Source organism: Pseudonocardia oceani, from assembly GCF_019263585.2.
In the GTDB taxonomy this organism is placed as follows: Bacteria; Actinomycetota; Actinomycetes; order Mycobacteriales; family Pseudonocardiaceae; genus Pseudonocardia; species Pseudonocardia oceani.
Genome location: NZ_JADQDF010000001.1, coordinates 1,074,868 through 1,186,971 on the forward strand (window position 1 = coordinate 1,074,868; position 112,104 = coordinate 1,186,971).

Below are 112,104 nucleotides of genomic sequence, written 5' to 3' on the forward strand. Positions count from 1 at the left end.
CCCGTGCACCAGGGCTGCTCGGCGAGCCAGCCGAGCGTGGCCTCGACGTCGCGGTGCTCCTGCTCGGTGTACTCGTCCAGCAGCACCCCGTCGGAGTCGCCGCTGCCGCGCAGGTCGACGCGCAGACACGCGTAGCCGTGCCCGGCGAGGTAGGGGTGATGGATCGAGTCCCGCACCGCGGTGAGGTCCCGGTGCCGGTACGGGATCGCCTCGAGCACCGCGGGGACGGGTTCCGCGACAGCGGACCTCGGGCGCCACAGCCGTCCGGAGAGCCGGCTCCCGTCGGGCATCGGGACCCAGACGTGTTCGGCCTCCCCGGTCTCGTACGGAAACGTCTCGCGAACGCGCATCAGGAGGACTCCTCCGCAGCCGTGTCCGCGAATTCGTAGCGCAGCCCCGCCACCACACGCTCGTACTTCTCGACCAGCTCGGCCTCGTCCCGGGCCCCCACGACGATGTCGGTGAGCTCGTAGCTGTAGCTGTCCTGCGCCGGGAGCTCCGAGAGCCGCTGTCCCTGCTCCGGGACCGGTCTGATCTGCACGCCGGGAACCTCCTTCTGCAGGCGAGCGATGTCCTCAGGGCTGGGACCGCGGACGAGCAGGCCGTCGCTGAACCGGCGGTGATACCACTTCGCGGCGATCCCGTACTCCCCCTTCCCGCGGGGCATGTCGGGATCGCGGCCCAGTGCGAGTTCGACCATCGCGTGGTGGTTCGCGATGCCGTCGACGTCGGCGAAGAGCAGGGCGTGCGACTGCGAGTGCCGAGGGTTGATCTCTAGGACGGAGACCGTCGTCGCCTCGGGATCACAGAAGAACTCGACGCTGAACGTCGTCCAGTCCAACCCGACCCGCTCGATGACCCGCTCGGTGACCTCGACCAGTCGCCGCTGCACCGGATCGGGCAGCTGAGACGGGTACTGGTGGCGCAGGAAGCTCGACCGCTGCGGATAGGTGATCGAGTCGAGCACTCCCTGCACGACCACCCGGCCGTCGTGCACATAGCCCTCGGTGGCGGCCCGCGCCCCGGTCAACGCCTCCTCGGCCAGGCACGCCTGCCCGCCGATCTCGGCGACCTCAGGCGGGAGATCGACCCGGGCCATAACTTCCTCGAAGGGCCGCCCGAGCCTGCCGACACCGGCCCGGATCTCTTCCACCGCGGCCCGGAACTGCTCGTCGTCGGCGACGTGGAAGGCCAGTTCCGACGAGTACGACTTCACGGGCTTGAGCCACACCGGGTAGCGCAGCCCGTCGGGCAGCCGCGGCTGCTCCTCGTCCAGGTCCACCAGGTCGAAGCCGGGCAGGTCGGGGACGACCTCGCGCTGCTCGAGGCGGCTCCAGTACTTGTGCTCGCACTTGACCACGGACTCCAGGCTCGACGCGTGCAGGCCGTGCCGCTGCGCGAGCAGGGGAACCAGCGTGCTGATCGGGAAGTCCCAGAACCCGACGATCGCGTCCACGGGGTGCGGCAGTGCGTCCAGCTCCCCGCCGGCACGCTCCAGGAGCTCGGCGACGGAGACCTCCCCCTCCTGCATCTGCTCCGGCCGGAGCAACGGCACGAAAGTCTGCCGCTCGTGGCCCGGCATCGCGCGCAACGTCGCCAGGTTCGCCTCGTCGGCCCCCAGCACGGCCACCGTCTCGTGATCCACCGGCGTTGTCGTCATGGCGATCGCGTGCCCGCCTCCGGGCCGGCGAAACGCGCGCCGCCCCGGGGCACCGCAGGCGCGGGACGATCCTCCTGCGGCCGCCGAGCCGACGTGGGGCTCCCGCTCCCTGAGAATCCGCCCCAGACGCGGTCGTGGAGGGAGACCTGGAAGCCGTCCGGACCGGCGAAGGTGAAGGTGAATGTCGACCGAAGGGGCGCAGGGCGGGCTGGTGGGCGCGGCAGGGTTCGAACCTGCGACCGCTCGGGTGTAAAGGGAGCCGACGGCGTACGCCACCGCCCCTACCAGCAGCTACGGCAACACGATCCGTCCCTGCAACCTCGTCAGGCACACCGGACACCGGCGTTTCGTGTCACGTAGGCCGTCGATGCGACGCCGCCGGAACACACCTGATCCGGCCCGTCCGCCGTACCATGGCGTCCGTGACGTTCGACAGGATCACCGTGGACCCCAACCTCATGGGCGGGGCCCCCACCATCCGCGGCCTGCGCATCCCGGTCGCCACTGTCGTGTCGATGATCGCCGACGGCATGACAGTCGAGGAGATCTGCACCGACCTCCCCGACCTCTCCCCTCCCGACGTCACCGAGGCCCTGCGCTACGCCGCCGAGGCCGTCCGCGAACGCCGGCTGCCGCTACGCCCCTCGGCGTGAGGCTCCTGCTCGACAACAACCTGTCACCACGGCTGATCGACATCATGTCGACCGGAGGCTGGGACGTCGTCCACGTCGCCTCGATGGGCCTGCGGGCGGCGAGCGACCGGGTCGTTCTCGAAGCGGCCAGGACCGACGACCGGATACTCGTCAGCGCGGACACCGACTTCGGCACTCTCCTGGCCACGTCGCACGCGCCCCACCCCTCCGTCGTACTCGTCCGTCGCGTGGCCGGCCGGCGCGTCGAGGAACTCGCCGGACTACTGCTCGCCAACCTCCCAGCGGTCGAGGACGACCTCCTGCGCGGATCGGTGGTCGTCATCGGCGACGACTCCATCCGGATCCGTTCCCTTCCGATCGACTGACGGCAGTGCCGCACCCGCGATCGGCACCACAAGTGATCCCACGCGCGCGAACACCGGGTGTCGAGTCCGACGAAACCGCTGGCCAGAGTGGTGGGCGCGGCAGGGTTCGAACCTGCGACCGCTCGGGTGTAAACCGAGAGCTCTTCCGCTGAGCTACGCGCCCGCCGGACCGGGGCCCGCGGGCCCCGGCACGGGTGTCACACGGCCGCGAGGGCCTTCTTCCAGGCGTCCTGGTCACGGGCCTCGCCGGGCCCGTTGACCTCGGCGAAGCGCACCACGCCGGTCTTGTCGACGAGGAACGTGCCGCGCAGGGAGAAGCCCGCGGCGTCGTTGAAGACGCCGTACTCCTGGGCCACCTTTCCGTGCGGCCAGAAGTCGGCCAGCAGCGGGAACTCGTAACCCTGGGCGTCGGCCCAGGCCTTGAGCGTGAACGCGTGGTCGACGGAGACGGCCAGGACCTGGACGTCGTCGTTCTGGAAGCTGGCCAGGTCGTCGCGGACCGCGCACAGCTCGCCGGTGCAGATGCCGGAGAACGCGAACGGGTAGAACACGACCAGGACGCTCTTCGCGCCGCGGAACGACGAGAGGGTCACCTCTTCGTTGTTCTGGTTCTTCAGGGTGAAGTCGGGGGCTTCGGTTCCCACCTCGGGCGCCATGTGTACGTGCCTCTCCAGAATTGCCGGTTGCTCGGGCAACAGGAGCCTACTGTTCAGCGGCGGGACTTGGCCGCCTTCGGAGCGACCAGGCGGGCTCCGGCCCACGAGTCGCCCACGCTGACGTTGGAGGTCTGCGAGAGCCCGGCCGTCGGTGCGGCCTCGGCGATCTCGCTGGGCTCGACGTGTCCGGGGCGCCCGGTCTTCGGGGTGAGCACCCAGATGACCCCGCTCTCCGCGAGGGGCCCGCCGGCGTCGACGAGCGCGTCGACGAGGTCGCCGTCGCCCTCCCGCCACCACATCAGCACGAGATCGACGACGTCGACGGCGTCCTCGTCGAGCAGGTCGTCGCCCGCTCTCTCCTCGACGGCGTCGCGCACCGCCTCGTCGACGTCGGTGTCCCACCCGAGTTCCTGGACGACCATGCCCGGCTCCACGCCGAGCTTGCCCGCGATGTCGGACTGCCGTCCGGCATCTTCCGCGGCGACCACGCCTGTGTACCCCACTCTCCTGCTGTCGGTCCGGATGTGGAATCCGAACACGTGACCCGATGACGCGCAACCACGCGTTACGGGATCCTACGTCGGAGGGCACGATAGGGGATGACCCCGACGGACACCGAGTCCGAGACCCCACGAGCTACGCCATGCAGGGAGATCCCTTGACCGGCCAGACCACCGGCGGAGCACCGCGCGTCAACATCATCCGCGACGGGCTCGCCGCCCACCTGCCCGACATCGACCCGGAGGAGACGGCCGAGTGGATCGACTCCTTCGACGCCGTCCTCGACGCGGCCGGACAGCAGCGCGCCCGCTACCTGATGCTGCGGATGCTGCAGCGCGCCCGGGAGCGCCACGTCGGCGTCCCCTCGCTGACCAGCACGGACTACGTCAACACCATCCCCACCGACCGCGAGCCGTGGTTCCCCGGTGACGAGGAGGCGGAGCGCGCGTTCCGCCGCTGGATCCGCTGGAACGCCGCGATGACGGTGCACCGCGCGCAGCGCCCCGGGATCGGCGTCGGCGGTCACATCTCGTCCTACGCCTCGTCGGCCACGCTCTACGAGGTCGGCTTCAACCACTTCTTCCGCGGCAAGGACCACCCGGGCGGGGGCGACCAGATCTACATCCAGGGCCACGCCTCCCCCGGCGTGTACGCCCGCGCCTACCTCGAGGGCCGCCTCACCGAGGACCGCCTCGACGGCTTCCGTCAGGAGCTCAGCCACGGCGGCCCCGGCCACGGCCTGCCCTCCTACCCGCACCCGCGCCTCATGCCGGACTTCTGGGAGTTCCCCACGGTCTCGATGGGCCTGGGCCCGATGAACGCGATCATGCAGGCGCGCTACAACCGCTACCTGGGCGACCGCGGCTTCACCAACACCGACGACCAGCACGTGTGGGCGTTCCTCGGCGACGGGGAGATGGACGAGCCCGAGTCGCGCGGCCAGCTGCAGATCGCGGCCACCGAGGGCCTCGACAACCTCACGTTCGTCGTCAACTGCAACCTGCAGCGCCTCGACGGCCCGGTCCGCGGCAACGGCAAGATCATCCAGGAGCTGGAGGCGTTCTTCCGGGGCGCCGGCTGGAACGTCATCAAGGTCGTGTGGGGCCGGGAGTGGGACGCGCTCCTGCACGCCGACCGCGACGGCGCGCTGATCAACCTCATGAACACCACGCCCGACGGCGACTTCCAGACCTACAAGGCCAACGACGGCGCCTACGTCCGCGACCACTTCTTCGGCCGCGACCCGCGCACGAAGGCCCTGGTCGAGCCCATGACCGACGCCCAGGTCTGGAACCTCAAGCGCGGCGGGCACGACTACCGCAAGGTGCACGCGGCCTACGCGGCGGCGCTGGAGCACCACGGCCAGCCCACCGTCATCCTGGCGAAGACGATCAAGGGCTACGGCCTGGGCTCGCACTTCGCCGGCCGCAACGCCACGCACCAGATGAAGAAGCTGAGCCTCGCCGACCTCAAGGAGTTCCGCGACTCCCAGCGGATCCCGATCACCGACAAGCAGCTCGAGGCCGACCCGTACCTGCCGCCGTACTACCACCCCGGCGAGGACGACGACGCCCTGCAGTACATGCGGGAGCGCCGCCGCAGCCTGGGCGGCCCGCTGCCCAGCCGCCGCGTCACGGCCAAGCCGCTCGTGCTGCCCGGCGACAAGGTCTACGACTTCGTGCGCAAGGGGTCGGGCAAGCAGGAGGTCGCCACGACCATGGCGTTCGTCCGGCTGCTGCGCGAGCTGATCAAGGACAAGGACATCGGCGACCGGTTCGTGCCGATCATCCCCGACGAGGCGCGCACGTTCGGGATGGACTCCATGTTCCCGACGCAGAAGATCTACAACCCGAACGGCCAGCAGTACACCTCGGTCGACGCCGAGCTCATGCTCGCCTACCGCGAGTCCGAGCAGGGGCAGCTGCTGCACGAGGGCATCAACGAGGCGGGCTCGGTGGGCTCGTTCACCGCCGTCGGCACCTCGTACGCCACGCACGGGCAGCCGATGATCCCGGTGTACGTCTTCTACTCGATGTTCGGCTTCCAGCGCACCGGCGACTCGATCTGGGCCGCCGCCGACCAGATGGCCCGCGGGTTCCTGATCGGCGCCACCGCCGGGCGCACCACGCTCACCGGTGAGGGCCTGCAGCACAACGACGGTCACTCGCTGCTGCTCGCGGCCACCAACCCGGCCGTGCTGGCCTACGACCCGGCGTTCTCCTACGAGGTCGCGCACATCGTCAAGGACGGCCTGCGGCGCATGTACGGCAGCAGCGCTCCCGCCCACCCGGACACCCTCGAGGGCGAGAACGTCATCTACTACATGACGGTCTACAACGAGCCCTACGTGCAGCCGGCCGAGCCCGCGGACGTCGACGTCGACGGGCTGCTGCGCGGCATCCACCGGATCGCCACGACGGCGCGCGAGGACGGGCCGCAGGTCCGCCTCCTCGCGTCGGGCGTCGCGGTGCCGTGGGCGCTGCAGGCGCGCGACATGCTCGCCGAGCAGTGGGGCGTCGGGGCCGAGGTGTTCTCGGTGACGTCGTGGGGCGAGCTGCGCCGCGACGGCGTCGAGGCCGAGCGGCACAACCTGCTCCACCCCGACGACGAGCGCCGCACGGCGTTCGTCAGCCAGGCGCTGGCCGGGGACGCCCCGGTCGTCGCCGTCTCGGACTGGATGCGGGCCGTACCGGACCTGATCCGCCAGTGGGTCCCGGCGCGCTTCACGACGCTGGGCACCGACGGGTTCGGCCTGTCCGACACCCGGCCGGCGGTGCGGCGCCATTTCAACGTCGACGCCGAGTCCATCGTCGTCGCGGCGCTGCAGTCGCTGGGCGCCGAGGGTGCCGTCGACGCGTCCGCGGCGGCCGAGGCGGCGGCGAAGTACCGCATCGACGACCCCCGGGCCGCGGGGCCGCAGACGAGCGACAGCGGCGTCGCCTGACGGGCGCGGGGCCGCCTCCGTCGCACCGGCGGCGGCCCCGCGCGCGGCTCCTTACCACCTCCGGGCCCCGGAACCACAAACGCACAGGTCATTTGGGTCTCGGCAGACGGCGATTCTCGCGATACGCTCCGCGCGACGCCGACCTCGTGATCGCGGACGGTGTCCCGACCGGGCCGCGTACTCCAGGTCTCCGGGCGGACGTCGCCGGGGCGTGGGTCCTGGCTGAAGGTACGAGGAGAGCAAGAATGGCAGAGGGCACCGTCAAGTGGTTCAACAGCGAGAAGGGCTACGGCTTCCTCGCTCCTGACGGTGGTGGCGCGGACGTGTTCGTGCACTACTCGGCAATCCAGACCAACGGCTACAAGAGCCTCGACGAGGGCCAGCGCGTGTCGTTCGACATCGAGCAGGGCCAGAAGGGGCCGCAGGCCACCAAGGTCGAGCCGCTCGGCTGAGCAGCCCCACATCCCGCACGTCGTCACGCCGGACGGTGGGCACCGTCCGGCGTGACCCCCCTGTCGAGCCGCCTTCCGGGGCCGCTCAGCCGAGGGTCGCGTGCATCTCCCACACGAGCACCTCGGCCCCGTCGGGCCCGGCCGTCAGCCGGCGGCCGTCCGACGCGGTGATCCGCGCCGAGTCGCCCGCCTGCAGGACCCCGGCACTCTCCAGCTCCACCGCGCCGCGCGCCACGAACAGGTGCGCCAGCGGGGAGGTCGGGAGGGACACCACCGCACCCGCCGTGGGGCGGGCCGCGTAGAGCGCCGCGTGCTGCTGGCTGATCGAGATGGCCTTGTCCGAGGCGTGCTTCCCCATGCCCGAGGCCACGACCACGAGCCCTCCCCCGTCGAGCTCGGAGGAGATGTCGAGCTGCTCGTAGCCCGGCGCCACGCCGCTCTCGTCGGGCACCACCCACATCTGCACGAAGTGGACGTCGGTGGCCGCACCGACGGCGTCGTTCTTCTCCGAGTGCAGGATCCCGGTGCCGGCGCTCATGCGCTGCGCGAGGCCGGGCGTGATGAGCCCGGAGTGGCCGGTCGAGTCCTGGTGCACCAGCGAGCCGTCGAGCACCCACGTGACGATCTCCATGTCGCGGTGCGGGTGCGTGTCGAACCCGCTGCCCGCGCGCACGACGTCGTCGTTGCTCACCATCAGCACGCCGAAGTGGGTGTTGTCCGGGTCGTAGTGCGATCCGAACGAGAAGCTGTGCTTCGAGTCGAGCCAGTCGATCCGGGTGGCGAACCGGTCACCGGCACGCCGGACGTCGACGGCCGGGGTCAGGGTGGTGGACATCGGGGCCTCCTCACGTGGTTGTTGACTTCGCAACTACCTCGGGTCTCGCGCCATTCCCGCCTGCAACCGGGGCGCCTGCGATGATGCCGCACGTGCCGGTCCGCAGGTCCACCGTGCGCCGCCTGGAGCTCGCGGCGGGCGGCCTCGCGACGGCATGCCTGGCCGCCATGGAGGACCGGCTCCCCTGGTTCGCGCGCCTGCCGGCCGAGCAGCGGGCCGGCGTCCTGCTCGTCACCCAGACCGGGGTCAGCAACTTCGCCGCCTGGCTGACCCACCCCGGCGAGACGATCCGGCTCACGGCCGAGGCGTTCCGGATCGCCCCCCGCGACCTGGCCCGGCGGCTCTCGCTGCGTCAGACCGTCGAGCTCGTCCGCGTGGCCACCGACGTGTTCGAGCAGCACCTGCCCCCGCTCGCGGCCGACGACGCCGAGCACCGCGTGCTCGTCGAGGCGATCCTGCGATTCGGCCGCGAGATCGCCTTCGCCGCGGCCACCGTCTACGCGGGGGCGGCCGAGACCCGCGGCGCGTGGGACGCGCGGCTGGAGGCCCTCGTCGTCGACGCCGTGGTGCGCGGCGAGGCCGACGACGCCATGGTCTCCCGCGCCGCCGCGCTGGGCTTCGACCCCGCCGTCGCGCTGCGGGTCGTCGTCGGCTCGACGCCCGCCGACGTCCCGGAGGAGGCGCTGGGCGAGCTGCGCCGCCACGCCCACCGCTCGGGCCGCTCGGTGCTCGTCGGCGTGCAGGGCCAGCGGCTGATCGTGCTGCTGTCCGAGCCGTCGCGCGCGCGCACCCCGGCGGGGTCGCTGCGCGGCCTGGGCCGGATCGTCGACGGCTTCGGGCCGGGCCCCGTCGTCCTGGGGCCGGTGGTGGGCGACCTGACCGCCGCCCGGGCCAGCGCCCGTGAGGCCCTGGGCGGACTGCGTGCCGCCCCGGGGCGCCCGGACGCGCCCCGTCCCGTCGCGGCCGACGACCTGCTCCCCGAGCGCGCGCTCTGCGGTGACCCCGACGCCCACCGCGCGCTCACCGCCCTGCTCGCCCCGCTGCACGCCGCGGGCGGGTCGCTGCTCGACACCCTCACCGCCTACCTCGACGGCGGCGGCGCGCTCGAGTCGTGCGCCCGCGCGCTGTTCGTGCACCCCAACACGGTGCGCTACCGACTGCGCCGCGTGAGCGAACTCACCGGCCGCCACCCGTCCGAACCGCGCGACGCCCAGGTGTTGCGCACGGCGCTCGTGACGGCCAGGTTGAACCCCGATGAGCTGCGGAATCCCTACAACGAACGGCAGGACGGCGATGTGCTCCGGTGAGGTCGGCTCGCGTGCCTTGGTAGGAGTCCCACAAAACGACGCGGGAGGATTCGTGCCCCCCGGCATGCCCGTGGCGGGCCCGCGACGTGTTGGGTTCGTGCTGTGATCGCGCTGCTCGCTCCCGGACAGGGATCCCAGACCCCCGGCATGCTCTCCCCCTGGCTCGCCGACCCCGACGCCGAGAAGCAGCTGGCGGCGTGGTCCGACGTCGCCGGGCTCGACCTCGTGCGCCTGGGCACCACCGCGGAGGCCGCGGAGATCAAGGACACGGCGGTGACGCAGCCGCTCGTCGTCGCCGCGGCGCTGCTGGCCGCGGCCCGCCTCGAGCTCCCCCTCGACGTGCCGGTCGCCGGGCACTCGGTCGGAGAGCTCGCCGCGCTGGCGATCGCCGGCGTCATCACCCCCGACGCCGCCGTGGCGCTGGCCGCCGTGCGCGGCCGGGAGATGGCCGCGGCCTGCGCGCTGGAGCCGACGGGCATGAGCGCGGTCCTGGGCGGGGACCCCGACGCCGTGCTCGCCCGCCTCGCCGAGCTGGGTCTCGACCCGGCCAACCGCAACGGCGGCGGCCAGGTCGTGGCCGCCGGCCCCGTCGACGCCCTCGCCGCGCTCGCCGAGAGCCCCCCGGAGCGGGCGCGGGTCATGCCGCTGCCGGTGGCCGGCGCGTTCCACACGCGCTTCATGGCCACGGCCCAGGACGCGCTGCGCACCCACGCCGAGGGACTGCCCACGAGCGAACCCGTCCGGCCCCTGCTGTCCAACGCCGACGGAGCCGTCGTCACCGACGGCGCCGACGCCCTGCGCCGCCTGGTGGACCAGGTCACCCGCCCCGTACGGTGGGACGCCTGCATGGACGCGCTGCGCGAGCTCGGCGTCACCGCGACGGCCGAGCTGCCGCCGGCGGGGGCGCTCACCGGGCTCGTGAAGCGGGCCCTGAAGGGCACCACCACGCTCGCGCTCAAGACCCCCGGGGACCTCGACGCGGCGCACGAGCTGATCGGAGCCGACCGATGACACCGGTACTGCGTCTGGCCGAACCCGCCGCCGGGGCCCGCCTGCTGGGGCTGGGCAGCCACTCGCCCGAGCGCGTCGTCACCAACGACGAGCTCGCGCAGCGGATCGACACCGACGACCAGTGGATCCGCGAACGCGTGGGCATCCAGAGCCGGCGCGTCGCCGCCGAGGACGTGTCGCTCGTCGACATGGCGTCGGACGCCGGGGCGCGCGCCGTCAAGGACTCCGGGCTCGACCCGTCGGAGATCGACGGCGTGCTGGTCGCCACCTGCACGATGCCCAACTTCATCCCGAACGCCGCGGCGCAGACCGCGGAGCGCATCGGCATCCGCGCCCCCGCCGCGTTCGACCTCAACGCCGCCTGCGCCGGGTTCTGCTACGGCCTCGGCATGGCCGCCGACATGGTGCGCGGCGGATCGGCCCGCAACGTGCTCGTCATCGGCGCCGAGAAGCTGTCCGAGTGGCTCGACTGGGACGACCGCTCCACCGCGATCATCTTCGCCGACGGCGCGGGCGCCGCGGTGATCGGTCCGGCGCCCGACGCGGCCTCGGTGGGTGTCGGCCCCGTCGCCTGGGGCAGCGCGGGCGAGATGAACCAGGCCATCCGGATCCTCGACGGCCACGGCTCGAAGAACGGCGGCGCGCTGCACCAGGAGGGCCAGGCGGTGTTCCGCTGGGCCACCACGCAGGTCGCGCCGGTCGCGCTGCGCGCCATCGAGCTCGCCGGCCTCGCCCCTGCCGACATCGACGTGTTCGTGCCGCACCAGGCCAACCTGCGCATCATCGAGGCCGTCGCGAAGAAGCTGCGCAAGCAGGGTGCCCGCGAGGACATGCGCGTGGCCGACGACATCGTGCACTCCGGCAACACCTCGTCGGCGTCGGTGCCGCTCGCCCTGGACCACATGCGCGCCGACGGCCGCATCCGCCCGGGCGACACCGTGCTGCTCGTAGGCTTCGGCGCGGGCCTGTCCTACGCCGGGCAGGTCGTCCGCTTCCCGTGAGCGGCGCGTTCCTCCGGCTCCACCCCTGATTCCCCCACCACCAGAAGGAGTTCCCGTGGCAGACAAAACCGAGATCCTCGCCGGCCTGGCCGAGATCGTGGAGGAGGTCGCCGGCATCGACACCGCCGAGGTCGACGCCGACAAGTCCTTCGTGGACGACCTCGACATCGACTCGCTGTCGATGGTGGAGATCGCCGTGCAGGCCGAGGACAAGTTCGGCGTGAAGATCCCCGACGACCAGCTGGCCGAGCTCAAGACGGTCGGTGACGCGGTGGACTACATCGCGAAGAACCAGTGACGACGACCGGCACACTCTTCACCGCGGAGGCGCGATGAGCACGGGCGACATCGAGGTCGTCGTCACCGGACTGGGAGCGACGACCCCACTGGGTGGCGACGTCACGTCCACCTGGGAGGCGCTGCTGGCCGGCAAGTCCGGCGTCCGGCGGATCGACGACGACGAGCACGAGTGGGTCACCCGGCACGACCTGCCGGTGAAGATCGCCTCGCCGCTCGCGGTGTCGCCGCTCGAGGTCATCCCGCGCGTCCAGGCGCGCCGCCTCGACCGCTGCGAGCAGGTGGCGGTCGTGGCGGCCAAGGAGGCGTGGGCGCACGCCGGTCTCGGTGGGCGGGACGACATGCAGGTCGAGCCCGAGCGGCTCGCCGTCGTCATCGGCACCGGGATCGGCGGCGCGGTCACCCTGCTCGACCAGGACGACCTCCTGGAGGGCCCCGGCCTGCGCAAGGTCTCCCCCCTCACCGTGCCCATGCTCATGCCGAACGGGCCCGCGGCCTGGGTCGGCCTGGAGCTGGGTGCCAAGGGCGGGGTGCACGCGCCGGTCTCGGCGTGCGCGTCCGGCGCCGAGGCGATGGCGTGGGCGATGCGCCTGCTCCAGGCGGGCGAGGTCGACGTCGTGGTCGCCGGCGGCGCGGAGGCCTGCATCACCGGCATCACCGTCGCCGGGTTCGTGCAGGCCCGCACCCTGAGCCAGCGCAACGACGAGCCGCAGCGGGCCTCGCGCCCGTTCGACACGCACCGCGACGGCTTCGTCCTCGGCGAGGGTGCCGGGATCGTGGTGCTGGAGCGCGCCGAGTTCGCGGCCGCGCGCGGGGCCACGGTGCACGGCCGGCTCGCCGGCTTCGGCATCACCGCCGACGCATACCACATCACGGGCCCCGACCCCGAGGGCACGGGACAGGCGCGCGCGATCACCAAGTCGATCGAGAAGGCCGGGGTCGCCGCGGCGGACGTCACGCACGTCAACTGCCACGCGACCTCGACGGTGGCCGGCGACGTCGGCGAGACCCGCGCGGTCCGCAAGGCCCTCGGCGACCACCCGGTGCTCACGGCGCCGAAGTCGGCGCTGGGTCACCTGGTCGGCGCCGCCGGGGCGGTCGAGGGCATCATCACGCTGCTCTCGATCAAGGAGGGGATCATCCCCGCCACGCTCAACCTCGAGGAGCTCGACCCGGGCGTCGAGCTGGACGTGGTGGCGGGTGAGCCCCGCAAGCTCGACATCACCGCGGCCGTCAACGACTCGTTCGGCTTCGGCGGGCACAACGTGGCGCTGACGTTCGTGAAGTAGTCCGGTCCAGCAGGGAACGGCTCAGCAGGGGACGGCGATCGAGCTGCCGCCCCCGGTCTGCTCGATGAGCGGCGGTACGCCGCTCATCGGCAGCGAGCTGTGCCAGCAGATGCGGCGGGCCGGCACCTCCGGCGGGGCGTCCTCGACGTCCTGGATGCTGACGAACCGCACGCGGACCAGCACCCGTGCGCCCTCCAGGTCGTCGATCCGGTCGATCCGGACGGTGCCGTCCTGCGACGAGTCGTAGGCCTCCCGCCAGGCGGCCTCGTCCAGGGCCGCGCTGCGCTCGGGCACGACGGTGGCCACCCACGCGGCGTAGTCCTTGGCGTTGATGGCGTCGTAGTGGCGCTGGAGCTGGGCCCGCACGAGCTCGTGCGCGGGGTGGGCCAGCGCGTCGGCGGAGAGCAGCACCTCCGACGACCCGACGCCGGACGCCGGGACCGGCGGGGCCGCGCGCAGCGGCGGCGCGAGCGATGCGTTCGACCCGGAGCCGAGCCGCGCCAGCAGGAACCCGGCCAGCAGCAGGACGCCGAGCAGCGCCACCGTCACCGTCGCGCTCCTGATCCGCACGCGGTGCATCCTGCCGCAGGCGGCGCGCGGAGCAGTGCCGGGTGGCCCGGGAGGCTCAGCCGACCTGGTGCAGCCAGGTGACGGGGGCGCCGTCGCCCGCGAGCCGGAAGGGCTCCAGGGCCTCGTCCCACGCGGAGCCCAGCAGGTCGTGCAGGCGACCGGGGATCTGCGTGCTCGTCGAGGTGGCCATGAGGTGGCGCAGCTGGTCCTCGGCCACGACGATGTCGCCGTTGGCGCTCGTGCGCCCGCTCCACAACCCCAGGTTCGGGACGTGGCAGAACCGCTCCCCGTCGACGCCCGGGGTGGGCTCCTCGGTCACCTCGAACCGGAGCATCGACCACGCCCGCAGGGCGCCCGCGATCGCGCCCCCACTGCCGGCCGGGCCGTTCCAGGTGCACTCCGCGCGGAGCTGACCCTGGACGGCGGCCTGGGGGGTCCAGTGCAACGAGACCTTGGTCCCGAGGACGCCAGAGATCGCCCACTCGACGTGCGGACAGACCGCAGTCGGCGACGAGTGGACGAAGACCACGCCGCGTGCGTTCACTGCAGACCTCCAACGTCGACGAGGATCGTCTTCCCCTACGTCCTCGCGTCGTGGCGCGCCTGCTGCTCTAGATGTCCGGGTCGCACCCGGGCTCGGTGATGTTGGGCGCGAGTCTGCCCGCTCCCGCCCGCCGCTGCCAACACCCCGGGGCCGCCCGGGCGTGTCGCGCGGTCAGCGCACCGGCACCCCGTCGACGTAGGTGTTGCCGGCCGCCTCGGCGGCCGCCGGGAGGCGCAGCGGGGCACGCACGGCGTCGTGGGCGAAGCGGTTGTCCAGGACGTGCACGTCGTCCCCGGTGCCCTCGTCCTGCAGCACGGAGTACTGCCCGCCGCCCAGCACGTTGGACCGGACGACGATCGGCCCGTCGCCGCCCGCGGGCGAGACGTGGACCGCGCTGCGGTGCTCCCCGCCCATCCGGACGGTCGTGTCCTCGACCACGACGTCGGACCCCGTCAGCGTCAGCCCGTCGACGTCGGTGCCGGGTGCGAAGCGCGACAGGACGCTCGCACGGAGCCTGCTGCCGGCGCCCGCGTGCGCGCCGTCGCCGCCCACGCCGACGACCTCGATCCGCTCGGCGGTCCACCGGTCACCGCCCACTGCGGCCTCGGTGAAGCGACCGGTGAGCGTGGTGTCCTCGATCCGGACCGACCCGGCCGCGGTCGTGACGACCCCGTAGGCGCGCGAGCCGTCGCCGGTGATCCGGCTGCGGCGCACGACGACGTCCGCGGCGTCGACGACGATGCCGCCGCGCAGGTCCATCCCGTCGACGACCGTGCCGGGCGTCGTGATCGTCAGCGGGCCGGTCGCGCAGAGGCGGACCGAGGGTGGCAGGCCGACGCTCCCCCGCTCCGGCGCGGCGTAGGGCCCGGCGGCCGCGCACCCCGTGGACGACACGGGAGCGAGCGCGACGACGGGCGGCGCCACGGCGAACGTCGCGCCGTCGGTGGCGACCACCACCCCGGACACGGCGACGCCGAACGCGACGAGGGCGAGGCACAGGCGCCCCGCGCCGGGAACGGACACGGCGGAGAGAGTACGGCCGATCAGCCCAGCACCTGTGCGGATCACCTACGTGGAGTGAATCGTTATCACGATGTGTAGTGAGCGACTCCGTCCTGCAACGTGATCGACACAGCTCCCCGCTCGACGAGGACGTCGAGGTGCGCCAGCGTCTCCATGACCGCCAGCATCGCGTTGAAGTCGTCCATGTCGGCAAGGCTCCTGCGGTGCCGCGTCCAGGGCAGCGCCTCCGCCACGGCCAGGCCGGTGGAGCGACCCTCGCGCACGGCGGCGAGCGTGGCGTCGAGGCGGTCGCCGTGGTGCTCCAGCAGGGCGTCGACGCGCTCGTGCACGCGCATGCCGATCGGGCCGTGGGCGGGCAGCAGCACCGCGTCCTTGCGCGAGCGGATGAGCTGCAGGGAGGTGAGGAAATCGGTGAGCGGGCTCACCGAGGGGTTGGGCTCGAAGCCGATCGACGGGGTGATCCGCGGCAGCACGTGGTCGCCGGCGAACAGCAGCCCGGCGGCGTCGTCGGCGAAGACGAGGTGCCCGCGCGTGTGGCCCGGCGTCTCGACGGCGGTGAGCAGCCGCTGCTCCCCCACCGCGATCTCGGCGCCGTCCTCGATCCACTCGTCGGGCATCTCCCAGACCGAGAGGTCGCCCGCGTCCATCTCCCGCTGCTCGATCCGCTCGACGAGCGCGGCCGCCCCCGCGCGCAGCAGCCGGGTGCGGTGCGCCCTGAACGGGTCGCGGGCCGAGCGGTTGACCTCCTCGAGACCCACTTGCTCGCCGCGCCCCACCGCCACCCGCGAGCCGAACTCGCGCCGCAGGGTCACGGCCTGCGTGTAGTGGTCGCGGTGGATGTGGGTCACGAGGAACCGGCGGACGTCGCCCAGCCCCGCACCCAGCTGCGCCAGGGCCGCCGCGAGCAGCTCGCGCGACTCGGCCAGCGCCCAGCCGGAGTCGATCAGCGTCCAGCCGTCGCCGTCGGGCACCGCGTAGACGTTGACCGCGCGCAGCCCGTCCTGCGGCAGCGGGAGCGGGATGCGGTACACGTCGGGGGCGCAGCGGAACAGACCGGCGCTGGTCCAGTCGCCGTCCGGGTCGTCGTCGAGGATCACCGCCCGACCCTATGCGCTACCACTCGCGGGCACCGCGCACCACCCGGCCGCGCCTCACGATCACGCACTCCGCGTGCCGAACCGGACGGATCGGGCCCTGATGCCACCCATCGGTGCAGATCGGATCACCCCGGAGGGTGGCCCCTGCTCCCGTACTGTCCCACCCACGGTGAACAGCGCCCCTCGGGGGCGGGACGAGAGGCGTGGGCAGGATGGCTGCAGAAGTGCCGGGGATGATCGGCGCACCGTTCCTCACCGTGGCCGAGGTGGCGGACCGGATGCGGGTCTCGAAGATGACGGTCTACCGGCTCGTCCACAGCGGGGAGCTGCCGGCGGTGCGGTTCGGGAGGTCGTTCCGCGTCCAGCGGAGCGCGGTGGAGGAGCTGATCCGCGACGCGCGGTACGAGGCGGGGTGAGAGCGGACGGCGGTGCGGACACGTGGTCGTCATCGACGGCTGCGACGATCACGGGGTGCACCGTCGTCACGTCACCGCGTTCCTCGAACTGGACGTCACCGAACCCGCCCTGCTCGCCTTCCAGGTGGCGGCCGCGACCCGGCCCGCCGAGGAGCGCCTGTCCATCACGTGCGACGGCGAGGCGGTCCCCTTCAGGGAGGTCGCAGCCCCGCACGAGGGGCGCCTGCACGTGATCGACGCACAGGTGGGGCGCACGGTGCTGGAGTACTCGGCCACCGTCGAGGGCGCCCTACCCGCGCCGGAGACCACCGAGCTCGACCTGCTGGCCTATCGCAGGCCCAGCCGCTACTGCCCGTCCGACCGGCTGCTCTCGATCGCCAACGGCGAGTTCGACGGCATCGACGACACCGGCGAGCTCGTCTCCGCCGTCCGCGATTTCGTCTACGGCCGGCTGTTCTACCTGGGCGGCTCCAGCAAGCCCACCGACGATGCCATCGACACGCTGCTGCTCGGCGAGGGCGTGTGCCGCGACTACGCGCACCTCGTCGTCGCCCTGCTGCGGGCCCGCGACGTGCCCGCGCGGCTCGTCGCCGTCTACGCGCCGGGCCTGGACCCGATGGACTTCCACGCCGTCGTCGAGGCGTGGGTGGACGGGTCGTGGCGGGTCGTCGACGCCACCGGGCTCGCTCCGCGGCCGTCGATGCTGCGGATCGGCACCGGCCGCGACGCCGCCGACACCGCGTTCCTCTCGGTGCACCACGGCATGGCCGAGCTGCTGTCGGTGAACGTGCTCGCCGTGGTCGACGAGCTGCCCAACGACGACGGCACGGCGGTCGTTGCGCTGTCCTGAGCCCGTCGGCGTCACCTCGTGGAAACGGCACGGTGACCGGGCGCTCCTACCCTCGGCCGGACCATGGCCACCGTCCACGCCCTGCCCACCGGTACCGAGCTGCAGTTCCGCATGGTGCACGGCTACCGCCGGGCGTTCCGCATCGCCGGGTCCGGCCCGCCACTGGTGCTCGTGCACGGGATCGGCGACAGCTCGGCCACCTGGGCGCCGGTCCTGCCCGCGCTGGCCCGGCGCCACCTGGTGATCGCCCCCGACCTGCTCGGGCACGGCAGCTCCGACAAGCCGCGCGCCGACTACTCCGTGGCCGCCTACGCCAACGGCGTGCGCGACCTGCTCGGCGTCCTGGGCGTCGAGCGGGCCACGCTCGTCGGGCACTCCCTCGGCGGCGGGGTGGCGATGCAGTTCGCGTACCAGTTCCCCGAGCGCACCGAGCGGCTCGTGCTGGTGGGCAGCGGGGGCGCCGGGCCCGACGTCACCCCGGTGCTGCGGGCGATGACGCTGCCCGGGGCCGCGGCGGCGCTCGGGCTGCTGCGACTGCCGACCGCGCGGCTGCAGGTCGGCGCCGGCGTGGCGCTCCTGCGGCTGCTCGGCACCGACCTCGGGCAGGACGCGCCCGATCTCCTCCGCATGGTCGACGCCCTGCCCGACGCCACCGCCCGCGCCGCATTCATCCGCACGCTGCGCGCGGTCGTCGACTGGCGGGGCCAGGTGGTGACGATGCTCGACCGCTGCTACCTCACCCGCGGCATGCCCACGATGCTGGTGTGGGGCGCCCGCGACGCGGTGGTGCCCGTCGCGCACGCCCACCGCGCCCACGACGCGATGCCCGGGAGCCGGCTGGAGGTCTTCCCCGGCGCGGGGCACTTCCCGTTCCACACCGACCCGGTGCGCTTCGTCGACCTGCTGGAGGACTTCCTCGCGACCACCGCGGCGGCGCGGTGGAGCCCGCACCAGTGGCGGGAGCTGCTGCGCGACCCCGAGCCCGGCCCGCTGCACGCGCCGGACCAGCGCAACGCCACCTGACCGGCCGCGTCGGCCTCCGGGCCCTGGGGCAGGACCTCCGCGGAGGCGCGGCACTGCAGGAACGGGTCCAGCGGCGCCCCCGTCGAGACGACCGGCCCCATCGTCGGGTTGGCCCGGACCGCCTCCAGGTCGCGCACCTCGTCCTCGACCTGCGCCCGTCCTGCGGTCACGCTCATGCGAACCGTCCTCCGTGGGTCGCCCCGCGGCGCGGGGCATCCAGGACGGGGGCCGACGGACGGGCGCTCCGGCGACCGTCCGAACCCTGACCTGCGGCAACCGGCCGCAGGTCAGGGGCGGGACGGGTCAGCTGCAGCCGCTGGTGCTGCCGCAGCCCTCGCACAGGTAGCAGGAACCCGCGGGGCGCATCTTCGTGCCGCAGGTCATGCAGAGCGGGGCGTCGGCGGCCTTGCCCAGGCGCAGTTCGAGCAGCTCGGTGGAGCTGCCGACCTCGACCGGGGCCCTCGACGCGCCGGCCGGGGTCGCCGGGGCGGACGACCCGGTCTCGACGCCCTGGCGCAGGCCCTCGACGTCGACGACCTCACCGTACTGGTCGGCCACCTGCGCGGTGCGCTCGTCGGCGGAGAAGATGCCGAGCTGCGCGCGCTTCTCGTAGGGCAGGTGGTCGAGCGCGAGACGCCGGAACAGGTAGTCCAGGACGCTCGTGGCGATCCGGACGTCCGGGTCGTCGGTCATGCCCGCCGGCTCGAAGCGCAGGTTGGAGAACTTCGAGACATAGAACTCCAGCGGGATGCCGTACTGCAGGCCCACCGAGATGGACATGGAGAACGCGTCCATGACGCCCGAGAGCGTGGAGCCCTGCTTGCCGAGCTTGACGAAGATCTCGCCGAGGCCGTCGTCGGGGTAGGAGCCCGCGGTGAGGTAGCCCTCGGCGCCGCCGACGGTGAACGACACCGTCTCGCTCGGGCGCTTCTTGGGCAGGCGGCGCCGGACCGGGCGCTGCTCGACGACGGTGACGGTCTCCTTCTCCCCGCCGCCCGACGACTTGGCCGACTTGCCCGCCGACAGCGGCTGGCCGACCTTGCAGTTGTCGCGGTAGATCGCGAGCGCCTTGAGGCCGAGCTTCCAGCCCTCCAGGTAGACGCGCTCGACGTCCTCGACGGCCGCGGTCTCCGGCATGTTGACCGTCTTGGAGATCGCGCCGGACAGGAACGGCTGCACCGCGGCCATCATCCGGACGTGCCCCATGGCGGCGATGACCCGCTCGCCCATGGCGCAGTCGAACACCTCGTAGTGCTCCGGGCGCATGCCCGGCGCGTCGACGACGTGCCCGTGCTCGCCGACGTACTCGACGATCGCCTCGGCCTGCTCGGGCTGGTAGCCCAGCTTCGCCAGGGCGCGCGGCACCGTCTGGTTGACGATCTGCATCGACCCGCCGCCGACCAGCTTCTTGAACTTGACCAGCGCCAGGTCCGGCTCGATGCCGGTGGTGTCGCAGTCCATCATCAGGCCGATGGTGCCGGTGGGAGCGAGCACGGAGGCCTGCGCGTTGCGCCAGCCGTTGCGCTCGCCGACCGCCAGGCAGTCCTTCCACGCGATCGTGGCGAGCTTGTGGATGCCGCTGCTCGCGGGGAACGTGCGGACGTCGTCGTTGGCGGCGGCGTGCTTGCGCATGACGCGCTGGTGGGCGCTGGCGTTGCGGGCGTAGCCGTCGTACGGGCCGACGACGCCGGCCAGCTCCGCGGAGCGCTTGTAGGACGCGCCGGTCATCAGCGAGGTGATGGCCGCGGCCAGCGAGCGGCCGCCCTCGGAGTCGTAGGCGTGGCCGGTGGCCATCAGCAGGGCGCCGAGGTTGGCGTAGCCGATGCCGAGCTGGCGGAAGGCGCGGGTGGTCTCGCCGATCGGCTCGGTCGGGAAGTCGGCGAAGCAGATGGAGATGTCCATCGCCGTGATGATGAGCTCGACCGACTTCTGGAAGCGGACGGCGTCGAACTGGCCGTCGTCGCCCAGGAACGTGAGCAGGTTCAGCGAGGCGAGGTTGCAGCTCGAGTTGTCGAGGTGCATGTACTCCGAGCACGGGTTGGACGCGGTGATGCGGCCCGATTCCGGAGTGGTGTGCCAGTCGTTGATGGTGCCGTCGTACTGGATACCGGGATCGGCGCAGGCCCAGGCGGCCTCGGCGATTCCGCGGAACAGCTTCTTCGCGTCGACGGATTCGATGACCTCACCGGTCATCCGCGCGCGGAGGCCGAACTCCGAGCCCGATTCGACGGCGCGCATGAACTCGTCGGTGACGCGGACGGAGTTGTTGGCGTTCTGGTACTGCACCGAGGTGATGTCGGCGCCGCCGAGGTCCATGTCGAAGCCGGCGTCGCGCAGCACGCGGACCTTGGCCTCCTCCTTGGCCTTGGTCTGCACGAACTCCTCGATGTCGGGGTGGTCGACGTCGAGGACGACCATCTTCGCCGCGCGCCGCGTGGCGCCGCCGGACTTGATGGTGCCCGCGCTGGCGTCGGCGCCGCGCATGAACGAGACCGGGCCAGAGGCGGTGCCGCCCGAGGACAGCAGCTCCTTGGAGCTGCGGATCCGGGAGAGGTTGAGGCCCGCGCCGGAGCCGCCCTTGAAGATCAGGCCCTCCTCGCGGTACCAGTTGAGGATCGACTCCATCTCGTCGTCGACGGCGAGGATGAAGCAGGCGCTGACCTGCTGCGGGGAGCTCGTACCGACGTTGAACCAGACCGGGGAGTTGAAGCTGAAGACCTGGTGCAGCAGCATCCACGTGAGCTCGTGGGCGAAGACCTCGGCGTCGGCCTCGGTGGCGAAGTAGCCGTTCTCCTGGCCCGAGCGGTGGTAGACCCCGACGACGCGGTCGATGAGCTGGCGCAGGCTCGACTCGCGCTCGGGCGAGCCGACGGCCCCGCGGAAGTACTTGCTGGTGACGATGTTGGTGGCGTTCACCGACCAGCTGCTCGGGAACTCGACGCCGCGCTGCGCGAAGTTGACCGTGCCGTCGCGCCAGTTGGTCATGACGACGTCGCGGCGCTCCCACGTCACCTCGTCGTAGGGGTGCACGCCGGCGGTGGTGTGGATCCGCTCGATCGTGAGGCCCGCGGGGCGGGACGAGCGCGGAGCCTTCTTCCCGCGTCCGGACGTGGTGCCGACGGTCTCGGTCATGGGTGTTCCCTCTCCTGCGCACACGACGGACAGGGTCCGGGCGCGCCAAGTACGGCATGGGTGTCGGGGCGTGACGGTCGAGCTGCGCGCTGTCGTAGGAGACAACGGCACGGGGCGTGGTGACGGCGCGGCGATGCGGCCGGCGGCCGCGTGGGGCCGCCGATCGGTGGGTCGGTCAGGTGGGCGCGGCGCGGGCTGGTGTGTCGCGCGCCGGCGTGTCGCGCAGGTCGGCGATCTCCTTCTCGAAGTCCTCGATCGAGGAGAAGGAGCGGTAGACGCTCGCGAAGCGGAGGTAGGCCACCTCGTCGAGCTCGCGGAGCGGCCCGAGGATGGCCAGGCCGACCTCGTGGCTGGGGATCTCGGCGGTGCCGCCCGCGCGGACGGCCTCCTCGACACGGGCCGCGAGCTGCGCCAGCGCGTCCTCGTCGACGGGGCGGCCCTGGCAGGCCCGTCGGACGCCGCTGACGACCTTGTCGCGGCTGAAGGGCTCCGTGACCCCGCTGCGCTTGACGACGGCCAGCACCGCTTCCTCGACGGTGGTGAACCGGCGCCCGCAGGAGGCGCAGGAGCGCCGGCGGCGGGTGGCGACCCCGTCGTCGACCTCGCGGGAATCGATGACCCGGCAGTCGGAGTGACGACAGAAAGGGCAGCGCACGAACACCACCTCCGACGAGCCGAACCCCATCCCTGGGCTAACGACGTCCATGTAACCACAACATGTAGGGGCAGCAAAACCGGGGAGCCACTATCCCTGGCCCATGTCGTCCGAACGGGAAGGCGACCCCGGCGACGTCCGGCGCCCCGCGCGGAGCGTCAGCCGCCGACGGCGCCCGTCACCTGCAGGGACGGCGGCACCACCGCTGTGGGTGACGACGTCGTCACCTCCGAGGGACGGTCGGCGTGGCGGGCCGCCGCGGCGACGTCGGCCAGCAGCCCCAGCAGCACGACGACCGCTGCCGAGAGCAGCGCCATGCCGATCGTGGCCGCCATCCGTCGGCGGCGCAGGACCTCCGGCGGCAGCACCGGGACCGTGCGCAGCAGCACGCGCCCGCCGCGGCGTCCGGGCGCGGCGGCCCGACGCTCGCCGGCCCACTGCTCCCCCGCCCACCTCTCCCCTGCGTGCTGCGGGCCCCCTGCGTGCTGCGGGCGCGGCGGCTGCACCGGGCGCGCGGCCGCGGCCACCACCCGTGGGCGCACCGGACGCGGCCCGTGGGCCCGACCCCGCCGCGGCAGCGCGCGCCCCGGGCGCACCGCGGGCTGGGGGGCCGCGGCGGACCGCGGGGCCGCCGGGTGCGGCGCCGTCGGGCGCAGGGCCGTGCCGCCCCGCCGCATTCCGTCCTCGATCTGATCGTGCACCGGACTCCACCTTCCGCTCGGACCGCCCGTGCCGTTCGCCGTTCCGTTCCTGGTGGCCGTTCGAACGACGAACAGGTGTTCGAACGAGCGCTCCGCGATGTGTACCACCGACCACCGACAGAATCGAGGAAACGGGGCGTGTCGTTCGAACATGTGTTTGGCGGGAGCCGGGATCGGGGCTACGGTCGTGGTCACGACGGCGGAACCGGTGCGCGCGAGCGCGCCCGCCCGCCACGGCACGAACGGTTGCCGGGCACTCCGGGAACCGCGCGGAATCGACGAGGAGGCGCGAGCACATGGCACGGGACGAGCCCGGCCGGACGGGTGGCGACGACGAGGGGGTGCGCCCCGGGCCCACCGCCCAGGTGAGCACGTTCCCCGACCCCGCGAGCGCCCCTGTCGGCCTCACTCCCCGCCAGCGCAAGGTGCTGGAGGTCATCCGCGACTGGGTGGAGCGCCACGGCTACCCGCCGAGCGTGCGCGAGATCGGCGACGCCGTCGGCCTGACGTCGACGTCGTCGGTGCACCACCAGCTCCGCACGCTGGAGCGCAAGGGCTACCTGCGGCGCGACCCCAACCGCACCCGCGCGGTCGACGTCCGCCCGCCCGACGACCAGCCCGAGGTGCCGCCGTCGGAGTCCGGCGTCGTCGAGCGGCCGGCGCCCGCGTTCGTGCCGCTCCTGGGCACGATCGCCGCCGGCGGGCCGATCCTGGCCGAGCAGGCGGTGGAGAGCGTGTTCCCGCTGCCGCGCGAGATCGTCGGCGAGGGCACGCTGTTCCTGCTGCGGGTCCGCGGTGACTCGATGGTCGAGGCGGCCATCACCGACGGCGACTGGGTGGTCGTGCGCCAGCAGCCCGTCGCCGAGAACGGCGAGATCGTCGCCGCGATGATCGACGGGGAGGCCACCGTCAAGACGTTCACCCGCCGCGACGGGCACGTCTGGCTGATGCCGGCCAACGCCGCCTACGACCCGATCCCCGGCGACGACGCCACCGTGCTCGGGCGCGTCGTCACGGTGCTGCGCCGCCTCTGAGACCGGCTCCTCCGGTGCCGGCGCGGTCCGGGCCGGGCACCACCACCACCGGGTAGCGGGCGGTGCGCACCAGCACCCCCGCCACCCCGCCCAGCAGCAGCCGCTGCATGAACCGGTAGCCGCGCGAGCCCACCACCAGCAGGTCGGTGCGGTCGGGCAGCGCGGCGAGGGTGGCGGCCACCGGCCCCACCACGACGTCGCTCAGCGCGTCGACCTCCACGGGCAGCGACGCGATCCCCTTGTGCGCGAGCGCCTGCGCGGCGGGCACGCCGGCGTCGTCCTCGGCCACGGACACCACGCGCACCGCGGCCCCGGTGCGCCCGGCGAGGTGCACGGCGACGGTCATCGCCCGGTCGGCCTCGGCGCTGCCGTCGTAGGCCACCGCCACCACCGTCATCGTCCCCGTGCCGGTGTGCCGGTACCCGCGCGGCGCGATCGCCACCGGGCAGCGCGCGAGCGGCAGCAGCCGCTGCACCGTGCGGCCGGGCGCGAGGCGGCCCAGCAGCCCGTGGCCGGTGGAGCCCACCACGAGCACGGCCGCGCCCACGTCGTCGGCGTGGTCGGCGAGCACGTCGGCCACCGAGCCGGGCGTGAGCGCCGTGAACTCCGGCTCGGCGTCGCCCCAGCCGTCGCCGATGATCTCCCGCGCCCGGCGGAACCGGCCCGCGGCGACCGTGCGCGCCTTCTCCCGCCACCGCGGGTCGCGCGCGACGACGGCGAGGCCGCGGGCGTCGACCGGGTAGACCGTGGCCACCACCGCGCTCAGGCCCGTGAGCCGGGCCAGCTGCGCGCCCAGGACGAGTGCGTCGTGCCCGCCCGGCGTGTCCTCGTAACCGGTGACGATCGGCACCGCGCCCCCCTCCGACCGTGATCACGCTATCGGCGTGGGCGGCGGGGCCGGTTACGCGCGTGCTACGGCACCGACGGTCTAGCGGCCCCGCGCCCGCAGCGACAGCGCCGCCGCGAGCAGCACGAGCACCCCGACCGTCACGCCGCCGCCGATGAGCGCGGGCAGCCACTCCGGCGCGGGCGGCTCCGCGGGGGCGGCGGGCTCCGCCGCGGGCGGGGTGAACGGCTCCGCGGCGAGCGCCGCGGCCCCGGGCACGGCCCGCAGCTCACCGGGCTCGCCGCCGCGGGTCTCCGAGCCCGAGAGCAGGGTGCCGTCGGGCTCGAACGCCACGGCCTCCCCCTGCGGCTCGCCGGGCAGCGGGACGCGGGCGGGCTCCCCGGCGAACGCGGCGGCGAGGTCGCCGTCGGGCACCGGGAAGAGCCAGGCGTCGGTGTAGGTCCGCAGCGCGACGACCCGGCCGTCGGCCGACGCGCCGGCGCCGGTGACGGTGCGCGAGCCCACGCCGCCGATCGGCCCGCCCTCGGTGTCCGACGCCGGCAGCGACACCTGCGCCACCCGCTCCAGCGGGAACGGGCCGCGGCCCTCGGGCGGCGCGGCCGGACGGTAGACCCCGGCGGGTACGCCGACCTCCTTGGTGATCACGTACGGCACCCCGGACGCGTCGACGAGCAGCGCCTCGGCGTCGTGCGGGCCGTCGGGGTAGGTGAAGCGGTGCAGCCGGGCGTCGCCGCCGCGCTCCAGCACGATCGCGGCGACGGTCTCGCGCGAGCGGTCGTTGTCGCCGGTGTCGGCGACCCACAGCTCACCGTCGGGCCCGAGCGCGAGGTCCTCGGCGTCGAACGGGTCGACGTCGGCGGTGCGCGTCTCGACCACCTCGCAGTCGGCGTCGAGCCGGTGGACGTCGACGCGGCGGCCGCCGTCGCTCATCGCCCACACCCGCCCGTCGTCGACGACGAGCCCGGACAGCTCCGCCAGCCGGTCGTCGGTGACGGTGCAGCGGGTCTCGGGCGCGGCGGCGGGCGGCGCGGCCACCGTCAGCACGAGGGTGGCCGCGGCGAGCAGGCGGATCAGCGCGAGCCCTCCACCAGCACGTACGGCAGCACGGCGGTGGCCAGCTCGGCGCCGACCCGCGCGTGCATCCGGGTGCCCTCGGGCGTGTGCTCCTCGGTGAGCACCTCGCCCTCGGCGTGCACGCGCGCGACGAGCGAGCCCTCGGTGAAGGGCACGAGCACGTCGACGTCGACCTCGGGCCGCGGCAGCATCTCCGCGATCCGCGCCTCGAGCCTGTCGATGCCGTCGCCGCGGCGGGCGGAGACGAACACGGCGTCGGGCAGGAGGTGGCGCAACCGGGCGAGCTGCAGGTCGCCCGCCGCGTCGGTCTTGTTGACGACGAGCAGCTCCTGCGGCATCCGCCCCTGCTGCTCCTCGCCGACCTCGACCAGCACCTGGCGCACGGCCTTGATCTGGTCCTCGGGCAGCGGGTCGGAGGCGTCGACGACGTGCACGAGCAGGTCGGCGCCCGCCGTCTCCTCCAGCGTGGACCGGAAGGCCTCCACGAGCTGGTGGGGCAGGTGGCGCACGAACCCGACCGTGTCGGTGAGGGTGTAGGTGCGCCCGTCGCCCGTGGACGTGCGGCGGGTGGTCGGGTCGAGGGTGGCGAACAGCGCGTCCTCGACGAGCACGCCCGCGCCCGTGAGCGCGTTGAGCAGGCTCGACTTGCCGGCGTTGGTGTAGCCGACGATGGCGACGCCCGGGATCTCGTTGCGCCGCCGCGAGCCGCGCTGGGTCTCGCGGATCTGCTTCATCGAGCCGATCTCGCGGCGCAGCTTGGACATGCGGTTGCGGATGCGCCGCCGGTCGAGCTCGATCTTGGTCTCACCGGGGCCGCGGCCGCCGATGCCGACACCCCCGGCGGCACGGCCACCGACCTGGCGGGACAGCGCCTCACCCCAGCCGCGCAGGCGCGGGAGCAGGTAGGACAGCTGGGCCAGCTCGACCTGCGCCTTGCCGTCCCGGCTGCGGGCGTGCTGGGCGAAGATGTCGAGGATCAGCGCGGTGCGGTCGACGACCTTGACCTTGAGCTTCTCCTCCAGCTGCCGCAGCTGCCCGGGCGAGAGCTCGCCGTCGCAGATCACGGTGTCGGCGCCGGTGGACTGCACGACGTCGCGCAGTTCGTCGACCTTGCCGGAGCCGATGTAGGTGGCGGGGTCGGGCCGCGGGCGGCGCTGGATCAGCGCGTCCAGGACCTGGGAGCCGGCGGTCTCGGCGAGCCGGGCGAGCTCCTCCATCGACCCGCGGGCCTGCTCGGAGGTGCCCTCGGTCCACACGCCGACGAGGACCACGCGCTCCAGCCGGAGCTTGCGGTACTCGACCTCGGTGACGTCGGTGAGTTCGGTGGAGAGCCCGACGACGCGACGGAGCGAGGAGCGTTCCTCGAGCTCGTAGTCGCCGGTGGCGTTGGAGCGGGCTGGAGTCGAAGTGTCAGGGACTGGTTCGGTCATCGTGTTCGTCATGCTCCCACGACAACGCCCTTCCTAGGCGAGGGATTCCCAGTCGAGGTCGCCGTGGGCGACCAGGACGGCGGGTCCGTGCAGCACCGTCGTGGTGCCGGTGACGGTGACGCGCAGCCGCCCGCCCGGCGTCGAGACGCCGACGGTGCCGGTCTCGCGCCCGGCGTGGCGCAGCGCCGCGACCACCGCGGCGACGGTGCCCGTGCCGCACGAGCGGGTCTCCCCCACGCCGCGCTCGTGGACGCGCATGACGACCTCGTCGGACTCGTCGACGGGCGTCACGAACTCGACGTTGACCCCGTGCGGGAACAGCGCCGGGTCGTGGCCGGGCGGTCGGGTGAGGTCGAGGTGGTCGACCGGCACGTCCGTGACGCACGCGAGGTGCGGGTTGCCGACGTCGACCGTGATGCCGCCGAACGCCTGCCCGTCGACGCTCGCGGTGGTGGACTCGCCGACGGCCGCGGGGCCCATGTCGACCGAGACCTCGTCGCCGTCGAGGCGGACGGTGCGGACGCCGCCGCGGGTGCCCAGGGCCAGCTCGTCGCCGCTCAACCAGCCGCGGTGGGCCAGGTAGCGGGCGTAGACGCGCACGCCGTTGCCGCACATCTCGGCGAGGCTGCCGTCGGCGTTGCGGTAGTCCATGAACCACTCGACGCCCGGCTCCGGCGGCGGCCCGTCGCCGAGCGCGGCCCAGCGCACCACGCGCAGCACGCCGTCGGCCCCGAGGCCGCGGCGGCGGTCGCACAGGGCGGCGACGCGCTCGGGCGTCAGGTCCAGGGAACCGTCCGGGTCGGGGAGCACCACGAAGTCGTTCTCGGTGCCGTGACCCTTGCTGAACTCCACGTCACGACGATAGCGCCGTCAGGGCGCGGCCGAGCAGGTCGGGCGCGGCGGCGTCGAGCCAGCGGGTGCGGGCGTCGCGGCGGAACCAGGAGCGCTGGCGGCGGACGAAGCGCCGGGTGGCGCGGACGGTGTCGGCGGCGGCGGTGCTCATCGATCCACCGGCGAGCACCTGCTGGTAGCCCAGCGCGCGCGAGGCCGTGAGCCCGTCGCGCAGCCCGGCGGGCTCCAGCGCGCGCGTCTCGTCGACGATGCCGGCGGCGAACATCCGGGCGACGCGGCGGGCGACGCGGGCGTCGAGGTCGTCGGTGGGGCGGTCGACGCCGAGCAGCACGGCGTCGTAGCGCGGCACGGCGGCGGCGGGCAGCCGCGCGGGGAACGGGCGCCCGGTGAGCGCGATGACCTCCAGCGCCCGCACGATCCGCCGCCCGTTGCCCGGCAGCACGACCTCCGCAGCGGCCGGGTCGAGCGCCTCGAGGCGGGCGTGCAGGGCGGCCGGGCCGTGCGCGGCGAGCTCGGTCTCCAGCTCGGCGCGCAGGGCCGGGTCGGTGCCGGGGAACTCCAGCTCGTCGACGACGGACTGCACGTACAGCCCCGACCCGCCCACCAGCACCGGCGTCCGCCCCGCGGCCAGCAGCGCCTCGATCGCCGCGCGGGCGTCGCGCTGGTAGGCGGCGACGGACGCGGTCTCGGTGACGTCGAGGACGTCGAGCAGGTGGTGGGGCACCGCGGCGCGCTCGGCGGGCGTCGGCTTGGCGGTGCCGATGTCGAGGCCGCGGTAGAGCGCCATGGCGTCGGCGTTGACGATCTCCCCGTCGAGCCGGCGGGCCAGCTCCAGCCCCAGCGCCGACTTGCCGGTCGCCGTCGGTCCGACGACCACGACCAGCCGGTTCACGGTGTCCAGACCGCCACGTGGTAGCCGACGCCGTAGGGGGCGCCGGAGTAGAGGAGCTCGCCGGTCCACGCGCGGCCGGCGGCGGCGCCCGCGAGCACCTGCCACGGCGCGCGTCCGATCGCCCACAGCTCGCGCCCCAGCTCGGGGTCGAGCGCGGCGAGCGCGGCCGGGTCGGCGTCGTGCAGGGCGGCGGCCACGGCGTCGTCGAAGGGGCCGGAGCGCTCGTCGAGGTGCCCGGGCGCCTTGAGGGTGTGCTTGGCCGAGCCGTCGCCGACGACGAGCAGCCCCACCGGCTCGTCGGCCAGCGACGCCCCGAGCTCCGTGCACTCCCGCGGCGACGCGTCGGGCGCCACGAGCTCGCCGCGGACCCGCGCACCCGCGCCCGCGGCGGCCCAGCCGGCGATCAGCAGCGGGAGCGGGAGGTGGGGGTCGACCGGGGCCGTCGAGGACGGGTCGAGGGCGACGACGACATCGGCGCCGAACCCGACGAACGAGCCGCGTGTGTCGGGGTCGACGGTGCGCCGCCCCGCGGCGTCGGCGCCGACGGCGACCCACGTCGACGCCGCGGCGCCCAGGCGGGCGGCGGCGCGGCGGCAGGCGTCGCGCAGGTCGGCGGTCTCCGCCGCCGCGGCCCCGGCCAGCTCCGGCACGAGCAGCGGGGGTTGCGGGAGCACGACGATCATCGACAGCACGGACGCGAGCCTAGGTCCCGCACCGGCGGACCCGCCCGGTGCGGCGCGGGCCGGACTCCTCGCCGCCCGGGAGCGGCCGCTGGCGGCGCACCAGCCACCCGGGCGGTTCCCGTGGCCAGGTGGAGCTGTTTGGATGGCAGCACGGCCGCCGGTCACCACGACCGGCCTCGGCCGCTGTGCACGGCCCCGCCACGGCGGGGCGCCCGCCGCCCGCGGCGGGCCGGACTACAGGAGGACACGGTGTCGGAGCAGCACACGACGGAGGACCAGGTAACCGGGACGACCCCGGCCCCGGACGAGCGGGGCGCGGCCCCCGACGAGGTGGGGACGGACGAACCCACGGTCGGCGTCGCGCACGCTGCGCCCGTCGAGGAGGCCGCCGCCGCCTCCGACGCCCCTTCGTCGGAGGTTCCTTCCTCGGAGACCCCTTCGTCGGAGACCCCGGCCGCCGATGCCCCGGCCCCAAAGGACCTTCCGATGGTGCCCGGTCCCCCGGCCCCCGCCGATCCGCCCGGCACGGCGCCCGCCGCGTCCACCCCGGCCCCTTCCGAGACTCCGGTCGACGCGGCGGGTGACGCCACCGCCGAGGTCCCTGCCGCCGAGGTCCCTGCCGCCGAGGTCCCTGCCGTCGCGCCCACCGAGACTCCCGCTGCGGACGCCGGTGACGAGGCCCCCGCCGCCGAGGCCGGCTCCGCCGCGTCGCTGCCGCGCCCGCCCGTCACCCCGGCGCCGTCCGCGCCGCAGCCGGGCTCCGCGCCCCGGCCCGCCCCGCCGCGCCCGGCGCCCCCGCGTCCCGGCCCGCCGCCCGCCGCCGCGCGCCCGGCCGCCCGGCCCGTGCCCGTCGCCGCGGCGGAGGCCGAGGTCGTGCCCGTCGCCCAGCCGTCGCCGGTCACGGCGGCGAGCAGCGACCCGTCGCGCTGGGGCCGCGTCGACGAGGAGGGCACCGTCTACCTGCGCACCGCCGACGGCGAGCGGGCCGTCGGCTCCTGGCAGGCCGGCGCCCCCGTCGAGGGTCTCGCGCACTTCGCCCGCCGCTTCGACGACGTGCTCACCGAGGTCGAGCTGCTCGTCGCCCGCCTGGGCGCGGGCGGCGGCGACCCCAAGCAGACCCTCACCGCGGCCCGCGGGCTGCGCGGCGGCCTCGACGAGGCGTCGATCGTCGGGGACGTGCCCGGCCTCGCCGCGCGGCTCGACGAGCTGATCGGGCTGGCCGAGCAGGCGGTCGCCGCGGCGCGCACGGCCCGCGACGAGCAGCGCGCGGCGGCCGTCGCGCGCAAGGAGGAACTGGCCTCCGAGGCCGAGGCACTCGCCCAGGAGGCGACGCAGTGGAAGCAGGCGGGCGACCGCTTCACCGCGATCCTCGACGAGTGGCGCACCATCCGCGGCATCGACCGCAAGACCGACGAGCAGCTGTGGAAGCGCTTCTCCAAGGCGCGTGAGGCGTTCAACCGCCGCCGCGGCTCGCACTTCGCCGACCTCGACCGCCAGCGCGGCGCCGCCCGCGCCCGCAAGGAGGAGCTGGCCGTCGAGGCCGAGAAGCTCGCCGGCTCCGACGACTGGGCACCCACCGCCGCCCGTTTCCGCGACCTGATGGCGGAGTGGAAGGCCGCGGGCCGCGCGCAGAAGGACACCGACGACGCCCTGTGGCAGCGCTTCCGCTCCGCCCAGGACGCGTTCTTCGCCCGCCGCTCGGCCACCTTCGACGAGCGCGACGCCGAGTTCGCCGCGAACGCGGAGGCGAAGAAGGCGCTGCTCGCCGAGGCCGAGAAGATCGACGTGTCCGACCCGACCGCCGCCCGCGCCGCCCTGCGCGGCTTCCAGGAGCGCTGGGAGGAGATCGGCAAGGTCCCCCGCGACGACATCCGGCCGCTGGAGGCCCGGATGCGCGCGGTCGAGGAGAAGGTGCGCGAGGCGGGCGACCGCCAGTGGCGGCGCACCGACCCCGAGGCCGAGGCCCGCGTCGCCCAGTTCCGCGACCGCGTCGCCCAGTTCGAGGCGCAGGCGGAGAAGGCCGAGGCGGCGGGCGACAAGCGGCGCGCGGAGCAGGCCCGCAGCCAGGCCGAGCAGTGGCGGGAGTGGCTGACGACCGCGGAGCAGGCGGTCCAGAGCCGCTGAAGATCACCGTCCGGGCAGCGGATCCGTCGATCCGCGTCGGTTCTGCTGCCCAGGCGGTGATCATGCTCCTCGGGTTGTCCGGAACGGCCGCGGCGGGCCCGCGCCCGGCGTCATTCTCACCGCATGCGCAACCGTGCGGTGCACGACCTGCTGGCCCGCCAGGACGGCCTGATCACCCTCGCCCAGGCCGCTGACCGAGGGGTGTCGCCCGCCGCGGTGCAGCGGATGGCGCGCTCGGGCGAGTGGTCGCGCCTGGCACCGCGGGTCCTCCTGGCCGCCGGCCACCCGCGGACCGACGCGGTGCGGGTGCGGGCCGTCGGGCTGTGGGCCGGCACCGACTCCGCGGTGCACGGGCAGGCGGCGGCGTGGTGGCACGGCATGGACGTCGCGGCCCCGGCGGAGGTCGGGGTGACGGTGCCCCGCCGCCGCGCGCCCGTCGCCCCGCCCGGGGCCCGGGTGCGCCGCCGCGACCTGGACCCCGCCGACCGGATGCTCGACCGCGGGCTCTGGCTGACCGCCGAGCCCCTCACCGCCCTCGAGACGGCGATCCGCGTGCGCGAGGGCTCGGCGTTCCTCGACCGCGCGCTCCAGCGGCACGTGCGGTTTCCCGCCGTGTACGCGGCGTACTGCCGCAAACTCGGCGCCGGGGGGTCCGCCGCGATCGCCGTGATGCTGACCGCGGCCGCCGACCGCGCAGACTCCGCGGCGGAGCGCCTGATGATCGCCCTCCTGCGCGGCGCGGGCCTGGGCGGCTGGGAGCACGGCGCGCCGTTCGGCCGGTGGACGATCGACTTCGCCTTCCATGAGGCCAAGCTGGCCATCGAGGTCGACGGGTGGGCCTGGCACGTCGACGTGACCCGGTTCCGCGCGGACCGGCACAAGGGCAACGCACTGCACCGCGGCGGCTGGGACCTGTTGCGGTTCACCTGGCACGACCTGACGCTGCGGCCGGGATACGTCCTCGCGGAGGTCCGGGCGGCCCTGCGGGCGGCGGCATGATCACCGCTTCGGCAGCGGACGCCACGGTTCCGCGAGGTTCCGCTGCCCGACCGGCGATCTTGAGGCGACTCAGCGCCGCAGCGCGATCCGCGACCACGACGCCGCGAGCACCACCATCGCCAGCACCGCCAGCACCATGCCGACGTGCGGGCCGGTGCCGCCGTCGGGCACCACCGTCTGTCGCGACCACACCGCCCACACCCCGGTGACGACGGAGATGCCGCTGCCCACCGCGCACACCCAGGCCAGCGCCCACCAGCGCGTCGGCAGGGCCAGGGCCGAGCCGAGGACGCCGAAGCCCACGGAGGTGAAGGTGAACAGCCGCGGCAGCACGCCGAGGTCGGGGGCGAGCCCGGCGAGGACCTGCCAGCCCAGCACGTCACCGGTCCACGGCAGGGCCAGCGAGCCGAGCACGACCAGCACGGCGACGGCGACGGTGACCGCGGTGCCGCCCGGGTCGGTGCGCCGCTCCATCGTGCGGGCGATGCCGCGGAGCTCCGCGTCGAGGGCGGGGTCCGACGAGTGGTCGGTCATGACGTCTCTCCACATCCACCGGTGACCGGCGCGGGTGCGCCGAAGCCGGGGAGGCCCAGTACCGTGCCGCGCCGGACGCCCGCCTCGGACGCGTCGCCCGCGCGGGTCCTGCGGTGCGAGAGCAGCGGCGAGTCCGACACGAGGTGGTGCGGCGCGCCGTAGGTGACCTCCGCCTCGACGACGTCGCCGGGGCGCACGTGGGTCTCCCCAGGCGTGAAGTGCACCAGACGCCCGTCGCGCGCGCGACCCGACAGCCGCTGGGTGGCGCTGTCCTTCTTGCCCTCGCCCGCGGCGACCAGCACCTCGACGACCCGGCCCTCCAGCGCGCGGTTGGCCGCCCAGGAGATCTCCTCCTGCAGCGCGACGAGCCGCATGTAGCGCTCCTGCACGACGGCCTTGGGCAGCTGGTCGGGCAGGTCGGCGGCGGGCGTGCCGGGGCGCTTGGAGTACTGGAAGGTGAAGGCCGAGGCGAACCGCGCCTGCGCGACGACGTCGAGCGTGGCCTGGAAGTCCTCTTCGGTCTCGCCGGGGAAGCCCACGATGATGTCGGTGGTGATCGCGGCGTCGGGCAGCGACGCACGCACCTCGTCGATGATCGAGAGGTAGCGCGACGACCGGTACGAGCGGCGCATCGCCCGGAGCATCCGGTCGGAGCCCGACTGCAGCGGCATGTGCAGCTGGGGGCAGACGTTGGGCGTCTCGGCCATGGCCGCGATGACGTCGGAGGTGAAGTCGCGGGGGTGCGGCGAGGTGAAGCGGACGCGCTCGAGCCCGTCGATCGACCCGCAGGCGCGCAGCAGCGAGGCGAAGGCACCGCGGTCGCCGAACTCCACCCCGTAGGCGTTGACGTTCTGGCCCAACAGCGTCACCTCGAGCACGCCGTCGGCGGCCAGGGACCGCACCTCGGCGAGCACGTCACCGGGGCGGCGGTCCTTCTCGGTGCCGCGCAGCGCGGGGACGATGCAGAACGTGCAGGTGTTGTTGCAGCCGACCGAGATCGAGACCCAGCCCGCGTAGGTGCTCTCGCGGCGCGCGGGCAGCGTGGAGGGGAAGACCTCCAGCGACTCGGCGATCTCGACCTGCGCCTCGGCGTTGTGCCGCGCGCGCTCCAGCAGGACCGGCAGCGCGTGCACGTTGTGCGTGCCGAACACGACGTCGACCCAGGGCGCGCGGCGCACGATCTCCGCGCGGTCCTTCTGGGCGAGGCAGCCGCCGACGGCGATCTGCATGCCGGGGCGGTCGCGCTTGACGGGCGCGAGGTGGCTGAGGTTGCCGTAGAGGCGGTTGTCGGCGTTCTCGCGCACGGCGCAGGTGTTGAACACGACGACGTCGGCGCCGTCGTCGGTGGCCGAGCGGGTGTAGCCGGCGGACTCGAGGAGCCCGGCCATCCGCTCGGAGTCGTGCACGTTCATCTGGCAGCCGTACGTGCGGACGGTGTAGCTGAGACTCACTCCTGCAGGGTAGGCCGCCGCGGCTCGACCTCCCGGTCCGGGACCGGCAGGATGCGCCCATGGCGGGGGCGATCACGCGTCGGGCCGTGCTGGCCGCGCTCGCCGCGGCGGGCGCGGTGGGGGTCCTGCCCGGCTGCGCCGCCCCGTTCGCGCAGGCCCGGCTGCGTCTGGCCACCGGGTCCGCGCGCGGCGTCTACTACAGCCTGGGCACGGCGCTGGGGAGGGCATGGGAGTCGGAGCTCGGCCTGGAGCGCCCGCCCGTGGTGCTCAGCACCGCGGGCTCGGTGCAGAACGTGTCGATGCTCGCGGCGGACGACGCCGACGTCGTGTTCAGCCAGGTCGACGCCGCGGCCGAGCAGCTGGCCGGCACCGCAGCCGACGACGCGGACGCCCCCCGCGCCCTGGCCCGCATCTACGACGACGTGCTGCACGTCGTCGTCCCCGCCGCCTCGGCGATCACGACGGTCTCCGGCCTGCGCGGCGCCCGGGTGTCGGTGGGGGCGGCCGACTCGGGGGTGTCGGTCGTGGCCCGCCGCATCCTCGACGCCGCCGCGCTGGGCGCCGCCGACGTCCAGGCCACCCAGCTGGGCCTCGACGACTCGGTCGAGGCGATGGCCGCGGGCTCCATCGACGCCTTCTTCTGGTCCGGCGGCCTGCCGACGCCCGCCGTCGAGCAGCTGGCCGGCACGCTGCCGATCCGGCTGCTCGACCTCACCGAGGACGGCGTGCTCGACGTCGTCCGCGCCCGCTACCCCGTCTACGCCCCCGGCACCGTCCCCGCACTGAGCTACGCCGGCATCGCGACGCCGGTCACGACGATGCTGGTGCGCAACCTGCTGCTGGTGGCCGCGTCGATGCCCGACGACTTCGCCGAGGCGCTGGTCCGGGTGCTGTTCACCGAGCAGGAGCAGCTCGCCCGGGCCGGTCCGGCGGCGCTGACGATCGACCCCCGGGCCGCGATCGGCACCGAGCCGTTGCTGCTGCATCCCGGCGCGGAGCGGTTCTACCGGTCGCAGCGGGACTGACCCGCGACGGCGGCGGCCGCCGCGGCGTGCCGGGCGTCGACCTCCTCCGCCGTGCGGTGCACCGACCTCAGGCCCGCGGCAGCCGTGCGGTCACCCGCAGGCCGCCGCCGGGAGGCAGGTCCAGGCCCAGCTCCCCGCCCCCGAGCTCGACGGTGCGTGCGGCGATGGCCAGCCCCAGCCCCGAGCCCTCGGTGTTGATCCGGCCGGGGCTGCGCCAGAAGCGGTCGGTGGCGCGCTCCAGCTCGTCGGGGGCGAGGCCCGGGCCGGTGTCGCGGACGGCGATCTCCACCTGCCCGTCGACGACCGCGGTGCGCACCCGCACCGTGCCGCCGGGCGGCGTGAACTTCACCGCGTTGTCGAGCACCGCGTCCAGCACGGTCTCGACCGCACCCTCCGGCCCGATCGCCCGCAGCCCGCGGGTGCCCTCGCGGACCAGGTGCAGGCCGCTGTGCTCGGCGAGCGGGCGCCAGGCCTCCAGCCGGTCGTCGACGCCGGCGTCGATCCCGATCGGGACCACCGCGCGGGTCCGCTCGGCGCGGGCGAGCGCCAGCAGCCCGTCGAGCAGCGTGGAGAGGCGCTCGGCCTCCTCCAGCGCGGCCACGTGGTCGTCGGCGGCGTCGTCGGCGACGTGGCCGTGCAGGTTGGACAGGCGCAGCCGCAGCGCGGTGAGCGGGTTGCGCAGCTGGTGGCTGGCGTCGGCGACGAACGCGCGCTGCGCCGAGTAGGCCTGCGTCACCTGCTCGGCCATGCGGTCGAACGACACCGACAGCCGGCGCAGCTCGGGCGGGCCGGAGCCGTCGGCGACCGGGTCGGGCCGCTCCCCCGCCAGCACGGCGGCGGCGACGCGGCCGGTGCCCTCGTCGAGGCGGCGCACCGGGCGCAGGATCCAGCGCACCACCGGCAGCGCGACGAGCACGCCGACGGCCAGCGCGACGAGCGCCGCGGCGGCCACCAGCGACCAGGTGCGCAGCTCGTCGGCGCGGACCGCGGCGGTCGAGGAGATCGTGACGACGACCCCGCGCACCTCGGTGTCGGCCAGCACCGGCTCGGCGAGCACCATCGGCCGGTCGTCCCAGGGCAGCAGCAGCGGGTAGGGCTTGGACGGCTGGCGGGCCAGCGCCAGCACCACGCGCTCGCGCCCGTCCTCGTCGAGCACCGGGGCGGGCGTGCGGGAGGCGACCACGGGCTCGCCGGTGGCGTCGAGCACCAGCACGGCGTCGCCGTAGACCTCGTCGTAGCGGCGCAGCGCGGCAGCGAGCTGGGAGGTGTCGGCCTCGGTGAGCGGGCGCTCGGCCGACGAGGCGTAGTAGATGGTGTCGATGAGGCGCCGGGTGAAGAGGTCCTGCTGGGCGGCCGCGGCGCTGGCCAGGGCGAGCGGCACCCCCAGGCCGGCGGCGAGCAGCCCCACGACCATGACCATGATCACGAGCAGGCGCGTGCCCACGGGTCAGTCCGATCCCGGGAGCCCGAGGCGGTACCCGACGCCGCGGACGGTCTGCACGAGCTCGGGGCGCCCGAGCTTGGTGCGCAGCGTGGCCACGTGGACGTCGAGCGTCCGGTTGGCCCCCGCCCAGCTGCGCCCCCACACCTCGGCGACGATCCGGCTGCGCGTGCACACCGCCCCGCCCGAGCTGGCCAGCAGCGCGAGCACCTGGAACTCCTTGCGCGTGAGCGTGACCGGGCGGCCCGACACCGTGACCGCGTGCCGGGTGAGGTCGACGCTCACGCCGTCGAGCTCCACGACGTCCGGCGTCCCGTCGACGGTGGCCTCGGCGCGGCGGCGCCGGTACACCGCGTGCACCCGCGCCACGAGCTCGCCGATGTCGTAGGGCTTGACGATGTAGTCGTCGGCGCCGGAGTGCAGGCCCAGGATGCGGTCGTCGACCTCCCCGCGCGCGGACACCACGATCACCGGCACCCCGCTCACGGCGCGGATCTCGCGGCACACGTCGACCCCGTCGACGTCGGGCAGGCCGAGGTCGAGCAGCACCACGTCGACGCCGGCCAGGTGCTCGACGGCGCCGCGCCCCCGCGCGAGCCGCGCGGTCGTCATCCCGTGCCGGTGCAGGGCGGGGCGGAGCGCGGCCGCGATGCGGTCGTCGTCCTCCACGAGCAGGATGTGCACCGGCCCAGCATCCCCGAGAACGATCTCGTTATGGGAGCGAAACCCTATGGGTCCCCCAAGATGCTGGACTGTGCTGTCCGATCCGCCCTAGCGTCCCGCCATGCTCGGAGGCCACGCATGACCACAGCCGGCACGCCCATGATCAGGATGGCGGCCGTCGACAAGCACTTCGGCGACCTCCACGTCCTGCGCGACATCAACCTCGAGGTCGAGCCGGGCCAGGTCGTGGTGGTCCTCGGACCGTCCGGTTCCGGCAAGTCGACGCTGTGCCGCACGATCAACCGCCTGGAGCCGATCGACTCCGGCACGATCCAGGTCGACGGCACCGACCTGCCGGCCGAGGGCAAGGCGCTGGCCGGCCTGCGCGCCGACGTCGGCATGGTGTTCCAGAGCTTCAACCTCTTCGCCCACAAGACGATCCTCGAGAACGTCACGCTCGCGCCGCTCAAGGTGCGGAAGACCAACAAGGCGGAGGCGGAGAAGAACGGGCTCGCGCTCCTGGAGCGCGTCGGCATCGCCAACCAGAAGGACAAGTACCCCGCCCAGCTCTCGGGCGGGCAGCAGCAGCGCGCCGCGATCGCCCGCGCGCTGGCGATGAAGCCCAAGGTCATGCTGTTCGACGAGCCCACCTCGGCGCTCGACCCGGAGATGGTCAACGAGGTGCTCGACGTCATGACCACCCTCGCCAAGGAGGGCATGACGATGCTCGTGGTCACCCACGAGATGGGCTTCGCCCGCCGGGCCGCGCACCGCGTCGTGTTCATGTCCGACGGCGAGATCGTCGAGGACGCCGCCCCGGAGACCTTCTTCTCCCATCCCACGTCGGATCGCGCCAAGGACTTCCTCGGCAAGATCCTGACCCACTAGTCGCTCGTACGTTCCCCGACGGAAGGACCCGCTCCAGATGCGCCTCTCCACCCTCACGAAGGTCGCGGCCGTCGTCGCGGCCGTCGTCCTCACGGCCACCGCCTGCGGTGGCTCGTCGCCCGAGAGCGGTGACGGCCCCCCGGTCGCCGACGCCCCGACGTTCGAGGCCGGCACCACGATGGCCCGGCTGGCCGAGGCGGGCGCGCTCCGCGTCGGCACCAAGTTCGACCAGCCGGGCTTCGGCCTGCAGGGCCTGGACGGCACCCCCACCGGCTTCGACGTCGAGATCGCCAAGATCATCGCGGCGGGCCTGGGCATCGCGCCCGACGGCATCACCTACACCGAGGCGCCGTCCGCGCTGCGCGAGGAGGTCCTCGAGACCGACCGCGTCGACATCGTCGCCGCCACCTACACCATCAACGACGCCCGCAAGGAGCGCATCAGCTTCGCGGGGCCGTACTACGAGGCCGGCCAGACCCTGATGATCCGCAGCGACTACACCGCGGTCACCGACAAGGAGTCGCTCCGCGCCTCCGGGGCCCGGGTGTGCACCGTGGCCGGGTCCACCCCCGAGGCCCAGATCGCGGAGTTCATCGACCCGTCCCAGCTGACGACGTTCGACGTCTACAGCAAGTGCGCCGACGCGCTGCGCACCAACCAGGTCGACGTCGTCACGACCGACAACGTCATCCTGACCGGCTTCGTGGCCGACAGCGAGGGCGCCTTCAAGCTGACCGGCGAGTCCTTCACCCAGGAGCCCTACGGCATCGGCATCACCAAGGGCGACGTGGCGTTCTGCGAGTTCATCAACACGACGCTGCAGGCCGCTGCCGCGGACGGCAGCTACGCGGAGGCCTGGGAGTCCACCGCAGGCGAGATCTCCGGGGAGCCCGCTCCCGAGCTGCCCGCAGCCGCCGCCTGCAGCTGATCACCGCCTGAGCTGATCACCGCCTGAGCTGATCACCGCCTGAACGTCGTCGGGGACGTCGACCGCCCTACCGGGTCGGCGTCCCCGACGTGCTGTGCGGGCCCCATCGAACCAGGAGGACCGGCGTGAACGCCGTCACCGACAACCTCGGGCTGTACGGGACGGGGGTGCTGACCACCCTGCAGATCTCGCTGCTGTCCGGGATCGGGGCCCTCGTCCTCGGCACGATCATGGCGGGTTTCCGGGTCTCACCGGCCCCGCCCCTGCAGTGGGTGGGCAGCGCCTGGGTCACGGTGCTGCGCAACACGCCCCTGAGCGTCGTGCTGTTCACCATCGCGTTCGGCCTGCCGGAGATCGGCGTCAACGGGTCGTTCTTCTGGTTCGGTGTGACCGGCCTGGCGCTCTACACGTCCGCGTTCGTCTGCGAGGCGATCCGCAGCGGCATCAACTCCGTCGCGCCCGGCCAGGCCGAGGCGGCGCGGTCGGTGGGCATGACGTTCGGTCAGACGCTGACCGTCGTCGTCCTCCCCCAGGCCGTCCGGACCGTGGTGCCCCCGCTCGGCAACGTCTTCATCGCCATGATCAAGAACTCGGCGATCGTCGGCGCCGTCGGGGTCGGCGGCGACCTGTACTCCGTCGGGGTGCAGCTCACCGGTTCCGGCGGTCTCGCCGTGATCCCGGTGCTCATCGGGGTCGCGCTGGGCTACCTCGTCCTGACCATCCCGGCGGGGCTGCTGCTGGGCCTGGCCGAGCGGAAGGTGGCGATCGCGCGATGAGCGTTCTGTATGACATCCCGGGGCCGCAGTCGCGGCGCCGGACCCTGATCGGCAGCCTCGTCGCGGGCGCCATCGTGCTGGCCGTCCTCGTGGTGGTGGTCGTGCGGCTGGCCGAGCAGGAGCAGTTCACCGCGGAGAAGTGGGGCCCCCTGCTCGACCCCACCACCGACGAGTTCCCGCTGGTCTGGCAGCGCATCGGCCTGGGCCTGCAGGCCACGCTCGCCGCCGCGGCGCTGGCGGTCGTGTTCTCGCTGGTGGTCGGCACCCTGCTCGCCGTGACCAGGCTCGTCAGCGCCCCCTGGTACCGCTGGCTGGTCGTCGGGGTGGTCGAGCTGCTGCGCGGCCTGCCGGTCGTGGTCACGATCTTCTTCGCGGCCCGGGCGCTCCCCGCGCTCGGCGTCGACCTGCCGACGCTGGCCTACCTGGTGATCGGCCTCACCCTCTACAACTCGGTGATCATCGCCGAGATCGTCCGCGCGGGCGTGGCGTCGCTGCCGCGCGGCCAGGCCGAGGCCGCCGCGGCGGTGGGGATGACCCGCGGGCAGAGCCTGCGCCTGATCCAGCTCCCGCAGGCGTTCCGGGTGATGCTCCCGGCGCTGATCAGCCAGCTCGTCGTGGTGCTCAAGGACACCGCTCTGGGCTTCATCATCCTCTACCCGGAGCTGCTGCGGACGGCGCAGATCGTCGTCCAGACGACGAGGAACCCGCTGCAGATGTTCTTCGTCATCGCCGTCATCTTCATCCTCATCAACTACGCGCTCAGCCGGCTCGCGACGTACGTCGAGAAGCGCCTGTCGCGCAGCAGGACCACGCCCGACGGCGCGGCGCCGGGGCCGGTCGTCCAGGAGGGTGCGGTCGTCTGAGGCGCCGGGCTCAGAGGTTCTCGACGGCGACGGGCTCGATGCCCTCGTCGGCGGGGAGCTCGAAGCCCAGCACCTGGCTGTAGAAGCTCAGCTCGGCGTCCAGCGCGCGGCGGATGTTCTCCGCGCGCCGGAAGCCGTGCTGCTCGCCCTCGAACAGCAGGTAGGCGACGGGCACGCCCTTGGCCCGCAGCGCGTCGACGATCATCTCGGACTGCTCCGGCGGCACGATCGCGTCCTCGGCGCCCTGCAGCACGATCAGCGGCGCCGAGAACTGCGTGAGCTGGTGGATCGGCGAGCGCTCGACGTAGGTCTCGCGCTCCTGCGGGTAGGGCCCGACGAGCCGGTCGAGGTAGCGGCTCTCGAACTTGTGCGTGTCGCGCGCCAGCGCCTCGAGGTCGGCGACGCCGAAGTGGTCGGCGCCCGCCGCGAACGGCGACTCGGCGCGGGCGAGCGCCGAGAGCACCGTGAAGCCGCCCGCGGAGCCACCGCGGATGAGCAGGCGCCCGGGGTCGGCGCGGCCGGTGCCCGCGAGGCGCCGGGCGACGGCGAGACAGTCCAGGACGTCGATGACGCCCCACCGGCCCAGCAGCTCGTCGCGGAAGGCGCGGCCGTAGCCGGTGGAGCCGCCGTGGTCGACACTGACGACGGCGAAGCCGCGGGTGGTCCAGTACTGCACCCCCACCGAGAACGCCGACGACGCCGAGGACGTCGGCCCGCCGTGGATGACGACCAGCAGCGGCGGCAGCTCGCCCTCGGGGCCGGTGTGCGTGGCGCTGGCCGGGGGGAAGTGCAGGGCGTGCGCGGTGCGCGGCTCCCCCGCCGCGTCGGTGGACGGGACCGTCAGGTGCTCGGCCACGGAGATCCCGGCGGGGTCGAGCCCCAGGTCGCGCGGCGGGCACAGCACGACGGCGGTGGTGTCGGTGTCGGGCCCGGGCGGGGTGACGCGGTAGACGCCGGCCTCGGCCGTCGGCGTGCCGGCGACGACGACGGCCGACTCCCCCGCCGCGCGCAGCACGGAGACCTCGCAGAACGGCAGGTCGAGGTCGGCGATCAGGCCGCCGGTGCCGCGCACGGACAGGGCGTCGGAGCCGGCGCGGCGGCGGGCGAACACGACCGACCCGTCGGCCAGCACCGCGTAGCGCGAGCCCGCGAGGCGCCAGCCGGGCACGCCGACCTCGGCGTCGATGCGGATGATCGGCTCGATGTCGGAGCCGGGGAGCCAGCGGTAGAGGTTCCACCAGTCGGTGCGGTCGGAGATGAACCACAGCGACCCGTCGGGCTGCCACGAGGGCTCCGACACCGACTCCCACGGCCCGCCCGCGACGACCGTCTCCTCGCCGGTGGCGAGGTCTCGCACCACGAGCTCGACGGCGTCCCACGGCATCGACGGGTGGTTCCACTGCAGCCAGGCCAGGGTGCCGCCGTCGGGGCTGATCCGGGGCGCGGCGACGAAGTCGGGCCCGGTGACCAGCACCTCGGGCTCCGACGGGCGGTCGGCGGCGAGCCGGACGACCTCGTTGCGCGGCTCGCCGTCGCCGTGCCGCTCGCGGACGCAGACGATCACGCCGCCGTCGGGGCCGGCGTGCACGTCGCCGTCGGCGTACCGGTCGCCGCGGGGCTGCGCGGGCTCGGGCGTCAGGGCCTCGGGCGCACCGCCGGGCGCGAGCCGGTACAGGCGCTGGTCGGCCCACTCGGTGAACCACACGACGCCGTCGCGGACCCACCAGGCGCCGCCGCCGTACTCGTGCACCGCGGTGCGGGCGTTGGAGCCGGCGGGCAGCAGGTCGGCGGTCGCGCCGTCGGCGGCGCGGCGGACGAGCTGCGTGCGCCCCTCGTCGGCGGGACGGGCCTCGGACCAGTAGACCTCGGCGCCGTCGACGCGGACCTCGGAGAGCGACACGGCCGCCGCGACGACGAGCTCGGAGGTGATCGGGGTGGGCCAGGATCCGAACGGCGCGGTCGTCACGACCCCAACGCTAGTGTCTCGGCGTGCGGAAAGCGCTCCACAGGAGCGCCACGGCCTCGCGCGCCGCCCCGGGGCGGACGACGGGCAATACGCCCACGGCGCCGGTCAGGCCGGTCCACCAGCGCACGGAGCCGTCGCGGCGCACCGTGCCCAGCGCCGGGGTGGCGCAGCGGCGGACCGCGGCGGGGAGCGAGGCGGGCAGCTCCGGGTCGCGGCACGAGCGCACCGTGACGGGCACCCGCAGCAGCTCGGGCAGCTCGCGCGCGATCTCCGAGCAGCTGGGGCAGGACACGTCGTAGACCGCGACGACCGACACCGTCTTCACGCGCCCAGCATGATCCCCGCCAGCGCGACCACCACGGTCAGGGCCAGCACCGGCCGCACGCGGGCCTGCGTGCGATCCCACACCGCGGTCCACGCGCCGTCGTCGCTCCAGGCGTGGGAGAGCAGCGGCATCGCCAGGCGTCCGGCCGCGAACCCGGCCGCCACGGCGAACGCGGCCGGGAACGGCACGACCAGCACGACGGCGAGCAGCACCAGGTGCGGCAGCGCCGACGGCGAGTAGGTGCGCATCCCGGTGCCCATCTCGAACCCGAACTGCAGCGCGCCCCACTCGCGCAGGTGCTGCACGTCCTCGGGCACGAGCCGGGCGTTCTCCGGCACCCGGAACGCCAGCAGGCCGCACTCGCGCGCCAGCACCGCGAGCGCCGCCGCGCCGAGCAGGGCCCAGCGGACGGGCGCGGGCACGAGCGCCTGCGGCACCGCCCCCACGACGCCCGCGACGAACGCCACGAGCACCGCTCCGAGGAGCAGTCCGGCACCGAAGTACCGCACGACCGGGGACCCGCGCCAGACCGGCGCGCTCAGCAGGAACGCCGAGTTGTGGCTTCAAGTGCTGCCGGAGTTGGCGAACCCGGCGCCCGCGCCCGCCACCGCGGCGAGCAGGAGCGGCGCGGGCAGCCACGCGCCCAGCGCGGCCAGTGCGAGCAGCGCCACCGCGGTGGTGGCAGGGTGCAGGGCGCGGCGGGTCACGGCGTCGAGGGAGGGGCTCAGCGCCCGGCCGGGAAGCGCGCGCCGAGGCCGGACAGCAGGCCGCCGCCCCCGTTGTCGTTGTCGCTGTCGGAGTCGCTCCGGCCGGAGTCGCTCTGCCCGTCGTCGTCGCTCCGGCCGGAACCACCGCTGCCGGAGTCGCCGCCGCGGCTGCCGGAGTCGCCCGAGCGGTCGGACGTGTCGGCCGGCGGGTCGGGCTCGGGGGTGTTCGCGGGCGAGCCGGCGGGCACGGGGCACGCGGCGATGGTGATGCCGCGGTAGTCGGTGCCGTCGGCGTAGACGACGGTCGTGGTCGCGTCCGAGCAGCGGTAGCCGTTCCAGCGCCAGGCGTTGCGGCCGTGGCAGCTCTGGGTGACGCGCGTGGACTCGTAGGAGTCGGGGCCGTCGGTGTAGCTGCCCTCGCGGTGGTAGCCGTTCGAGCAGGGGAAGCCGCCGCGGCGCCAGCCGCCGTAGCAGACCGCCGTGCCGGTGGAGGGCCAGTTGTCGGCCTCCTCGCGGTAGCTCTCGGGCTTGCAGCCCATGTGTTCGGCCTTGTCGTCGCCCTCGGTGGACTGCGCCGCGGCCTCGCGCCGCACCAGGAACCAGTCCAGCGGCACGAGCGCGGCGGCGGCCGCGGCGATCACGAGCCCGCGCAGCACCGTGCGCCGGCTCGGGCGGACGGCCCGGATGCGGGCGACGACCGCGCTGGGCACCGCCGCGGCGGGCGGCTGCGACGCCGTGGGGATCTCGTCGAGCCGCGTCATGCGCGCGCCACCTCGTGCTCGGCGATCAGGTCGAGCAGCAGGCCCCGGACGTCGGTGTCGGCGTAGACGAAGCGGCGGCGCACGACGACGCCCCGGGCGTCGAGGGCGAGCACGGTCGGCGAGTAGCCCTCGAACAGCGCACCGCGGACGTCGGGGTCGACGACGAGCTCGGCCAGGGAGTCGGCGAACTCCGCGCGGTCGGCCACCGCGGCGAACCGCACGCCCGGGCGGCTCACCTCGCCGAGCAGGGCGTAGACGTCGTGGCACTGCGCGCAGTCGGCGTCGAGGACGGCCACCAGCGCGCCGCTCTCGCCCTCGCGCGGGCGCACCGCGGCGGGCGCCGGGCGTCCGACGAGCGGGGCGTAGCCCGACAGCTCAGCGGCACGGCCGGTCTCCAGGGCGCGCACCCGCGCGTACACGGCCACGAGCGCGACGAGCGCGAACAGGGCGACGAGCAGCGCGATCAGCGCCACGGCGAGCGTGAGGGTCATGTCGGTCCGTTCCCGTCAGGTCCAGCGTCCGGTGAGCGCGCCGAGCGCGTCGACGATCTGGTCCTCGGCCATGGTGGTGGGGGCGCGACCGGACTCCGGCCCCAGCAGCACCAGGTCCATCGCGAGGCTGTCGCCGGCGAGGATGTAGCGCCAGCTGTGCGGGCCGCCCGCCGTCAGCGCGGTGGCGCGCGGGTCCATTTCGCGCCCGGCGCGCCACAGCTCGCCGCCGGGCAGGGCGAGCCCGGCCCACTCGGGCAGGCTCGGCAGGACGTCGACGGAGCGGCGGACGATCAGCGTGGCCGACTCGCTGTGCCCGATCAGCGCGACGTCGGGCTGCGACACCAGCAGCGGCGCCGCCGGCGTCAGCGCCGCGCCGCGGGGGCCGTCGTCGTAGCGGAAGGAGGTGAGCATCGTGCTGACACCCATGAGGTCGGGGGCGGGCCCGCCGAACCAGGTGGTGGCCTCGTGGTGCGGGCCGGCGAGGACGAGTGCGGAGTCGGAGCGGTCGCGCGCCTCGTAGACGACGGCGTCGTAGCCGCGCATCGGCTGCACGCGCTCGGTCGCGCCCGGCATCACGTGCGTCGGGATGGCGCGGTGCTGCCCCAGCGGCGCCAGGAAGAACTGCCGCGACATGTAGGGCCCGGCGAACCGGGTGCTGCCGTACCACCGGAAGTCACCGAACGCGTCCGGCACCTCCAGCTCCACGGGCGCGCCGGAGGGAGCGACCAGCGAGACCGCCCGGGTGGTGGCAGCCACCATGATCGACCTCCGTGTCCGTTCCGGGACACCGTGCGGGTCCCACGTCGTCCAACGACCGGGTGACGGTCCCGTGACGCCGCCACGCGGGTCGCGATCTACGCCGATCGGGTGGTCACGCGGGTAGCGTGGCCCGGGCCCGCACCGCCCGCGCGAAAGGTCCCCGATGATCGAACCGACCCCCTCGCAGGAGCCGATCGACGCCGAGATCGTCGCGTCCGAGGAGATCCCACCGGTCGAGGCGCCCCGTCCCGACTACGACGAACACGGTGTCCCGAGCTTCGACTACGTCCGTGACCGGATCGAGGGTCGTCACGCTGTGTCACAGGGATCCGCCGAGCTGGCCGACGCCACCCCGGAGGGCCGCAGCGTCGAGGAGCAGTTCACCGAGCGTGAGCGGGCGGCGAAGGCGAAGCTCGAGGAGATCCGCCGCTCGATGGGCTAGCCGACGGCCGCGGCGGCCGTGAGCGCGAGCAGCGCCCGGCTCGCGGGGGCGTCGACCCCGTGCCGCGCCGCCAGCCGCACGACCGCACCGGTGAGCCCGTCGACCTCCAGCGCCCGCCCGGCGAGGCGGTCCTGCAGCATCGAGGTCGTCGCGCCGGCGGGCAGTCCCTGCAGCCAGCGCAGCGCCTCCCCGGCGGCACCGTCGGGCAGGTCGGCGCCCTCGGCCCGGCCGACGGCCACCGCCTCCCGCAGCGCGGCCAGCGCCAGTTCGGCCACGGCCGGCTCGCGCAGCACCTCGACGCGGCGGGCCGTGAGCGCGGTGATCGGGTTGACCACGACGTTGGTGAGCAGCTTGCGCCACGCCGCCGTGCGGAAGTCGGCGACCGCCTCGACCCGCAGCCAGGTCGACGCGAACAGCCCCGCCGCGGCCCGCCCGGGCCCGTCGTCGGCCAGGACGAGCTCGCGCTCGGTCCGCCGCGCGCGCACCTGCCCCGGCCCCGTCCGCTCGGCGTTGACGTAGACGAGCGCCGGCGCGACCCGCCCGCGCAGGGCGGGCGGCACGCGCTCGGCGTGGTCGATGCCGTTCTGCGCGGCCACGACGACGGTGTCCGGGCCGGCGAGCGCGTCGAGCCACGGCGCGGCCGTGGCCGACTGGTGGATCTTGGTGGCCAGCACGACGAACGGGACGGGCTCCGCGTCAGCGGGGTCGGCCAGCGCGGTGAGCGCGCGGGTGCGGACGCCGCGGTCGTCGTCGGTGAGGGTCACCGACGCGGGCGAGCGGCAGCCGAGCACCTCGTGGCCGGCCTCGGCGAGGGCGACGGCGAGGACCCCGCCCACGGCCCCCACCCCGACGACGGCGACGCGCACCGGCTCCCCCTTCCCCCGCCACCGGCCCCTACTCGCAGCAAGGCCACCTTGAGGACGATCCACGTCCTCAAGGTGGCCTTCCTGCAACTCGGACCGGTGGTACCTACTGCTGCGCGCGCGAGTCCCCGCGCTTGAAGATCTTGCTACCCAGCCACACCAGCGGGTCGTACTTCCGGTCGACGACGCGCTCCTTGAGCGGGATCAGCGCGTTGTCGGTGATCTTGATGTGCTCGGGGCACACCTCGGTGCAGCACTTGGTGATGTTGCAGTACCCCAGGCCGTGCTCCTCCTGCGCCGCCTGCTGGCGGTCGGCGGAGTCGAGCGGGTGCATGTCGAGCTCCGCGATCCGCATGAGGTAGCGCGGGCCGGCGAAGTTCTCCTTGTTCTCCTCGTGGTCGCGGACCACGTGGCAGGTGTTCTGGCACAGGTAGCACTCGATGCACTTGCGGAACTCCTGGCTCCGCTCGACGTCGATCTGCGCCATCCGGTACTCGCCCGGCTCGACGCCCTCCGGCGGCGCGAAGGACGGGATCTCGCGCGCCTTGGTGTAGTTGAACGACACGTCGGTGACGAGGTCACGGATCACCGGGAAGGTCCGCAGCGGCGTGACCGTGATGACCTCGTCCTCGTCGAACGTGCTCATCCGGGTCATGCACGCCAGGCGCGGGCGCCCGTTGATCTCGACGCTGCACGAGCCGCACTTGCCGGCCTTGCAGTTCCAGCGCACGGCCATGTCCTGGGCCTGGGTCGCCTGCAGCCGGTGGATGATGTCGAGGACGACCTCGCCCTCGTTCACCTCCACCGGGTAGTCGACGAGCTCGCCCTTCTCGTCGTTGCCGCGCCAGACGCGGAAGTGCTGGTCGTGGGTCATGCCTTCTCCCCCTTGTCGGCCGCCGAACCCGCGCGGTGGCCGCCCAGCTCCTCGCCGGTGTAGTACTTCTTCAGCTCGTCGAGCTCGAACAGGTCGAACAGCTCGGGCCGCATCGGCACCTGCTCCTTGCGGACCAGGTCGACGTTGTCCTCGCCGAGCGCGGACAGCACCAGCAGCACGTGCCGCCAGTCGGAGTCCATGACCGGGTAGTCGTCGCGGGTGTGCCCGCCGCGGCTCTCCTGACGCTCCAACGCCGCCTTGGCGACGCACAGCGACACGAGCAGCATGTTGCGCAGGTCGAGCGCGAGGTGCCAGCCCGGGTTGAAGATCCGCTCGCCCTCGACGCTGACGGTGCGCGTGCGCACGGCGATGTCCTGCAGCGCCTTGAGCGCGAGCTCCATCTCGTCTTCCTTGCGGATGATCCCGACGAGGTCGTTCATCGTCTTCTGCAGCTCCTGGTGCACGACGAACGGGTTCTCCCCGCCGTCGGTGGCACTGGCGAACGGCAGCAGGGCGCGCTTCTCGGCCTCGACGACGTCGTCGACGAGGACCGCGGGGCGCGTACCGCCGAGCGAGTCGACGTACTCCGACGCCCCGGCGCCGGCGCGGCGGCCGAAGACCAGCAGGTCGGACAGCGAGTTGCCGCCCAGGCGGTTGGAGCCGTGCATGCCGCCCGAGCACTCGCCGGCCGAGAACAGGCCCGGCACGACCGACATCGCGGTGTCGGGGTCGACCTCGACGCCACCCATCACGTAGTGGCAGGTGGGACCGACCTCCATCGGCTCCTGGGTGATGTCGACGTCGGCCAGCTCCTTGAACTGGTGGTACATCGACGGGAGCCGCTTCTGGATCTCCTCGGGAGACAGGCGCGAGGCGATGTCGAGGAACACGCCGCCGTGGGGCGACCCGCGGCCGGCCTTGACCTCGGAGTTGATCGCGCGGGCGACCTCGTCACGGGGCAGCAGCTCCGGGGGGCGCCGGTTGTTGTCGGCGTCGGTGTACCAGCGGTCGCCCTCCTCGGGCGTCGTGGCGTACTGGTCCTTGAACACGTCCGGCACGTAGTCGAACATGAACCGCTTGCCCTCGGAGTTCTTGAGGATGCCGCCGTCACCGCGCACCGACTCCGTGACCAGGATCCCCTTCACCGACGGCGGCCAGACCATGCCCGTCGGGTGGAACTGCAGGAACTCCATGTTGATCAGCGTGGCGCCCGCACGCAGGGCGAGCGCGTGGCCGTCGCCGGTGTACTCCCAGGAGTTCGACGTCACCTGGTAGCTCTTGCCGACGCCGCCCGTGGCCAGCACGACGGCCGGGGCGTCGAAGCGCACGAACTGCCCCGTGGAGCGGTAGTAGGCGAACGCGCCCGCGATGCGGCCGTCGGCCTTGAACAGCTCGGTGATGGTGCACTCGTGGAACACGCGGATGTTGGACTCGTAGTCGCCGGTGGCGATGTAGTCCTCCTGCTGCAGCGACACGATCTTCTGCTGCAGGGTGCGGATCATCTCCAGGCCCGTGCGGTCGCCGACGTGCGCGAGCCGCGGGTAGGTGTGCCCGCCGAAGTTGCGCTGGCTGATCTTGCCGTCCTTGGTGCGGTCGAACAGCGCACCGTAGGTCTCGAGCTCCCAGACGCGGTCGGGCGCCTCCTTGGCGTGCAGCTCGGCCATCCGCCAGTTGTTGAGGAACTTCCCGCCGCGCATGGTGTCGCGGTAGTGGACCATCCAGTTGTCGTTGCTGTTGACGTTGCCCATGGCGGCCGCGCAGCCGCCCTCGGCCATCACGGTGTGCGCCTTGCCGAACAGCGACTTGGAGATGATCGCGGTGCGCTTGCCCTGGGCGCGCGCCTCGATGGCCGCGCGCAGCCCGGCACCGCCGGCACCGATCACGACGACGTCGTACTCGTGCCGCTCGATCTGGGTCTCGGTCCGGTCGTTCTCGTTCGAGGTCATTCAGATCACCCCACGATCCGCAGGTCGGAGATCCACCCGGCCGAGACGGCCATGACGTAGAAGTCCGTGAAGGCCAGGGTCCCCAGTGTGAGCCACGCGAGCTGCATGTGCTTGGCGTTGAGCCGCGAGACGAACTGCCAGCTCTTGTAGCGCATCGGGTGCCGGGAGAAGTTGTTGATGCGGCCGCCGACGATGCTGCGGCAGGAGTGGCACGAGATCGTGTACGCCCACAGGGCGACGACGTTGGCCAGCAGGATGATGTTGCCCAGCCCGATGCCGGTGGTGAACGACAGGATCATGTCGTAGGTGTTGATCACCGAGATGATCGCGGCGGCGTAGAAGAAGTACCGGTGCAGGTTCTGCCCGAGCAGCGGGAAGCGCGTCTCGCCGGTGTACTTCTTGTGCGGCTCGGCCACGGCGCAGGCGGGCGGCGACAGCCAGAAGGCCCGGTAGTAGGCCTTGCGGTAGTAGTAGCAGGTGAGCCGGAACAGCAGCAGGAACGGCAGCGTCAGCGACGCGTAGGGCAGCCACCAGACGTCCGGCAGGAACTGCCCGAAGTGCGACGACTCCGGGATGCAGCCCACCGAGACGCAGGGCGAGTAGAACGGGGTCAGGTACTCGTACTCGCCCACCCAGTAGTTGTCCTGCTGGAAGGCGCGCACGGTCGCGTACACGACCCAGGCGGTGAGCCCGGCGAAGTTGAGCAGTGGTGGCAGCCACCACCGGTCGGTGCGCAGCGTCCTGGCCGAGATCTGAGCCCGGCCCGTGGACGCGTCTGTGGTGGATGACACGTCAGTGGGTCCTCAATCTTCCGCGGTCGAATCTGGGCCGGAGCGTACGACGTAACGCCTGCCACTTCGGTGACGGGTCGGGAACAAACGGCGTGGTCGAGACAGGCGTCACACTCGGTCCGGCGCATCCGCGCACGACGAGCGGCCCGGCCCCCGTGGGGGTCGGGCCGGTCGACGGCGGCGGCGGGTCAGGCCGAGCGGCGGCTCCCCGTCGTGGCGTGCAGGTAGTCCCGGTTGAGCTGGGAGATGACGTCGAGCGGGATCTCCTTGGGGCAGGAGACCGTGCACGCGCCGGTGTTGGTGCAGCCGCCGAAGCCCTCCGCGTCGTGCTGCTCGACCATCCGCACCACGCGGTCGTCGCGCTCGGGCCGGCCCTGCGGCAGCTCGCCGAGGTGCGTGATCTTCGCCCCGAGGAACAGCGACGCCGAGCCGTTGGGGCACGCGGCGACGCAGGCGCCGCAGCCGATGCAGGCCGCCGCGGTGAACGCGCGCTCGGAGTTGGGCTTGGGCACGGGCGTGGCGTGGGCGTCGGGCGCCGATCCCGTCGGCGCGCTGATGAAGCCGCCGGCCTGGATGAGTCGGTCGAACGCGCTGCGGTCGGTGACCAGGTCCTTGACCACCGGGAACGCCGACGCGCGCCAGGGCTCCACGACGATCGTCTCGCCGTCGCGGAAGTGCCGCAGGTGGAGCTGGCAGGCCGTCGTGGCCTTCTGCGGGCCGTGCGGCTCGCCGTTGATCACCATCGCGCAGGACCCGCAGATGCCCTCGCGGCAGTCGTGGTCGAACGCCACCGGCTCGTCACCGGACAGGATGAGCTTCTCGTTGAGGACGTCGAGGAGCTCCAGGAACGACATGTCCTCGTCGGCGTCGTCGACCTGGTAGCCGACCATCCGGCCCTTCGCCTCGGGGGCGTCCTGGCGCCAGATCTTCAGGGTGAGCTTCACTTGTAACTCCGCTGGCTCGGGGTGACGTAGTCGAAGACCAGGTCCTCCTTGTGCAGGACCGGGGGTTCGCCGACACCGGTGAACTCCCACGCCGCGGCGTAGGAGAAGTTCTCGTCGTCGCGCTCGGCCTCGCCGTCGACCTGGCTCTCGGCGCGGAAGTGGCCGCCGCAGGACTCCGTGCGGTGCAGCGCGTCGAGGCACATCAGCTCGCCGAGCTCGAGGAAGTCGGCCACGCGGCCGGCCTTCTCCAGCGACTGGTTCAGCGTGGCCGCCGAGCCGGGGACCTTGACCGACTGCCAGAACTCGCGGCGCAGCTCCTTGATCAGGTCGAGCGCCTTGCGCAGGCCCTCGTCGGTGCGCTCCATGCCGCAGTGGTCCCACATGATGTGGCCCAGCTCGCGGTGGAAGGAGTCGACGGTGCGCGTGCCGTCGATCGAGAGGAGCTTCTCGATCCGGTCGGTGACCTCCGTGCGGGCCTCGACCACCTCGGGGGCGTCCGCGGCGACCGGCTCCAGGTGGTTCTTGGCCAGGTAGTCGCCGATGGTGTTGGGCAGGACGAAGTAGCCGTCGGCCAGGCCCTGCATCAGCGCGGACGCCCCGAGGCGGTTGGCGCCGTGGTCGGAGAAGTTCGCCTCGCCGACGACGAACATGCCCGGGATCGTGCTCTGCAGGTCGTAGTCGACCCACAGGCCGCCCATCGTGTAGTGCACCGCCGGGTAGATGCGCATCGGGACGTCGTAGGGGTCCTCGCCGGTGATGCGCTCGTAGATGTCGAAGAGGTTGCCGTACTTCGCGGCCACCGCGGGCCGTCCCGTCCGCTCGATGATCTCGGAGAAGTCGAGGTAGACGCCCAGTCCCGACGGGCCGACGCCGCGCTTGGCGTCGCACACCGTCTTGGCCGCGCGGCTGGCGATGTCGCGGGGCACCAGGTTGCCGAACGCCGGGTACTGGCGCTCGAGGAAGTAGTCGCGCTCGTCCTCGGGGATGTCCTTCGGCGAGCGGGTGTCGCCCATCTCCTTCGGGACCCAGATGCGGCCGTCGTTGCGCAGCGACTCGCTCATCAGCGTCAGCTTCGACTGGTGGTCGCCGCTGACCGGGATGCACGTCGGGTGGATCTGGGTGAAGCACGGGTTCGCGAAGAGCGCACCCTTGCGGTGCGCGCGCCAGGTCGCCGTGACGTTGCAGCCCTTGGCGTTCGTCGAGAGGTAGAAGACGTTGCCGTAGCCGCCGCTGGCCAGCACCACCGCGTCGGCCAGGTGGGTCTCGACCTCGCCGGTCACCATGTCGCGCACGATGATCCCGCGCGCCCGCCCGTCCACGACGACGAGCTCGAGCATCTCGTGGCGGGTGTGCATCTCGACGCGGCCAGCGTCGATCTGGCGCTCCAGCGCCTGGTAGGCGCCGAGCAGGAGCTGCTGGCCGGTCTGGCCCTTCGCGTAGAACGTCCGGGAGACCTGCACGCCGCCGAACGAGCGGTTGTCGAGCAGGCCGCCGTACTCGCGGGCAAACGGCACGCCCTGCGCCACGCACTGGTCGATGATCTGCACGCTGACCTCGGCGAGTCGGTGCACGTTCGACTCGCGGGCGCGGAAGTCGCCGCCCTTGACGGTGTCGTAGAACAGCCGCTGCACGGAGTCGCCGTCGTTGCGGTAGTTCTTCGCGGCGTTGATCCCGCCCTGCGCGGCGATCGAGTGCGCCCGGCGCGGGCTGTCCTGGTAGCAGAAGCTCGACACCTGGTAGCCGGCCTCGGCCAGCGTCGCCGCGGCCGAGCCGCCGGCCAGGCCGGTGCCCACGACGATGATCTTCATCTTGCGCTTGTTCGCGGGGTTGACCAGCTTGACGCCGAACCGGCGGCGCTCCCACCGGGTCTCGATGGGCCCGTCGGGGGCGGCGGTGTCGACGATCGGCTCACCGATCGAGAAGTCGCTGTACATGCTCATGCTCAGGACACCAATCCGAAGGTGATCGACAGCGGGACGACCAGGAAACCGACGGCCAGCGCGATCGCGACCACGTTCGCCGTGGTCTTCAGCGCGACCAGATTGCCCCCGCGGGTGCGGCCGAGCGACTGCACCGCGCTCCACAGCCCGTGGCGCAGGTGCAGCGTCAGCGCGAGGATCGACAGCACGTAGAACGCGGTCACGTACCAGCGCTGCGGCGCGAAGTCGGCGACGAGGTTGGCGTAGACGTCGCCGTACACACCGTTGGGGTTCAGCGTGCCCGTCGTCAGGTCGAGGATGTGGTAGACGATGAACAGCGCGACGATCACGCCGCCCCAGCGCATCGTCCGGGCGGCGTAGGAGCCCGCCACCTTGCTCTTGTGCGCGTACTTCACCGGCCGCGCCCTCGACGCCCGGCGGGCGAGCACCGTCGCCGCGACGATGTGGCCGATCACCGCGGCCAGCAGGACGATCCGCACGAACCACAGGACGGTCTGCTCCGGCAGCGCGGGCTCGCCGACGACGCGCAGCCACTCCGCGTAGAGGTCGAGCGACTCGGCCCCCAGGAAGATCTTCAGGTTGCCGACCATGTGCGCGACGAGGTAGAGGAACATGATCGCGCCGGAGACGGCCATCACGTACTTGAGCTGCACGGACGACGGCCGCGGAGCACGACGGGGCGGCGCACCCACATCACCGCGCTGAGCCAGGGAGACCATGCACCAAGGGTGACTACCGGAGCGGGGGGTCGTCCAATGCATCGAACCCGGCTTGGCCATGCCCAATCGCTATGCATGCCGCAGTGACCCTGCTCAGCGGGACGACCCCGGGCGTCGACGTGGGCCGGTTCACTCGGGAGGAGGAGTGCCCATTCCTTCGCCGTTCTTGCATGAGCGTCACCGGTTCGATGCTCCTACGCTATGGCGGTGACGTTGACGCAGCTCGCGTACCTGGTGGCACTGGCCGACTCGCGCAGCTTCACGCGCGCCGCCGACGCCGTGGGGGTCGCGCAGCCGACGCTGTCGCGGCAGCTGCGCGTGCTGGAGGACGAGTTCGGGGCGGCGCTGGTGGAGCGGGGCGGGCGCGAGGGCGTCAGGCTCACCCCGGCCGGTGAGGTGGTGCTGCCGCTGGCCCGCCGGATGCTGGCCGACGCCGACCGCGCGCGCACCGGCGTCGCGGAGCTGATCGGGCTGCGCAGCGGGCGCGTGCGCGTCGGAGGCACACCGTCGCTGTGCATCGGCGTGCTGGCCGACGTGCTGCGGGTGTTCCACGAGCAGCACCCCGACGTGCGACTGGAGCTGGTGGAGAGCGGGTCCCAGCCGCTGGTGCGCTCGCTGGTGCGCGGGGAGCTCGACGTCGCGCTGGTGATCGTGCCGACCACCGGCATCGACCCGGCACTGCACACCACGCCGGTGCTGCGCGAGCGGCTGTCGGTGGCCTCCCCCGCCTCGGACCGCGCGCCGACCACCCGGGCGTCGCTGACGATCCACGAGCTCGCCCGCCGCCCGCTCATCGTCCCGCGGCTGGGCTACGACGTGCGGGAGGCGACGCTGCAGGCCTACGCCGATGCCGGCGAGACGCCCCGGTTCGCCGTGGAGGGCGGGGAGATGGACGCGGTGCTGCGCCTGGTCGAGGCCGGGACGGGCGTCGCCGTGGTGCCCGACCTCGTGTTCGCCGGGCGCCCGCGGCTGCGCCGCACGGTGCTCACGCCCGCGCTGTACCGCACGGTCGCGCTGGCCCGCCGCGCCGACCTCGCCCCGACCCACGCGATGCAGGCCTTCCGCGACACCCTCCTGTCCTTCCTCGCCGACCTGTCGGCCGGGGACAACCTGCCCGGCGACGTGCAGGTGCTGCGCCGCCCCGACCCGCTCCCGGGCTGAGAGACTGGCCGCATGGCCGACGTGCACTTCTACTTCGATCCGGTGTGCCCCTTCGCGTGGATGACCAGCAAGTGGGTGCGGCAGGTGCAGGCGGCGCGCGACTACACCGTCGACTGGCGGTTCATCTCGCTGCGGCTGCTCAACGCCCACATCGACTACGACACCCACTTCCCGCCGGAGTACGAGGCCGGGCACACCGCGGGCCTGCGCCTGCTCCGCCTGGCCGCCGCCACGCGGGAGGCGTACGGGCGCGAGGCCGTCGACGGGCTGTACGCCGCGCTCGGCGCCGAGGTCTTCGACCGCGCCCCGGTGCCCGACGCCGCCGCCGACCACGGCCGCCGCGGCACCGCGGAGTTCGTGGCGCCGGTGCTCGCCGGGCTCGGGCTGCCCGCCGACCTCGCCGACGCCCTCGACGACACCTCCCACGACGCGCTGATCCAGGCCGAGACCGACGAGGCGCTGGCACTCACCGGCAAGGACGTCGGCACGCCGATCCTGCACTTCGAGCCGCCGCAGGGCGTGGCGTTCTTCGGCCCGGTGATCAGCCGCCTGCCCCCGGACGACGAGGCCGCGGAGCTGTGGGACCACGTCATCGCCCTGGCCCGCTTCCCCGGCTTCGCCGAGCTCAAGCGGAGCCTGCGCGAGCTCCCCCGCCTGCGGGCGCTCGGGGTGGCCGACGACGAGGTCGGGGTGGAGCAGGACTGGCACGGCGGGAGCAGGCGGCAGAAGCGCTAGCCCCGCGCCGCACGGACGTGCCGGTCGCGGGTGCACCGGAGGCGTGCCTCGGCGAGCCGCGGGTGCACCGGGCGCGGCCGGGCGCCGGGTGCGGCCGGGCGCCGGTCGCACACAGGGTGCGGGGGTGGCACACAGGTCCGGACCTGTGTGCGAGCCACCCGGCCTGTGTGCGAGCTTCCGCTCGGGTCTGGTGCGGAGACCGGTGCGGCGAGGGTTGGTGTGGGCTACAGGTCGGGGCTGTCGAGCTCGTCGTCGAGCTCGGTCCCGTGGGCGGCGAGGGCCTCGCGCACGACGCGGTAGGCGATGCTGCCGCCGTAGCCCTTGCGCGCGAGCATGCCGACCAGCCGGTTGGCAGCCTTCTTCCGCTGCTCCGGGGTGTCGGCGGGCACCGTGCGCAGCTTGCGGTCGACGAGCTCGCGGGCGCGCCGCTCCTCCGACGCCGGGTCGACCTCCTCCAGCGCCTCCCCCGCCACCTCGTCGTCGACGCCCTTGCGGCGCAGCTCCATCGCGATCGCGCGCCGCGAGAGGCCCCGGTAGGTGTGGCGGGAGCGCACGTACTGCCCCGCGAACGCGGCGTCGTCGATGAGACCGACCTCGTCGAAGCGGCTCAGCACCGACTCGGACGCCTCGTCGGGCACGCCCCGCTGCTTCAGGGCCTGGGCCAGCTCGTGCCGGGTGCGGGCGCGGTCGGTGAGCAGCCGCAGGCAGATCTCGCGGGCGGCCACCAGCGGGTCGGCGTCCGGGTCGATCTGCTGGGGACCCCAGCCGCGCCGGGGCTTCTCGTCGGCGGTCCTGCGGTCGTCCGCCGGGCCCTCGCCGGTGGAGGGGGTGTCGGTGGAGGGGACATCGGCTGCGGGCGTGCCGGCGGTCCGCCGCGTGCGGGCCGCGGCACCGTCGCGCCGGGTCCGGCGCCCGACCCCCCGGCCCTCGCCCGACCGTCCGCCGTCGCCGGAGCGGGCCGGGCGGACGCGCCCCTCGCCGAAGCGCGCCGTGCGGGTGGGCGCGGCGGCTGCGGCGCCCTCGCCGTCGGCGGCGTCGAGCTCGGCCAGCGGTGCGGCCGGCGGGGCCTCCCCCACTTCGTCGAGGCGGGCGACCGGAGATCCCGCCGCCTCACCGTCACCCGTCTCACCGTCACCCGTCTCACCGTCACCCGTCTCGGCGTCGACGCCGGCCGTCCCGGCATCGGCCGGGGTGGCGTCGAGCCCCCCGAACCGTGCGACCGCCGCGGCGGGCCCGTCGGCGCCGATCCGGTCGAGCCGGGCCTCGGCGGCCGGCGTGGACTCCGCGCCGGCGTCACCGAACCGCGCGACCCGACCCACGATCAGAAGTCGACGGGAGCGGGGAGGGCGGCGTCGGCGTCGACGACGGCCCCGATTCCGAGCTTCTCCTTGATCCGCTTCTCGATCTCGTTGGCGACGTCGGGGTTCTCGCGCAGGAACTTGCGGGCGTTCTCCTTGCCCTGGCCCAGCTGGTCGCCCTCGTAGGTGTACCAGGCACCGGACTTGCGGACGAGGCCCTGCTCGACGCCCACGTCGACCAGCGAACCCTCGCGGCTGATGCCGACGCCGTAGAGGATGTCGAACTCCGCCTGCTTGAACGGCGGGGCGACCTTGTTCTTCACGACCTTGACGCGGGTGCGGTTGCCGACCATGTCGGAGCCGTCCTTGAGCGTCTCGATGCGGCGGATGTCGAGGCGCACGGAGGCGTAGAACTTGAGCGCCTTGCCACCGGTGGTGGTCTCCGGCGAGCCGAACATGACGCCGATCTTCTCGCGCAGCTGGTTGATGAAGATCATCGTGGTGCCGGAGTTGCTCAGCGCACCGGTGATCTTGCGCAGCGCCTGGCTCATGAGCCGGGCCTGCAGGCCGACGTGGCTGTCGCCCATCTCGCCCTCGATCTCCGCGCGCGGGACGAGCGCGGCCACCGAGTCGACGACGATGAGGTCGAGCGCGCCGGAGCGGATCAGCATGTCGGCGATCTCGAGCGCCTGCTCCCCCGTGTCGGGCTGGGAGACGAGCAGGTTGTCGGTGTCGACGCCCAGCGCCTTCGCGTACTCCGGGTCGAGCGCGTGCTCGGCGTCGATGAAGGCCGCGATGCCGCCCGCGGCCTGGGCGTTGGCCACCGCGTGCAGCGCGACCGTGGTCTTGCCGCTGGACTCCGGGCCGTAGATCTCCACGACGCGGCCGCGGGGCAGGCCGCCCACGCCGAGCGCGACGTCGAGCGCGATGGAGCCCGTGGGGATGATCCCCACCGGCGGGCGGGTGTCGTCGCCGAGGCGCATCACCGAGCCCTTGCCGTGGTTCTTCTCGATCTGGGCGAGGGCGAGTTCGAGCGCCTTCTCGCGGTCGGGTGCTGCGGTCATCGCCGGCTCCACATCGTGCTCGTGTCGGACTGGAAGGTCGTTGTCGACGGTAGGGGCGACCACCGACATTCTGCGGGCGAGGTCCGGAACTGTGGACGGCCACCGCGCCATGTGGACAACACGATAGCGAACACTTGTTCGATCGTGACTCCGACACGCCGGACGGATAGGATCCCGCGCCGGGCGGTGCTCCTACTGCCGAGCGGGCGGCACGTCGTAGGCCGCGCAGACCGCCCGCCACACGTCGCGGGCGTCGTAGCCGAACTCCAGCGCCTGCTCCACGGTGCGGCCGCCGAGCTCGGCGAACACGTGGTCACGGGCGAGCGAGGAGGCGCGCACGGCCCCGAACTCGCCCTCCATCAGCTCGCGGAACTGGGTGAGGCGCACGCGGTCCAGGCTAGCGTCGCGGGCATGACGACGCCGTTGCGGCAGGTGTGGAGCGAGCTCGGCGGCGACCCCGCCGCCCCGGGCAGGCTCGCGGTGACGGGTCCGCCGGCCGTGCTGCGCTCGGCCTTCGACGTCACCGGTGCCGGCGTCGCCGCGGTCGGCGCGAGCCTGCTGGCCGCCACCGACCGCCCGGTCGGGCTCGACACCCGCACGCTCGCGATCGCGCTGCGCAGCGAGCGGTACGTGCTGCGCCGCGGGACGTCGCTGGGGGCGCCGTTCGACCCGCTCTCGGCGTTCCACCGCACCGCCGACGGCTGGCTGCGGCTGCACGCCAACTACCCGTGGCACCGGGCCGCCGCACTGCGGGTGCTGGGGTGCACGGAGGCGCAGGTGCCGTCGGCGATCGCAGAGCGGACGGGCGTCGAGCTGGAGGCGGCGGTGCACGCGGCGGGCGGGGTGGCCGCCGCGGTGCGCACGCAGGAGCGGTGGCGCGCGGAGACCGGTGCCCCGCCGCCGCTGGTCGAGCAGCGGGTCGTCGGCGAGGCGCCGCCCCGGCCCGTCCGCCGGCCCCGGGTCCTCGACCTGACCCGGGTCATCGCGGGCCCGGTCGCCACCCGCACGCTGGCCCTGCACGGTGCCGACGTCCTGCGCCTGGACGCACCCGACCGTCCGGAGATCCCGCTGCAGGCCGCCGACACGCTCCCCGGCAAGCGCTCGGCCCTGCTCGACCTGGCCGACGAGGGGCGGCGCGAGGAGCTGCTCGGTGACGCGGACGTCGTCGTCACCGGTTACCGTCCCGGCGCCCTGGACGCCTTCGGCCTCGCCCCCGACGCGCTCGCGCTACGCCATCCCGGCCTGGTCGTCGTCACCCTCTCCGCGTGGGGCGAGCAGGGGCCGTGGGGCGGGCGGCGCGGGTTCGACTCGCTGGTGCAGGCGGCCTGCGGGATCGCCGTCGAGGAGGGCTCGATCGACGCCCCGGGCGCGCTGCCCGCGCAGGCGCTCGACCACACCACGGGCTACCTCGGCGCCGCTGCCGCCCTGCTCGCGCTGGCCGCGCAGCGCCGCGAGGGCGGCACGCGGCACGTGCGGCTGTCGCTCGTCGGCACCGCGGCGTGGCTGCAGGGCCTGGCCCGCGGGGCAGCGGTCGACGTGCCGGAGGTCGACCCCGCCCCCCACCTGCAGGAGATGGGCGACCTCACGCTGGCCGCCCCGCCGGGCACCGTCGACGGGTCACCGCTGCGCTGGCCACGACCCGCGCCGTCGTTCGGCACGGCGACCCCGACGTGGGTAGCGTCGTAGAAGTGGACTATTCGGGCGATCCCACCGGCTTCTCGTCGCCGCTCGGCCAGCTCGTGGTGCTGATGATGCTGCTCACGTCGCTGACGCTGCTGCTGCGCTGGTGGTGGCAGAACCGCAGGCGCTGACGGCGGCGGCTCAGGTGTGTTCGGCCATGTACTGGTCGGCGCCGGTGTCGGAGTAGTCGAGCCCGGCACCGTGGGCGTGCTCGCGCTTGTAGGCGGCGAACTTCTCGCCGACCTCCTGGCGCACCTCGAGCGAGGCCTTCTGCAGGAAGGGGGCCAGGTCGTCGGCCTCCTCCTCGGCGAGGTGCTCGTCGTTGGCCTCGCGGGCGTCCTGGATGCCGGCCCACCACTCGTCGCTGCCCGGCTCGTTGCCGGCGGCGCGGCGGATGCCGTGGCGGATCTCGTCGTGGTCGGAGACGGCGTCCTCGGTCTCGTCCTCGACGTCCTCGACGCGCTTGAGCAGCTGCGGGTAGAAGAACTGCTCCTCGGCGCTGGCATGGACCTCGAGGTCGGCGGCCAGCGGGGCCCAGACCGCGGCGGCGGCGGTGGGGTCGTCACGGAGCTGCTCGAGCTCGGCGAAGCGCGCGCGGAACGACTCGTGGTCGTCGAGGATCAGGCGGATCACATCGGGCATGGGGTGCTGTTCCCGCAGGCCCCGGCGTCCAAACGGGAAAGTGTCGGACCCCCGGCGCATGATGGGTGGCGTGACCGCTCTCGACGGCTTCTCCCCCGCCACCCGGGACTGGTTCACGGGCGCCTTCGCCGCGCCCACCGCGGCGCAGGAGGGCGCGTGGAGCGCGGCGCAGGCCGGGCGGCACGCGCTGGTCGTCGCTCCGACCGGGTCGGGCAAGACGCTGGCGGCGTTCCTCTGGGCGCTCGACAAGCTGGCGGCCGGCCCGGTCCCCGAGGAGCCCAAGCAGCGCTGCCGGGTGCTGTACGTGTCGCCGCTCAAGGCCCTGGCCGTCGACGTCCAGCGCAACCTGCGCTCGCCGCTCACCGGCATCCGCCAGGCCGCGCAGCGCCTGGGCCTCACGGTCCCCGACGTCACGGTCGGGATGCGCACCGGCGACACGCCGGCCGACGAGCGCCGCTCGTTCATGCGCACCCCGCCCGACGTGCTGGTCACCACGCCGGAGTCGCTGTTCCTCATCCTGACGTCGGCGGCGCGCGAGTCGCTCAAGGGCGTCGAGACGGTGATCCTCGACGAGGTGCACGCGGTGGCCGGCACGAAGCGCGGCGCGCATCTCGCGCTGTCGCTGGAGCGCCTCGACGAGCTGCTTCCCGCCCCCGCGCAGCGCATCGGGCTCTCGGCCACGGTGCGCCCGATCGACGAGGTGTCCACGTTCCTCGCGGGCGCGCGGCCGGTGGAGGTCGTGCAGCCGACGATCCCGAAGACGATCGAGGTCACGGTCGAGGTGCCGGTGCCCGACCTCGCCGCGCTCGACCAGCGGCCGGCGCCGGGCAGCTCCGACGAGGAGGTCATCGGCTCGGCGGCGGGCACGGCGGAGCGGCCCTCGATCTGGCCGGCGGTGGAGCGGCGGCTGCTGGAGCTCGTGCGCACGCACCGCTCGACGATCGTGTTCTCCAACTCCCGGCGCCTGGCCGAGCGGCTCACGTCGCGGCTCAACGAGCTGGCGGCCGAGGAGGCCGAGGGCGCCCAGGACCTCGACGACCCGGACCGCGAACGGGCCTTCCCGGCGGAGGCGATCGGGCAGTCCGGCATCGGCGGCGGGGCTCCCCCGGTGGTCGCGAAGGCGCACCACGGGTCGATGTCGCGTGAGCAGCGCACACTCGTGGAGGAGGAGCTCAAGGGCGGGCTGCTGCCGTGCGTGGTGGCCACCTCCAGCCTGGAGCTGGGCATCGACATGGGCGCGGTCGACCTCGTGGTGCAGGTGGAGGCGCCCCCGAGCGTGGCGTCGGGCCTGCAGCGCGTCGGGCGGGCCGGGCACCAGGTCGGGGCGGTGTCCACCGGCGTCGTGTTCCCCAAGTACCGGGGCGACCTCGTGTCGTGCGCGGTCGTGGCCGAGCGGATGACGTCGGGCGCGATCGAGTCGATGCGCTACCCGCGCAACCCGCTCGACGTGCTCGCGCAGCAGATCGTGGCGATGGTCGCGCTGGAGCCGTGGGCCCTCGACGACCTCACGCGCGTCGTGCGCCGCGCCGCCCCGTTCGCCGCGCTGCCCGACTCCGCGCTGCACTCGGTGCTCGACATGCTGGCCGGGCGCTACCCGTCCGAGGAGTTCGGTGAGCTGCGGGCGCGCATCACGTGGGACCGCGTCACCGACACCCTGGCCGGGCGGCCCGGCGCGCAGCGCCTCGCCGTCACCTCCGGCGGCACGATCCCCGACCGCGGCCTGTTCACCGTGATGACGCCCGGCGGGGCCGACGGCGCGGGGTCGCGGGTCGGCGAGCTCGACGAGGAGATGGTCTACGAGTCGCGCGTCGGCGACACGTTCCTGCTGGGCACGTCGAGCTGGCGGGTCGAGGACATCACCCACGACCGCGTGATCGTCACACCCGCGCCGGGCGTGCCCGCGCGGATGCCGTTCTGGAAGGGCGAGTCGATCGGTCGCCCGCTGGAGCTCGGGCGGGCGGTCGGGGCGTTCGTGCGGGAGATGTCGGCGCTCGACACCGTCGACGCGCGGGCCCGCGCCGCGGCGGCCGGGCTCGACGAGTGGGCGATCGACAACCTGCTCGCCTACCTGCACGAGCAGCGCGACGCCACCCGGCACGTCCCGAGCGACCGCACGGTCCTCGTCGAGCGCTTCCGCGACGAGCTGGGCGACTGGCGCCTCGTGGTGCACTCGCCGTTCGGGCGCCAGGTCAACGGTCCGTGGGCGCTGGCGATCACCGCCCGGATGCGCGAGCGGCGGGGCGTGGAGTGCCAGGCGTCGGCGGGCGACGACGGGATCGTGCTGCGGCTGCCCGACGCCGTGGACGACTCCGGCACCGAGGTCGTCCCCACCGCGGAGGACGTGCTGCTCGACCCGTCCGAGGTCGAGCAGATCGTGGTGGCGGAACTGGGCGGGTCGTCGCTCTACGCGTCGCGGTTCCGGGAGTGCGCGGCCCGTTCGCTGCTGCTCCCCCGCCGCGACCCGCGGCGGCGCAGCCCGCTGTGGCAGCAGCGGCAGAAGTCGGCGCAGCTGCTGGCGGTGGCCGGGCGCTACGAGCAGTTCCCGGTCACGCTCGAGGCGATGCGCGAGTGCGTGCAGGACGTCTACGACCTGCCCGGCCTCCGCTCGCTGATGGCCGATGTGCAGGCGCGCAAGGTGCACGTCGTCGAGGTGCAGACGCCGGCACCGTCGCCGTTCGCGCGCAGCCTGCTCTTCGGCTACGTCGGGATGTTCCTCTACGAGGCCGACGCGCCGCTGGCCGAGCGCCGCGCCGCCGCCCTCTCGCTCGACTCCACGCTGCTCGCCGAGCTGCTGGGCTCCGAGGCGATCCGCGAGCTGCTCGACCCCGAGGTGCTGGCCGAGGTGGAGGCCTCGCTGCAGCGCCTCGCCGAGGACCGCCACGTGCGCGACGCCGAGGGCGCGGCCGACCTGCTGCGGTTCCTGGGCGACCTCACCACCGAGGAGGCCGCCGCCCGCGGCGTGGCCCCGGAGTGGCTCGGCGGCCTGGAGTCGGCGCGGCGCGCGATCCGCGTGCGGATGGGCGGCGAGGAGCGCTGGCTGGCCATCGAGGACGCCGGGCGGGTGCGCGACGCGCTCGGCGCGGCGCTGCCGGTGGGGGTGCCGGAGGCGTTCACCGAGCCGGTGGCCGATCCGCTGGGCGACCTCGTGCTGCGCTTCGCCCGCAGCCACGGCCCCTTCGCCGCGGCGCAGTGCGCGGCGCGGTTCGGGCTGGGCGTCGCGGTGGTGGCGGGCGTGCTCGACCGCCTCGTCGGGTCCGGGCGGGTGGTGCGCGGCGAGCTGCGGCCGGGCGCCGAGGGCATCGAGTACTGCGACGCCGAGGTGCTGCGGCGGCTGCGGCGCGGGTCGCTGGCGCGGCTGCGCGCCGAGGTGGAGCCCGTCGAGCAGCGGGCGCTGGGCCGGTTCCTGCCCGCGTGGCAGGGCGTGCGCACCGGAGCCGACGACGGCCGCCGCGGCCGGATGCGGCGCGCGCCCGGGGCGGAGGACGTGCTCGGCGTGGTCGAGCAGCTCGCCGGGGCGCCGCTGCCGGCGAGCGCGCTGGAGTCGCTGATCCTGCCCGCGCGGCTGCCCGGCTACACCCCCGCCCTGCTCGACGAGCTGACGGCGGCGGGCGAGGTCACCTGGACCGGGTGCGGGCCGCTCGCCGGCAGCGACGGCTGGCTGGCCATCGCGCCCGCCGACGTCGCCGACCTGCTGCTGCCCGAGCCCGAGCCGGACGTCGCCGACGCCCCACTGCACCGCGCCCTGCTCGCCGCGCTCGACGGCGGCGGCGCGCTGTTCTTCCGGGAGCTGGCCGACCGCGCCGGGCGCGCGCTGGTCGAGTCCGGCGACGCGGGTCCCGGCGACGACGCCGTGGTCGCCGCGATCTGGGACCTCGTGTGGGCCGGGCTGCTCACCAACGACACGCTCGGGCCGCTGCGGGCCCGGCTCGGCGGCGGCAAGGGCGGGGCGCACCGCACCCGCCGCACCGCCTCGCGCGGGCGGTACGCGCAGCTGCGCGCTGGGCGACCGACGATGCCCAGCCGCGGCGGGCCGCCGTCGGTGGGCGGGCGGTGGGCGCTCGCGGTCGACCGCGAGCCCGACGCCACCCGCCGCGCGCACGCCCGGGCGGAGGCGTTCCTCGAGCGGCACGGCGTGCTCACCCGCGGGGCGCTGGGCACCGGGCGGGTGGTCGGCGGGTTCGCGGCCGTCTACCGGGTGCTCCGCGCGATGGAGGACTCCGGGCGGGCGCGGCGCGGGTACGTCGTCGAGGGGCTGGGGGCGGCGCAGTTCGCGGTGCCCGGGGCGATCGACCGGCTGCGGGCCATGTCGCGGCCCGACGGCGCGCCGGGCGAGGACGGGCTCTCCCGGGTGGTCCTCGCGGCGGCCGACCCGGCGCAGCCCTACGGCGCGGCGCTGCCCTGGCCCCCCACCGCGGGCGACACGAAGCACCGGCCCGGCCGCAAGGCGGGCGCGCTCGTGGTGCTGGTGGAAGGAGCGCCGGCGCTGTACGTGGAGCGGGGCGGCAAGTCGCTGCTGTCGTTCAGCGCCGAGCACGACGAGCTGGCGGCAGCCGCGCAGGCGCTCGCCGGGGCGGTCCACGAGGGGTGGCTGGGCTCGCTGGCGGTGGAGAAGGCCGACGGGATCGGGTCGCTGGGCTCCGAGCTCGCCGACGTCCTGACCGAAGCCGGCTTCCGGGTGACACCCAAGGGGCTGCGCCTGCGGGCCTGACCCCCCCGTCGCACACCCACCGGCCGGTCGCAGGGGTGACGCAGCACCCCGACTCCGGTCGCACAGACAGCGGCCGGTCGCACAGGCTGCAGCGTGTGCGACGAGCCGGTGGGGCTGCGACCGCGGGGCCGGGACCCCTCCCGTCCCCGTGCGGCACACTTCCGCTGACGGAGGCGGACGAGGAGGCGGTATGCGGGCCGGTCCCGGTGACGAGACCCCGGCGCAGCGGCGTCGGCGGCGCGAGGAGGAGCGCCGCAGGCGGCAGGAGGAGGCGCGGCGGCGTCAGGAGCAGCGGGAGGACGCGAGCGACGCCGTCGACGGGGCGGCGGACGTCGTCGAGGCCGGGTCGGGCCTGGGGGTGCCCATCGGTCTGGGCCGCGGCGGGGGCCGCACGTCCGGCGGGCGCTCCGACGGGGGCGGCGGCGGGTGGGGCTGCGACGGCTGGGGCGGCGGCGGGGGTTCCCGCGGGTCCGGCTCGTCGGGCGGCGGAGAGGGTCGCGGCGGCGGGAGCGGCGCCGGATGGGGCTGCGGGGGCGGGTCCGGCGGGCGCTCGGGGGGCGGTGGATGCGACGGATGCGACTGCAACCTCTCGCTGCTCGCGATCACCCGGCTCTCGACCCTGCTCCTGCTGGCCGCGGCCGTGCTGCCCGACCGCGGCGGCGGCGCGCTGGCCCGAGGCCTGATCCGGCTCTACCGGCGCCGGATCACCCGGTTCACCCCCCGCTGCCCCTCGACGCCGAGCTGCAGCGCCTTCGCCCTGGCCGCCGTGCAGGAGCGCGGCGCGCGCCGCGGCCTCGTGGCCGCCGCCCGCCGGATCCGCGACTGCGGCACGACCGGGGCGGCGTGACGAGGGCGGCACGACCGGGGGGCGGCGGCTCAGTAGAAGTCCGGCGACCCGAGCAGCCGCCCCACGACCAGGTCGACGTAGCCCTCGACGACGTCGTCGAGGCACAGCTCGCGATCGTCGTGGAACCAGTGCGAGAAGCCGTTGAGCATGTCGCAGATGGCGAAGGCGGCCAGCCGGGCGTCGGGCACCGCGAACTCCCCCGACGCCACCCCCGCGGCCACGCACCCGCGTACGCGGCGCTGGTAGTAGCGGCGGTGGTCGTCGACGACGGCCCGGTGCTCCGGGGTCAGCGCGGCCATCTCGTGCAGGCCGACCAGGTGCTCGACGCGGCGCCGGTGCAGGTGCTCGAGGTGGGCGCGCACGAGCGCGGCGAGCCGGTGCGAGGGCGTGCCGGCGGCGTCGAGCAGGGGCAGGTTGAGGGTGTTGGGCTCCTCGGTGACCGTCAGGCAGATCGCGTAGAGGATCTCCTCCTTGGCCGCGAAGTGGTGGTAGAGGCTGGCCCCGCGGATGCCGACGGCGTCGGCGATCTCCCGCATCCCGACGGCCGCGTACCCCTGCTCGGCGAAGATCCGCGCGGCGGCGGTGACGACCTGCTCGCGCCGCGCCGCGCCCCGTCTCCCGCCGGCCGGACGGCTGGGCGCCCCGGTGATCGGGCGCGGACCGGGAACGGGCGGGGTCGGGCCGGGCGCGCTCACGCCGGGAGCTCCACCGTGCGCAGCTCGCGCTTGAGGACCTTGCCCTGCGCGTCGACCGGCAGCGCGTCGACGACGTGCACGGCCTTGGGCGCCTTGAACGTCGCGAGCCGCTCGCGGCAGAACGCGACGACCTCGGCCGGGTCGGGGCTCTCCCCCGGCTTCGCCACGACGAACGCGGTGACGGCCTCGGACCAGTACGGGTCCGGCCGCCCGACGACCGCGGCGCGCAGCACGGCGGGGTGGGCGTGCAGGACCCGCTCCACCTCCTGCGACGAGACGTTCATCCCGCCGGACTTGATCATGTCGCCCTTGCGGTCGGCGAAGAACAGGTTGCCCTCGCCGTCGACACGGACGATGTCGCCGGTGCGCAGCCAGCCGTCGCGCAGCACCGCGGCGGTGCGCTCGGGCTCGCGGTGGTAGCCGAGCATGACCGAGGGCGAACGGCAGATCAGCTCGCCGACCTCGGCGTCGTCGCCGTTCTCGTCGACGACGCGGGTCTCCAGGTGCGTGACCGGCCGCCCGATCCACGACGGGTCGCCGCCGGGGACGTCGTCGAGCGTGGCGAACCAGCCGACGGTGCCGAGCTGCGAGAGCTCCGACTGCCCCCAGTAGGTGCCCCACCGGGCGTCCGGTGCGGCCGCCGACCAGGCGTCGATCGCGGCCGGGGCGACCTGCCCGCCGTAGGTCATGCACCGCCGGACGGCCCCGACGGCGTCGGGACCGAAGCCGGGCTGCGCGGCGAGCGCGAGGTAGAACGTCGGCGTCTGCGCGATCACGGTGACGCCCTCGCGCGCGACGATCTCCAGCGCGCTCGCGGGCTCGACCGTCGCGGGCAGCACGAGCGTGGCGCCCATCAGCGTCAGCGTCGTCATCGACCCGAGCCCGGCGATCGTGAAGAACGGCATGACGAACAGCCACGTGTCGTCCGGCCCGGTCTGCAGCCCCCAGCTCCACGCGGGCGCGGTGGAGATCAGGTAGTTGCGGTGCGGGACGAGCACGCCCTTGGGCTCGGCGGTCGTGCCGCTGGTGTAGATCAGCATGGCGACGTCGTGCTCGTCGACCTCGGCCTCGGGCTCGGTGTCGGGCTGCGCGCCCAGCTCCGCCTCCAGGCCGGGCCCGAGCACCACGGGCTCCCCCGGCACGGCGCCCGCGAACTCCGGGGCCACGAGCACGGCCGCCGGCCGCGCGTGGTCGAGCTGCCAGGCCACCTCGTGCTCGCGCAGCATCGGGTTGACCACCGTGAACGCCGCGCCGAGCTTGAGCGCGCCGTAGTAGGCCGCCACCACGTCGACGGAGTTGCGCGCCATCGCCGCGACCACGTCCCCGCGCCCCACCCCGCGCCCGGCGAGCAGGTGCGCGAACCGGTTGGCCCGCGCATCGAGCTCGCCGTAGGTCGTCTCGACCCGGTCCGGGGTGTAGCTGACGAACGCGACCTTCCCCGGTTGCGTGCGGGCGTGGCGGCGGAGCTGGTCGCCGATCGTGGCGCGGCCGATCGGCGAGCGGTGCTGCGGGGAGAGCGTGCCGGTCATGCGAACAGGGGCTTCGCGAACGACTCGGCGTAGACGATCTCGTCCACCGGGGTGCGGGTGAGCTTGGTCGGGAACGGCTTCTCCGGGTAGCCGACGGCGATGTGCGCGGCGGTGATGAAGCCCTCCGGGATCGCCAGCAGCTCGCGCACCTTGGGCTCCTCGATGCACAGCAGTGTGGTGAACGCGGTGCCGACGCCCTGGTCGCGCAGCGCGAGGCAGAGGTTCTGCACCGTCGGGTAGATCGAGCCGCCGCCGACCACCGAGAGTCGGCCGAGCTCGGCATCGGTGGGGTGCAGGCCGTCGAGCTCCGCGCACGCGACGACGATCGCGGGCACCTCGGCCAGGTGCTCGGCGAAGAAGTCGGCGTCGGTGACGGTCTTGGGCAGCGCGCCCACGTTGACGTCGCCGGTGGCGATCGCGTCGAAGTACGCCTTCCACAGCGGCAGGTACAGGTCGGCCAGCGCCTGCTTCGTGGCGGCCTCGCGCACGACGACCCAGCGGACCGGCTGGCGGTTGCCGCCCTGCGGGCCGAAGCGGGCCACGTCGAACGCGGCGCGGAGCACCTCGTCGGGCACCGGGTCGGGTCGGAAGTAGCGGCACGTGCCGGTGGTGCGCATCGCCTCGGTCAGCTCCATCGCTGCTCCCTGTCCGCTGTGAGGTGGAGTGGGCAGCATGGTGGCGGGAAGTGATGCAGGTCAAGCGCCCGTCTTCCGCAATCACCTAACCGCCGTTAGGCTCGGTCCGGTGAGCGACGACGCCCTGACCGAGCCCGTGCCGTCCGCCGTGCCCGGGCGCGAGGCGCTCGCGGCCGCGATGCGCGACGCCAATCTGCCGACGCTGGTGGCCGTGCTCTTCCAGCTCACCGGCGACCCGCGCTGGCTCGCCGACCCCTACCGGCCCACCCGCAGCCGCGGCATGGAGGACAACGACTCCGGCGGCTTCCCGCCGCAGGTGCAGGACGAGATCCGGGCGGCGGCCGTAGACGCGGTGCTCGACTGGGCCGCCGGCCGTGCGCCCGCCGTGCCCGCCCCGACCGGCGACGACCTCGTCGCGCTGATGAGCCTCGCCGTCGGCGAGGAGGTCGGCGCGGAGTACGAGCCGATGACCGCGGCCGACATGGGCTTCCGCGACGCGCCGCCGCGGCGCGTCGACACCGACCTGCGCGTCGTCGTCATCGGGGCGGGCGTCTCCGGCATGCTCGCCGCGATCAAGCTGCGCGAGGCCGGGATCGAGCCGGTCGTGCTGGAGAAGAACCTCGACGTCGGCGGCACCTGGCTGGAGAACACCTACCCCGGCGCCGGCGTCGACACCCCGAGCCACCTGTACTCGTACTCGTTCGCGCCGCGGCAGTGGTCGACGCACTTCGGCAAGCGCGACGAGGTGCTCGGCTACCTGCGCTCCGTCGCCGACGCCCACGGCCTGCGCCGCACCGTCCGCTTCGGCGTCGAGGTGGCGAGCGCGCACCAGCACGACCAGGGCTGGACGGTGACGACGACGGCGGGCGAGGTGCTCGAGGCCGACGTCGTCATCACGGCGGTGGGCCAGCTCAACCGGCCCAAGGTCCCCGACCTGCCCGGGCTGGCGGAGTTCCGCGGGCCGCTGTTCCACTCGGCGCGCTGGCCCGAGGACCTCGACGTCACCGGCAAGCGGGTCGCCGTCGTCGGCACCGGCGCGAGCGCGATGCAGATCGTGCCCGCGATCGCCGGGCGCGCCGGGCGCGTCACGGTGTTCCAGCGGTCCGCGCAGTGGGCCGCACCCAACGACGTCTACTTCTCCGAGGTCGCCGAGGGCGCGCGGCTGCTGCTCGCGCACGTGCCGTTCTACCGCCGCTGGTACCGCACGCGGCTGTCCTGGAACACCGGCGACCGCGTGCACCCGGCGCTGCAGGTCGATCCGGCGTGGGAGCACCCGGAGCGCTCGGTCAACGCCGTCAACGACGGCCACCGGCGCGTGTTCACCCGCTACCTGCAGTCCGAGCTCGACGGGCGCGAGGACCTGCTGGAGCGCGCGCTGCCCGACTACCCGCCGTTCGGCAAGCGGATGCTGCTCGACAACGGCTGGTTCGCCGCCCTGCGCCGCGACGACGTCGACCTGGTGAGCCAGCCCGTCGCGGCGGTCACCGCCACCGGCCTGCGCGCCGCCGACGGCACCGAGGTCGAGGCCGACGTGATCGTGCTGTGCACCGGGTTCGAGACCACGCGCCAGCTCTGGCCGATGGACGTCCGCGGGCGCGACGGCGCCGTCCTGGCTGACATCTGGGGCCCCGACGACGCCGACGCGCACCTCGGCATCACCGTGGCCGGGTTCCCCAACCTGTTCCTGACCTGCGGCCCGGGCACCGTGCTGGGCCACGGCGGCAGCTACATCACGATCGCCGAGTGCCAGGTGCGGTGGATCGTCGACGCGATCACGACGATGGCCGAGCGCGGCTACGGCACCGTGGAGGTCACGCCCGAGGCGCACGCCGACTACGCCGCCCGCCACGACGCCGCCCACGAGGCCATGATCTGGACGCACCCCGGCATGCGGAACTGGTACCGCAACCCCGCGGGCCGGGTCGTCTGCGCGATGCCGTGGCGGATCGTCGACTACTGGCGGATGACGCGCGAGGTCGACTGGTCGCAGATGGTGGTCGAGCCGCGCAGGAGTCGGGCGCACGCACCCGGACTCCCGACGCCCGGCGGGTGACGGCGCTCACCCCGGGCGCGCAGGATCGGGGCATGACCAGCCACGCGATCGATCCCGAGCTCGCCGCCGTCGTGCCGATGCTCCCGCAGCTCGACCTGTCCGACCTGCCCTCCGCGCGCGCGAGCATGACGGCCCTGGTGGCCCAGCTCGGGACGCCGGACGCGACCGGCGTACGGGTGGAGGAGGTGTCGGCGCCCGGGCCGGAGGGGTCGCCCGACGTCCGCATGCGCGTCTACCGGCCCGAGCGCGTGGCCGCGCCGGCCGCCGTCTACGACGTGCACGGCGGCGGCTTCGTCCTCGGTGACCTGGAGACCGACCACGCCCGCAACCTGGAGTTCGCCCGCGAGCTCGGTGTCGTCGTGGTGTCGGTGGACTACCGGCTCGCGCCCGAGACCCCGTTCCCCGGTCCGCTGGAGGACGTCTACGCCGGACTGGTGTGGACCGCGAAGAACGCATCGGAGCTGGGTGTCGACCCCGAGCGCATCGCCGTGCACGGGGTGAGTGCCGGCGGCGGGCTCGCCGCGGGGCTGACGCTGCTGGCTCGCGACCGCGGCGGCCCGTCGATCGCGTTCCAGTACCTCGGCGTCCCCGAGGTCGACGACCGGCTCACGACGTCGTCGATGACCGCGTTCACCGACACCCCGATCTGGAACCGCTCCCGCGCCGTCGTCAGCTGGGACTCCTACCTCGGCGCGGGCGTTCCCGGCAGCGACGACGTGTCGCCCTACGCGGCTCCGGCCCGCGCCACCGACCTGTCCGGGCTGCCTCCGGCGTACGTGTCGGCGATGCACTTCGACCCGCTGCGCGACGAGGGCATCGCCTACGCGCTGGCCCTGCTGGCCGCCGGCGTGACCGTCGAGCTGCACCTGTTCCCCGGCACGTTCCACGGGTCCGGGCTGGCCCGGCACGCGGCCGTGTCGCAGCGCGAGCACGCCGAGGCGACGGCGGTGCTGGCGCGGGCGCTGGGGCTCTAGCTCCTACAGGCGCGCGCGAGCCGGTGCGCCAGCAGCGCGCAGCGGGCGCGGAACCGGCCGCCCGGGTCGTCGAGGGTCCAGCCGACGGCGGTCTGGACGTGCGCGAGGCGGCCCGCCACGGAGCTGTGGTGCAGGTGCAGCGCCGCGGCGGCCCCGCGCAGGGAGCCGGTGCGGCAGAAGGCGTCGAGCGTCGCGAGGTCGAGGGCGGGCAGCGCGGCGAGCGCCACGACGTCGGGGTGCGCCGCCAGCACGGCCGGCGGGACCTCGGCGAGCAGTGCGGGGGCGCCGAGCGCGTCGTGGTCGACGAGCTCGCCGGGGGCGTCGGCGAAGCGCAGGGCCAGGCGGGCCTGGCGCCACGACGTCCCGGCGTCCAGCGCCGCGACGGCACCGCCCAGCCCGCCGCGGGGGCCGCCGCCGAGCGCCGCACGCAGGGCGTCGACGGCGACGGTGCCGCCGCGGGCCTGCAGCAGCGCGGCGACGACCCCGCCGACCTCCGCGGCCCGGACGGCGTGCCCGGCCTCGGTGGCCAGCGCGCGCAGGTCGGCCCCGGGCTCCAGCGCCGCGACGCGCAGCGGGCGCCCCGGCCGCAGGCCCAGCAGGTGCAGCGCGCGGGAGCGGTCCTCCTCGGCCTCCCGCGTGGACAGGACGAGCTCGACGAGCGCCGGGTCGGCCAGGTGCGGGGCGGCGGGCACGGCACCGAGCAGGCGTGCGGACAGCGCGAACCGCTCCAGCACCAGCTCGTCGAACAGGCCGGGCGGGCCGCCGCGCTCCAGGCGGACCGACCCGCCGCCGGGCAGCGCCACCTCCCCCGACGGAGCATCCTGCACGACGGGACGCCCGTCGGGCCCCCAGCGCAGGTCCACCTCGCCGGGGCGCACGAGCGCGGCCGGGCACTCGGCGAGCGCGGCCGTGGCCCGGACCAGCGCGTTCAGCGACGCACCCCGCTCGACCAGCGCGTCGAACCAGGCGATGACGCGCACCGCGGCCTCCGCGTCGGCGTCGACTGCGGACAGGCGCAGCAGCAGACCCTCCATCGCGGCGACGCTACGGCGCGCCGGCCTCCTCGGGAACCCGCTCAGGCACGGGCGCGGCCCCGCTTGCGGCTGGGCCGGTGCCCCGACGCGTGCTTGCGCGGCGCGGCCCGCCTGACCGGCCTCGGACCCGGGATCGGCGCCGGCGCCGCGGCCGGGGCGGCGACGGCGGCGACCGGCACCGGCGGGCAGGCGGTGTCGAGGCGGGTGAGGACGATGTACTGCTGCACCAGCGTCCACACGTTGTCCGTCAGCCGGTACAGCAGGATCGCGACCGGGAACGGGAAGAACAGGCCGCCGACCAGCGCGCCGGGGGGGAAGATCCACGGCGTCAGGCGCATGACCGACGCGGCCGGGCCGGTGGGCGCGGCCTGGCGCGCGAGCGAGTGGCGGGCCGTGACGTGCGTGGCGATCGCCGCGACCACCACCAGCGGCAGCGCGGCGGCCGCGACCTCCCAGCGGTCGACGTGCGCACCGAAGGAGTCGAGCAGGCCCTGCGGCATCGACAGGTAGGACGACAGCGGCGCGCCGAACAGCCGCGCCTCCAGGAACGAGCGGACGTCGCCGGGCGGGAAGACGTAGTTGGCGATGGCGGCGTTCTGCTCGAAGGACAGGCCGGCGCGGTTGAAGCCGTGCAGCACGTGCAGCAGCCCGATGAACACCGGGATCTGCAGCAGCGCGGGCAGGCAGCCGCCCACGACGCTCACCCCGTGCTCGCGCTGCAGGTCCTGGGTGGCGCGGGCGAGCGCGGCGCGGTCGTCGCCGTGGCGGGCCCTGAGCTCGGCCATCTGCGGGGCCAGCGCGCGCATCGCGCGGCCCGAGCGCACCGAAGCGCGGAACGGCTTGATCATGACGACGCGGAGGATGAGGACGAGGAAGACGACGGACAGGGCCCAGCCCGGGCCGCTGGACGGGCCGAGCAGCAGGGCGAAGAGCTGGTGCCACACCCACATGACGGCGGACACGCGAAGTAGATCGGATCGAGCACGGGAGACACTCCGGAGGCAGCCGGGACGGGGACGCGTGTCCGGCGGGAGCGTCGAGCAGCTACAGCGCCGGGAACGGGTCCGACGGGGCGCGGGAACGGGTGCGGCCCGCGGCGTCGGGGTCGGGGTCGCGCTGGCGGGGGACGGCGCGGCGGGCCGACGCGCGGCGGCGCTCGCGGGCGGCCACGGCCGGGGCGGTGACCAGGGCCGACGGCGGCAGCGCGGGGTGCGCGAGCCCCCGGGCCAGCAGCAGCGCGCCGACCGCGCCGAGCACGAGCGACGAGCCGGCGTCGTCGGGGCCCGCGTCGAGGAGCCCGGCGTCGAGCAGGACGGAGAAGAGCAGCGCGCACAGGAGCAGGACCGACCCGCCCACCCGCTCCCGCGCCTTCCGCACGCGGCCACCGCACCCGGCGGCGGCGTGCCCGGCGGCGGCGGGAAAACGCTGGCCCGCGGCCCGGCGGCCGGGCACGGTGGCGACCGTGCTGCCCGCGCCCGACGTCCGCGCCCTCGCCCCGCTGTTCCCGCCCGAGCGGCCCGGGCCCCTGATCCACGCCCACGCGGCGGCCACCGGCGTCGGGTGCGCGTGGGTCGACCGGCGGCCGGACCCGCGCGCCGCGCTCGTCACGCTGCCCGGCGGCAACCACGCCCTCGGCGGCGATCCCGACGCCCTCACTCCGGACGACCTCGCCGGCGTCGCCGGGTTCGTCGACGCCTCGGAGCACTGGCGGCCGCTGCTGGCCGCCGCCGACCCGCACCTCGGGACGTGGCGCCGGCTGTTCGCCGCGCTCCCCGCGGCGGTGCCGGTCCCCCGGTCCCACGCCCGGCTGCTCGGCCCCGCCGACGCCGGCGCCCTCGCCGCGCTCGACCCCGGCAGCGCCTGGATCCACGACACCCGGGGCGGAGCGGCCGCGCTCGCGGCGGCGGGGGTGGGGCGGGCGGTCGTGGTCGACGGGCGGGCGGTGTCGGTGGCCGTCCCTTTCTACCGGGGCGAGCGCTACGAGGACATCGGCGTCGTCACGGACCCGGGGTTCCGGGGACGGGGACTGTCGACGGCATGCGCGGCCGCGGTGGTGCACGACGTCCGGGCGCGGGGACGGGTACCGACCTGGACCACCTCCCCGCCGAACCGGGCGAGCCGGGCGGTGGCGGCGCGGCTGGGGTTCGTCGGAGCCGGGGAGGGGGTGCTGCACCGCCCTGCAGGTGCCGGTGCCGGACTGACCGCCCCGCCCCCCCGCCGCCCCCACGAATGACAGTGGAGTGGCTTTACTGCCACTGGGCGCCAGTGAAGCCACTCCACTGTCAGGGGGCGGGGGGCGGGGGGCGGGGGGCGGGGGCGGCCGGTTACTCCTGGTCCGCCCTCAGCAGGCCCCGTTGGTACGCCGCGGCCACCGCCGAGGCCCGGTCCCGGACCTCCAGCTTCGCGTAGACGTGCAGCAGGTGGGTCTTCACCGTCGCCTCGCTGATGAACAGGGCGCGGGCCGTCTCGCGGTTGGTGGAGCCGGCGGCCACGAACCGCAGCACCTCCATCTCGCGCGCGCTCAGGGCGTCGGCGGTGCCGTCACCCCGCCCGACCCCACGCACCTGCCCCATCAGACGCCCGGCCACGGCGGGTGAGAGCACCGCCTCGCCCCGGTGCGCGGCGCGGACGGCGCGCAGGAGCTCGTCGCGCGGGGTGTCCTTGAGCAGGTAGCCGGTGGCACCGGCCTCGACGGCGGGAAGCACGTCGCGGTCGGTGTCGAACGTCGTGAGGACCAGGACGCGCACCGCCGGGGCCGCGCGGCGCAGCTCCCGGATGGCGTCGACGCCGCCCATCACCGGCATCCGCAGGTCCATGAGGACGACGTCGGGCGCCGCGGCGGCGACCCGGGCCAGCGCCTCCGCCCCGTGCCCCGCCTCGCCGACGACCTCCATGTCCGGCTCGGCGTCGAGCACCCCGCGCAGCCCGTCGCGGACCACCGGGTGGTCGTCGACGACCATCACGCGGATCACGCCTGCCCCCGTTCCGCCGGGATCGCCGGCACGCTCGCGCTGATCGCCGTGCCGTCGCCCGGCGCGCTCTCCACGGTGAACGTGCCCGACACCCGCCGCACCCGCTGCTCCATCGCGGTGAGCCCGAACCCGGCGCGGTCGGCGGCGGGGTCGAAGCCGGTGCCGTCGTCGCGCACGTCGAGCACGACGACGTCGTCCATGTAGGACAGCGTCAGCCCGGCGCGGGCCGCCCCCGCGTGCCTGCCCACGTTGGCCAGCGACTCCTGCGCCACGCGGTAGAGCGTCACCTCGATGTCGGGCAGCAGCGGCACCGGGTCGCCCGTGACCTCCACGTGCACGCCGACCTCCGCCGTCTCCGCCCACTCCTTGGCCATGTCGGTGATCGCGTCGGGCAGGCGGGCGCCGGCGAGGCGGCCGGGAGCGAGCGCGTCGACGGAGCGGCGCGCCTCGGTCAGGCTCTCCCGGGCCAGGGCGCGGGCGGTGTCGACGTGCCGGCGCCGCGTCTGTTCCTCGGCGCTGTCGGCCGCCTCCAGCTGCGTGACGATCCCGGTCAGGCCCTGGGCGAGGGTGTCGTGGATCTCGCGCGCCATCCGCGCCCGCTCGTCGGCGATGCCGGCCTCGCGGGCCTGGGCGAGCAGCCGCGTGTGCAGCTCGGCGTTCTCGTCGAGGCTCTCGGCGAGGCGCCGGTTGGTCTCGTTCAGGTCCGCGATGGTGCGCGCTCGGCGCTGCGACAGCTCGGCGGTCCGGGCACCCATCACGGTGAAGGTGATCGCGACGGTGGCGATCAGCACCGTGATGACCGCCCACGCGACCACGCGGAGCGGGCCGAGCTCGTTGAAGCTGCCGCCGATGGTCCCGTAGGCGTGCAGCACCGCCATCGCGGCGATGCCCACGTAGCGCCAGCGTCCGGGCAGGTACTCGTAGGAGTGGGCGTACCCGGCGAGGGCGAGGAACGCGAACCAGGGCGAGAGGTGGACCAGCACCGCGGTCGCCAGGAGGAGGACGACGACGTAGACGGGGCCCACGCGCGGGTCCGACGCCCGCACGCGCGGCCGACCGCAGTCGCCCGCCGTCGGTCCGCTCGTCCGGAAGGCCAGGAGGTACGCCCAGACCGCGGTGGCCGCCACCAGCGCCGCGAGCGGCCCCGCCGCGGGTCCGCTCACGGTCCGGGTGGCCAGGGTGATCGCGCTGCCGATCGCCAGGCCGGCGAACGGCCCGTAGCGGCCGATCGCCCACTCGACGCGGGCGCCGATGTCGACCGGTTCGGGCTCGGTGGTCACTCCCACCGGAAGAACCTAGCCGCCACGGCCGTCGCCGCGACGGCCACGAGCGCCATCACGAGGAGCTGCACCGGCTGCGGACCGGCGCCGGTCCAGGCGTCCTGGAAGGCCGTGATGCCCGGCGGGACGAACGACCCGATCGCGACGACGGTCTCGGGCAGCAGGAACTTCGGCAGGTACACCCCCGCGAAGAACTGCGTGAGCATGAACAGCACCGTGCCGATCGCGGCAGCGGTGCGGGCTCGCGGGGCGACCCCGGCGACGACCAGCCCGAGCGCGAACACCGCCGACGTCCCGACCACGAACGCCGCCGCGAAGCCGAGCGGGTGCCGCGGTGCGGGCACGTCGAACACGCCGACCGCGACCGCGACCATGAGCAGCGAGCCCGCCGCCGCCGTCACCAGGTTGATGAGCAGCTGCGCGACGATCACGGCCTGCGGGCGCACCGGCGTCGTCGACAGCCGGCGCAGCACCCCCTTCTCGCGGTAGGTCGCGAGCCCGACCGGCAGGGTCTGCAGCCCGAGCACCGCGATGCTGACGGCCAGCAGCGACGGCGCGAAGTACTCGGTGAACCGCAGCCCGCCGAACACCTCCGCCGGCTCGCGCAGCGCCGGGATCGAGCCGAGACCGGCGAGGACCGCGGCGGGCAGCAGGATCCCGAACAGCGTGGTGGCCGGGTCGCGCAGGAACAGGCGCAGCTCGGTGCGGGCGAGGAGGGCGGTCATCGGGTTCCCTTCGTGCCGGTGAGCGCCAGGAAGGCGTCGTCGAGGTCGGCCTGCTCCAGGCGCAGGTCGACCGGGACGACGCCGTGCGCGGCGAGGGCCGAGGTGACGGCCGTGAGCAGGTCGCCGTGGCCGGTGACCTCGATCCGGGCGCCGCGGCGGACGACCGTGCGCACCTGCGGCAGGGCGGTGAGCACGGCCTCGTCGACGTCGGCGCGGAAGCGCAGGGTCTGGCCCGCGGGCAGCGCGGCGACGAGCCCGGACGGGGTGTCGAGCGCGACGACGCGACCCCCGTCGATCACGGCGAGCCGGTCGCAGAGCCGCTCGGCCTCCTCCATGAAGTGCGTGACGAGCACGACCGTGACGCCGGAGTCGCGGATCTGCTCGATGGCGTCCCAGGTGTCGCGGCGGGCCTGCGGGTCGAGCCCGGTGGTGAGCTCGTCGAGGATCGCGACGCGGGGGTTGCCGACGAGCGCCAGCACGATCGACAGCCGCTGCTTCTGCCCGCCCGACAGCTGGGCGAACGGGGTCTCGCGCCTGTCCGCGAGGCCCCACCGCTCGATGAGCGTGCCGGGGTCGGCGGGTGCCGGGTAGAACGACGCGAACAGCTCGACGGCCTCCCGCACCCGCAGCTTGTCGGGGAGCTCGCTCGCCTGGAGCTGGATGCCGAGCAGCTCGCGGACCGCCGCGCGGTCGCGGCGCGGGTCGAGCCCGCACACCGAGATCCGGCCGCCGTCGGGGCGGCGGAGCCCGCCGACGCACTCGACCGTCGTCGTCTTCCCGGCCCCGTTCGGGCCCAGCACGCCGAACACCTCCCCCTCCTCGACGGTGAAGGACACGTCGTGCACGGCGACGTGGTCGCGGTAGCGCTTGTGCAGGTCCTGCACCTCGATGACGGCCATGACGACGATCCTGCGCGGTCGCGGGGCCGGGCGGATCGACCGCGGAGGCGGGCCCGGTCAACCGATCGGTGGACCCCCTGCCCACTCCCCTGCCCGCGAGTCGGGCTCTCGTGGCGACCGAGTCGCGGTCTCGCGGCGTGCGAGTCGGGCGGGCCGGCGCCGCCCGGACTAGGTTCGGTCCGTGCCTGAGGGTGACACCGTCTACCTGGCCGGGAAGCGCCTGCGGGCCGCGCTCACCGGGCGGACGCTCGTGCGCGGGGAGCTGCGGCACCCCCGCCTCGCCGAGTACGACCTCACCGGCCGCACCGTCACCGGCGTCGCGTCAGTGGGCAAGCACCTGTTCACCCGCTTCGACGACGGCCGCAGCCTGCACAGCCACTTCCGGATGGACGGGTCGTGGCACCTCTACCGACCGGGCATGTCCTGGCAGCGTCCGGCGTACGAGGCGCGGGCGGTCCTCGCGACCGAGGAGCGCGTCGCCGTCGGGTTCGCGCTGCACGACATGGAGCTGCTGCCCACGGCCGACGAGCCGCGGCTGGTCGGGCACCTCGGCCCCGACCTGCTCGACCCCGACTGGTCCGACGCCCATGCCGCCGAGGCCCTGCGCCGCCTCACCGCGCGCGGTGACTCCGAGATCGGGCCGGTGCTGCTGGAGCAGCGGGTGATGGCCGGCGTCGGCAACCTCTACAAGACCGAGGTCTGCTTCCTGCGCGGGATCTCGCCGTGGACGCTCACCCGCGACGTCCCCGACCCCGCCGCCGTCATCGCCCTGTCCCGCGAGCTGCTCCTGCGCAACGCCGACCGCCCCGAGCAGTCCACGACCGGCGACCTCGGCCGCAACCAGCACTGGGTGTTCGAGCGCGGCGGCCAGCGCTGCCGTCGCTGCGGCACCCGGATCCGCGTCGCCGAGCAGGGTGAGAGCGTCTACGCGCGTCTGTCCTACTGGTGCCCGGTCTGCCAGCCCGGCCCCGCCCCGGCCCACGCCCCCCGCAGGGCACCCCGCCGCCGCTGACCCTCCCCCCACAGCGCGAGTTTGCGGATCGGGCACGGGGTGCCGGCCGATCGCGTACGGCCTCCGCCCGCCGGACCGAAGATCACCGATCCGGCGAGTTGGTGATCACGGAACGGCCGGGGCGGCGGCGAACTCACTGGGCGGCAGCGGTGAACTCGCTGGGCACCGACGGCAAACTCGCGCAGGACGGGGTCGGAACGCAGACGCCGCCCTCCCCACCGGGGAGGGCGGCGTCGTCGAGCGCGGGACGTCAGGCCGTGCCGGGCTGCTGCTGCTTGTCGAGCTGGGGGGCCGACGCCGGCGTCGGGGCCGCCGTGACCTCGCCCGCCACCGGGGTGCCGTGCAGCGACGCCCGGATCTGCTCCAGACGGCTCGCCCCGGCCATGTCGGACGTGGAGGCCTGCACCTCGAGCATGCGGCCCTGCACGGAGTTCTGGGCCAGCTCGCCCGCACCGAGGGCGTTGGCGTAGCGCCGCTCGATCTTCTCCCGGACCTCCTCCAGTGAGGGCGTGTTGCCCGGGGCGGCGAGCTCGCTCATCTGCCGCAGCGAGGCCGCGGCCTGCTCCTGCATCTTCGCCTGCTCGAGCTGGCTGAGCAGCTTCGTGCGCTCGGCGATCTTCTGCTGCAGCATCATCGCGTTGCGCTCGACGGCCTGCTTCGCCTGGCCCGCGGCCTGGATCGACTGGTCGTGCAGCGTCTTCATGTCCTCGACGGACTGCTCCGCGGTGACGAGCTGTGTGGCGAACGCCTGGGCGGACTGCTCGTACTGCCCGGCCTTCACCTCGTCACCGGCCGCGCGGGCCTGGTCGGCGAGCACGAGCGCCTGGCGGGCCGAGGCCTGCAGCTTCTCGATGTCGCCGAGCTGGCGGTTGAGCTTCATCTCCAGCTGGCGCTGGTTGCCGATCACGGCCGCCGCCTGCTGCGACAGCGCCTGGTGCTGGCGCTGGGCGTCCTCGATGGCCTGCTGGATCTGCACCTTGGGGTCGGCGTACTCGTCGACCTTCGACGAGAACAGCGCCATGAGGTACTTCCAGGACTTCACGAACGGGTTGGCCATCTCTTCCGCTACCTCCGGGTGCCGTGTACGCGCTGTCCGATCCGGCCGCCGGTGCGCTGCTGCGCCCCATCGTGGCACTGCACACCGCCCGGCTTCCACCGGGCGCCGACGATATCCGGGAAGATCCCGACCTCGGCGTCGGGGCGCTCCCCGAGATCCAGGCTAGCGGGCCGGGGGCGCGGACGCCCGTGCTCGGGGTCGGCGCGCGATCAGGCGGCCGCGCGGGCCACCGGCTGCGGCAGCGCGACGGGGGCGACGGGGGCCAGCGGCATGCCCGCGGGCGCGGCGACCGTGGCGGGCTCGTCGACGCCGGCGATGCGGAGGTCGGTGTGGCGCAGGCCCACCGGGCGGCGACCGACGACGTCGAGCGCGGCGGCGGACAGCGCCTCCGCGGCGTCGCCCAGGAGGTCGGACAGCGTGATGTCGAGGGCGTCGCAGATCGCCGCGAGCAGCTCGCTGGAGGGCTCCTTGCGCCCGCGCTCGACCTCGGACAGGTACCCGAGGCTCACGCGCGCCCGCCGCGACACGTCGCGCAGGGTGCGCCGCCGGCCCGTACGGGCCCGGCGGAGGCTGCCACCGATCGCCTCTCGCATCAGCACGGCATCCTCCGATCGACGAACCACGAACGCACGGCCGGTGTCCGACCGTGCGTCAACCGTACCGAGTCCGGGGCCCGAGCGCCCCGACCCGAACGGCGGCGTCGCGTCCGCCCACGGCGAACACGGCACCCGACCGGCTCAGGACGCGGACGCCGCCCGCAGCCGCGCGGCGCGCAGCACGTAGTCCAGACCGGTGACGACGGTGAGCACGACGGCCGCCGCGAGCACCGCCCAGCGCACGACGTCGATGGTCGTGGACGGGCCGAGCAGCTCCGTCAGCGGCAGCAGGTAGAGCCCGATCGCGAGCGTCTGCAGCGCGGTCTTGGCCTTGCCGCCGCGGCTGGCCGGGATGACGCCGAGGCGCAGCACGAGCAGCCGCAGCAGCGTGACGCCCAGCTCCCGGCCCATGATCACGACGGTGACCCACCACGGCACGACGCCCAGGATCGACAGCCCGATCAGCGCGGACCCGGTGAGCGCCTTGTCGGCGATGGGGTCGGCGATCGTGCCGAACGCGGTGACGAGGCCGCGGCGGCGCGCGATGTCGCCGTCCAGGCTGTCGGTGAACGACGCCAGCGCGAACACGCCGAACGCGGTGAGCCGCCAGGTGGTGCTCTGGCCGTCGGCGGTGAGCAGCGCGGCCAGGAACACCGGCACGAGCAGCAGCCGGATGCCGGTGAGCACGTTGGCGATGTTGAGCACCGGCGGCGGACCCGTCGGCCGCGAGGTCACCCCCCGCTCCCCGACACGCCCGCGGTGGCGCGCGCCAGGGTGCTGCGCGGGACCTGCTCGCGCGCCGAGACCACCAGGTCGGCCCCCTCGGTGCCGACGACGACCGCCTTCACGAGGTCGCCCACCGCCAGCCCGGATCCGCGCTCGAACACGCACTCGCCGTCGACGTCGGGAGCCTGGTGCGCCGCGCGCCCGGTGCACTCGAAGTCCTCGTCCTCGGCGACCTCGACGAGCACCTCGACCTCGGTGCCGATCCGCTCCTCGGCCCGCTGGCTCATCAGCTCCTCGACCAGCGACGACAGCCGGGCGAGGCGCTCGGTGATCACCTCGGCCGGAACCTTGTCGGGCAGCGAGAGCGCCTCGGTGCCGTCCTCGTCGGAGTAGCCGAACAGGCCCACCGCGTCGAGCCGGGCCTCGGACAGGAACGCCTCCAGCTCGGCGAACTCCTCGTCGGTCTCCCCCGGGAACCCGACGATGAAGTTGCTGCGGATCCCCGCCTCGGGCGCGAGGGCGCGGATGCGGGCGCACAGGTCGAGGAAGTCGGCACGCGAGCCGAAACGGCGCATCCGGCGCAGCAGCGTGGGCGCGGCGTGCTGGAACGACAGGTCGAAGTACGGCGCGACACCGGGCGTCGAGGCGATGACCTCGATGAGGTCGGGGCGCATCTCGGCGGGCTGCAGGTAGCTGACGCGGACGCGGTCGATGCCGGGCACCTGCGTGAGCCGCGGCAGCAGCCGGACCAGCGCGCGCGTGCCGCCGGGCAGGTCCTTGCCGTAGGACGTGGAGTTCTCGCTGACGAGGTAGAGCTCGCGCACGCCGTCCATGCCCAGCCACGCCGCCTCGGCGACGACGTCGTCGGCCGGGCGCGAGACGAACGAGCCCCGGAAGGACGGGATGGCGCAGAAGGTGCAGCGGCGGTCGCAGCCCGAGGCGAGCTTGAGGTTGGCGACCGGGCCCTCGGTGAGGCGGGTCCGGGCGAGGTTCGGGATCCAGGCGTGCCCGGGGACGGCGACGTCGGCGGACGCGGCGGGCCGCTCGACCGGGGAGATCGGCAGCAGCGTGCGGCGGTCGACGGGGACGTGCGCGGCGGGCGCGTGGCCGCCGAGGACGTCGCCCAGGCGCTCGGCCAGGTCGGGGTAGGCGTCGAAGCCGAGCACGGCGTCGGCCTCGGGGAGCTGGTCGGCGAGCTCCTTGCCGTAGCGCTCGGCCAGGCACCCGACGGCGACGACCTTCGCGCCGCTCTCCTGCGCGGAGTCCGACGCGGCGAGCAGCGTGTCGATGGAGTCCTTCTTGGCCTGCTCGACGAAGCCGCACGTGTTGACCAGGATCACGTCGGCGCCGTCGTCGGCGTCGACGAGCTCCCACCCGCTGTCGGTGAGACGGCCGGCGATCTCCTCCGAGTCGACCTCGTTGCGGGCACAGCCCAGGGTGAGCAGGGCGGCGCGACGTGGGGTTGACACGGGGCCAGAGTACGGCGCGGCCCGCCGCTAGGGTGACCGGCCATGACGGCCGTTGTCGTCCGGCGGGCGCGCACGTCCGACGTGACCACCATCAAGGACCTCGTCGACGAGTACGCGGGGCGCGTCCTGCTCGCCAAGGAGATCGTCACCCTCTACGAGGCGGTGCCGGAGTTCCTGGTCGCGGAGGTCGACGGGCAGGTGGTCGGCTGCGGCGCGCTGCACGTGCTGTGGGAGGACCTCGGCGAGATCCGCACGGTCGCCGTGCACCCGCGGGTCCTCGGGCGCGGCGTCGGGCACGCGCTGGTGCGGGGCCTGATCGGCGGGGCGCGCGAGCTGGGGCTGCAGCGGCTGTTCGTGCTGACGTTCGAGAAGCAGTTCTTCTCCCGCCACGGGTTCGCCGAGATCGACGGCACCCCTGTCGAGCCCGACGTCTTCGCCGCGATGCTGCGCTCCTACGACGCCGGCGTGGCCGAGTTCCTCGACCTCGCACACGTCAAGCCCAACACGCTGGGCAACGTGCGGATGCTGCTGCGCCTGACCTGATCGCGGCGGTAGCCTCGGCCCCATGTTCTGGGCGCGCCCCGCACCTGCGCTGCGGCGGTGGGTGGGCGCCTACACGGGCTACCGGATGGACGCGGGCCCGCCCGGCGTCCACCAGGGCGTCCCCTCGGCCCACCTGACGTTCCTGCTCTGCCTCGACGGGCAGGTCGAGATCCTCGGCAACCCCGACCCGGCGCGCCCGCCCGGCTCGTTCACCGCGCTGGTCGCGGGCCTGCACGACGGCCCCGCCACGATCGCCACCGGCCCGGCCCAGACGGGGGTCCAGCTGCGGCTGAGCTGGCGCGGCACGCGCGCGCTGCTCGGCGTGCCCGCCGGGGAGCTCGCGGGCGACACCGTCGACCTCACCGCGCTGCTCGGCGCCCGCACCGGCCCGCTGCTCGACCGCCTCGCCGAGCCCGGCACCTGGCCCGAGCGCTTCGCCCGCCTCGACGCGGCGCTGGCCGGGCTGGCCGCCGACGACGTCGACGACGCGATCCGCCCGGAGGTGTCCCACGCCTGGGACCGGCTGGTGGCCACCGGCGGCACCCTGCGCATCGCCGACCTCGCCGACGAGGTCGGCTGGAGCCGGCGCCACCTCGCCGACCAGCTCCGCCGCGAGACCGGCCTCGGCCCGAAGGCGGCCGCGCGCGTCATCCGGTTCGAGCGGGCGTGCGACCGCCTGCGCTTCACCGACGCCCCGCTGTCCGCGGTGGCCGCCGACTGCGGCTACGTCGACCAGCCCCACCTCTCGCGCGACTTCCGCGACCTCGCCGGGCTCACGGCCACGCAGTGGCGCGGCGAGCTGCTCGCGGCGCGGGACTGACGCCGCAGGTCTGACGCCGCAGGGCTGACGCCGCAGGTCCGTTCCCTCCACGACACCGCCGCCGCACCCGGCCACGACCGACGCCATGACGACCACGACCACCGTCCCGACCGTCCGGCCCACCTTCGTCTGCCGCTACCCGCACGCCCAGCTGCGGTTCCTCGTCGACGCGTTCGGCTTCAGCGAGCGAGCGGTGCACACCGACGAGGGCAACGTGCGGAGCTGCGGCACCTGGTACGGGTGAGCGCTACTGCTGCAGCACGCCCTGCACGTCGAGGGTGATCTCGATCGTCGAGCCGACGACCGGCACCCCGCGGGCCAGCATCTGCTGCCAGTTGACCGTGAAGTGCTCGCGGTGCAGCTGCGTGGTGGCGAGGCAGCCCGCACGCAGGCCGTTCCACTCCTGCATCCCCAGGTAGGTCGTGTCGAGCTGCACGTCGCTGGTCATGCCGTGCAGCGTCAGCTCGCCGTCGATCAGCCAGCGGTTGCCGCCCGCGCGGGAGAAGCGGTGGCTGGTGAAGTGCAGCTTGGGGAAGCGCGCGACGTCGAGGAAGTCGGCCGAGCGCAGGTGCTCGTCGCGCTTCTCGGCGTTGGTGAACACGCTCGCCGCGTCGATCAGCACCTCGACGTGGGAGTCCTCGAAGTCCTCCGCGATCCGGACCTGCCCGGAGAACTCCTGGAACTGCCCGTACACCCGCGACATCGCGATGTGGCGGGCCACGAAGCGGACGGCGGAGTGGTCGGGGTCGATCTCGTAGACGCCGGGGACCGGGATCGTCAGCGTCTCGTCGGGCACCAGCGTGAGCTGCCCGAGGGTGTGGTGGGCGCCCCACTCGACTCCGGCCCGCTCGTGCAGGGTCTGGTAACCGCCCGCCTCGGCGCGGATGCGGTAGTCGCCGGGCTGCACGGCGTGGGCGAAGAAGCCGTAGGCGTCGGTGTCGGAGTGCGCGACGCGCTTGCTGGAGCGGTCGAACACGGAGATCTCCGCGCCCGGCAGCGGCTTCCCGTCGGCGTCCCGGACCTCCCCGGAGAGCAGTCCGCCCGTCAGCGGGATGGGCATGACGGCCTGCCGTGCGCCACCGCTCCCCTGCGACCGGCTGTTCCCCCGACCGCGCTTGCTCCAGAACATGCCGACCCTCCGACTCGTAGACACCCTCATCGTGTCACGGGCCCCCGGGGCACCGCCTGCCCGGAACGGGCGCTTGCGGTGACGGTGCGTCGCCGGGCGACCGGCGGGCATCACTCGTCCGGCTCCTCCGGATCGCTCCCGCCGCCACCGCGCATGAGCCAGATCACACCGTCGAGCTCGTCGGGCTTGATGAGCACGTCGCGCGCCTTCGACCCCTCCGACGGCCCGACGACCCCGCGCGTCTCCAGCAGGTCCATCAGCCGGCCCGCCTTCGCGAACCCGACGCGCAGCTTGCGCTGCAGCATCGACGTCGAGCCGAACTGCGAGGTGACGATCAGCTCCGTGGCCTGGACCAGCAGCTCCAGGTCGTCGCCGATCTCCGGGTCGACCTCCTTGGCCTCGCCGGCCTTCTGCGCGGTGACGCCCTCGGTGTAGGTCGGCTCGGCCTGGTCCTTCGTGAACGCGACGACGGCGGAGATCTCGTCGTCGTCGACGAACGCGCCCTGCATGCGGACGGGCTTGCTCATGCCCATCGGCAGGTACAGCGCGTCGCCCATGCCGATGAGCTTCTCGGCGCCGGGCTGGTCGAGGATGACGCGGCTGTCGGTGAGCGACGAGGTCGCGAACGCCAGGCGCGAGGGCACGTTGGTCTTGATCAGGCCGGTGACGACGTCGACGGAGGGCCGCTGCGTCGCGAGCACCAGGTGGATGCCGGCGGCGCGGGCCTTCTGGGTGATCCGCACGACGGCGTCCTCGACGTCGCGGGGCGCGGTCATCATGAGGTCGGCGAGCTCGTCGACGATGCACAGGATGTAGGGGTAGGGCCGGTAGACGCGCTCGGAGCCCAGCGGCGCGGTGATCTCGCCGTTGCGCACCTTGCGGTTGAACTCGTCGACGTGGCGGACCTTGTTGACCTGCATGTCCTGGTAGCGCTGCTCCATCTCCTCCACCAGCCAGGCCAGCGCGGACGCCGCCTTCTTGGGCTGGGTGATGATGGGCGTGATGAGGTGCGGGATGCCCTCGTAGGGCGTCAGCTCGACCATCTTGGGGTCGATGAGGATCATCCGGACCTCGTCGGGCGTGGCCCGGCTCAGCAGCGACACCAGCATCGAGTTGACGAAGCTCGACTTGCCCGAGCCGGTGGAGCCCGCGACGAGCAGGTGGGGCATCTTCGCGAGGTTCGCGGTGAGGAAGTGGCCCTCGATGTCCTTGCCCAGGCCGACGACGAGCGGGTGCTGCTCGGCGCGCGCGGTGCCGCTGCGCAGGACGTCGCCCAGACGGACCATCTCGCGGTCGGTGTTGGGCACCTCGATGCCGACGGCCGACTTGCCCGGGATCGGCGCCAGGATCCGCACGTTGTCGGTGGCGACGGCGTAGGAGATGTTCTTCGTCAGCTGGGTGATCTTCTCGACCTTGACGGCCGGGCCCAGCTCGATCTCGTAGCGCGTGACGGTCGGGCCGCGCGTGAAGCCGGTGACCTGCGCGTCGATGGAGAACTGCTCGAGCACGCCGGTGATCCGCTCGATCATGGCGTCGTTCGCACTGCTGCGGGTCTTCGGGACGGGCCCGGTGGGCAGCAGGTCGGCGGGCGGCAGGACGTAGGGCGGCTCGCCCTCGCGGTCGGGCACGGTGAGGCGCAGCTGCTCGCCGACGGGGCCGTCCGGCTCGTCGACGACGGGCGGCGTGGCGACGATCGCGGCCGGCGGGCGGCGGCGCACCGGCGGCGGCTCCTCCATCGGCGGCTCGTCGGGGAGCGGGACGTCCTCCTGGTCGATGACGACGGGCGGCTCGCCCAGCTCGTCGCGGACGACGTCGGCGACCTTGGCCTGGCGGCGGCGCGCGGGTCGGCGCAGCGCCGTCTCCGCCTCGATGACGGGGTCGGGGACGATCGCCTCGGCCTCGCTCTCCGCGTCGCCCTCCTCCGGCTCGACGGCCCGGCCGAGCAGGCGCCGGACGCGGTCGGGCACGGCGCGGACCGGGGTGGCGGTGAGCACGAGGAACGCGTAGCCGGTGAGCAGGACGAGCACGGGAGCGGCGACCCATGCGGTCAGCCCGGTGGCGAGCGGCGTGGCCGCGAGGTAGCCGACGGCCCCTCCCCCGGTGGCCCACAGCTCGGGCTCGACGGGCGAGCCCGACACCAGGTGCACGAGCCCGAGGCCGCCCAGGGCGAGCAGCAGCGTCCCGACGGCGACGCGCGGGCGCGAGTCGGGCTGCGGCTCGGTGGCCACCAGCACGATGCCGGCGACGAGCAGGATCAGCGGCAGCAGGAACGCGCCGCGCCCGATGACCGAGCCGACGGCGCCGGAGAGCCACTGCCCCACCGGCCCGCCCGCGCCCCACCACACGCCCGCCGCGGTGACGACGGCGAGCACGAGCAGGGCGACGCCGAGGCCGTCGCGGCGGTGGGCGGGGTCGATCTCGCGGGTGCGCCCGACCGCCTTGCCGGTGGCCCGGCCGAGGCGGGCCATGCCGCGTCCGGTGGCGTCGATCGCCTTGTCGAGCAGGTCGCGGCGCGGGGGCGCCTTGCGGGCCGGGGGCCGCTTCGCCGGGGTCCGGCGCGTCGACGACGGGCGCTTGCGGGGGGACGACGCGCGCGCCGTGCTGCTGGTCGTCGTCCGTCCTGCCATGGATCCACGGTATCGGGCGCCACCCCATGATCCGGTGACCGACGCACCCCCGCCCGGGTCCCCGGCCGGTGCAGCGCGGTCAGCGGTACCGCCGCAGCACCACCCAGGTCGTCGTCCGGACGGTCTCGCGCCAGCCGTGCACGCGGTCGAGCAGCGCGTCGAGCTGCCCCGCCGTGGGGGCGGTGAGCAGCACGACGAGGTCGTACTCCCCCGTCACCGCCTCGATCTCCGCGCAGCCGGGGAGCTCCGCGAGCCGGGCCACGTAGGCGGCCACGTCGGTGGTGCGGACGACGACGCCGACCCGCGCGCGGTGGGCCGCCGCGTCGTCGGGCAGCACGACGTCGGCGTGGTAGCCGCGCAGCACGCCGTCGCGCTCCAGGCGCTGCACGCGGGCGAGCACGGCGGTGCGGGACAGGCCGACCGCGCGGCCAAGGTCGGCCATCGTCGCGCGGGCGTCGTCCTGCAGGAGGGCGAGCAGGCGGCGGTCCAGGTCGTCGGGCTGACGATCCGTCGGTGGCACGACCGACATCGTGGCAGGTCGTCACCCCATCCCGACGCTCGGCGTCGTGCCTGCGGGGCGAGGGCTCAGGACACTTCTCGCATGAACCCGGAGGACGTCCACGACACCCTGCGCCGCCACCTGCTCGTCGACGGCTTCGACCTCGTGCTCGACACGCGCGCCTCGCACGGCTCCTGGATCGTCGACGCCCGCGACGGCACCCGCTATCTCGACCTGTTCAGCTTCTTCGCCTCCGCGCCGCTGGGGATGAACCCGCCCGCGCTCGTCGACGACCCGGCGTTCCTGGCCGAGCTCACCGAGGTGGCGGTGAACAAGCCGTCCAACTCCGACGTCTACACCGTGGCGATGGCGCGGTTCGTCGAGGTGTTCTCCCGCGTCGTCGGGGACCCGGCGCTGCCGCACCTGTTCTTCGTCGAGGGTGGTGGGCCGGCCGTGGAGAACGCGCTGAAGACGGCGTTCGACTGGAAGCGGCGCCACAACGCCGCGCACGGGCGGCCCGCGCACCTCGGGACGCGGGTGCTGCACCTGACCCGCGCGTTCCACGGCCGCGGCGGCTACTCGCTCTCGCTCACCAACACCGACCCGGTGAAGACCGCTCTGTTCCCGGTGTTCGACTGGCCCCGCATCGACGTCCCCGCCACCCACTTCCCCGGCGACGTCGCGGCCGCGGAGGCTCGCGCGCTGGAGCAGGCCCGCGCCGCGTTCGCGGCGCACCCGCACGACATCGCCTGCTTCGTCGCCGAGCCGATCCAGGGCGAGGGCGGCGACAACCACCTGCGGCCGGAGTTCCTGCAGGCGGTGCAGGCGCTGTGCATGGAGCACGACGCGCTGTTCGTCCTCGACGAGGTGCAGACCGGCGGCGGCATGACCGGCACCGCGTGGGCCTACCAGCAGCTCGGCGTGGCGCCCGACGTCGTCGCGTTCGGCAAGAAGCTGCAGGTGTGCGGCGTGATGGCCGGGGGCCGCGTCGACGAGGTGCCCGACAACGTGTTCCGGACCTCGTCGCGGATCAACTCGACGTGGGGCGGCAACCTCACCGACATGGTCCGCGCGCGGCGCTACCTGGAGGTGATGGAGTCCGACGGCCTGTTCGCGCGGGCCGCGGCGCTCGGCACGCACCTGCGCGACGCGCTGTCGGCCGTGCCGGGCCTCTCGTCGGTGCGCGGCCGCGGGCTGTTCTGCGCGGCCGACCTGCCCACCCCCGCCGCCCGCGACGCCGTCCTGGCCCACCTGCTGCGCGAGGAGCGGGTGCTGATGCTGGGCAGCGGGGCGCGCTCGGTGCGCTTCCGCCCGGCGCTGACGATCACGGCCGCGGAGCTGGACCTCGCGGTGGCGGCCCTGACCCGGGCGGTGGCGGCGACGGCGAGTGCGGCGGCGGCAGCCTGACCCGTGAGTGGATACGGGTGCCGGAGCACCGGTATCCACTCACGGGGTCAGACGGCGATGACCGTGGGGACGATCATCGGGCGGCGGCGGTAGGTCTCCCCCACCCACTTCCCGACGACCCGGCGCACCTGCTGGGCCACGCGGTGGGTGTCGACGATGCCGTCGCTGCTGGTGCGGGCCAGCTCCTGCTCGACGATCGGCAGCACGGCCTCCAGCGCCTTCGGGTCCTCGGAGAACCCGCGGCCGGACAGCGTCGGCGGGGCGACGGCCCGGCCGGTGGTGGCGTCGATGGCGACGGTGATGGAGATGAAGCCGCCCTCGCCGAGCACGATGCGGTCGGCCAGCGTGGGCTGCTCGATGTCGCCGGTGGCGACGCCGTCGACGTAGGCCCGGCCCACCTCGACGCGCCCGGAGATCACCGCGCGGCCGTCGACGAGGTCGACGGTGATCCCGTTCTCGGTGACGACGATCGCGTCGTGCGAGACCCCGGTCTGCTCCGCGAGCTCCGCGTTGGCCCGCAGGTGGCGCCACTCGCCGTGCACCGGCATGACGTTGCTCGGGCGCACCGCGTTGTAGAGGAACAGCAGCTCGCCCGCGTAGGCGTGCCCGGAGACGTGCACGTTGGCGTTCCGGTTGTCGATCACCTGGATGCCGGCCCGGCGCAGCCGGTTGACCACGCCGAACACGGCGTGCTCGTTGCCCGGGATGAGCGAGCTGGACAGGATCACGGTGTCGGAGGAACGCATCTGGAAGGTGCGGTGCTCGCCGCGGGCGATCCGCGACAGCGCCGCCATCGGCTCGCCCTGCGAGCCCGTGCAGATGACCAGCACCTGCTCGTCGGGCAGGTCGTCGACGTCGTCGAGCGCCACCATCGTGCCCTCGGGCACCGTGAGCAGGCCGAGTTCGCCGGCGATCTCCATGTTGCGCAGCATCGACCGGCCGAGCAGGCAGATGCGCCGGCCGTGGGCCACCGCACCGTCGACGATCTGCTGCACCCGGTACACGTTGCTCGCGAAGCACGCCACGAACGCGCGCCCCTCGGCGCGTCCGATCGCCGCCGCCAGGTTCGGCCCCAGCGACGCCTCCGACGGGGACACTCCGGGCGTGTCGGCGTTCGTGGAGTCGCACAGGAACAGGTCGACGCCCTCGTCACCGAGCCGGGAGAACCCGGGCAGGTCGGTGAGGCGGCCGTCGAGCGGACGCTGGTCGAGCTTGATGTCGCCGGTGTGCAGGATCACGCCCGCCGGCGTGCGGATCGCGACGGCGAGGCACTGCGGGATGGAGTGGCTGACGGCGAAGTACTCGCACTCGAACGTGCCGTGGCGCAGGCGGTCGCCCTCGTTGACGACCAGCATGTGCGGGGTGAGGCGGTGCTCCTTGCACTTGGCCGCCACCAGCGCGAGCGTGAACGGCGACCCGACGATGAGCAGGTCGGGCCGCTGGCGCAGCAGGAACGGCACCGCGCCGATGTGGTCCTCGTGGCCGTGGGTGAGCACGAGCGCGTCGATGTCGCCGAGGCGGTCGAGGATGGGGCGGAAGTCGGGCAGGATCAGGTCGACGCCCGGGGCGTCGGCGTCGGGGAACAGCACCCCGGAGTCGACGACGAGCAGGCGGCCGTCGTACTCGAAGACGGTCATGTTGCGGCCGATCTCGCCGATGCCGCCCAGGGTGAGCACGCGCAGCGCGCCCTCGGGCAGCGGGCCCGGGGGCTGCGTGGGCAGACCGGGCTGGGTGGCTTCGACGACGGCCGGGGGACGGTTCTGGTCGCGCCGGGGCGGGCGTGACCGACGGTCGGACCTGTTGCGGTCGGACCGTGCAGGGGGACGGCTCAAGGATCTCCTCGGATCAGGTGGACTGCACGTGCATCAGCGGTAGGCGACCTCGGCCCCGAGGTCGACGGAGGCCCGGGCGCCCAGCGCGCCGTGGCCACGGGAACGGCGGCCCGTGCGGGCCTCCGGGTCGAGCGCGACGCCCGCGGCGTCGAGGTCGGCGACGATCGCGGCGACCTCGGCGTCGGTGGCCGGCGGCAGCGGCAGCCGCGGGTCGCCCACGTCGAGGCCCCGCAGGCGCATCGCGGTCTTGGCGAACACCGCACCACCGACGCGGCCCATCGCGCGCAGCACCGGCAGCATCGAGGCGTTGAGGTTGCGGGCGCGGTCGGTCTGGCCGGCCTCGAACGCGTCGATCATGGCCTTCATCCGGTCGGCGACGACGTGCCCGGTGACACTCACCACGCCGACGGCCCCGACCGAGAGCCACGGCAGGTTCACCGGGTCGTCGCCGGAGTAGTAGGCGAGCGTGGTGGTGGCGATGATCTCGGTGCCGACGCGCAGGTCGTTGCGCGCGTCCTTCACCGCCACGATCCGCGGGTGCTGGGCCAGGCGCTGCAGCGTCTCCAGGTCGATCGGGATGACGCTGCGCGGCGGGATGTCGTAGAGCATGACCGGCAGGCCCGTGGCGTCGGCGATCGCCGAGAAGTGCAGGACGAGCCCGCTCTGCGGCGGCCGCGAGTAGTACGGCGTGACCAGCAGCAGCCCGTGGGCGCCCGCCTCCTCGGCGGCGCGGGCCAGGTGGATGCTGTGGGCGGTGTCGTACGTGCCGGCCCCGGCGACGACCGTGGCGCGGTCGCCCACCGCCTCGACGACGGCCCGGACCAGCGCCGACTTCTCCTCGTCGGTGGTGGTGGGGCCCTCGCCGGTGGTGCCGTTGACGACCAGGCCGTCGTTGCCGAGGGCGACCAGCCGCCGGGCCAGCTCCTGCGCCGTGTCGAGGTCGAGGCGACCTTCGGCGTCGAAGGGCGTGACCATGGCCGTGAGCACCCGGCCGAACGGGCGTCCCGGCGTGCGCGCGGATTCGGGGCTCATGGGTCGACGGTACCGCCCCGGCCCGACGGCATCCGCCCCCGCAGCCCCGTCAGATGCCGCGGGAGCTGCCGGCGAGCGCCGCGACGTCGGCCGGCGACCCCTCCAGCTCGATGCGGACCTCGTCACGGCCGAACGCGTGCAGCACGAGCTCGCCCGGCTCGCCCACGATCGTCACCACGCCGGACCCGGTGCGCAGCACGTGCTGCTCCCCCGAGGGCCGCCGCACGACGACCCCGACCGGGCTCCCGCGGTGCAGCAGGCGGCCCGTCTTGAGCAGCAGCGCCCAGAGCTGGGCGTCGCGCGTGGCGTCGGCGGGGCGGGGCTCCCAGCCGGGCGCGCCGCGGCGCACGTCCTCGTGGTGGACGAAGAACTCGGCGCCGTTGGCCAGGTCGTCGACTCCGGGGATGCGGTAGGGCGACCAGACCGGGGCGCCGCCGCGCAGCAGGTCGATCATCTGCTCCCAGGGCGTGTCGGCGTAGGAGGCCATCGCGCGGTCGGCCAGCGGGGCGAGCGCCGCGACGAGGATGCCCGGCGCGGCCCACGGCTTGCGCTCGCGGACCAGGAGGTGGGCGAGCAGGTCGCGCGTGTTCCAGTCGCCGGACAGCGTGGGGCGGTCGTCGCCGACCCGCTCGAACTCGTCGCAGATCGCCGCACGCTCGTCGGAGGCCAGGCTCATGCGGCCGAGACTACTGATCTCCCGCGGCGGCGCAGGGTCCGACGGTGACGGCGACCCCGCGGTGCGAGGAACCCGGCAGCTCCTCCCGCCGCGCGTCGTCGCCGCACCAGCCGCCGTCGACGAGCACGTGGTCGATGCGGCCCAGCAGCGGCAGCCACTTGCCGACCGACGTCGGGCCGCCGACCGTCTCGCGCATCGCGTCGGACAGCCCGCCGGCGAGCACGCGGTAGTCGCGCCCGCGGTCGGTGCTGTTGAGGTCGCCCACCAGCACCACGGGCACCGTCTCGGCCCGGACCCGGTCGGCCACCGACGCGGCGAGCGCGTAGTGCTCGGGCACCGAGACCTCGTAGCCCTCCTCGCTCGCGCCGAACCAGGGCCTCGGGATGTGCAGCGCGTAGAGCACGAACGCGCCGTCGGGCCCGTCGACGAGCACGCGCATCCCGGGCAGGTCGGGCCCGGCGTCCTCCAGCAGGCGCGCCGGGTGCCGGCTGAACACCCCGACCGGCGAGTTCTCCGGACCGCCGACGACGGAGTGCGGGTACTCCTCGCCGAAGTCCTGCTCCGTGTCGGGCGCGAGCTCGGCCGCGACCACCACGTCGGCGTCGACGTCGATCATCGCGGGGGTGGGCGTGTCCTGGAAGTCGACGTTGCCGCCCAGCACGCGGACGCCCGAGCCGGTCACCGCTCCGGTGTCGGCGGGCACCCACGGCCCCGCGACGGCGACGACGCCGACCAGCAGCGCGGACAGCCCGAAGACGGCCGCGCGCGTGCGCCGCGCCCGGGAGCCGGGCACCAGCGCGACGACCACCGCCACCAGCACGAGGCCCGCGACCAGCAGCGGCATCGCGATCGCGACGACGTCGGCCACCGTGCCCGTGTCGCGCAGGGCGAACCACAGCCACGGCAGCGCCGCGACCAGCACCGTCAGCGCGATGCCCCCGGAGCGCCCGCGCCCCGCCTCGGGAGTGCGCTCCCGGTGCCCGACCACGGTCGTGGTCCCGCTCTGCCCGCCCCGCTCAGCCCTCGGCCACGAACGGGCTCGACGCGATCTCGGTGCCGTCCTCGAGGGCGGCGATCTCGAAGTCGCGGAAGACGTTGGGCACCTCGCGGTGCAGCTGGCGCAGGCACTCGATCGCCAGCGCGCGGATCTCGACGTCGGCGTGCTCGGTGGCGCGCATCGCGATGAAGTGGCGCCAGGCCCGGTAGTTGCCCGTGACGACGATCCGCGTCTCGGTGGCGTTGGGCAGGATCGCCCGTGCCGCCTGCCGGGCCTGCTTGCGGCGCAGCGTGGCGTTCGGGACGTCGGCGAAGCGCTTCTCCAGGCCCTCGAGCAGCTCCTCGTAGGCCTGCACGGAGGCGGCCGTGGCCCGCGCGAACAGCTCGTGCAGCTCCGGGTCGGCCGCGATGACCTCGGGCTCGACCATCGACGCGTCGCGCTCGGGCACGTAGCGCTGGGAGAGCTGGCTGTAGGAGAAGTGGCGGTGGCGGATCAGCTCGTGGGTGAGGCTGCGCGAGACGCCGGTGAGGTAGAAGCTCACCGATCCGTGCTCCAGCACCGACAGGTGGCCGACCTCGAGGATGTGGCGCAGGTAGCCCTCGTTGGTGGCCGTGGCCGGGTTGGGCTTGCCCCACGACTGGTAGCAGGCGCGCCCGGCGAACTCGGCCAGCGCCTGGCCGCCGTCGGCGTCGGTGCTCCAGGGCACGTCCGGAGGGGCCGTGAACTCCGTCTTGGCCACGAGCTGGACGGTGAGCGGCACGGTCTCGGGCATGGCGGCAGCGTAACCGGGGCCACCGACAGCCCCGGATGACATCATCGATTCCTTGACTGGCGTCATCAATGACGTCATGGTGGTGTCATGGACATCAGCCAGTACGTCACCCGGCTGCGCGAGGACCTCGCGTCGGCCGCCGCGGCCGGCGACGAGCAGACGCAGCGCACCGCCGCCCTGCTCGGCGCCGCCGTCGAGCCCGCCGCGCGGCTCGCGATGATGAACGCCCTCGCCGACCTGGCCGCGGAGGTCACCGCGGCGCTCGGCGACCGCACCGTCGACGTCCGGCTCGACGGGCGCGACGTGCGCGTCGTCGTCTCGCCCGACACCACCCCGGCCCCGGAGCCCGAGCCGCAGCCGTCCTTCCGCGGCTTCGGCGGCGCCGACGCCGGCGACATCAGCCGCATCACGCTGCGGCTCGTCGAGCAGATCAAGAGCCAGGCCGAGCAGGCCGCCGCCACGCAGGGGGTGTCGCTCAACTCCTGGGTGGCGCAGGCCGTGCAGGGCGCACTGCACGGGCAGGACCGCGGCCCCCGCAAGAGCGGCCGCGACGGCCACCGGATCCAGGGATGGGTGCAGGGATGAGCGACGACCTGATCAACTTTGCCAAGGACCACTTCCCCGACGACGGTCGCGACGACGGACGCGACGACGGCCCGTCCGAGCCGACCGTCCGCCAGCAGTCCTGGCCGTGCGACCGGCCCGCCGAGCTGGAGCTGACGATCGACGTCGGCCGGATCCGCGTCGACCTCGTCACCGGCGACGAGGTGCGCGTCGAGGTGCGCCACGACCCGCACGCCGGCGGCGCCGTCGCGCAGGGCATCGGCGGGCTGATGAGCTGGCTCGGCACCGGCGGCGCCGGGTTCGGGATCGACCCCGACCAGCTCGTCGTCGACGCCGTCCGGGCCGCGGAGATCGCCTGGTCCGACAGCGGCAGGCGGCTCGTGGTGCGCTCCTCGCAGGAGCTGCCGCTGCGGGTCGTGCCGCTGGCGGTCACCGTCACGGCGCCGCAGGGCTCGCGCCTGGCCGCCCGCACCGGCTCCGGTGACGTCACGGTCGGCGGCACCGCCGGGTGGGCCGCGGTCCGCACCGGGTCGGGCCGCGTCGAGCTGGGCCCCGTCGACGGCGACGCCGACGTCACCACCGGCTCCGGCGACGTCGAGGTGGGCGCGGTGGCCGGTCGCGGGCGCGTGCGCACCGGCTCGGGCGGCGTCCGGATCGCCGCCGTGCGCGGCTCCACCGAGGTCCGCGCCAGCAGCGGCGACGTCGAGGTGCTGGAGGTGGCCGCCGACCTGGGCGTGCGCACCGGCTCCGGCGGGGTCTCCGTGCGCGACGCCCGCGCCGGGAGCCTCGACCTCACCACCGGCTCGGGCGACCTGCGCGTCGGCGTGCACGGCGGGGTCGTGGCGAAGCTCGACCTGACGTCGGGCTCCGGGCGCGCGCGCAGCGAGCTCGAGGTCGGGGCCGTGGCCCCCGCCGTCGCCGGCACGCTGACGGTGAAGGGCCGCACCGGCAGCGGCGACGTGCTGGTGACGCGAGCAGCCGTCCCGGTCTGATCCTCGGCGCGAACGGCACTCCCACCCAACCCTGTCGGGTGAGAGTGCCGTTCGCTCACCGCAGGGCCGCCGCCAGCACCCCCGCCAGCCCGCCCCTCTCCCCCACCACAACGCCGTCGAGCTCCAGCCACTGCGCCATCTCCCGCAGCGCGCCGGCCAGCTCGGCCACCATCCGCGGCTCGTCGACGCCGGGCTCCGCGAACGCGCCGGGCACCCGCAGGACGCCCGCGGCGCGGTCGGCCTTGAGGTCGACGCGCGCCACCAGCTCCCCGTCGAGCAGGAACGGGAAGACGTAGTAGCCGAACTCGCGCCTGGGCTCGGGCACGTAGATCTCGATGCGGTAGCGGAAGCCGAAGATCCGCTCGGTGCGCTCGCGCTCCCAGATCAACGGGTCGAACGGGCAGAGCAGCGCCCGTCCGGTGACCGTGCGCGGGACCTTCGCGCCGGGCAGCCGGTAGGCCGGGCGGTTCCAGCCGCGCACCGCCACCGGCGCCAGCGCCCCCTCGTCGACGAGCTGGGCCACCGCCCGCTGGGACGTGGTGGGGCCGAGGCGGTAGTAGTCGCGCAGCTCGGGCTCGGTGGCCACCCCGAGCGCCGACGCCGAGCGCAGCACCAGCGTGCGCGCCGACTGCTCGGGATCGGCGGGCCCGGCGGCCAGCACCTCCGGCGGCAGGACGCGCTCGGGCAGGTCGTAGAGCCGCTGGAAGTGCCGGCGCGTGCCCGTGGTGAGCGCGCCGGTGCCGAACAGGTACTCGCAGATCCGCTTGACGTCGGAGCGCTCCCACCAGGTGGCCCCCGGCGGGCGGCGGCGCGAGCAGCCGCCCAGCACCGCCTCCAGCTCCCCCGCCCCGACCGGCCCGAGCTCCCGCACGGCGGCCAGCACGTCGTCGACCAGGCCGGGGTTGGCCTCGACCAGTGCCCCGTAGTGCCGCCACCAGCCGCTGCGCTTGGCCCCGGACTGCAGCAGGGGCCAGTCGGCCACCGGCAGCAGGCTCGCCTCGTGCGCCCAGTACTCCACGAGCATCCGCGGCCGCCGCGCCGAGTGCGACCACGCCGCCTCGTCGAGCAGCGTCCGGGCGTACGGGCCGAGCCGACTGAACACCGGCATGTAGTGGGCCCGCACGGCCACGTTGACGGAGTCGAGCTGGAGCAGCCGCACGCGGTCGAGCACCCGCTGCAGGTGCCGGCGCGTGACCGGGCCGGTCGGGACGGGGTCGGTGAAGCCCTGGGCCGCCAGGGCCGCACGGCGGGCGGCCGGGGCGCCGATCGTCTCGATGCTCACGACCGGGATGGTGCCACCGACCCCCGACGCTCAGCCGCCGTTGCGGTCGAGCCACTCGTCGAGCGCCGCCACGGCGTCGAGGTGGTTCGCCTCGACCAGCGGGAAGTGCGAGGCGTCCGCGATCGTCACCGTCGTGACCTCGGGGCTGCCGAGGTAGCGCAGCGACTGCTGCGCGGCGGCCGGCGGCAGGAAGACGGAGTCGGCGTCACCGAACACCACGAGCACCGGCACGTCGATGAGGCCCAGGCCCACGACGTCGGCCGCGACCGCGGCCGGGATCGACGCGAGCTGGCCGCACGGGTCGGGGTTGAGCGCGGGCACCGCGTCGCGGACGTCCGGCGTGGCGCTGGAGAAGTAGAACCGGTCCTGCTGCCCGCGGAAGATCGCCGCGTAGCCGGGGTCGGCGCCCGGGTCCCCGCCCAGCGCGCAGCGCGCCAGCACGTCGGTCAGCGCGGCACCGGTGAACGGCGAGACCGCGAAGTCGCCCCACGACATGTTGACGACGCCGTCGACGTTGCCGAAGGTGTACGCCGCCGTGTGCGCGATCAGCGCGCCGACCGACGACCCGGCGAGGAAGACGTCGTCGAAGGCCGCGGGCTCCGCCCCGTCGAGCTCGTAGTCCCCCGAGCGCAGCGCGTCGACCATCTGGCCCGCGACGTCGGCCTCGGACCCGATGCAGGTGCCGTAGCCGGCGGGGCGGTCGCTGTCGCCGTAGCCCAGGCGGTCGATCGTGACGGAGACGTGCCCCTGCTCGGCGAGCTGGTGCGCGGCGTCGTAGCCGGGGACCTCCTGGAAGCGCCAGTAGTACTCGCCCCACGTGACGGCGTGCAGGTACAGCGTCGCGGCGTCACCGCTCTCCAGCGCCTCGCGCGGGGCGACGAGCGTGCCGCGCACGGTGTGCTCGGCGCCGTCGGAGGCGCAGGGCACGGCGGTGCGGTTGGTGTTGGCGACCTGGAAGGAGATCGGCAGCTCGACGACGTCGGACTTCGACGACGAGGCCGACGCCACGGCCGGGACGGCCGCCAGCACCGTGGCGGCGACGGCGCACACGGCGGCGATCAGGGGGGTTCTGCGCATGGGGGAGCTCTCCTCGTCGAGCCCCTGGGGAGGAGGGCCCATGCGGAGCGTACTAGGCCATTCGGGCTACATGCCGTTGGGCTGAACGCTCGGCCGCGATGACCAGCACCACCGCGCACACCACCACCGCCCCGCCGACGACCTGCAGCGCCGAGAACCGCTCCCCCACCACCAGGACGCCGAGCAGCACGGCGATCACCGGGTTGACGTAGGCGTAGGTCGCCACCGTCGACACCGGCAGGGACGCCAGCGCGTAGGCGTAGGCGCTGAACGCCCCGAGCGACACCACGATCGCCATGTACGCCCACGCCCACCACGCGACGGGCGAGACGGCGGCGGGGTCGAGGCGGTCGCCCTTGCCCAGGCTCACGGCCAGCAGCACCGCCCCGCCGACGAGCATCTGCACCGCGGCCAGCGCGAACGGGTTGGGCGGCACGGGCAGCCGCGTCGTCGCGAACGTGCCCGTCGCCCAGCCCAGACCGGCCAGCAGGATCAGCCACGGCCCCCACCACGCGCTGCCGACGGTGCCGCCCGACCCCGACGAGCCGGTCAGCACGAGCAGCGCGAGGCCCACCACCCCGACGGCGACGCCGCCGACGGTCGCGGCGCGCGGGCGGTCGCCGGTGAGTGCGCGGAGCACGACGATGTGGAGCGGCACGGCCGCGATGAGCAGCGCCGCGAGTCCCGACGAGACCTGCTGCTGCCCGAGCGTCACGATCCCGTTGCCCCACGCGGGGAGCAGGACGCCCGACAGCGCCGTGGTGAGCAACTGCGGGCGCGTCATGCGCAGCGCCGAGGGCCCCGCCACCACGGCGACGACCACGGCCAGCAGCCCCCCGCCGACCGAGAACCGCACGCCCCCCGACAGCAGCGGCGGGACGTCGGTGATGATCAGGCGGTTGGCGAGGTAGGTCGATCCCCACAGGACGTAGACCACCCCGAGGGCGGCCCAGGCGACGCGGCGGCTCTGCACCCCGGTGACGTTGCCATGGCGAACGACCTCCTGTCGTGCCGGGCGGGTCGGGGCGGCCGGGTCGGGGCGGCCGAGTGGGGGCGGCCGGAGCGGGTGGGGTATCCATGCGGCATGGCCATCGCCGCGGTCCGCGCCGCCACGTCCGCCGACGTCGCCGAGATCGTACGCATCCAGGGCGACACCTGGGAGGCCGCGTACTCCGCGTTCGTCCCCGCCGAGGCGCTCGCGCAGCTGCGCGGGCCGGGGGCACGCGCCGCCTGGACCGCCGCCGTCGAGAGCGGGGACGGGCACGTGCTGGTGGCCACCGAGGGCGAGTGGACCGTCGGGTTCTGCGCGGCCGCCGCCGCCCTGCCGCCCGAGGGGGCTACGGCGCCGGAGCAGGCGTGGGGCGAGATCGGCGCGCTGCTGGTCGAGCCGCGGTGGGGCCGCCGGGGCCACGCGGGCCGGCTGCTCGCGACGGCGGCGGAGCACCTGCGCGGCGCCGGCGCCCTGTACGGCCTGGCCTGGGTGCCCGAGCCCGACGAGGCGTCGCGCCGGTTCTACGCCCGCGCCGGCTGGGAGGCCGACGGCGGCGTGCGCGGCCTCGACACCGGCGCCGGCACGCTCCGCGAGATCCGCCTGACGGGCTCGCTGGACCTCAAGCTGGACTAGAGACCGAGGAGGCTCTCGAGCCCGACGGTCAGGCCCGGGTGCTCGCGGACACCGCGCACGGCCAGGACGACGCCGGGCATGAAGCCCGCGCGGTCGATCGAGTCGTGGCGCAGCGTGAGGGTCTCCCCCGCCATCCCCAGGATGACCTCCTGGTGCGCGACGAGGCCCGGCATCCGCACCGAGTGCACGTGCACCCCGTCGACGACGGCGCCGCGCGCCCCGTCCACCTCGCTGGTCGTGGCGTCGGGCACGGGGCCCATCCCGGCACGGGCCGCCGCGATCCGCGAGGCCGTGCTCACCGCCGTGCCCGATGGGGCGTCGACCTTGCGCTCGTGGTGCAGCTCGATGATCTCCACGGACTCGAAGAACCGGGCGGCCTGCTCGGCGAAGCGCATCATCAGCACCGCGCCGACGCCGAAGTTCGGGGCGACGAGGACGTGTCCGGCCCGCGCGGAGAGCCAGCCGCGCACCGTGTCGAGCTTGTCCTGGCCGAAGCCGCTGGTGCCGACGACGGCGGCGATGTCGTGGTCGACGCAGAACGCGACGTTGTCGAGGGCGGCGCCGGGGTGGGTGAAGTCGACGGCGACCTCGGCGCCCGCGTCGGTGAGCAGCGTCAGGGCGTCGCCCTCGTCGACCTGCGCCACCAGCTCCATGCCCTCGGCGGCGGTGACCGCGCGGCACACCTCCGCGCCCATCCGCCCGCGCGCGCCGAGCACGCCCACCCTGATCGTCATGCGGGCCAGCCTAGGGCCGTCAGCCGAGCAGCAGCCCGCCGATCCACACCCCGGTGGCCAGCAGGCCGGTCAGCAGCTCGATGACGATGCTCCAGCCGACGGCCGCGAGCGCGCCGCGCGTGGAGGGCCAGGCCTGCGCGTGCTCGCGGAGCCGGGCGCGCTCGGCCAGGTAGACGCCGAGCACGAACCCGAGGAACAGGCCGACGACCGGGATCACGAAGAACCCGACGACGCCCAGCACCCCGCCCGCGGCGATCGTGCGCCCGGGCACCCCGGAGTCGCGCAGCCGCCGCCCGGGCAACAGGTACTTCGCGACGGTGCCGGCCACCACGATCGCGACCGCGAGGCCCAGCACCGTCCACCCGACGGCGTCGTTGCGGGGCACCGCCCACACCGCCACACCGGCGAGCACCAGGATCAGGCCCGGCAGGACCGGCAGCAGGATCCCGGCGATGCCGACGACGATCAGCACGCCCGCGATCAGGGTCTCGACGCTCACCGGCGCAGCATGGCACGCAGCGGTGCCGGACGGTCAGGGTGCGGGCACCGTCTCCGGGTTGCCCACGACGGCCTGCTCCAGCAGCGGGACCAGCCGGTCCAACACGTACGGCAGGCTCAACGGGCTGGAGAAGTAGATCGCCCCGGCCAGCTCGCCGTCGGTGAAGACCAGGTTGCCCCCGCGCACGGCGGCGAGCTGGCGGTACAGCGGCTGCGCCTCCAGCTCGGTGCGGGCGGTGGTGTCCTCTGTGGCCCAGAGCAGGACGTCGGCGCCGTCGAGGACGCCGAGGTTCTCCAGCGGGATGTAGGCCTGCGCGGTGTCCCCCTCCGGCGCGAACCGGTCGATGTCCGACGGCACCACGAAGCCGAGGTCGGTGAGGAACTCGGTGCTCAGCCCGTCCTGGTAGGCGATCGCGGAGCCGTCGTAGTAGGGCGCCTGCAGGAACACGGCGGGGACGCCGGCGAACTGCGGGTGCGCGGCCGCCTCGGCCGCGAACCGGTCCTTGATGCCGGTGATGAGCTCCTCCGCCTGCTCCGCCTTGCCCAGGGCCTGCCCCACCAGTCGCGTCTGCGCGTCCCACGGGCCGAAGATGGTCGGGCCGTCGGCCGGGTGGGCGACGGTCGGCGCGATCGCCGAGAGCCGGTCGTAGGGCTCCTGGTCGAGGCCGGCGTTCACCGCCACGATCAGGTCGGGCCGCAGGGCGGCGATCTTCTCGTACTCGTAGGAGTCGGCGACCCGAAGGACCTCCGGCTGGGCGTCGCCGAGCTCGTCGCGGGCCCACGACCACGTCGCGTTGGGCTGGTCGCCGTACCACTCGGTGACGGCCACGGGCACGACGTCGAGCGCCAGCAGGATGTCCTGCTCGGTGAACCCGACCGAGACGACCCGCTGCGGCTCGGCGGGCACGACCGTCTCCCCGAACGCGTGCGTGACGGTGACCGGGAAGGCCCCGCCGGCGTCGGCGGGGGCGGCATCGGGGGCGGGGGCGGCGGGCGCGCAGGCCGCGGCGGCGACCAGCACCAGCGCGCAGGAGATTCTCGTCAGGACGGGCACGGCGGTTAGGCTAACCTCACAACAAGCTCGGATCGACCCGCCGAGCGTTCACCCCGGACCGCTGGGCGGTCACCGCAGGGAGGCCGGATGACCTCGGCGCTCGACGTCCACGAGGACACCGACGAGCTCGACATGTGGGTCTGCCGCTTCGACCGCGACGAGTGGAACGACCCGGGCCTGCACCACCACCGCGAGCACCAGATCATCTGGGTCGGCGACGGCCGCACCACCGCGGTCGCCGGCGACCGCACGTGGGTGCTCCCCCCGACCCGTGCGCTGTTCGTGCCCGGCGGCGTCCCGCACGACACGCGCAACCGGCCGCCGTCGGCCCTGCACTGCGTCTACGTGCGCCCCGACGCCTGCCCGCTGGACTGGACCGAGCCGACGGTGCTCGACATGACCCCGCTGCTGCGCGAGCTCACGCTGGCCCTCGCCGGGGCCGGGGTGCACGCGGAGGTCGAGGAGCAGGCGCGCAACCTGTTCTTCGCGCTGGTGCGGCAGGTGCCCGACCCGGGCGTCGCCGTCCCGATGCCCGAGGACCCGCGCGCCCGCGTCGTCGCCGTGCACCTGGTGGCCGCGCCCGCCGACCCGCGCACGCTGGAGGACTGGGCCGGCCAGCTCAGCACGAGCGTCAGTACGCTGCGGCGGGCGTTCGTGGCGGGCACGGGGATGACGTTCACCGACTGGCGCACGCAGGTGCGGCTGCGGGCGTCGCTGCCGATGCTGGCCGACGGGCTGCCGGTGGCGAGCGCCGGGCGCCGGGCCGGGTTCTCGTCGCGGGCGGGGTTCGTCGACGCCTTCCGCCGCCACTTCGGCCGCAACCCGGGCGCGTACGCCCGGGGCGGCCAGTAGCGGCCCGCACCCGGTGGTGGCTCAGCCCAGCGCGCGCAGCACGTCGGGCAGGTCGGACTCCTCGTCGTACGGGCCCACGACGGCGGCCGTCAGCGGCACCGACAGCAGGTCGTGCGCCACCTCCGACACCTGCTCGGGGGTGACCGCGGCGATGCGGTCGAGGCTCTCGGCGATGCTGCGCTGGCGGCCGTGGTCGAGCTCCGCGCGGCCCAGGCGGTTCATCCGCGACGGCGTGTCCTCGAGCCCGAGGACGAGCCCGCCGCGCAGGTTGCCCTGCGCCCGCGCGACCTCGACCGGGCTCAGGCCGTGGGCGGCGACGTCGGCGAGGACGTCGCGGATCACGGTCGTGACCTCGTCGAGCCGCTCGGGCGCGCAGCCGGCGTAGACGCTGAGGATGCCGGCGTCGGTGTAGCTCGACAGCCCCGAGTACACCGAGTACGCGAGCCCGCGCTGCTCCCGGACCTGCTGGAACAGCCGCGAGCTGGGCCCGCCGCCGAGCGCGGTGTTGAGCACGCCCAGCGCGCTGCGCCGCGGGTCGTGCCGCGAGATCCCGGGGACGCCGAGCATGACGTGCGCCTGCTCGGTGTCCTCGCCCCGCAGCACCAGCCGCGGGCCGCGCTCCAGCACGGCGACGCCGGACGCGCGCGGCGGCACCGGCGACGCCGACCCCGCCCGCGCCGCGGCCGCCGCGAACGCCTCCTCGACGAGCGCGACCAGCACGTCGTGGTCGAGGTTGCCCGCGGCCGCGACGACCATGCGCGGCGTCGTGTACTCGCCGCGCCAGAACTCGTGCAGCGTCTCGCGCCGCATCCCCGTGATCGACTCCTCGGAACCGATCACCGGGCGGCCCAGCGGGTGCTCGCCGAACAGCGTCTCGTCGAACAGCTCGCCGAGCAGGTCCTCGGGGTCGTCGTCGCGGATCGCGATCTCCTCGAGCACCACGCTGCGCTCGACCTCGACGTCGGCCGGCGCCATCACGGCGTCGGTGACGACCCCGGCGAGGACGTCCACGGCCAGCGCAAGGTCGCTGTCGAGGACCTGCGCGTAGTAGCAGGTGTGCTCCTTCGCGGTGAACGCGTTGAGCTCCCCGCCGACGGCGTCGACGTCCTCGGCGATCTGCGCGGCCGTCCGCGTCGAGGTGCCCTTGAACAGCAGGTGCTCGAGGTAGTGCGCCGCGCCGGCCTGAGTCTCGGACTCGTCGCGCGAGCCGACGCCGATCCACACGCCGATCGACACCGAGCGGACGCCGGGGACCGTCTCGGAGACGACCCGCAGGCCGCCGCCGAGCTGGGAACGAGAAACGCCGGGAACGGGGACGAACCCCGTTCCCGGCGTGACCAGGTCGGTCAAGACCGCGACTCGCTGGCGCTCGCCGAGGCTCTGACCGGCGGTGCTGCGCTCAACGGTGACCTCGCAGGCTCGGTCACGACGATGCGACCTCGGCGGGCTCGGCCGGCACGGTGACGTCGCCCGCGGGGGCGGCGTCCTCGACGACCGGCAGCAGGCTGATCTTGCCGCGGTTGTCGATGTCGGAGACCTCGACGCGGATCTTGTCGCCGACGTTCACGACGTCCTCGACCTTGTTGATCCGCTTGCCGTTGCCCAGCTTCGAGATGTGGACGAGGCCGTCCTTGCCGGGCACCAGCGAGACGAACGCGCCGAAGGCGGCGGTCTTGACGACCGTGCCCAGGAAGCGCTCGCCGATCTTCGGCAGCTGCGGGTTGGCGATGGCGTTGACCATGCCGATCGCGGCGTCCGCCGACTCGCCGTCGGCGGCGCCGACGTAGACGGTGCCGTCGTCGTCGATCGAGATGTCGGCACCGGTCTGCTCGGTGATCGAGTTGATCATCTTGCCCTTCGGGCCGATCAGCTCGCCGATCTTGTCGACCGGGATCTTGATCGCGATGACGCGCGGCGCGAAGCGGCTCATCTCGTCGGGGCGGTCGATCGCCTCGCCGATGACCTCGAGGATCGTCATGCGGGCGTCCTTGGCCTGGGACAGCGCCCCGGCCAGGACCGCCGACGGGATGCCGTCGAGCTTCGTGTCGAGCTGCAGCGCCGTGACGAACTCCGGCGTGCCCGCGACCTTGAAGTCCATGTCGCCGAAGGCGTCCTCCGCACCGAGGATGTCGGTGAGGGCGACGTAGCGCGTCTCGCCGTCGACGGTGTCGGTGACCAGGCCCATCGCGATGCCCGCGACCGGCGCCTTGAGCGGCACGCCGGCGTTGTACAGCGACATCGTGGAGGCGCAGACCGAGCCCATCGACGTGGAGCCGTTGGAGCCCAGCGCCTCGGAGACCTGACGGATGGCGTACGGGAACTCCTCGCGCGTGGGCAGCACGGGCAGCAGCGCCCGCTCGGCCAGCGCGCCGTGGCCGATCTCGCGGCGCTTCGGCGACCCGACGCGTCCGGTCTCACCGGTCGAGTACGGCGGGAAGTTGTAGTGGTGCAGGTAGCGCTTGTGCGTCTCCGGCCCCAGCGAGTCGATCTGCTGCTCCATGCGCAGCATGTTGAGCGTGGTGACGCCCATGATCTGGGTCTCGCCGCGCTCGAACAGCGCCGAGCCGTGGGCGCGCGGGATGACCTCGACCTCGGCCGAGAGCGGCCGGATGTCGGTGATGCCGCGGCCGTCGATGCGGACCTGGTCGCGCAGGATGCGCTGGCGCACGAGCTTCTTGTTCAGCGAGCGGAACGCCGCGCCGAGCTCCTTCTCGCGGCCCTCGAACTTGCCCTCGAGGGCGGTGAGCACGGAGAGCTTGACCTCGTCGAGCTTGGCCTCGCGCTCCTGCTTGCCGCCGATCGTCAGCGCGGCGGCGAGGTCGGACCCGCCCTGCGCCTCGACCGCGTCGAAGACGTCGGGCTGGTAGGCCGGGAACGTCGGGAACTCGCGCGTGGCCTTGGCGGCCACGTCGGCGAGCTGCTGCTGCGCCACGCACAGGCTGCGGATGAACGGCTTCGCCGCCTCCAGCCCGGCCGCGACGACCTCCTCGGTGGGCGCCTGGGCGCCCTCCGCGACGAGGTTGTTGGTCTCGACGGTGGCCTCGGCCTCGACCATCATGATCGCGACGTCGTCACCGACGGTACGGCCCGCGACGACCATGTCGAACACGGCGCGCTTGAGGTCGTCGTGCTGCGGGAACGCGATCCACTGGCCGTCGATCAGGGCGATGCGCACGCCGCCGATCGGGCCCGAGAACGGCAGGCCGGACAGCTGCGTGGACGCCGACGCGGCGTTGATCGCCAGGGCGTCGTAGGGGTCCTGCGGGTCCAGGCTCATCACGGTGACGACGATCTGGATCTCGTTGCGCAGGCCGTCGACGAACGACGGGCGCAGCGGCCGGTCGATCAGGCGGCAGGTCAGGATCGCGTCGGTGCTGGGGCGACCCTCGCGGCGGAAGAACGAGCCGGGGATCTTGCCGATCGCGTACATGCGCTCCTCGACGTCCACCGTGAGGGGGAAGAAGTCGAAGTGCTCCTTGGGGTGCTTCGACGCCGTGGTCGCCGACAGCAGCATGGTCTCGTCGTCGAGGTAGGCGACGACGGAGCCGGCGGCCTGGCGCGCGAGGCGCCCGGTCTCGAACCGGACGGTGCGGGAGCCGAAGCTCCCGTTGTCGATGACGGCGGTCGTCTCGTGGACAGCGTCGTCGATGGGGTCGGTCAAGGTGCATCTCCTCGTGAGATGTCAGCCCCTGCCCCGGTGATCCTCGTCTGGGCCGGCCTTCGATCGAAGCCGTCGGGCCCGCCTCCCTGGAGGATCGGTTGCCCGGCGGCCACTACCGAGGACCGGCGGATCTGCTGCCGGGCGCTGGGGTGCGGGTGGAGTTGTGCGGATCGGACCGGGCCACGCGAGTGGCCCGGCCCGGGAGGTCAGCGGCGGATGCCGAGGCGCTCGATGAGCGACCGGTAGCGCGCGACGTCGACCTCGCGGAGGTACTTGATGAGCCGGCGACGGCGGCCGACGAGCAGCAGCAGTCCGCGGCGGGAGTGGTGGTCGTGCTTGTGCATCTTCAGGTGCTCGGTGAGGTCGACGATCCGCTTGGTCAGCAGGGCGATCTGGGCCTCGGGGGAACCGGTGTCACCCTCGTGGGTGGCGTACTGGTCGAGCACGGTCTTCTTCTGTGCGGCGTCGAGAGCCACGGTCTGTCCTCTTCCGTTGCTGTGCCGTGAGGCCGGCGCCGGACGGTACGCGGCGACGGGAGACGGTCACGGCCGCCACGGACTGCAGCCGGACCCGTCGACGAGTCTACCAGGGGCGATCCGTCCACCCCGGTCAGCCCGGTCGGCCCGCGGCCTGGCGCAGCACCTCGGCGAGCTCGGGGAAACCCGGCCCGAGCGCGGCCGCCGCGGCGGCGAGCCGCGCGGGTGCGGCGACCCGGCGCAGCGCGTCGGCCGCCGAGCCCCGCGACGGCCCCGGGCCGGGGGCGGGCGGGCGCGGGCGCGGCGCGGGGGCGCCGGCCGCGGCGGGCGACCACCGCAGCTGCGCCCGCGCCACCTCCGCCAGCAACGCCTCGACCGCGTGCGGCGGCAGCGGCGCCGTGACCGCCGCGCACCGGTGGTCGAGCATCTGCAGCCGGGCCAGCACCGCCGGGCTCCCGATCTTGACGCGCCGACCGCTCGCGAGCTGGCTGAGCATCGCCGGGCTCATGCCCAGGGTGCGGGCCAGCCGCGCCTGCGAGATCCCGAGGACCGTGACGAGCCCGCGGACCCGGTCACCCAGCGGGGCGCCGTAGAGCGCGGCCTGGCGGGCGCGGTTCGCGGCGAAGTCGTCGGCACCGGTCATGGGCCGATGCTGGCACCCCCGCACCGCTCCCCGTGGGCGAACGGGAGAACTCGTGGCGCCTATCCGACGAGCTCGCGCGTGCGGGCCACGTCGCGGTGCATCTGCGCGACGAGCGCGTCGACGTCGGCGTAGTGCTCCTGGCCGCGCAGGCGGTGGGTGATGTCGACGGCGACCTCGTGGCCGTAGAAGTCCTCGTCGACGTCGAGCACGTAGGCCTCGAGCGTCCGCTCCCGCCCGGAGAACGTCGGGTTGGTGCCGACCGAGATCGCGGTGGGCAGCAGGCGGTCGCCGATCGCGAACCGGCCGGCGTAGACGCCGTCGGCGGGCAGCGCGGTGTAGGGCGGGGAGGCGATGTTGGCCGTCGGGAAGCCCAGGTCGCGGCCCCGGCGGGCGCCGTGCACGACGACGCCCTCCACGCGGTGCGGGCGGCCCAGCGCGGCGGCGGCCGCCTCGACGTCGCCCGCGTCGATGCAGGCGCGGACGTAGGTGGAGGAGAAGGTGACGCTTTCGTCGCCGGTGAGGTCGAGACCCTCGACGGCGAACCCGAAGCGCTGGCCCAGCTCGCCGAGCAGCGCGACGTCCCCGGCGGCCTTGTGCCCGAAGCGGAAGTTGCGCCCGACCACGACGGTTGCCGTGTGCAGCCGCTCCACCAGCACGTGGTGGGCGAACGCGGCCGGCTCGGTGCGGGCGAGCTCGGGGGTGAACGGGAGGACGCAGAAGGCGTCGATGCCCAGCTCGGCGGCCAGGTCGGCCCGGCGGCGCAGGGTGGTGAGCATCGCCGGGTGGCTTCCGGGGCGCACCAGCTCGGCCGGGTGCGGGTCGAACGTCACGAGCACCGCGGGCAGGCCCCGCTCGCTCCCCCGGGCCACCGCGCGGGCCACCAGCTGCTGGTGGCCGCGGTGCATGCCGTCGAAGACACCGACGGTGACGACGCTGCGTCCCCACCCCGTCGGCACGCCCTCCAGCCCCCGCCAGCGCTCCACGCCCCGGAGCCTACGGTTCCCCTCCCGGCCCTGCCTCCCACCCCCGCCGCCCGAGCCGTCCGCCCGGTGATCGGCGGGATGGTGACGCCATGGTCCTCCGGGCGACCGTGGGGGCGCGGTCCTGCCTCGCTCTGGGCGGTGATCGTCGGAGTGCGGCGCCGGGGTCGGCGTCGGGGCCGTGGATCACCCACAACCGGCGCCATCCGCCCTTGATCGCCGGAAGTGGTGCGAGACGGTCACCGATGACCCGATCCGACCCCTCCTGACGATCATGGCCCGGCCGGCCGCCCGCAGCGGTGCTCGCCGGAACGGTGACACCACGGTCGGCGCCAGGGCCGTGGTGGTGCGGTCCCGGTGATCACCCCCCGGCACCCGCGCCATCCGCCCTTGATCGCGGAGGGTCGTGCGGGAGGGGCGGCGGTCAGTCCCCCGCCGGCGCCAGCACCACGAGGGGGCGGGCGGGGCCGCCGTCGGCCTCCCGCACCAGCGCCAGGGCCCGGCCCTCGGGGCTGAACACCCCGTAGG

The 112,104-nt window shown here is 74.2% G+C and carries 113 protein-coding genes and 1 tRNA gene (2 of these 114 cut by a window edge); 39 read left to right on the plus strand and 75 right to left on the minus strand.

The annotated features are described in order from the left end of the window. Positions 1-350, minus strand: partial view of a CocE/NonD family hydrolase gene (locus I4I82_RS05395; RefSeq protein WP_218595370.1) — the beginning only. Its footprint begins 1,672 nt before the window's first position; only the first 350 of its 2,022 coding nucleotides appear in the window; the start codon lies at positions 348-350; its stop codon lies beyond the left edge, outside the window. Beyond that, positions 350-1,660 (minus strand): ATP-grasp domain-containing protein, encoded by a 1,311-nt coding sequence (locus tag I4I82_RS05400; RefSeq protein ID WP_218595371.1) that lies wholly within the window; start codon positions 1,658-1,660, stop codon positions 350-352. The genes I4I82_RS05395 and I4I82_RS05400 overlap by 1 nt, the downstream gene beginning before the upstream one ends. A gap of 413 nt (positions 1,661-2,073) precedes the next feature. Here I4I82_RS05400 and I4I82_RS05405 point away from each other — a divergent pair, with 413 nt between their 5' ends. Both I4I82_RS05405 and I4I82_RS05410 read left to right on the plus strand, forming a co-directional pair. Next, a complete protein-coding gene (locus I4I82_RS05405) occupies positions 2,074-2,313 on the plus strand; it encodes a DUF433 domain-containing protein (protein WP_225920524.1) in 240 nt (79 codons plus the stop codon). Beyond that, complete coding sequence (locus I4I82_RS05410; protein ID WP_218595372.1) at positions 2,310-2,678, plus strand: DUF5615 family PIN-like protein; 369 nt, start codon at positions 2,310-2,312, stop codon at positions 2,676-2,678. The genes I4I82_RS05405 and I4I82_RS05410 overlap by 4 nt, the downstream gene beginning before the upstream one ends. Positions 2,679-2,766: 88 nt before the next feature. On the opposite strand, the gene I4I82_RS05415 is transcribed toward I4I82_RS05410, so the two are convergent. From I4I82_RS05415 to I4I82_RS05425, 3 genes are all read right to left on the minus strand, one after another. Beyond that, a tRNA-Val gene (locus tag I4I82_RS05415) sits at positions 2,767-2,841 on the minus strand. A gap of 34 nt (positions 2,842-2,875) precedes the next feature. Next, positions 2,876-3,334: a peroxiredoxin gene (locus I4I82_RS05420; RefSeq protein ID WP_218593017.1), complete on the minus strand. Its 459-nt coding sequence runs from the start codon at positions 3,332-3,334 to the stop codon at positions 2,876-2,878. 53 nt (positions 3,335-3,387) lie between these two features. Continuing rightward, a complete protein-coding gene (locus I4I82_RS05425; protein ID WP_218593018.1) occupies positions 3,388-3,822 on the minus strand; it encodes a DUF3052 domain-containing protein in 435 nt (144 codons plus the stop codon). A 170-nt stretch (positions 3,823-3,992) separates the two neighbouring features. Here I4I82_RS05425 and aceE point away from each other — a divergent pair, with 170 nt between their 5' ends. Further along, positions 3,993-6,779 carry a pyruvate dehydrogenase (acetyl-transferring), homodimeric type gene (gene aceE, locus I4I82_RS05430; RefSeq protein WP_226378340.1) on the plus strand — a complete coding sequence of 929 codons (2,787 nt, stop codon included), beginning with the start codon at positions 3,993-3,995 and terminating at the stop codon, positions 6,777-6,779. A gap of 245 nt (positions 6,780-7,024) precedes the next feature. Next, complete coding sequence (locus I4I82_RS05435; protein ID WP_172159938.1) at positions 7,025-7,231, plus strand: cold-shock protein; 207 nt, start codon at positions 7,025-7,027, stop codon at positions 7,229-7,231. A gap of 85 nt (positions 7,232-7,316) precedes the next feature. Here the strand turns inward: I4I82_RS05435 and I4I82_RS05440 are convergent, their stop codons facing one another. Then, a complete protein-coding gene (locus tag I4I82_RS05440; protein ID WP_218591788.1) occupies positions 7,317-8,066 on the minus strand; it encodes a pirin family protein in 750 nt (249 codons plus the stop codon). An 83-nt stretch (positions 8,067-8,149) separates the two neighbouring features. Here I4I82_RS05440 and I4I82_RS05445 point away from each other — a divergent pair, with 83 nt between their 5' ends. The 5 genes from I4I82_RS05445 (at position 8,150) to I4I82_RS05465 (ending at position 12,971) form a co-directional block, all read left to right on the plus strand. Then, the gene (locus I4I82_RS05445) at positions 8,150-9,373 is read left to right on the plus strand and encodes a PucR family transcriptional regulator (RefSeq protein WP_225921053.1); all 1,224 of its coding nucleotides are present in this window, start codon (positions 8,150-8,152) and stop codon (positions 9,371-9,373) included. A gap of 102 nt (positions 9,374-9,475) precedes the next feature. Next, complete coding sequence (locus tag I4I82_RS05450; RefSeq protein ID WP_218591790.1) at positions 9,476-10,384, plus strand: ACP S-malonyltransferase; 909 nt, start codon at positions 9,476-9,478, stop codon at positions 10,382-10,384. Further along, positions 10,381-11,385: a beta-ketoacyl-ACP synthase III gene (locus I4I82_RS05455; RefSeq protein ID WP_218595374.1), complete on the plus strand. Its 1,005-nt coding sequence runs from the start codon at positions 10,381-10,383 to the stop codon at positions 11,383-11,385. Before I4I82_RS05450 ends, I4I82_RS05455 begins: the two co-directional genes overlap by 4 nt. A gap of 55 nt (positions 11,386-11,440) precedes the next feature. Continuing rightward, positions 11,441-11,683 (plus strand): acyl carrier protein, encoded by a 243-nt coding sequence (locus I4I82_RS05460; RefSeq protein WP_172159928.1) that lies wholly within the window; start codon positions 11,441-11,443, stop codon positions 11,681-11,683. A gap of 34 nt (positions 11,684-11,717) precedes the next feature. Further along, complete coding sequence (locus I4I82_RS05465) at positions 11,718-12,971, plus strand: beta-ketoacyl-[acyl-carrier-protein] synthase family protein (RefSeq protein ID WP_218591792.1); 1,254 nt, start codon at positions 11,718-11,720, stop codon at positions 12,969-12,971. A gap of 21 nt (positions 12,972-12,992) precedes the next feature. Here I4I82_RS05465 and I4I82_RS05470 read toward each other — a convergent pair whose 3' ends face one another. The 4 genes from I4I82_RS05470 to I4I82_RS05485 form a co-directional block, all read right to left on the minus strand. Continuing rightward, positions 12,993-13,541, minus strand: coding sequence for a hypothetical protein (locus I4I82_RS05470; protein ID WP_218591793.1), 549 nt, complete (start codon positions 13,539-13,541; stop codon positions 12,993-12,995). Between the two features lie 55 nt (positions 13,542-13,596). Further along, positions 13,597-14,085, minus strand: coding sequence for a DUF3145 domain-containing protein (locus tag I4I82_RS05475; protein ID WP_218591794.1), 489 nt, complete (start codon positions 14,083-14,085; stop codon positions 13,597-13,599). A gap of 171 nt (positions 14,086-14,256) precedes the next feature. Continuing rightward, on the minus strand, positions 14,257-15,108 hold the full coding sequence (locus I4I82_RS05480) for a hypothetical protein (RefSeq protein ID WP_218595375.1): 852 nt from the start codon (positions 15,106-15,108) through the stop codon (positions 14,257-14,259). A gap of 65 nt (positions 15,109-15,173) precedes the next feature. Next, positions 15,174-16,205 carry an MBL fold metallo-hydrolase gene (locus tag I4I82_RS05485; RefSeq protein WP_218595376.1) on the minus strand — a complete coding sequence of 344 codons (1,032 nt, stop codon included), beginning with the start codon at positions 16,203-16,205 and terminating at the stop codon, positions 15,174-15,176. A 212-nt stretch (positions 16,206-16,417) separates the two neighbouring features. On the opposite strand from I4I82_RS05485, the gene I4I82_RS05490 reads away from it, so the two are divergent. From I4I82_RS05490 to I4I82_RS05500, 3 genes are all read left to right on the plus strand, one after another. After that, positions 16,418-16,621 carry a helix-turn-helix domain-containing protein gene (locus I4I82_RS05490; RefSeq protein WP_218591797.1) on the plus strand — a complete coding sequence of 68 codons (204 nt, stop codon included), beginning with the start codon at positions 16,418-16,420 and terminating at the stop codon, positions 16,619-16,621. A 22-nt stretch (positions 16,622-16,643) separates the two neighbouring features. After that, the gene (locus tag I4I82_RS05495; protein ID WP_226369890.1) at positions 16,644-17,471 is read left to right on the plus strand and encodes a transglutaminase-like domain-containing protein; all 828 of its coding nucleotides are present in this window, start codon (positions 16,644-16,646) and stop codon (positions 17,469-17,471) included. A 63-nt stretch (positions 17,472-17,534) separates the two neighbouring features. After that, positions 17,535-18,494 (plus strand): alpha/beta fold hydrolase, encoded by a 960-nt coding sequence (locus I4I82_RS05500; protein ID WP_225920525.1) that lies wholly within the window; start codon positions 17,535-17,537, stop codon positions 18,492-18,494. A 303-nt stretch (positions 18,495-18,797) separates the two neighbouring features. Here I4I82_RS05500 and I4I82_RS05505 read toward each other — a convergent pair whose 3' ends face one another. From I4I82_RS05505 to I4I82_RS05515, 3 genes are all read right to left on the minus strand, one after another. Continuing rightward, entirely contained in the window at positions 18,798-21,626 is a 2,829-nt protein-coding gene (locus tag I4I82_RS05505) for a vitamin B12-dependent ribonucleotide reductase (protein ID WP_218595377.1), read from the minus strand. A gap of 175 nt (positions 21,627-21,801) precedes the next feature. Beyond that, complete coding sequence (gene nrdR, locus I4I82_RS05510; protein WP_172159906.1) at positions 21,802-22,281, minus strand: transcriptional regulator NrdR; 480 nt, start codon at positions 22,279-22,281, stop codon at positions 21,802-21,804. A gap of 158 nt (positions 22,282-22,439) precedes the next feature. Further along, positions 22,440-22,982: a hypothetical protein gene (locus tag I4I82_RS05515; protein ID WP_218595378.1), complete on the minus strand. Its 543-nt coding sequence runs from the start codon at positions 22,980-22,982 to the stop codon at positions 22,440-22,442. A 296-nt stretch (positions 22,983-23,278) separates the two neighbouring features. Here I4I82_RS05515 and lexA point away from each other — a divergent pair, with 296 nt between their 5' ends. Next, positions 23,279-24,016 carry a transcriptional repressor LexA gene (gene lexA, locus I4I82_RS05520; protein WP_218594779.1) on the plus strand — a complete coding sequence of 246 codons (738 nt, stop codon included), beginning with the start codon at positions 23,279-23,281 and terminating at the stop codon, positions 24,014-24,016. Here lexA and I4I82_RS05525 read toward each other — a convergent pair. The 6 genes from I4I82_RS05525 to I4I82_RS05550 form a co-directional block, all read right to left on the minus strand. Then, positions 23,994-24,866, minus strand: coding sequence for a universal stress protein (locus tag I4I82_RS05525; protein ID WP_218595379.1), 873 nt, complete (start codon positions 24,864-24,866; stop codon positions 23,994-23,996). The two genes, lexA and I4I82_RS05525, sit on opposite strands and share 23 nt — an antisense overlap. A 78-nt stretch (positions 24,867-24,944) precedes the next feature. Beyond that, positions 24,945-25,898, minus strand: coding sequence for an NHL repeat-containing protein (locus I4I82_RS05530; RefSeq protein ID WP_218595380.1), 954 nt, complete (start codon positions 25,896-25,898; stop codon positions 24,945-24,947). A 35-nt stretch (positions 25,899-25,933) separates the two neighbouring features. Further along, positions 25,934-27,379 (minus strand): GTPase HflX, encoded by a 1,446-nt coding sequence (gene hflX, locus I4I82_RS05535; RefSeq protein WP_218594183.1) that lies wholly within the window; start codon positions 27,377-27,379, stop codon positions 25,934-25,936. Between the two features lie 21 nt (positions 27,380-27,400). Then, positions 27,401-28,219 carry a diaminopimelate epimerase gene (dapF, locus tag I4I82_RS05540; RefSeq protein WP_218595381.1) on the minus strand — a complete coding sequence of 273 codons (819 nt, stop codon included), beginning with the start codon at positions 28,217-28,219 and terminating at the stop codon, positions 27,401-27,403. Position 28,220: 1 nt separating this feature from the next. Next, entirely contained in the window at positions 28,221-29,111 is an 891-nt protein-coding gene (miaA, locus tag I4I82_RS05545; RefSeq protein WP_218594185.1) for a tRNA (adenosine(37)-N6)-dimethylallyltransferase MiaA, read from the minus strand. After that, a complete protein-coding gene (locus tag I4I82_RS05550; protein ID WP_225921061.1) occupies positions 29,108-29,794 on the minus strand; it encodes a class III extradiol ring-cleavage dioxygenase family protein in 687 nt (228 codons plus the stop codon). Before I4I82_RS05550 ends, miaA begins: the two co-directional genes overlap by 4 nt. Positions 29,795-30,280: 486 nt before the next feature. On the opposite strand from I4I82_RS05550, the gene I4I82_RS05555 reads away from it, so the two are divergent. Together I4I82_RS05555 and I4I82_RS05560 are read left to right on the plus strand one after the other, a co-directional pair. Continuing rightward, complete coding sequence (locus I4I82_RS05555; RefSeq protein WP_218595383.1) at positions 30,281-31,918, plus strand: DUF349 domain-containing protein; 1,638 nt, start codon at positions 30,281-30,283, stop codon at positions 31,916-31,918. 123 nt (positions 31,919-32,041) lie between these two features. Continuing rightward, positions 32,042-32,917: a type IV toxin-antitoxin system AbiEi family antitoxin domain-containing protein gene (locus tag I4I82_RS05560; RefSeq protein WP_218595384.1), complete on the plus strand. Its 876-nt coding sequence runs from the start codon at positions 32,042-32,044 to the stop codon at positions 32,915-32,917. Between the two features lie 69 nt (positions 32,918-32,986). On the opposite strand, the gene I4I82_RS05565 is transcribed toward I4I82_RS05560, so the two are convergent. Both I4I82_RS05565 and miaB read right to left on the minus strand, forming a co-directional pair. Beyond that, positions 32,987-33,451, minus strand: a complete 465-nt coding sequence (locus I4I82_RS05565) for an Rv2732c family membrane protein (RefSeq protein WP_218591474.1) — start codon at positions 33,449-33,451, stop codon at positions 32,987-32,989. Then, complete coding sequence (gene miaB / locus I4I82_RS05570; protein ID WP_218595385.1) at positions 33,448-34,902, minus strand: tRNA (N6-isopentenyl adenosine(37)-C2)-methylthiotransferase MiaB; 1,455 nt, start codon at positions 34,900-34,902, stop codon at positions 33,448-33,450. The genes I4I82_RS05565 and miaB overlap by 4 nt, the downstream gene beginning before the upstream one ends. Before the next feature lie 59 nt (positions 34,903-34,961). On the opposite strand from miaB, the gene I4I82_RS05575 reads away from it, so the two are divergent. Continuing rightward, the gene (locus tag I4I82_RS05575) at positions 34,962-35,927 is read left to right on the plus strand and encodes a TAXI family TRAP transporter solute-binding subunit (protein WP_218595386.1); all 966 of its coding nucleotides are present in this window, start codon (positions 34,962-34,964) and stop codon (positions 35,925-35,927) included. A gap of 67 nt (positions 35,928-35,994) precedes the next feature. Here I4I82_RS05575 and I4I82_RS05580 read toward each other — a convergent pair whose 3' ends face one another. After that, entirely contained in the window at positions 35,995-37,371 is a 1,377-nt protein-coding gene (locus I4I82_RS05580; RefSeq protein ID WP_218591471.1) for a sensor histidine kinase, read from the minus strand. Positions 37,372-37,374: 3 nt separating this feature from the next. Next, complete coding sequence (locus I4I82_RS05585; protein ID WP_218591470.1) at positions 37,375-38,052, minus strand: response regulator transcription factor; 678 nt, start codon at positions 38,050-38,052, stop codon at positions 37,375-37,377. Between the two features lie 138 nt (positions 38,053-38,190). On the opposite strand from I4I82_RS05585, the gene I4I82_RS05590 reads away from it, so the two are divergent. The 4 genes from I4I82_RS05590 (at position 38,191) to I4I82_RS05605 (ending at position 41,486) form a co-directional block, all read left to right on the plus strand. Continuing rightward, positions 38,191-38,919 (plus strand): amino acid ABC transporter ATP-binding protein, encoded by a 729-nt coding sequence (locus I4I82_RS05590; RefSeq protein WP_218596436.1) that lies wholly within the window; start codon positions 38,191-38,193, stop codon positions 38,917-38,919. A 37-nt stretch (positions 38,920-38,956) separates the two neighbouring features. Then, positions 38,957-39,847, plus strand: coding sequence for a glutamate ABC transporter substrate-binding protein (locus I4I82_RS05595; RefSeq protein ID WP_218595387.1), 891 nt, complete (start codon positions 38,957-38,959; stop codon positions 39,845-39,847). 125 nt (positions 39,848-39,972) lie between these two features. Continuing rightward, on the plus strand, positions 39,973-40,623 hold the full coding sequence (locus I4I82_RS05600; RefSeq protein ID WP_218595388.1) for an amino acid ABC transporter permease: 651 nt from the start codon (positions 39,973-39,975) through the stop codon (positions 40,621-40,623). Then, positions 40,620-41,486 (plus strand): amino acid ABC transporter permease, encoded by an 867-nt coding sequence (locus I4I82_RS05605; RefSeq protein ID WP_218595389.1) that lies wholly within the window; start codon positions 40,620-40,622, stop codon positions 41,484-41,486. The genes I4I82_RS05600 and I4I82_RS05605 overlap by 4 nt, the downstream gene beginning before the upstream one ends. Before the next feature lie 10 nt (positions 41,487-41,496). Here the strand turns inward: I4I82_RS05605 and I4I82_RS05610 are convergent, their stop codons facing one another. From I4I82_RS05610 to I4I82_RS05640, 7 genes are read right to left on the minus strand one after another with little or no spacing between them, the layout of a single operon-like run. Then, on the minus strand, positions 41,497-43,452 hold the full coding sequence (locus I4I82_RS05610) for a S9 family peptidase (RefSeq protein WP_218595390.1): 1,956 nt from the start codon (positions 43,450-43,452) through the stop codon (positions 41,497-41,499). A gap of 10 nt (positions 43,453-43,462) precedes the next feature. Further along, positions 43,463-43,777 carry a hypothetical protein gene (locus I4I82_RS05615; RefSeq protein WP_218591466.1) on the minus strand — a complete coding sequence of 105 codons (315 nt, stop codon included), beginning with the start codon at positions 43,775-43,777 and terminating at the stop codon, positions 43,463-43,465. Beyond that, on the minus strand, positions 43,774-44,286 hold the full coding sequence (locus I4I82_RS05620; RefSeq protein ID WP_218591465.1) for a hypothetical protein: 513 nt from the start codon (positions 44,284-44,286) through the stop codon (positions 43,774-43,776). Before I4I82_RS05620 ends, I4I82_RS05615 begins: the two co-directional genes overlap by 4 nt. Positions 44,287-44,340: 54 nt before the next feature. Then, positions 44,341-44,484 (minus strand): hypothetical protein, encoded by a 144-nt coding sequence (locus I4I82_RS05625; protein ID WP_218591464.1) that lies wholly within the window; start codon positions 44,482-44,484, stop codon positions 44,341-44,343. 17 nt (positions 44,485-44,501) lie between these two features. After that, positions 44,502-45,245 carry a hypothetical protein gene (locus I4I82_RS05630; protein WP_218595391.1) on the minus strand — a complete coding sequence of 248 codons (744 nt, stop codon included), beginning with the start codon at positions 45,243-45,245 and terminating at the stop codon, positions 44,502-44,504. Further along, a complete protein-coding gene (locus tag I4I82_RS05635) occupies positions 45,242-45,736 on the minus strand; it encodes a hypothetical protein (RefSeq protein WP_218591462.1) in 495 nt (164 codons plus the stop codon). Before I4I82_RS05635 ends, I4I82_RS05630 begins: the two co-directional genes overlap by 4 nt. Positions 45,737-45,751: 15 nt before the next feature. Beyond that, positions 45,752-46,495: a hypothetical protein gene (locus I4I82_RS05640; protein ID WP_218591461.1), complete on the minus strand. Its 744-nt coding sequence runs from the start codon at positions 46,493-46,495 to the stop codon at positions 45,752-45,754. A 163-nt stretch (positions 46,496-46,658) separates the two neighbouring features. On the opposite strand from I4I82_RS05640, the gene I4I82_RS05645 reads away from it, so the two are divergent. After that, positions 46,659-46,937: a hypothetical protein gene (locus I4I82_RS05645; RefSeq protein ID WP_218591460.1), complete on the plus strand. Its 279-nt coding sequence runs from the start codon at positions 46,659-46,661 to the stop codon at positions 46,935-46,937. On the opposite strand, the gene I4I82_RS05650 is transcribed toward I4I82_RS05645, so the two are convergent. The 7 genes from I4I82_RS05650 to I4I82_RS05680 form a co-directional block, all read right to left on the minus strand. Further along, complete coding sequence (locus I4I82_RS05650; RefSeq protein ID WP_218595392.1) at positions 46,934-47,803, minus strand: 2-dehydropantoate 2-reductase; 870 nt, start codon at positions 47,801-47,803, stop codon at positions 46,934-46,936. The two genes, I4I82_RS05645 and I4I82_RS05650, sit on opposite strands and share 4 nt — an antisense overlap. 103 nt (positions 47,804-47,906) lie before the next feature. Then, positions 47,907-48,674, minus strand: coding sequence for a succinate dehydrogenase/fumarate reductase iron-sulfur subunit (locus tag I4I82_RS05655; protein WP_218591157.1), 768 nt, complete (start codon positions 48,672-48,674; stop codon positions 47,907-47,909). Next, the gene (locus tag I4I82_RS05660) at positions 48,671-50,620 is read right to left on the minus strand and encodes a fumarate reductase/succinate dehydrogenase flavoprotein subunit (protein WP_218591156.1); all 1,950 of its coding nucleotides are present in this window, start codon (positions 50,618-50,620) and stop codon (positions 48,671-48,673) included. Before I4I82_RS05660 ends, I4I82_RS05655 begins: the two co-directional genes overlap by 4 nt. A gap of 5 nt (positions 50,621-50,625) precedes the next feature. Further along, positions 50,626-51,411 carry a succinate dehydrogenase subunit SdhC gene (gene sdhC, locus I4I82_RS05665; protein ID WP_218591155.1) on the minus strand — a complete coding sequence of 262 codons (786 nt, stop codon included), beginning with the start codon at positions 51,409-51,411 and terminating at the stop codon, positions 50,626-50,628. Positions 51,412-51,599: 188 nt separating this feature from the next. Next, on the minus strand, positions 51,600-52,355 hold the full coding sequence (locus tag I4I82_RS05670; protein ID WP_218595393.1) for a succinate dehydrogenase/fumarate reductase iron-sulfur subunit: 756 nt from the start codon (positions 52,353-52,355) through the stop codon (positions 51,600-51,602). Further along, positions 52,352-54,295 carry a fumarate reductase/succinate dehydrogenase flavoprotein subunit gene (locus I4I82_RS05675; RefSeq protein ID WP_372451482.1) on the minus strand — a complete coding sequence of 648 codons (1,944 nt, stop codon included), beginning with the start codon at positions 54,293-54,295 and terminating at the stop codon, positions 52,352-52,354. Before I4I82_RS05675 ends, I4I82_RS05670 begins: the two co-directional genes overlap by 4 nt. A 2-nt stretch (positions 54,296-54,297) precedes the next feature. Next, the gene (locus I4I82_RS05680) at positions 54,298-55,014 is read right to left on the minus strand and encodes a succinate dehydrogenase cytochrome b subunit (protein ID WP_218591153.1); all 717 of its coding nucleotides are present in this window, start codon (positions 55,012-55,014) and stop codon (positions 54,298-54,300) included. A 207-nt stretch (positions 55,015-55,221) separates the two neighbouring features. On the opposite strand from I4I82_RS05680, the gene I4I82_RS05685 reads away from it, so the two are divergent. Together I4I82_RS05685 and I4I82_RS05690 are read left to right on the plus strand one after the other, a co-directional pair. Further along, positions 55,222-56,175 carry a LysR family transcriptional regulator gene (locus I4I82_RS05685; protein WP_218595394.1) on the plus strand — a complete coding sequence of 318 codons (954 nt, stop codon included), beginning with the start codon at positions 55,222-55,224 and terminating at the stop codon, positions 56,173-56,175. A 12-nt stretch (positions 56,176-56,187) separates the two neighbouring features. Next, on the plus strand, positions 56,188-56,910 hold the full coding sequence (locus I4I82_RS05690) for a mycothiol-dependent nitroreductase Rv2466c family protein (RefSeq protein WP_218591151.1): 723 nt from the start codon (positions 56,188-56,190) through the stop codon (positions 56,908-56,910). A gap of 224 nt (positions 56,911-57,134) precedes the next feature. On the opposite strand, the gene I4I82_RS34735 is transcribed toward I4I82_RS05690, so the two are convergent. The 3 genes from I4I82_RS34735 to I4I82_RS05705 form a co-directional block, all read right to left on the minus strand. Next, entirely contained in the window at positions 57,135-58,229 is a 1,095-nt protein-coding gene (locus I4I82_RS34735; protein WP_308112768.1) for a regulatory protein RecX, read from the minus strand. A gap of 2 nt (positions 58,230-58,231) precedes the next feature. Then, positions 58,232-59,272: a recombinase RecA gene (recA, locus tag I4I82_RS05700; RefSeq protein WP_172159834.1), complete on the minus strand. Its 1,041-nt coding sequence runs from the start codon at positions 59,270-59,272 to the stop codon at positions 58,232-58,234. Between the two features lie 192 nt (positions 59,273-59,464). Continuing rightward, positions 59,465-59,659, minus strand: coding sequence for a DUF3046 domain-containing protein (locus tag I4I82_RS05705; protein ID WP_218595395.1), 195 nt, complete (start codon positions 59,657-59,659; stop codon positions 59,465-59,467). Positions 59,660-59,683: 24 nt separating this feature from the next. Here I4I82_RS05705 and I4I82_RS05710 point away from each other — a divergent pair, with 24 nt between their 5' ends. Together I4I82_RS05710 and I4I82_RS34370 are read left to right on the plus strand one after the other, a co-directional pair. Continuing rightward, positions 59,684-60,958: a CoA transferase gene (locus I4I82_RS05710; RefSeq protein ID WP_218595396.1), complete on the plus strand. Its 1,275-nt coding sequence runs from the start codon at positions 59,684-59,686 to the stop codon at positions 60,956-60,958. 2 nt (positions 60,959-60,960) lie between these two features. Next, complete coding sequence (locus I4I82_RS34370; RefSeq protein ID WP_255425225.1) at positions 60,961-61,083, plus strand: hypothetical protein; 123 nt, start codon at positions 60,961-60,963, stop codon at positions 61,081-61,083. Positions 61,084-61,093: 10 nt separating this feature from the next. On the opposite strand, the gene I4I82_RS05715 is transcribed toward I4I82_RS34370, so the two are convergent. Continuing rightward, positions 61,094-61,594: a hemerythrin domain-containing protein gene (locus tag I4I82_RS05715; RefSeq protein ID WP_218591148.1), complete on the minus strand. Its 501-nt coding sequence runs from the start codon at positions 61,592-61,594 to the stop codon at positions 61,094-61,096. A gap of 58 nt (positions 61,595-61,652) precedes the next feature. Between I4I82_RS05715 and I4I82_RS05720 the strand changes: the two genes are divergently transcribed. Then, the gene (locus I4I82_RS05720; protein WP_218595397.1) at positions 61,653-66,302 is read left to right on the plus strand and encodes an ATP-dependent helicase; all 4,650 of its coding nucleotides are present in this window, start codon (positions 61,653-61,655) and stop codon (positions 66,300-66,302) included. Positions 66,303-66,492: 190 nt separating this feature from the next. Continuing rightward, a complete protein-coding gene (yidD, locus tag I4I82_RS05725) occupies positions 66,493-67,149 on the plus strand; it encodes a membrane protein insertion efficiency factor YidD (protein WP_218595398.1) in 657 nt (218 codons plus the stop codon). Positions 67,150-67,178: 29 nt separating this feature from the next. On the opposite strand, the gene I4I82_RS05730 is transcribed toward yidD, so the two are convergent. Genes I4I82_RS05730 through I4I82_RS05740 form a run of 3 tightly spaced genes read right to left on the minus strand, consistent with a single transcriptional unit; the run spans position 67,179 to position 70,008 of the window. Then, entirely contained in the window at positions 67,179-67,844 is a 666-nt protein-coding gene (locus tag I4I82_RS05730; protein WP_226369891.1) for a TetR/AcrR family transcriptional regulator, read from the minus strand. Further along, entirely contained in the window at positions 67,841-69,373 is a 1,533-nt protein-coding gene (locus I4I82_RS05735; RefSeq protein WP_218595399.1) for a class I adenylate-forming enzyme family protein, read from the minus strand. Before I4I82_RS05735 ends, I4I82_RS05730 begins: the two co-directional genes overlap by 4 nt. Then, on the minus strand, positions 69,370-70,008 hold the full coding sequence (locus tag I4I82_RS05740; RefSeq protein WP_218593314.1) for a nitroreductase family protein: 639 nt from the start codon (positions 70,006-70,008) through the stop codon (positions 69,370-69,372). Before I4I82_RS05740 ends, I4I82_RS05735 begins: the two co-directional genes overlap by 4 nt. A gap of 109 nt (positions 70,009-70,117) precedes the next feature. Here I4I82_RS05740 and I4I82_RS05745 point away from each other — a divergent pair, with 109 nt between their 5' ends. Then, positions 70,118-72,061 carry a flavin-containing monooxygenase gene (locus I4I82_RS05745; RefSeq protein ID WP_226369892.1) on the plus strand — a complete coding sequence of 648 codons (1,944 nt, stop codon included), beginning with the start codon at positions 70,118-70,120 and terminating at the stop codon, positions 72,059-72,061. Positions 72,062-72,093: 32 nt separating this feature from the next. Further along, positions 72,094-73,035: an alpha/beta hydrolase gene (locus tag I4I82_RS05750; protein ID WP_218595400.1), complete on the plus strand. Its 942-nt coding sequence runs from the start codon at positions 72,094-72,096 to the stop codon at positions 73,033-73,035. Here I4I82_RS05750 and I4I82_RS05755 read toward each other — a convergent pair. The 3 genes from I4I82_RS05755 to I4I82_RS05765 form a co-directional block, all read right to left on the minus strand. Next, a complete protein-coding gene (locus tag I4I82_RS05755) occupies positions 73,032-74,069 on the minus strand; it encodes a helix-turn-helix domain-containing protein (protein ID WP_218595401.1) in 1,038 nt (345 codons plus the stop codon). The genes I4I82_RS05750 and I4I82_RS05755 overlap by 4 nt on opposite strands. A 41-nt stretch (positions 74,070-74,110) precedes the next feature. Next, entirely contained in the window at positions 74,111-75,031 is a 921-nt protein-coding gene (yidC, locus tag I4I82_RS05760; RefSeq protein ID WP_226369893.1) for a membrane protein insertase YidC, read from the minus strand. Between the two features lie 82 nt (positions 75,032-75,113). Beyond that, positions 75,114-75,521 (minus strand): hypothetical protein, encoded by a 408-nt coding sequence (locus I4I82_RS05765; protein WP_218595402.1) that lies wholly within the window; start codon positions 75,519-75,521, stop codon positions 75,114-75,116. A gap of 10 nt (positions 75,522-75,531) precedes the next feature. Between I4I82_RS05765 and I4I82_RS05770 the strand changes: the two genes are divergently transcribed. Beyond that, complete coding sequence (locus I4I82_RS05770; RefSeq protein WP_218595403.1) at positions 75,532-76,302, plus strand: GNAT family N-acetyltransferase; 771 nt, start codon at positions 75,532-75,534, stop codon at positions 76,300-76,302. Positions 76,303-76,393: 91 nt separating this feature from the next. On the opposite strand, the gene I4I82_RS05775 is transcribed toward I4I82_RS05770, so the two are convergent. Genes I4I82_RS05775 through I4I82_RS05790 form a run of 4 tightly spaced genes read right to left on the minus strand, consistent with a single transcriptional unit; the run spans position 76,394 to position 79,945 of the window. Continuing rightward, positions 76,394-77,041, minus strand: a complete 648-nt coding sequence (locus I4I82_RS05775) for a response regulator (protein WP_218595404.1) — start codon at positions 77,039-77,041, stop codon at positions 76,394-76,396. Beyond that, positions 77,038-78,327, minus strand: coding sequence for a sensor histidine kinase (locus I4I82_RS05780; protein WP_218595405.1), 1,290 nt, complete (start codon positions 78,325-78,327; stop codon positions 77,038-77,040). Before I4I82_RS05780 ends, I4I82_RS05775 begins: the two co-directional genes overlap by 4 nt. Beyond that, positions 78,318-79,046 carry an ABC transporter permease gene (locus I4I82_RS05785; RefSeq protein ID WP_218594342.1) on the minus strand — a complete coding sequence of 243 codons (729 nt, stop codon included), beginning with the start codon at positions 79,044-79,046 and terminating at the stop codon, positions 78,318-78,320. Before I4I82_RS05785 ends, I4I82_RS05780 begins: the two co-directional genes overlap by 10 nt. Continuing rightward, positions 79,043-79,945: an ABC transporter ATP-binding protein gene (locus tag I4I82_RS05790; RefSeq protein WP_218594343.1), complete on the minus strand. Its 903-nt coding sequence runs from the start codon at positions 79,943-79,945 to the stop codon at positions 79,043-79,045. Before I4I82_RS05790 ends, I4I82_RS05785 begins: the two co-directional genes overlap by 4 nt. A 181-nt stretch (positions 79,946-80,126) precedes the next feature. Here I4I82_RS05790 and I4I82_RS05795 point away from each other — a divergent pair, with 181 nt between their 5' ends. Next, complete coding sequence (locus I4I82_RS05795; protein ID WP_218595406.1) at positions 80,127-80,957, plus strand: Fpg/Nei family DNA glycosylase; 831 nt, start codon at positions 80,127-80,129, stop codon at positions 80,955-80,957. Between the two features lie 250 nt (positions 80,958-81,207). Here the strand turns inward: I4I82_RS05795 and I4I82_RS05800 are convergent, their stop codons facing one another. The 4 genes from I4I82_RS05800 to rimO all read right to left on the minus strand — a co-directional run bounded on the left by I4I82_RS05800 (position 81,208) and on the right by rimO (position 84,805). Then, positions 81,208-82,014 carry a PspA/IM30 family protein gene (locus I4I82_RS05800; protein ID WP_218593263.1) on the minus strand — a complete coding sequence of 269 codons (807 nt, stop codon included), beginning with the start codon at positions 82,012-82,014 and terminating at the stop codon, positions 81,208-81,210. A gap of 209 nt (positions 82,015-82,223) precedes the next feature. Beyond that, the gene (locus tag I4I82_RS05805; protein ID WP_218593264.1) at positions 82,224-82,607 is read right to left on the minus strand and encodes a helix-turn-helix domain-containing protein; all 384 of its coding nucleotides are present in this window, start codon (positions 82,605-82,607) and stop codon (positions 82,224-82,226) included. Between the two features lie 144 nt (positions 82,608-82,751). Then, positions 82,752-83,345: a CDP-diacylglycerol--glycerol-3-phosphate 3-phosphatidyltransferase gene (pgsA, locus tag I4I82_RS05810; protein ID WP_218595407.1), complete on the minus strand. Its 594-nt coding sequence runs from the start codon at positions 83,343-83,345 to the stop codon at positions 82,752-82,754. Next, positions 83,342-84,805, minus strand: coding sequence for a 30S ribosomal protein S12 methylthiotransferase RimO (gene rimO, locus I4I82_RS05815; RefSeq protein WP_218593266.1), 1,464 nt, complete (start codon positions 84,803-84,805; stop codon positions 83,342-83,344). Before rimO ends, pgsA begins: the two co-directional genes overlap by 4 nt. Positions 84,806-84,847: 42 nt before the next feature. On the opposite strand from rimO, the gene I4I82_RS05820 reads away from it, so the two are divergent. The 3 genes from I4I82_RS05820 to I4I82_RS05830 all read left to right on the plus strand — a co-directional run bounded on the left by I4I82_RS05820 (position 84,848) and on the right by I4I82_RS05830 (position 86,412). Further along, positions 84,848-85,348 (plus strand): amino-acid N-acetyltransferase, encoded by a 501-nt coding sequence (locus tag I4I82_RS05820; protein WP_218593267.1) that lies wholly within the window; start codon positions 84,848-84,850, stop codon positions 85,346-85,348. A gap of 22 nt (positions 85,349-85,370) precedes the next feature. Continuing rightward, positions 85,371-86,168 (plus strand): helix-turn-helix domain-containing protein, encoded by a 798-nt coding sequence (locus tag I4I82_RS05825; RefSeq protein ID WP_218595408.1) that lies wholly within the window; start codon positions 85,371-85,373, stop codon positions 86,166-86,168. An 85-nt stretch (positions 86,169-86,253) separates the two neighbouring features. Beyond that, positions 86,254-86,412, plus strand: coding sequence for a VOC family protein (locus I4I82_RS05830; RefSeq protein WP_218593269.1), 159 nt, complete (start codon positions 86,254-86,256; stop codon positions 86,410-86,412). 3 nt (positions 86,413-86,415) lie between these two features. On the opposite strand, the gene I4I82_RS05835 is transcribed toward I4I82_RS05830, so the two are convergent. The 3 genes from I4I82_RS05835 to I4I82_RS05845 form a co-directional block, all read right to left on the minus strand. After that, positions 86,416-87,228 carry a YceI family protein gene (locus I4I82_RS05835; RefSeq protein WP_218593270.1) on the minus strand — a complete coding sequence of 271 codons (813 nt, stop codon included), beginning with the start codon at positions 87,226-87,228 and terminating at the stop codon, positions 86,416-86,418. A 179-nt stretch (positions 87,229-87,407) separates the two neighbouring features. Then, the gene (locus I4I82_RS05840) at positions 87,408-89,924 is read right to left on the minus strand and encodes a DNA translocase FtsK (RefSeq protein WP_218595409.1); all 2,517 of its coding nucleotides are present in this window, start codon (positions 89,922-89,924) and stop codon (positions 87,408-87,410) included. Positions 89,925-90,003: 79 nt separating this feature from the next. Further along, the gene (locus tag I4I82_RS05845) at positions 90,004-90,444 is read right to left on the minus strand and encodes an Lrp/AsnC family transcriptional regulator (protein ID WP_218593128.1); all 441 of its coding nucleotides are present in this window, start codon (positions 90,442-90,444) and stop codon (positions 90,004-90,006) included. An 81-nt stretch (positions 90,445-90,525) separates the two neighbouring features. On the opposite strand from I4I82_RS05845, the gene lat reads away from it, so the two are divergent. Beyond that, positions 90,526-91,830: an L-lysine 6-transaminase gene (lat, locus tag I4I82_RS05850; RefSeq protein WP_218595410.1), complete on the plus strand. Its 1,305-nt coding sequence runs from the start codon at positions 90,526-90,528 to the stop codon at positions 91,828-91,830. A 47-nt stretch (positions 91,831-91,877) separates the two neighbouring features. Here the strand turns inward: lat and I4I82_RS05855 are convergent, their stop codons facing one another. The 5 genes from I4I82_RS05855 to thyX all read right to left on the minus strand — a co-directional run bounded on the left by I4I82_RS05855 (position 91,878) and on the right by thyX (position 97,139). Beyond that, complete coding sequence (locus I4I82_RS05855; protein WP_225921080.1) at positions 91,878-93,551, minus strand: ribonuclease J; 1,674 nt, start codon at positions 93,549-93,551, stop codon at positions 91,878-91,880. A 144-nt stretch (positions 93,552-93,695) separates the two neighbouring features. Next, the gene (gene dapA / locus I4I82_RS05860) at positions 93,696-94,694 is read right to left on the minus strand and encodes a 4-hydroxy-tetrahydrodipicolinate synthase (RefSeq protein WP_218593131.1); all 999 of its coding nucleotides are present in this window, start codon (positions 94,692-94,694) and stop codon (positions 93,696-93,698) included. 49 nt (positions 94,695-94,743) lie between these two features. Further along, positions 94,744-95,370 (minus strand): TIGR03085 family metal-binding protein, encoded by a 627-nt coding sequence (locus tag I4I82_RS05865; RefSeq protein WP_218593132.1) that lies wholly within the window; start codon positions 95,368-95,370, stop codon positions 94,744-94,746. Between the two features lie 10 nt (positions 95,371-95,380). After that, positions 95,381-96,358 carry an endonuclease/exonuclease/phosphatase family protein gene (locus tag I4I82_RS05870; RefSeq protein WP_218595412.1) on the minus strand — a complete coding sequence of 326 codons (978 nt, stop codon included), beginning with the start codon at positions 96,356-96,358 and terminating at the stop codon, positions 95,381-95,383. A 28-nt stretch (positions 96,359-96,386) separates the two neighbouring features. Then, the gene (gene thyX / locus I4I82_RS05875) at positions 96,387-97,139 is read right to left on the minus strand and encodes an FAD-dependent thymidylate synthase (protein ID WP_218593134.1); all 753 of its coding nucleotides are present in this window, start codon (positions 97,137-97,139) and stop codon (positions 96,387-96,389) included. An 87-nt stretch (positions 97,140-97,226) separates the two neighbouring features. Here thyX and I4I82_RS05880 point away from each other — a divergent pair, with 87 nt between their 5' ends. Then, a complete protein-coding gene (locus I4I82_RS05880; protein ID WP_218593135.1) occupies positions 97,227-97,724 on the plus strand; it encodes a toxin-antitoxin system HicB family antitoxin in 498 nt (165 codons plus the stop codon). Then, complete coding sequence (locus I4I82_RS05885) at positions 97,721-98,695, plus strand: DUF4097 family beta strand repeat-containing protein (protein WP_218595413.1); 975 nt, start codon at positions 97,721-97,723, stop codon at positions 98,693-98,695. Before I4I82_RS05880 ends, I4I82_RS05885 begins: the two co-directional genes overlap by 4 nt. A gap of 55 nt (positions 98,696-98,750) precedes the next feature. On the opposite strand, the gene I4I82_RS05890 is transcribed toward I4I82_RS05885, so the two are convergent. From I4I82_RS05890 to I4I82_RS05900, 3 genes are read right to left on the minus strand one after another with little or no spacing between them, the layout of a single operon-like run. Further along, entirely contained in the window at positions 98,751-99,971 is a 1,221-nt protein-coding gene (locus tag I4I82_RS05890) for a winged helix-turn-helix domain-containing protein (protein WP_218596440.1), read from the minus strand. Positions 99,972-100,007: 36 nt separating this feature from the next. Further along, a complete protein-coding gene (locus I4I82_RS05895) occupies positions 100,008-101,054 on the minus strand; it encodes an alpha/beta hydrolase (protein ID WP_218595414.1) in 1,047 nt (348 codons plus the stop codon). A 52-nt stretch (positions 101,055-101,106) separates the two neighbouring features. Beyond that, positions 101,107-102,027: an EamA family transporter gene (locus I4I82_RS05900; protein ID WP_218595415.1), complete on the minus strand. Its 921-nt coding sequence runs from the start codon at positions 102,025-102,027 to the stop codon at positions 101,107-101,109. A 111-nt stretch (positions 102,028-102,138) separates the two neighbouring features. Between I4I82_RS05900 and I4I82_RS05905 the strand changes: the two genes are divergently transcribed. Beyond that, entirely contained in the window at positions 102,139-102,678 is a 540-nt protein-coding gene (locus tag I4I82_RS05905; protein WP_218595416.1) for a GNAT family N-acetyltransferase, read from the plus strand. Here the strand turns inward: I4I82_RS05905 and dapB are convergent. From dapB to I4I82_RS05920, 3 genes are read right to left on the minus strand one after another with little or no spacing between them, the layout of a single operon-like run. Further along, on the minus strand, positions 102,675-103,412 hold the full coding sequence (gene dapB / locus I4I82_RS05910; protein WP_218595417.1) for a 4-hydroxy-tetrahydrodipicolinate reductase: 738 nt from the start codon (positions 103,410-103,412) through the stop codon (positions 102,675-102,677). The genes I4I82_RS05905 and dapB overlap by 4 nt on opposite strands. A gap of 19 nt (positions 103,413-103,431) precedes the next feature. After that, positions 103,432-103,911 (minus strand): DUF456 domain-containing protein, encoded by a 480-nt coding sequence (locus I4I82_RS05915; RefSeq protein WP_218594718.1) that lies wholly within the window; start codon positions 103,909-103,911, stop codon positions 103,432-103,434. A 33-nt stretch (positions 103,912-103,944) separates the two neighbouring features. Next, the gene (locus I4I82_RS05920) at positions 103,945-104,964 is read right to left on the minus strand and encodes an iron-siderophore ABC transporter substrate-binding protein (protein ID WP_218595418.1); all 1,020 of its coding nucleotides are present in this window, start codon (positions 104,962-104,964) and stop codon (positions 103,945-103,947) included. Between the two features lie 87 nt (positions 104,965-105,051). Here I4I82_RS05920 and I4I82_RS05925 point away from each other — a divergent pair, with 87 nt between their 5' ends. Further along, a complete protein-coding gene (locus I4I82_RS05925; protein WP_218594099.1) occupies positions 105,052-105,816 on the plus strand; it encodes an AraC family transcriptional regulator in 765 nt (254 codons plus the stop codon). Positions 105,817-105,837: 21 nt separating this feature from the next. Here I4I82_RS05925 and I4I82_RS05930 read toward each other — a convergent pair whose 3' ends face one another. The 6 genes from I4I82_RS05930 to truB all read right to left on the minus strand — a co-directional run. Beyond that, complete coding sequence (locus tag I4I82_RS05930) at positions 105,838-107,166, minus strand: M16 family metallopeptidase (protein ID WP_218594098.1); 1,329 nt, start codon at positions 107,164-107,166, stop codon at positions 105,838-105,840. Positions 107,167-107,239: 73 nt separating this feature from the next. Continuing rightward, complete coding sequence (locus I4I82_RS05935) at positions 107,240-109,477, minus strand: polyribonucleotide nucleotidyltransferase (RefSeq protein ID WP_218594097.1); 2,238 nt, start codon at positions 109,475-109,477, stop codon at positions 107,240-107,242. Positions 109,478-109,683: 206 nt separating this feature from the next. After that, a complete protein-coding gene (gene rpsO / locus I4I82_RS05940; protein WP_172159733.1) occupies positions 109,684-109,953 on the minus strand; it encodes a 30S ribosomal protein S15 in 270 nt (89 codons plus the stop codon). A gap of 133 nt (positions 109,954-110,086) precedes the next feature. Continuing rightward, positions 110,087-110,596: a helix-turn-helix domain-containing protein gene (locus I4I82_RS05945; RefSeq protein WP_218595419.1), complete on the minus strand. Its 510-nt coding sequence runs from the start codon at positions 110,594-110,596 to the stop codon at positions 110,087-110,089. Positions 110,597-110,655: 59 nt separating this feature from the next. Then, positions 110,656-111,579, minus strand: coding sequence for a bifunctional riboflavin kinase/FAD synthetase (locus I4I82_RS05950; RefSeq protein ID WP_218595420.1), 924 nt, complete (start codon positions 111,577-111,579; stop codon positions 110,656-110,658). 421 nt (positions 111,580-112,000) lie between these two features. After that, positions 112,001-112,104: the final stretch of a tRNA pseudouridine(55) synthase TruB gene (gene truB, locus I4I82_RS05955; protein ID WP_226369894.1), read on the minus strand. The gene runs 793 nt beyond the window's last position; 104 of the gene's 897 nt are visible here — the last part of the coding sequence; its start codon lies off the right edge, out of view; the stop codon is at positions 112,001-112,003.

Coding starts and splice junctions, on each gene's coding strand:
- I4I82_RS05400 (WP_218595371.1), bottom strand. CDS start 1,660: ATGACGACAACGCCGGTGGATCACGAGACGGTGGCCGTGCTGGGGGCC.
- I4I82_RS05405 (WP_225920524.1), top strand. CDS start 2,074: ATGGCGTCCGTGACGTTCGACAGGATCACCGTGGACCCCAACCTCATG.
- I4I82_RS05420 (WP_218593017.1), bottom strand. CDS start 3,334: ATGGCGCCCGAGGTGGGAACCGAAGCCCCCGACTTCACCCTGAAGAAC.
- I4I82_RS05435 (WP_172159938.1), top strand. CDS start 7,025: ATGGCAGAGGGCACCGTCAAGTGGTTCAACAGCGAGAAGGGCTACGGC.
- I4I82_RS05440 (WP_218591788.1), bottom strand. CDS start 8,066: ATGTCCACCACCCTGACCCCGGCCGTCGACGTCCGGCGTGCCGGTGAC.
- I4I82_RS05445 (WP_225921053.1), top strand. CDS start 8,150: ATGCCGCACGTGCCGGTCCGCAGGTCCACCGTGCGCCGCCTGGAGCTC.
- I4I82_RS05455 (WP_218595374.1), top strand. CDS start 10,381: ATGACACCGGTACTGCGTCTGGCCGAACCCGCCGCCGGGGCCCGCCTG.
- I4I82_RS05465 (WP_218591792.1), top strand. CDS start 11,718: ATGAGCACGGGCGACATCGAGGTCGTCGTCACCGGACTGGGAGCGACG.
- I4I82_RS05490 (WP_218591797.1), top strand. CDS start 16,418: ATGGCTGCAGAAGTGCCGGGGATGATCGGCGCACCGTTCCTCACCGTG.
- I4I82_RS05500 (WP_225920525.1), top strand. CDS start 17,535: ATGGCCACCGTCCACGCCCTGCCCACCGGTACCGAGCTGCAGTTCCGC.
- I4I82_RS05505 (WP_218595377.1), bottom strand. CDS start 21,626: ATGACCGAGACCGTCGGCACCACGTCCGGACGCGGGAAGAAGGCTCCG.
- lexA (WP_218594779.1), top strand. CDS start 23,279: ATGGCACGGGACGAGCCCGGCCGGACGGGTGGCGACGACGAGGGGGTG.
- hflX (WP_218594183.1), bottom strand. CDS start 27,379: ATGACGAACACGATGACCGAACCAGTCCCTGACACTTCGACTCCAGCC.
- I4I82_RS05550 (WP_225921061.1), bottom strand. CDS start 29,794: ATGATCGTCGTGCTCCCGCAACCCCCGCTGCTCGTGCCGGAGCTGGCC.
- I4I82_RS05555 (WP_218595383.1), top strand. CDS start 30,281: ATGGTGCCCGGTCCCCCGGCCCCCGCCGATCCGCCCGGCACGGCGCCC.
- I4I82_RS05560 (WP_218595384.1), top strand. CDS start 32,042: ATGCGCAACCGTGCGGTGCACGACCTGCTGGCCCGCCAGGACGGCCTG.
- I4I82_RS05565 (WP_218591474.1), bottom strand. CDS start 33,451: ATGACCGACCACTCGTCGGACCCCGCCCTCGACGCGGAGCTCCGCGGC.
- I4I82_RS05575 (WP_218595386.1), top strand. CDS start 34,962: ATGGCGGGGGCGATCACGCGTCGGGCCGTGCTGGCCGCGCTCGCCGCG.
- I4I82_RS05590 (WP_218596436.1), top strand. CDS start 38,191: ATGATCAGGATGGCGGCCGTCGACAAGCACTTCGGCGACCTCCACGTC.
- I4I82_RS05595 (WP_218595387.1), top strand. CDS start 38,957: ATGCGCCTCTCCACCCTCACGAAGGTCGCGGCCGTCGTCGCGGCCGTC.
- I4I82_RS05605 (WP_218595389.1), top strand. CDS start 40,620: ATGAGCGTTCTGTATGACATCCCGGGGCCGCAGTCGCGGCGCCGGACC.
- I4I82_RS05630 (WP_218595391.1), bottom strand. CDS start 45,245: ATGACGCGGCTCGACGAGATCCCCACGGCGTCGCAGCCGCCCGCCGCG.
- I4I82_RS05635 (WP_218591462.1), bottom strand. CDS start 45,736: ATGACCCTCACGCTCGCCGTGGCGCTGATCGCGCTGCTCGTCGCCCTG.
- I4I82_RS05640 (WP_218591461.1), bottom strand. CDS start 46,495: ATGGTGGCTGCCACCACCCGGGCGGTCTCGCTGGTCGCTCCCTCCGGC.
- I4I82_RS05645 (WP_218591460.1), top strand. CDS start 46,659: ATGATCGAACCGACCCCCTCGCAGGAGCCGATCGACGCCGAGATCGTC.
- I4I82_RS05655 (WP_218591157.1), bottom strand. CDS start 48,674: ATGACCCACGACCAGCACTTCCGCGTCTGGCGCGGCAACGACGAGAAG.
- I4I82_RS05660 (WP_218591156.1), bottom strand. CDS start 50,620: ATGACCTCGAACGAGAACGACCGGACCGAGACCCAGATCGAGCGGCAC.
- I4I82_RS05675 (WP_372451482.1), bottom strand. CDS start 54,295: ATGAGCATGTACAGCGACTTCTCGATCGGTGAGCCGATCGTCGACACC.
- I4I82_RS05680 (WP_218591153.1), bottom strand. CDS start 55,014: ATGGTCTCCCTGGCTCAGCGCGGTGATGTGGGTGCGCCGCCCCGTCGT.
- I4I82_RS05690 (WP_218591151.1), top strand. CDS start 56,188: ATGGCCGACGTGCACTTCTACTTCGATCCGGTGTGCCCCTTCGCGTGG.
- recA (WP_172159834.1), bottom strand. CDS start 59,272: ATGACCGCAGCACCCGACCGCGAGAAGGCGCTCGAACTCGCCCTCGCC.
- I4I82_RS05710 (WP_218595396.1), top strand. CDS start 59,684: ATGACGACGCCGTTGCGGCAGGTGTGGAGCGAGCTCGGCGGCGACCCC.
- I4I82_RS05715 (WP_218591148.1), bottom strand. CDS start 61,594: ATGCCCGATGTGATCCGCCTGATCCTCGACGACCACGAGTCGTTCCGC.
- I4I82_RS05720 (WP_218595397.1), top strand. CDS start 61,653: ATGATGGGTGGCGTGACCGCTCTCGACGGCTTCTCCCCCGCCACCCGG.
- yidD (WP_218595398.1), top strand. CDS start 66,493: ATGCGGGCCGGTCCCGGTGACGAGACCCCGGCGCAGCGGCGTCGGCGG.
- I4I82_RS05735 (WP_218595399.1), bottom strand. CDS start 69,373: ATGACCGGCACGCTCTCCCCGCAGCACCGCTCGCCGATCGGCCGCGCC.
- I4I82_RS05740 (WP_218593314.1), bottom strand. CDS start 70,008: ATGGAGCTGACCGAGGCGATGCGCACCACCGGCACGTGCCGCTACTTC.
- I4I82_RS05750 (WP_218595400.1), top strand. CDS start 72,094: ATGACCAGCCACGCGATCGATCCCGAGCTCGCCGCCGTCGTGCCGATG.
- I4I82_RS05755 (WP_218595401.1), bottom strand. CDS start 74,069: ATGGAGGGTCTGCTGCTGCGCCTGTCCGCAGTCGACGCCGACGCGGAG.
- I4I82_RS05785 (WP_218594342.1), bottom strand. CDS start 79,046: ATGACCGCCCTCCTCGCCCGCACCGAGCTGCGCCTGTTCCTGCGCGAC.
- I4I82_RS05790 (WP_218594343.1), bottom strand. CDS start 79,945: ATGGCCGTCATCGAGGTGCAGGACCTGCACAAGCGCTACCGCGACCAC.
- I4I82_RS05800 (WP_218593263.1), bottom strand. CDS start 82,014: ATGGCCAACCCGTTCGTGAAGTCCTGGAAGTACCTCATGGCGCTGTTC.
- I4I82_RS05805 (WP_218593264.1), bottom strand. CDS start 82,607: ATGCGAGAGGCGATCGGTGGCAGCCTCCGCCGGGCCCGTACGGGCCGG.
- I4I82_RS05820 (WP_218593267.1), top strand. CDS start 84,848: ATGACGGCCGTTGTCGTCCGGCGGGCGCGCACGTCCGACGTGACCACC.
- I4I82_RS05825 (WP_218595408.1), top strand. CDS start 85,371: ATGTTCTGGGCGCGCCCCGCACCTGCGCTGCGGCGGTGGGTGGGCGCC.
- I4I82_RS05830 (WP_218593269.1), top strand. CDS start 86,254: ATGACGACCACGACCACCGTCCCGACCGTCCGGCCCACCTTCGTCTGC.
- I4I82_RS05835 (WP_218593270.1), bottom strand. CDS start 87,228: ATGCCCATCCCGCTGACGGGCGGACTGCTCTCCGGGGAGGTCCGGGAC.
- I4I82_RS05840 (WP_218595409.1), bottom strand. CDS start 89,924: ATGGCAGGACGGACGACGACCAGCAGCACGGCGCGCGCGTCGTCCCCC.
- lat (WP_218595410.1), top strand. CDS start 90,526: ATGAACCCGGAGGACGTCCACGACACCCTGCGCCGCCACCTGCTCGTC.
- dapA (WP_218593131.1), bottom strand. CDS start 94,694: ATGAGCCCCGAATCCGCGCGCACGCCGGGACGCCCGTTCGGCCGGGTG.
- I4I82_RS05865 (WP_218593132.1), bottom strand. CDS start 95,370: ATGAGCCTGGCCTCCGACGAGCGTGCGGCGATCTGCGACGAGTTCGAG.
- thyX (WP_218593134.1), bottom strand. CDS start 97,139: ATGCCCGAGACCGTGCCGCTCACCGTCCAGCTCGTGGCCAAGACGGAG.
- I4I82_RS05880 (WP_218593135.1), top strand. CDS start 97,227: ATGGACATCAGCCAGTACGTCACCCGGCTGCGCGAGGACCTCGCGTCG.
- I4I82_RS05885 (WP_218595413.1), top strand. CDS start 97,721: ATGAGCGACGACCTGATCAACTTTGCCAAGGACCACTTCCCCGACGAC.
- I4I82_RS05895 (WP_218595414.1), bottom strand. CDS start 101,054: ATGCGCAGAACCCCCCTGATCGCCGCCGTGTGCGCCGTCGCCGCCACG.
- I4I82_RS05905 (WP_218595416.1), top strand. CDS start 102,139: ATGGCCATCGCCGCGGTCCGCGCCGCCACGTCCGCCGACGTCGCCGAG.
- dapB (WP_218595417.1), bottom strand. CDS start 103,412: ATGACGATCAGGGTGGGCGTGCTCGGCGCGCGCGGGCGGATGGGCGCG.
- I4I82_RS05925 (WP_218594099.1), top strand. CDS start 105,052: ATGACCTCGGCGCTCGACGTCCACGAGGACACCGACGAGCTCGACATG.
- I4I82_RS05945 (WP_218595419.1), bottom strand. CDS start 110,596: ATGACCGGTGCCGACGACTTCGCCGCGAACCGCGCCCGCCAGGCCGCG.